The organism is Mesorhizobium comanense (assembly GCF_005503535.1).
Taxonomy (GTDB): Bacteria; Pseudomonadota; Alphaproteobacteria; order Rhizobiales; family Rhizobiaceae; genus Mesorhizobium; species Mesorhizobium comanense.
Window position 1 is genome coordinate 1 of record NZ_SCNN01000001.1, and the last position, 112,843, is coordinate 112,843.

A 112,843-nucleotide genomic window follows, 5' to 3' on the forward strand; every position below is an offset into this window, starting at 1 on the left:
CATAATGCGCACGGGTGATTTCAGTCCAGGCCATCGTGATCTCCATCGAATCTCGCAAATCCGACGGAATCACAACCTGCTGAAATCACTCAACTCTTTTTGGAACGGACACTAAGGCCGGTCTTGGCCTGGAAGGCCTTTGCCACGGGGCCGGCGAAATCCAGCGCGTCGTAAAGCACAAGGTCGGATGCAGAAGCAGGCGTCGCAAGTGCGACAAAGCTTATTGACAATAATAATGCCGTACTGATTTTCATGACGTTCTCCGATATTTTTCAACGGGTATAATAAGACCCATTATATCATACCAATATGACTTGAATGTTTTATGTCATTTACGCCTATTTCCGGAAGTATTCTTCCTGACGCCGCGCTTTACCCATGCCTTGTCGATGGAGCCGCGGAGCGTGCTCAATCGCTCCAGGCTGTCAAAGGCGGTGCCGCTGGATCGCTTCGCCAGCCCGATGATCATCGCCTCGATAAGGACGATCGTGCCGCCATGCATGGCCAGGTGATCGGCCTTGCCGCGCGGGACAGGCAAGGTCTCGGCCACCCTGCCTGAAACCAGAGGTCCCAGATTGTCGCTGATCAGCACGACGGGGACGTCGAGCTGCTCTGCCTGTTCCAGCACGATCTCAACCTCGCGGTAGAGGGGCGCATAGGCCATCATCAGCACCGCATCGCCCTTGCCGAGCCACAGCAGGCGGTCGGCGAGCGCAATGCCGGATACCGACAAGGCGCTGGTCGGCAGGCCGATCCGGTTGAACTGCAGGCTGGCATAATCGGCTATCGCGCCCGACGGGCCGATGCCGAAGACATGACGGCGACTGGCGCTGGCCAGGATGTCGACGCTGCGCTCGAACGCTGCCGCCATCTCCGGCCGCTTGAGCACGTCGAGCACGCTCTCATGCAGGTCGATCACATGCCGCAAGGCGCCGGCGCTGCCCTCGCCGGTCTCTTCCAGGGTGCGCGCCAGCCGCCTGCCGGGAGACGGTGTACCGGTCAGGTCCGACAGCAGCATCTGGCGCAGCGCCGAAAGACTGTCGAAGCCGAGCGAACGTGCCGTGCGCACGACTGTCGCGTCGCTGGTGCCAGCCAATTGGGCGATCTCGGCGGCGGAACCCAGGAGCACGGATTGCTTCTGGTCGACGAAGAAACGCGCCATGCGTTGCTCGGCCGGCGGCAGGTTCTCGATCGCCGCCTGAACGCGGGCATCGACCGTCATCGTCCTGTCCTGCGAGGTATCGTCCGCCATGGAGACTGGCCCGTTCGCTCTTGTAGTAATTACAACCGAGACCAACATCCGAAATGTCTGTTACAAGGATGTGACAATGGCGACCAAGGGAGGACGGCGTGGTTTTCACAAACAGTTGATGCGCGCGCGCTGCGGGCAACAGCCCTTGTAGGGGAATTGGGGCTGGGCTAAGCAATTGGCACCACATGCTTCAAGAACAGAAAATGGGAGGGAATACCGTGAAATCATCACGTTGGATGGCGCTCGCCGCGCTGGCGCTCACCTGTTCGACCCCGGCGATGGCCAAGGACTGGAAGACCGTCACCGTGGCGATGGAGGGCTCCTATGCCCCCTGGAACCAGACGGATGCCAGCGGCAAGATCGTCGGCTTCGAAGTCGACATATTGAATGACGTTTGCGGCCGCGCGAAGCTGGAATGCAACATCGTCGCGCAGGACTGGGACGGCGTTATCCCCGGCCTGACCGCGGGCAAGTTCGACATTGTCATGGACGGCATGTCGATCACCGAGGAGCGCCTGAAGACCATCGATTTCTCGATCCCCTATGCCTCGTCGCCGGTGGCCTTCCTTGCCGACAAGAACGGGCCGCTGGCGCAGCTCTCCAACAGCGGCAAGATGATCGATCTTTCCAAGGATGATGCCGAATCCAAGGCGGCGCTCGACACGTTGCGCAAGGAACTCACCGGCAAGAATGTCGGCCTGCAGGTTTCGACGACGGAAGCGACTTTCGCCGACAAGTATCTCAAGGATGTCGCCAACGTTCATGAATACAAGACCACGGACGAGCATGACCTCGACCTGATGGCCGGCCGCCTCGACGTGGCTTTCGCCGACACCACCTACTTCCTCGGCACGCTGGCCAAGCCCGATGCCAAGGACCTCGAATTCGTCGGACCGCAATTCAAGGGCGGCCCGATCCTGGGGCCTGGTATCGGCGCTGCCTTCCGCAAGACCGACAAGGATCTGCAGGACATCTACAACAAGGCCCTCAAGGCCGCACTCGATGACGGCTCGGTATCGAAATACAGTATGCAGTGGTTCAAGATCGACATTACCAAGTAATGTCGCAAAGGGAGCAGCCAAGGCTGCTCCCTTTCTGCATTGAGGTGAAGCAGAAGCATATCTCGCGCCCGGAGGGAGACGTGCGTGGAGTTTTTCAGTAGTCTGCTGGAACAGATGTCGACGGCCTATGACCTGTTGGTCGCCGGCTGGGGCGTGCAATTGCTCTGGGGCATCGGGTGGACCCTGGCGGTGACCACGGTCTCGATGGTGATCGGCGCGGTGCTCGGATCGCTGGTGGCGGCGGCCAAGCTTTCGCATCTCGGCAGGTTGAGATTTCTCGGCGAAAGCTACACCACCGTCTTCCGCGGCGAGCCGGAACTTCTCATCATCTACCTTTTCTACTATGGCGGCACGCAGGTGCTGACCGGCGTGGCGCGTTCGACCGGATCGATCGGGCCGACGGACATTGTGAACATGCCGAGTTTCCTGGGCGGCGTGCTCGCGGTCGGCATCATTTCGGGCGCGTATCAGGCAGAGGTTTTTCGCGGATCGTTCCTGGCGATCCATCGCGGCGAGCTGGAGGCGGCCCGCGCCTATGGCATGTCGGCATGGCTGCGTTTTCGCCTCGTGATCATGCCGCAGGTGCTGCGCCTGGCGGTGCCAGGGCTGGGCAATGTCTGGCAGCTGACGATCAAGGATTCGGCCTTGATCTCGGTCACCGGCGTCGCCGAGCTGATGCTGACGGCGAACAAGGCGGCGCGTTCAACACACCATTCGCTGCTTTTCTACACGGTCGCCGGCATCCTCTATCTGGTCATGACGTCGATCTCGACGCCGATCTTCGACAGGGCCGAACGCTACACCTCACGCAGCTTCCTGCGTCCGAAGTAAGAGGTGGCGGTGGATTACGACTTCTACCTTTCGACAATGTGGAGCGTGCTGAAGGCACTGCCGCTGACGCTCGAGATATGGTTCTTCGGCATTGCCTTCGGCCTGGTCATTGCCACCGGCCTGACCTGGCTGCGCGCCTCCGGCTACAAATCGGGCGAATACTTCACCCGCGCCTATGTCTTCGTCTTCCGCGGATCGCCGCTGCTGGTGCAGCTCTATCTGATCTATTTCGGGCTCTCGCAATTCGATTTCGTGCGGCACAGCCCGATCCTGTGGCCGATCCTGCGCGATCCCATGTATTGCACAATCGTCGCCATGGCCTTGAACACCGCCGCCTATGAAAGCGAGATTTTCCGGGGCGCGCTCAAGGCCGTGCCGGTTGGCCAGATCGAGGCGGCAAAGGCTTTCGGCATGTCGGCGTTTACCCGCTTCCGCATTGTCACGCTGCCGATCGCCTTGCGGCTGGCGCTGCCGGCCTATTCGACCGAGATCATCCTGATGACGAAGGCAACGGCGCTCGCCTCGGTGGTCACGATCATGGAGATGATGGGAACGGCGCAGAAGATCCAGCACGACACGTTCCGGCCTATCGAGGTGCTGACCTGCGCCGGCGTGATCTACCTGCTGCTCAACCTGTCGATCGCAAGGCTGTTTGCCTGGGTCGAATATCTGCTCTCGCCGCACCTGCGGCCCGCCCCAGACCAGTCCCAGCGCATCAAGCCCGTCCCGGAGGTGTTGTGATGTCGGCAAGTCTTGCCGCTGCCGCGAATGTGGAGCCGTCTCCCGAAGCGACCCCGGCCATCTCCGTCAAGGAGATGCGCAAGTGTTTCGGCGACCACGAGGTGCTCAAGGGCATCTCGCTCGAGGCTCACAAGGGCGATGTCATCTCGATCCTGGGCTCCTCGGGGTCCGGAAAGAGCACATTGCTGCGCTGTATCAATCTCCTGGAGACGCCCGACTCCGGTGAGGTGCGGGTGGGCGGCGAACTCATTCGCATGAAGCCGGGCCAGGGCGGTCATCAAACGCCGGCGGACATCCGCCAGGTCGAACGGATACGCGCCGATCTCGCCATGGTGTTCCAGAGCTTCAATCTCTGGTCGCACATGACGGTGCTGGAGAATCTCGTCGCCGCGCCGGTGCACGTGCTGAAGCGCCCCCGCGCCGAGTGCCTGGAACAGGCGGAAGCCTTGCTGAAGCGCGTCGGCATCTGGGAACGCCGCAACTATTATCCGCCTCACATGTCTGGCGGCCAGCAGCAGCGCGCCGCCATAGCGCGTGCGCTGGCGATGAACCCCAAGGTGATGCTGTTCGACGAGCCGACATCCGCGCTTGATCCTGAACTGGTCGGCGAGGTGCTGCGGGTCATGCGCTCGCTCGCCGAGGAAGGGCGAACAATGCTGGTGGTGACCCATGAAATGGGGTTTGCCCGCGACGTGTCGAGCAAGGTGATGTTCCTTCACAAGGGCGAGGTGGATTCGCTGGGCGAACCAAAGGAAATGTTCGCCAGGCCGCCCACGCAGCAGTTCAAGCAGTTCATCACCAACTTCAACAAGTGATGCGGCGGCGTCCGTGAATCCGGCGCGGTAGGCGCTACTAGATCAGCCCCGACATGTCGGAGAAGGCCATGGCCTTGCGCAACAGTTCGGCGAAACGCTCGCCGGCGGCCTCGCGCGGTCCGCTGTTGTCGATCGAGGTGACGCCGGGACCGGACAAGGTGACGTTGGCGCTGCGCGCCAGCCGCGCCAGCACTTCGCCGCGCGATTCGCGGCCGCGCGTCGCCAGCCTTTCGGCCAGCACCTCGGGCGAAGCGGTGATCTCGACGATCGCCAGATTGGCATAGCGCTCGCGCAAGGTCGGGATGATCGCGCGCGAGACGTTGGCCACCGCGACATGGCCATTGGAGACGGACCAGTCGACATCGGCGGGCAGGCCATAGCGCAGGCCATGCGCTTCCCAGGAAACCGCGAAGGCGCCGTCGGCCTCGGCCTCGGTGAAGGCGGCATCGGCCAGCGTATCGTGATCCTCGCTCGCCGCGTCGCTCGGCCGCGTGATGACGCGGCGCACGAACTCCAGCCGGCTCTCCTCGGCGAAAAGCGCCTTGGCGTAGCCGATCACCGTATCCTTGCCCGCGCCGCTTGGACCGACGACGGCGACAAAGACGCCGTGGCGGATCGGAAACGTCTCGGCCGACAGTTCGCGCTCGATCAAGGCCGACACCATCATGCGACCCGCGATCCCTGCCGCCAGACGGTGCGCACCACCGGCACATGGTCGTCGACGCGCACGCGCACCAGATCCGCGCGGCGGCCCTGCTCGATGACGCCACGGTCGTTGAGGCCGACGGCCTGGGCCGGGTTCTTCGAAACCATGGCAACCGCCTGAGGCAGCGAAATGCCCTCGACCATGTCGCCGAGGAAGAAGGCCGACTGGATCAGGCTGAAGGGAATGTAGTCGGACGACAAGATGTCGAGCAGGCCGTCGCTGGCCAGCCGGCGTGCCGAGACATTGCCCGAATGCGAGGCGCCGCGCATGACATTCGGGGCGCCCATCAGCACGCCGAGCCCGGCGGCCCTGGAGGCGCGCGCCGCTTCCTCCGTGGTCGGGAATTCGGCGACCCGAACGCCTTGCTCGATCGCCTCCTCGACATGGGCCGAAGTGGCGTCGTCATGGCTGGCGAGAACGATGCCGCGCTCCTGGCAGGCGGCGGCGATGAAGACGCGGTTCGGTCCGGAATTGCGGGCCGATTCCCCCATCCGCTTCTCGCAGAATTTCCTGAAATCCTGATCCGACAGCTTCAGCTTGCGCTGGTAGTAGTAGGCATAGGTTTCCAGATTGACGAACTGGCGCTGGCCGGGCGCGTGGTCCATCAGCGATGCCAGCCTCACCCTGTCGTCGGTCTCGAAATTGGCGAAGGCCTTCAGGCAATCCGGCGCCGAGACCTCGCAGCGCAGGTGGATGAAATGGTCCGCCCGCAGCCGCTCCTGCTCGACGCTGTCCTCGATCGCGTCGGCAAGCTTGCGGATATCGTCCGAAGTGAGGTCGGCGTCCTCGTCCATGCCGACGCGCAGCGCATCGAGCACGGTGGTGATGCCGGCGGTCGCCACCTGCGCGTCATGCGCGAGCACGGCGGCGATCGGGTTCCAGCGCACTTTCGGCCGCGGCGCATAGTGGCCTTCGAGGTGGTCGGTGTGCAGTTCGACCAGGCCGGGAATGATGTAGTCGCCACCCATGTCCTCGCCGCTTCGGACGCCGCCGGCGTCGATCCCCGCGATAAGGCCATCACGCAGCACCAGCGACCCTTCGACGATCTCGTCGGCAAGCACGATGCGGGCGTTGGAAAGAACGGTTTCGGCAGTCATCTCGGCAGTCCTTGGTCGTTGCAGGCAGCCTTGCCGCCTCGGGCAGGCTTTTTCAGGCGATCTTGCGGGCGGGGCGGCGTCCCAGCGCATGCTGGGAAAGCACCATGAAAGGCGCGCCGGGTTCGGGCTCGACAAACAGCGTCAGCGCATCCACCAGAACCGGCTGCTGGAGCACTTCGGCAAACAGGCTGTCGATCGCTGCACGCAGGCGCGGCGCTTCCTGCGGCCCCGCCCGGCCCGACAGCGTCATGTGGAAGCGGAAGGTCTCGAAGACGTAGGGATAGCCCCATTGGCACAGGTTCCGGAACGCGGCCGGCTTCAGCGAGTCCGGGCTGCGCCGTTCGATCTCGGCCTCGGTCAGCGGCGCGCGAAAGCCGTCGAAATCGCGCACGACGTCATCGGCGAAGCGGTTGAGCGGCGGCAGCGGCCCTTCCGGCACCAGTGCGAAGAAGCCGTCGATCTGGCTGACGACCAGCCGCGGGATCGTCACCACCGGGGTCGCCTCGGCAAAATGGTCGAGCGCGCCGCGCAGCGACGCCTCGGTCTCGTTGGCAGCCAGACGGAACGGCGCCTTCAGTGTCGCGTGGAAGCCATAGCGGCGCGCCGAGGCCGTGTGGAACGCCACTTCCGCCGCCGACAGATCCCCAACCGCCTCGACCGGCCTGGTCGCGGCGCCGAAGGGATCACGGCCCAGCCAGTTGGCGGCGATCCGCGCCAGCGGTTCGTCCTGCCGGGGGGTGAAATAGATGGCATAACGCATGGGAAGTCCTCGTCAGTCCCGCTGCCATAGGTGATTTCCATGACGGATTGACGAAGCTTTGAAGGGTTTTCGAAGGCAAATCGACCCAGCAACTCCTTAGCCGACGATTTTTTCCAACTGGACCAACAAGTTCGCGCGCAAGCGCCGAAGGGTCAGGCCTTCATCAACCATTCGTGCTCGGCCGCGTTGTGGAATTTCCAGGTCCGCTTCGGACCGGCCATCACGTTCAGATAGTAAAGATCATAGCCGTGGCACGCGGCGCAGGGGTGGTAGCCTTTCGGCACCAGCACGACATCGCCGTCCTCGATCGCCATTGCCTCGTCGAGTTCGCGCACACCGCTCCTGTCGGCGTCCGTGTAGACGCGCTGGAAGGCGAAGCCCTGCGGCGGATTGAGGCGGTGATAATAGGTCTCCTCGAGATAGGATTCGGCGGGCAGATTGTCCTGGTCGTGCTTGTGCGGCGGATAACTCGACGTGTGGCCGCCGGGCGTGATGACCTCGACCACCAACAGCGAATCCGCCGGCTTGCCTTCCGGCAGGATGTTGGTGACGTAGCGCGTGTTGGTGCCCTTGCCGCGCACTTCCTGGCCGAGATCGTCCGGCCCGATCACCCGGACTGGCAGACCGCCGCTTGAGCCCGGCGCCGAGCAGACCGCGAGTTCGAGGTCCGTGGTTGCCGTCACCGCCCATTCGGACCCCTGGGGTACATAGACCGACCAGGGCTTACCCTCGAAGGGCGACATGCGCTCGCCGAGCAGGCCGAGATCCGTGCCGCCGGCGTTGGCCGTACCCTTGCCGGTGACGAACACCAGGCAAACCTCGCGATCCCCCGTCTTGCCCGAAGCGCTTTCGCCGGGCCTGAGCCGGTGCAGGTCGAAACCGACATAGGTCCAGCCGGCACTTTGCGGCGTCACATGGGCAACGCGGCCATGGCTCTTGTCGGCCTTCACCAGTAGCTTCGACATATCTGTCTCCCTACACTTCGATTTTCAGGCCTGCTTTGCAGCCAAGGCCCGCTCACCTTCGTCATCCTAGGGCGAAGCTCCGTCGCGGAGACCCTAGCATCCATTCCGTTCCCTCGACCGAATAGCGCAGCGGAGGAGAATTCTGCACTGTCACACCGCCTTCAACGTCGCGGCATGGATCCTAGGGTCTGCGCTGCGTTGCTGCGCTCCTTGCTCCGCCCCAGGATGACGAAGCGAGGGGCGTTTCGGACCGCGTCATTCCTTCGGCTCGTCCGTAGGCTTCGCCTCCTCGGCCGGCTTGTACAGATAAAAAAACTGCCAGACGCCGTAGCCGGCGAAGCCGAGCGCGATGACGCCCCAGAAGGGGGTGCCGGTTGCGAACTCGATGGCAGACCAGATGACGCAGACCGCGACGACGGCGACACGCCGCCAAAGCGGCTTGAAGAAGGGGTGCTCGGAATCTTTCATAGCGCCAATCTACAGCAACCTGCCTCGCCGTGAACCCACGGCGTCAGGCATTAGGAAAGCCCTGCGTCTCGACCGTGTAGCCGGCTGCCGTCATCACCCGCATCAACTCCTTGTGGCCGACCTGCGCCATCTTCAGCGGCGGGTTCTTCTTCGGGTCCTGCTCGGCCTCGACCACGAACCAGCCCTCATAGCCATGGTCGGCGAAGCGCTGCACGATGGCGCCGAAATCGAGCGAGCCGTCCCCCGGCACGGTGAAGGCGCCGAGCGCGACGGCGTCGAGGAAGGATTGCTTCGTGCGGTCGAGCTTGTCGATGACACCCATGCGCACATCCTTCACATGCACGTGGCTGATGCGCTTGTGGTGGTTGTCGATGGCGCGCAGCACGTCGCCGCCGGCAAAGGCGAGATGCCCGGCATCGAGCAGCAGCGGAATCCCCGCCCCGGAATGGCGCATGAAGGCGTCGAGCTCCGGCTCGGTCTCGACCACCGCCGCCATGTGGTGATGGTAGGAAAGCGGCATGCCCTGCTCGGCGCACCATTCGCCGAATTCGGTCAGGCGCCGGCCATAGGCCTTCATTTCGTCACTCGACAGTTTCGGCTTGGTGGCGAGCGGCTTCGAACGGTCGCCCTGGATGGAGCGGCCAACCTCGCCATAGACGATGCACGGCGCGTTGACCGCCTTGAACAGGTCGATCATCGGCTGGATGCGGTCCTTGTTTTTCGACATATCCTCGTCGACCAGCGTGCCGGAAAACCAGCCGCCGCACAGCGTCACGTCCGCCGCCTTCAGGATAGGCAGCATCACTGCGGGATCGCTGGGGAACCGCCGGCCCATCTCCATGCCGGTGAAGCCGGCCGAGCGCGACTGGCGCAGGCACTCTTCCAGCGAGACGTCGTCGCTCAGTTCGGCGAGATCGTCGTTCCACCACGCGATGGGGGACATGCCCAGTTTGGCTTTCAAGTCGGTGCTCCGGTTTTTAGTTCGTTCTTACCCTCCCCCTTGTGGGGAGGGTCGCTGCGAAGCAGCGGGGTGGGGCGCCGACCCCCACCCGGACCTTCGGTCCGACCTCCCCGCAAGGGGGAGGTAGGGGGCGGCGCTGGGTTGGCATCAATCGCCGACACTCTGCATCTGCCGCTTCTCGTCATAGGCCTTGCGCGCCGCGTTGACTTGGCTGCGCGCCGAGACTTCCGGCACCGCGACATCCCACCAGTGGCCGCCGGCCTCGGTGGAAACCAGCGGGTCGGTGTCGATGACCAGCACCGTTGTACGGTCGTTCTTCTTCGATTTCTGAAGCGCGTTTTCCAGCTCGCCGATCGAAGGCACTTTCTCCGCGATCGCGCCCAGGCTCGCCGCATGGGCGGCGAAGTCGACATCGGGCAGGATCTCGTGGCGCGAATCCTTCAAGAGATTGTTGAAGTTGGCGCCGCCGGTCGCCATCTGCAGCCGGTTGATGCAGCCATAGCCACGGTTGTCGAGCAGCACGATGGTCAGCTTCAGGCCGAGCATGACAGATGTGGCGATCTCCGAATTCAGCATCAGATAGGAGCCGTCGCCGATCATGACGACGACCTCCTGGTCGGGCTTGGCCATCTTGGTGCCGAGCCCGCCGGCGATCTCGTAGCCCATGGTCGAGAAGCCGTATTCGGCGTGGTAGGAGCCCGGCGCGCCGGCCTGCCAAAGCTTGTGCAGCTCGCCGGGCAGGCCGCCTGCCGCATGCAGCAAGGTGACGCCCGACCCCATGGCGCGCTGCACGGCGCCGATGACCTGTGCGTCTGAAGGGAAGGCGGCATTGGTCGAGGCCGTCACCTTGGCGGCGTCCGCCTGCCATGCCGTCTTGCCCTTGGCCGCATTGTCCGTCCATGCGGATGGCGCCTTCCAGCCCTTCAGCGCGGTCCCCAATTCGACCAACCCTTCGGCCGCGTCGGCGACCAGCGGTAGCGCGCGATGCTTGCCGGCATCGAAAGGCTGCACGTTGAGCCCGATGATGGTCTTGCCGGAGTTCTTGAACAGCGCCCAGGATCCGGTGGTGAAATCCTGCAGGCGGGTGCCGACGGCAAGCACGACATCGGCCTCTTCGGCCAGCCGGTTGGCCGCCGACGTGCCGGTGACGCCGACCGCCGCCATGTTGAGCGGATGGTCGTCCGGCAGGGACGACTTGCCACCCTGCGTCTCGCAGATAGGAATGCCGGCGCCTTCGGCGAATTTCGCCAGCTCATCCGAGGCCTGCGAATAGAGAACGCCGCCGCCGGCAATGATCAGCGGCTTCTTTGCTCCCTTGAGGGCCGCGACAGAAGCGGCAAGCTCGTGGCGGTCCGGGCGCGGCCTGCGCTGGTGCCAGACCCGCTCGGCAAAGAAGCTTTCGGGATAATCATAGGCTTCGGCCTGCACGTCCTGGCAAAGCGATAGCGTTACCGGGCCGCAATCGGCCGGATCGGTCAGCACCTGCATGGCGCGATTGAGCGCCGGGATGATCTGCTCCGGCCGGGTGATGCGGTCGAAATAGCGCGACACCGGACGGAAGCAGTCGTTGACGGTCGCCGTGCCGTCGGAAAAATCCTCGGCCTGCTGCAGCACCGGATCGGGAATGCGGTTGGCGAACACATCGCCAGGCAGCAACAGGACCGGCAGCCGGTTGACATGGGCAAGGGCGGCTGCCGTCACCATGTTGACGGCACCCGGGCCGATCGAAGAGGTCGCGGCCATGAAGCGGCGGCGGAAATTGGCCTTGGCATAGGCGATCGCCGCATGCGCCATCGCCTGTTCGTTATGGGCGCGGAAGGTCGGCAATTCGTCGCGCACCTGATAGAGCGCCTCGCCGATGCCGGCGACATTGCCGTGGCCGAAGATCGCCCAGACACCACCGAAGACAGGCACTGTCTTGCCGTCGATCTCGGTCATCTGGCGGCTGAGGAAGCGGGTCAGCGCCTGCGCCATCGTCAGGCGGATTGTCTTGCTCATCATGTTTCCTCCGCAGTCCTTCTGCCGCCCTTATGCTGCCTTGCGGCCGCGCGCGGCAAGCCACGCTTCGGTCAGTTGTTCAAAGCGCGACGCCATGTCGGCAACAGCCTCGTCATCGGACATCCTGCCGGCGAGCCATTGTTCGGCGGCGTGGACGAAGATGGTGCGGCCGACGGCAAAGCCCTTGACGATCCGCGCCTTGGCGGTGGCCGCAAAGGCCGCCTCCAACTCGTCCTGTGGCGCCTCCAGCCCAAGCAGCACCACGCCCCTGCACCAGGGATCGTGCTTCAGGATCACGGCTTCGATTTTCGCCCATGCGCCGGCCGAGGCCTGCGGTTCGAGTTTCCACCAATCGGGCTTGATGCCGAGCGCGTAGAGTTCTTCCAGGGCGCGCGGGATCGTCGTGTCGTCGAGCTTGCCGTTCTTGCCGGCAATGATCTCGACGAGCAGTTCCCGGCCGACCTTGCGCGCGGCCTCGAACAGCGAGCGCAGCTTTTGCTGTTGCTCTTCCTTCAAGGCGGCCGGATCATCGGGATGGTAGAAACACAGGCACTTGATGCAGTGATCGACCGGCCATTCGGCGAGTTGCGAGCCGATGTCCTGCGAGAACTCGAAGCGCAGCGGCCGCGAACCCGGCAGTTCCACGGGCCGTCCAAGCCAGGCGAAGGGATGCCTGGCGAATTCGAACATCGCCTCGCGGCCGTGCTTCTCGTCGATCAGCATGCCGTAGCCGTCGCGGCCGGCGGCGACCTTCGCCGCTGCCTTCACCGCCAGCACCTTGAAGTCGCGGATGCGCGCCGGATCGGCGCCGGTTTTCGCCGCGACATCCTCGAGCTGCACGCGATGGTCGCAGGCGAGCGCCATCAGCGAGGGGATGTCGCGCCGGCGGGTCGTCGCCCAATGGATGTGGTTGATCGCTTCGTCCTTGCGCAAGGCGCGGTGTTTGCTGCCATTCTTGAGAAAGAACTGCAGCTCCTCGAAGGTCGGATATTCCGGCGCGCAGAGCAGCCGCGAGACGGCGAAGGCGCCGCAGGCATTGGCCCAGGTCGCCGCGGTCTCGAAGCTCTCGCCGCCGAGCCAGCCGCGCAGGAGGCCGGACATGAAGGCGTCACCGGCACCCAGCACATTGTAGATCTCGATCGGGAACCCCTTGCCGACGACACCGTCTTCCAGGTCGTCGCTGATCGGTCCGTCATAGACGATGCAGCCCATGGCGCCGCGCTTCAAGACGATGGTGGCCGAGGACAGTGCGCGGATCGTCTTCAGCGCGCTCAGGCAATCGTCCGCGCCCGACGCGATCATGATCTCTTCCTCGGTGCCGACGATGAGGTCGCAATCGGGCAGCACGGTCTTGAGCTGGGCCGAGACCCGGTCCGACTTCACATAGCGCTCGAATCCTTCGGCGTGCCCGGCAAGACCCCAGAGATTGGGCCGGTAGTCGATGTCGAAGACCACCTTGCCGCCCTTGGCCTTCATGATGCGGATGGCCTTGCGCTGGGCCGCATCGCTGTTGGGTCGCGAAAAATGCGTGCCGGTGACGACGATCGACCGGGCCGAGGCGATGAAAGCCTCGTCGATATCCTCTTCCGAAAGCGCCATGTCGGCGCAGTCGGTGCGGTAAAAGATCATCGGCGAAACCCCTTCGCTTTCGACCGAAAGCAGCACCAGCGCGGTCAGCCGTTCCTTGTCGGTCTTCAACCCGTCGGTGTTGACGCCTTCGCGCTTCAGCTGCTCGCGGATGAAGCGGCCCATCTGCTCGTCACCGACACGCGTCAGCAGCGCGGAGCGCAGGCCGAGCCTGGCCGTGCCGACCGAGATGTTGGCCGGGCAGCCGCCGACCGACTTGGCGAAGGAGGTGATGTCTTCCAGGCGCGAGCCGATCTGCTGGCCGTAGAGATCGACGGAAGCGCGGCCGATCGTGATGACGTCGAGCGGCGCCTGTCTGGCATCCACGGCTTCGCTCATTGGAACCTCCCGTCGGGTCTTGTCGTCATGAACAACATTGTTTGGGTAACACGCGCGATCGGCAGCGTGGTGCCGCCAATATGAAATAATAATTCCAATCCATAGTCAATATGGAATGAGCATTCCCGGGTTGAAAAGTGCCTTGGGAAGGATGAATCAGGCCTTGCGCCTGCGGCCCGCATCGCGCCGTTTCTCGCCGACGCCGACGGTCAGCGCCATGGCCAGCGCCATTGTCGCCGACAAGGAGCGGAAGCCAGCGAAGTCGGCTTCCGCAACCTCGAACCAGACCCTGGCGAACTGGGCGAGTGGCGAAAACGAGCTGTCGGTGATGGCCACGATCGGCACGCCCTGTTCCGAAATGGCGCGCGCTTCCTCGATGGTCGCGGGTGCATAAGGCGAAAAGCTGATGGCGATCACGGCGTCCGCCGGCGTGGCGAAGCTCACCATTTCGGCGTTCAGTCCGGCGGCGGATTCGATCAGCTGGTTGCGGATCTTCAATTTGCCCAGCGCGTAGGCGATGTAGGTCGCCACCGGATAGGAGCGCCGCTTGGCCAGGACGTAGATGGTCTGCGCCTTCGCCAGCAGGGCGATCGCCTCCTCCAGATTCGCATCGTCCAGCGTGCGCGAAATGTCGTTGAGCGAGGTGCTGGCGGCGGCGACGAAGCCGTCGAAGATCGCGCGATGGCCGGCGCCGCCTTCCGCCTTGGCGCGCAACGCCTGCAGCCGCTCGTCATAGGACGAGTTGCGCTCGCGCAGTCGCTCGCGAAACACCTGCTGCAGGCTGGTGAAGCCGTCGAAGCCGAGCTGCTGGGCAAAGCGGATCAGGGTCGAGGGCTGCACGCCCGCCGAAGCGGCGATGCTGGCGGCGGTGCCGAAGGCGATATCGTCGGGATTGTCGAGCGCATAGGCGGCGATCTGCGCGATACGCTTCGGCAGGCTTTCGCGCCGGTCGAGGATCGTGGCGCGCAGCGTCTCGAAGTCGCGGGGTACCTGTTCGTCCATCGTCGCTCTGCTCAAGGCCTGCAAGGAGGCGCTCTCTGTGCCCCATCATAGCGCGCTTGCGCAAGAACGCCATTAAAAATGAGGCAGACATTCCATTCTCTGTGAAAATGGATTAATTCATCCACGCAACGCTTCAGCAGTGGAGAAATGGAAAATGGTCGGCGTCGGTCTTATCGGCACGGGGTTCATGGGCAAGTGTCACGCCATCGCATGGAGTGCCGTCGGCGCCGTCTTTCCGGATGTCGCCAAGCCACGGCTGGTCCATCTGGGCGAGGTCAATGAGGACCTGGCCATGCGCAAGGCCGGCGAGTTCGGCTTCGCCAAGGCGTCCGGCGACTGGCGCGCCGTCGTCAACGACCCGGACGTCGATGTCGTGTCGCTCACCACGCCCAACCAGTTCCATCCCGAAATGGCCATCGCCGTCCTCGAAGCCGGCAAGCATCTTTGGTGCGAAAAGCCGATGGCGCCGAGTTTTACCGAGGCCGAGGCGATGGCGGCGGCTGCCAGCAAGTCAGGCAAGGTCGCCGCGCTCGGATACAACTACATACAGAGCCCCGCCATCCGCCACATCGGCGCGCTGCTCGACGAGAAGATCATCGGCGAGGTCAACCATCTGCGCATCGAGATGGACGAGGACTTCATGGCCGATCCCGAGGCGCTGTTTTTCTGGAAGCACGAGGCTTCGTCCGGCTATGGCGCGCTCGACGATTTCGCCGTCCATCCGCTGTCCCTGGTCTCGGCCCTGTTCGGCCGCGTCGCCAGCGTCATCTGCGACATGGCCAAACCCTATGCCGACCGCAAGCTGGCAGCCGGGGGGCGCCGCGCGGTCGAAACCTATGATATAGCGAGCGTCCTGATGCACCTGGAAAACGGCATTGCCGGAACGCTCCAGGTCAACCGCTCCGCCTGGGGCCGCAAGGGCCGCATCGCCATCCAGATTTTTGGCTCCAGGGGATCGATCCTGTTCGACCAGGAGCGGATGAACGAATTCCAGCTCTATCTCACGGCGGATCGCCCGACCGAGCAGGGCTACCGCACCATCCTGGTGGCGCCGCATCACAAGCCCTACGATGCCTTCCTGCCGGCGCCGGGCCACAATCTCGGCTTCAACGACCTCAAGATCATCGAGTGCCGCGAATTGCTGACCCGCCTTGCGGGAAAGCCGGCACGGCTCATCGAGTTCGCCGAAGGGCTGGAGATCGAGCGCACCGTGCACGCCATGGCCAGGTCGTTCGACGAGAAGCGTTGGGTTGATGTCAGGTAGGCCGGTCGCGCGACAACGCAGGCAAACGTGGGAGCTATAGCCGCCTGTGCTCCTGAAGGACCGCCTGGGCCAGTCGCCTGACACCAAGCGCCGCGTCCTGGCGATGCAGGGCGGAGAAGCCCAGAAGAAGGCCGTGGCCGGCGAGCGGGGCAAGATGCATCGGAGAGACCGGCAGCACGGTTACGCCGGATCGGCGCGCGGCCTGCGCGACCGCGACATCGTCAGAGCCAGGGGGCAGGCGGGCGAAGAGATGGACGCCTTGCATGGGCACTTCAATCCCGATCTCCGGCAGATCCGCGAATTGTTCCCGCAGCAGCGCCACCAGCATGTCGCGCGAGCCGCGATAGGCTTCCCGCAGCCTCCTGAGATGGCTGGAGAAATGCCCCTCACTCAGGAAATCGGCGACGACAAGCTGGTGAAACGGAGCCGGGAAACGGTCGAGCAGCACACGCATCGCCCGCACCGCCGGCACCAGTTCCGCCGGCACCACGAGATAGCCCAGCCGGAAACCGGGTAGCAGCGCTTTGCTGAACGTGCCGAAATAGATGACCCTGTCGTGCTCGTCGACGCCTTGCAGCGCGGCCAGCGGGCGATCATCGTAGCGGAACTCGCTGTCATAGTCGTCTTCGAGGATCCACGCCCCCCTGGCCGCGGCCCAGTCGACGAGCGCCAGACGGCGCGCCATGGAGAGGATCGCGCCTGTCGGATATTGGTGTGACGGCGTGACATAGACGGCCCGCACGTTTTCCGGCCGATCGGCCAGCAGGCCCACATCGATCCCCTGTGCGTCGACCGCAATGGGAATGAGCCTGGCGCCTCCGGCCGTGAAGGCCAGCCGTGCCGGCGGATAGCTAGGATCTTCGATCGCGACTGTGTCCCCTGGGTTGATCAGGGTGCGCATGGCAAGATCGATCGCCTGCTGCGAGCCGGAAGTGATGAAGACGCGGTCCGGATCGCAGCGTACGCCCCGGGCTGCCGCGAGATACCTGACCACTTCGCCGCGCAGCCTCTCCTCGCCTTGCGGATCCCTGTAGTGGTCATGAAGCGTCTCCAGATGGCGATGGCCGATGCGTTTGAGAACGGCTCGTGTCCTGTCGTCCGGCTCGGCCCGGCCGGTGGCGAAAGGGACCTGGGGCTGCGGCTCCAGGGATGGATTTCCGATGATGGAGCGCGCGGCGCGCGAGATGTCGCTTGGTGCCGTTGAATCTGCAGGAGCGGTCCGGCGCGCGCGCTCCGAACGCCCCGGCACGTCGGCCGAAACAAAGGTGCCGGACCCATGGTGGCCGACGACATAGTTCTCGCTCAGCAGCGTATCGTAAGCTTCGACGACGACACCGCGCGATACGCCCCAGAGCCGGGCCGCCGCCCGCGTCGAGGGCAGGCGTGCGCCGGCGGGCATACGGCCGGAGACAATCGCGGTGCGCAGCGCGAAATAGAGCTGCCGGCCAATCGATGCCTGCGAGTCTCGATCGATGGCGATGTCGACCAGATGCGTGGCGTCTTCATGCCTGCGCGATGTCTTTTCAGTCATGACGCCCCTCCAAGTGGTCCTCGAAACCAGTTCCAAGAGGACCTTTGAAACGATCGAAATTCGAGAGATCAATGTACCACATTGTTTCTTGGAAATGCAGGCCGTTTCGGTCGGAAAGTTGCAGCCATGCGCACGTCGCACGCCTATTTGCTCTTTGTCGCCACCTTGCTCACATCGATGGGTTATGGCGCCACGTTCCTTCTCACCGAGCATTTTCGCGCGCTTGGCGGGAGCGAGATCCAGACCGGCACGACGCTTGGCGGCGCCATGCTGGGCACGCTGGTCGGCGTCCCCCTGGTCGGCTGGTTTGCCTGGCGCGTCGGCGCGGGCCGCATGGCCGGGCTTGGCGCGGTGCTGGTCGCCGGTGGCTATCTCGGCCTGGCAAGTCTGTCGGCCCTGACGCCGCTGATCGGCGTCGCCGGCTTCTTCATCGGCCTCGGCTGGGGCATTTTCTTCCTGGCCGCGCCGATGGCGCTTTCGATGCGCGTGACCGATCAGGATCGCGGCTTCTGGTTCACGCGCTATGGTGCGTTCCAGATGGGCGGGATCGGCCTGAGCCCGATCGTGGCGACGGCGCTGATCGGCAATCTCGGGCTCACGACCGGGCAGGCCTTTGGCGCCGTGGCCCTGGTCTGCCTGCTCGCCGCGTCGCTCCTCGCCGGATTCGAGGCCATCGCGGTGCGCCCGCTCGCGGCCGCGGTCAAGGCCGCCGGCAACGACTGGGTGCGGGCCCTGCCGGCACTGCTGCGCACGCGTGCGATGTATCCCATCCTGATGGTCGGGTTAGGGGCCTGTGTGTTCAGCGGGCTGCTGACATTCCAGACGTCGCTCGTGCGCGGTACCGGGCTTCAGGCCAGTACGTTCTTCGCCACCTATGCAATCACCGTTGTCGCATCCCGGTTCCTGCTCGCGCCGTTGATCGGCTGCGCCAAGGGCGACCATGTCGCGGTGATCCTGCTGTCGGTGATGATCGCCGGCGTCATCGTTGCTTTCGGCCTCGCCTACGGCGTTCTGGTTCAGATCGTCAGCGCCATCCTGCTGGGCCTGGGCTACGGCCTGGTCTATTCCGTCATCCAGACACAGGCGGTGAACGATGCTCCTTCAGAGCACCGCAATGCCGCGCTGACATGGTTCGTCGTTGCCTATTTCCTGGGGATATTTGGTTTCCCCGTGCTCGGCGGATGGCTGATCGTCAATGTCGGTACACACGGGTTCCTTGTCGCTGTGCTGCTGTTCGCGATCGCCGAGATCGGATTGGCTCTGCTGCGTGGACAGCGTCTGGCCGGCGAGCGCGTGCAGGCCACATGACCATGTCCTGTTGGCGGGATAGTCTCAACCGCCGGCGGCCGGCGTCTCCCAACCCTCCACCCAGAGCTGCCGCAGGCGGTCGCCTTCGCCCTTGAACTGCAAGCCGGTCGGCTGGCAATCCTCGATGCGGTCGCTGCGGAAATTGCGGATCGCCTGGCGCAGCTCGCACCAGGCGACGATGTTGGCGCTTTCGGCATAATAGATCAGGGCGATCGGGCGGATGAGCCGTTCGGAGGCGCGGCCCATCTCGTCGCGATAGGAAAGGTCGAGCTTTTCCTCGTCGCGGATGGCGCGGCGCACCAGCGCCAGGTCGATCGCGCCGGCCGAGGGTGCCGCGAACCCCCAGGCATGCAGCGCATTGGCGTCGAGCGTCTGGCGCAAAGGCGTGGGCACCGCGCCGGCTATCTTAGCGCTGACGCGCTTGGCGGCCTGCTTGAGTTCGTCGTCGCCCGTGCGCTCCAGCAGCGCCAATGACAGGACGATCGCTTCCATCTCCTCGATCGAGAACATCAGCGGCGGTAGGTCGAAGCCGGGGCGCAGTATGTAGCCGATGCCGCGTCCGCCCTCGATCGGCACGCGCATCGCCTGCAGCGCGGCGATGTCGCGATAGATCGAGCGCACCGTCACCTCAAGTTGCCCCGCGATCATGGCCGCCGTCACCGGCTGCCGCGCCAGCCGCAGGATCTGGATGATCTCGAACAGGCGCGACGCCTTGCGCATCTTTCTCACCCGGTGCCGGTTGCAACTGACACACCATCGTCAGTTGGCTCGATCTATAGGAGCGCCTATCGGATTGAAAATCAACGGCTTGCCCTCTGGATGGGCCGTAGAAGGCGACAGGCAACTGACATGGACTATGCGCAAAACCTCTGGCTTTTCTTCGTCTTGCTGCTGGGCATCATCATCGTGCCCGGCATGGACATGCTGTTCGTGCTCGCCAACGCGCTGACCGGCGGCAGCAACAGGGGGCTCGCCGCCACCGGCGGCATCATGCTGGGCGGCGTGGTGCACACGCTGAACGGCGCTGTCGGCGTCGGACTGCTGATGCATTTCGTGCCGGTCCTGTTCACTCCGCTGCTGATCGCCGGCGCCGCCTACATGGCCTTCATCGGCATCACGCTGATGCGCAGCTCCATCACGGTCGGCCAGGACGGGCCGACGGGGAGCCGCTCCGCATGGAAGGCGTTTCGCCAGGGGCTCATGACCTGCCTGATCAATCCCAAGGCCTATCTCTTTATCCTGGCCGTCTATCCGCAATTCCTCAAGCCGGACTATGGCCCGGTCTGGATCCAGGCGTCGATCATGGGGCTGATGACGGTCGCCACGCAATTCGCCATCTATGGCGGGCTCGCGATAACGGCTGGCCGCAGCCGGCAATTGCTGGTCGCCAATCCGGGTGCAACCGCGCTTGCCGGCCGTGCCGCCGGCCTGTTGCTGTTCGCCGTCTCGTTGTTCACGGCCTGGGAGGGCCTGAAGGCGGCGTGACCCGGAGCCTGGACACGCCGCCTTTAAGGCTGGTTGAGCCGACTGCCGTCAGGCGGCGCCCTGCCGGCTTTCCAGCATGGCGCGGCGCGCCGAGCGCCGCCACTCGACCGCCCCGGCAAGCCCGTGCAGCACAGTCTCGGTGGTCGCCCAGTCGATGCAGCCATCGGTGATGCTCTGGCCGTAGACGAGCGGTTTGCCGGGGACCACGTCCTGCCTTCCGGCGACGAGATTGCTCTCGATCATGACGCCGATGATGCGCTCGTCGCCCGCCGCCACCTGGCCGGCCACGTCGGTCGCGACCTTGGGCTGGTTTTCGGGCTTCTTGCCGGAATTGGCGTGGCTGACGTCGATCATCAGCCGGGGCGCCACGCCGATGCGTCCGAGCTCGGCGGCGGCCGCCTCGACACTGGCCGCGTCATAATTGGGCGCGACGCCGCCGCGCAGGATGACGTGGCAGTCGTCATTGCCCGATGTCGCGGCGATGGCGCTGCGTCCGCCCTTGGTCACCGCCATGAAATGGTGCGGCTGGGCGGCCGACTTCACCGCCTCGCCGGCAATCCGGAGATTGCCGTCGGTGCCGTTCTTGAAACCGACCGGGCAGGAAAGGCCTGACGCCAGTTCGCGATGGATCTGGCTTTCGGTGGTGCGCGCGCCGATTGCGCCCCAGGCGACGAGGTCGGCAATGTATTGCGGAATCGTCATGTCGAGGAATTCGGTTGCCGCCGGCAGGCCGAGATTGTTGACGGCCGAAAGCACGTTGCGCGCCATCCTCAGCCCCTTCTCGATGTTGAACGAGCCGTCGAGGTCGGGATCGTTGATCAGGCCCTTCCAGCCTACCGTGGTGCGCGGTTTCTCGAAATAGACCCGCATCACGATCTCCAACCGGTCCGACAGGGCTTCGCGCAGCGCCGCCAGACGGCTGGCATAGTCAACGGCCGCGACCGGGTCGTGGATGGAACAGGGGCCGACGATGACAACAAGTCGATCGTCGGCCCCGGTCAGGATGGAATGGATGGCGTTGCGTGAAGCGGCAACGGTGCGCGTCGCCGTCAGCGTGCGCGGGATTTCCCGCATCACCTGGTCCGGCGTGCTCAGTTCTCGGATTTCCTTGACCCGAAGGTCGTCAGTGGTGGTCAACACGGCTTTCTGCTCCTGGTTGGGAGACCTGCCGGCTGAAACAAAAAAGCCGCCAGGTCTGGCGGCTTGTCGGACTGTTTGCTGCAATCTTCAGATCGAGCGCAATCCTCCCGCCGCCAGCGAGCTGCTAAAGTACCAATAGGTGGCGGACAGGTGGATCATGCGGCTCATATAGTCGATGCCGAGGCGTTTGTCACGGGGTTGATGAAGTCGCGCATTGTTTCAGTCTGCGATGTGCTCCTGGCCCTGCGGAAACCAGATGCCCCGCCGGAGCCAGTTGGCTCCAACCAGATTGGGCACAACGTGATTTTGGTCGAGATCGTTTATATCCTTGATGATCTCGACGCTGATGATTTTCTCGGCGGATCCGAAGGCCAGTTCAAAGAGTTGCAGGGCATCGGCTTCAGACCGCGCGGTGATGCCTACGCCTGGACGGCCGCTTATGGTGATCCAGTATGGGTGCATCGTCTGTTCTCTGCAGCCATGGTTGCGCCCCGGCAGCTTATGCCGTCCAGGGATCGAAGAGTTCAAGTCCGAAACCTTCGAAATCCCTGGTATTACGCGTTGCCAAAGTAAGCTCGTACGCAAACGCCGTTGCTGCGATTAGACCGTCCATCGACGACAGACTGCGGCCGCGCCGCTTCGCAAGCCCCATCAAGTCACCCCAGGCCAAGGCGACCGCTTCGTCCACGGGCAACACCCTCTGCTCGAAGCGTTGCGGCAGATCTTGAGCGAGCCATTCGGCCAGCGCCTCGCGTTTGCGGCCTTCATCCATAACGGCAATTCCGCGCCGAATCTCGGCGATCGACACGACGCTGATGAAAGACCGATCCTCATCAAGCCGATCCAGCCACTCCAGAACACGTGCGTCTGGCGCTGGCCTTGTCACCTCGGACAGGACATTCGTATCGAGCAGAAGCCTCACAGCGGCAGATCACGCGGTTCGTCGCCCTGGCGCTCCAGGTCGAGATCGGCGCCGCGCAGCGGCGAGCGCAGCAGGAACTCCGCAAGCGTCCCCTTGCGCGCGGTCTTGCGCTGCCACTCCTCGGCCGAGACGACAACCACGCTCGGTTTGCCGTTTCTGGTGATCGTCTGCGGTGCAGACTGCGCGCGCTCTATAACCTCCGATAGGCGGGCCTTTGCCCCTGCGACCGTCCAATTGGTATCCTTGGGTGCATGCAGCATTTCAGTCTCCATGACTAGTCTGACTATCTTGACTATATGGGAACGAGGATGCTGCAACAACAGGGCCAGGTGGTCGGTTGCTGACTACTCGCCGACCACACCCGCGATGTTCTGGTCATAGTCGACCAGCGACCCTGTCATCACGCCGGCCTGTGGGCTGACCATGTAGGTGATCAGACGGGCAAGCTGTGCCGGCTTCACCAGTTGGCCCATCGGTTGCGAAGACTCGGCCTTTGCCAGCCAGTCATCGGGCGCGTCGTGCCACTTCTTCTGGACGAGGTCCTCGCCTTCGGTGTCCATCCATCCGGGGAGCACGGCGTTGCAGCGAATGCGGTTCTTCCGGTACGAGCTCGCGACATTCTTGGTGAGCGTCATCAGCGCGCCCTTGCTGGTCGAATAGGGCGTCAGGAAAGACTGGCCGGCATGCGCGGACATCGACAGCACGTTGACGATCGAGCCCGGCGCCTTCTTTTCCAGGAGATGCGCGACCAGGCCCTGCATCAGGAAGAACGGGCCGCGCACATTGGTATCGAAGATCTGGTCGAAGACGTCTTCGGTCGTTTCGATCAGCGATCCGCGCGCCGAGGTGGCGGCGGCGTTGACCAGCGCGTTGAGCGTGCCGAAATGCGAGATCGCCGTGGCGACGGCGCGTTTGCAGTCCGCGACCTTGGCGACGTCGGCGCTGATGAAAATGGCATCGACGCCTGCCTTTCTGAAATGGGCGACGGCCTTGTCGCCTTTCTCCTGCGAGCGGCCGATGAGCGCCAGCGCCCGGCAGCCTTCGTCGGCCAATGCCTCGGCGACGGCAAAGCCGATGCCTTGCGCGCCGCCGGTCACGATGGCGCGCGTCTCATGATTGCGACCGGTCAAACCGTTCATCGCTCTGCTCCCTTGGATCCTGATCCAGCTGTTACTTGTCGAGACGGACGGTCTTGCCCGTCGTCGCCGACTTCAGCGCCGCGTCTGCCAGCTTCAGCGCCACGAGGCCGTCCGCGCCGCTGGGGGCCGCTTTCTTGCCCGAGGTCGCCGCGGCGATGAAGGCGGCGATCTCATTGGCATAGGCGTCGAGATAGCGGGTCATGAAGAAGTCGTGCAGCGGCGGGCGCGTATAGCCCTTCTCGTTGGCGACTTCGATCGACACCGGCCGCTGGTTCTCGGCCGCCACCATGCCCTTCGAGCCATGCACCTCGATGCGTTGGTCGTAGCCATAGGTGGCGCGGCGCGAGTTGGAGATGACGGCCTGCTTGCCGGAAGCCGTTTCCAGGATGACGCTGACACTGTCGAAGTCGCCGGCCTCGCCGATCTTCTTGTCGACCAGCACCGAGGCGTGCGCGCTGACCGCCACCGGCTCCTCGCCGAGCAGGAAGCGCGCCATGTCGAAGTCGTGAATGGTCATGTCGCGGAAAATGCCGCCCGAGCGCTTGATATAGTCGACTGGCGGCGCGCCCGGATCGCGCGAGGTGATGGTGACCATTTCGACGGTGCCGATGGCGCCGTCGTCGATCGCCTTGCGCACGGCGGCGAAGTGCGGATCGAAGCGCCTGTTGAAGCCGACCATCAGAGTGGCCTTGGCCTTCTCGACGACGGCCAGGCACTTCTCCACCCGCTTGACGTTTAGATCGATCGGCTTTTCGCAGAAGATCGCCTTGCCGGCCTTGGCGAAGCGCTCGATCAGGTCGGCATGGGTGTCGGTCGGCGTGCAGATGACGACCGCGTCGATGTCCTTGGCCTTCTCGATGGCGTCGATCGTGCGCACCTCGGCGCCATAGGCATCCGCCAGCTCCTTGGCTGCCTTTTCGAAGGCATCGGCAACGGCCACCAGTTTGGCCTGCGGATTGGAGCCCACGGCGCGGGCATGGACCTTGCCGATGCGGCCGGCACCGAGGAGGGCGAAACGGACAGTCATGGATATTTCCTTTGAGGGATGTTCGAAGCTAAGGGGCGCCATTCATGAGCGCGGGATGATTTTCCGGTCAAGATAAGATCGGCGGGAAGCGATTGACCTTCGCCTTCCCGTCTGGCTCTAGGCCGCGAGTTCTGCTTCCCCGGTCTTGGCGCCGGTGATGTAGGAGACGATGTCCTGGCCGTCCGTGTCCTGCTTGCGCAGATTGGCGACGATGCGGCCGCGCCGGAACACCACGATGCGGTCGCACAGGTCGAACACCTGGCGCATATTGTGGCTGATCAGGATCAGCGGCTCGCCATTTTCCTTCAGCGTGCGGATGATGTTTTCGACCTGCGCCGTTTCCTGCACGCCGAGTGCTGCCGTCGGCTCATCCATGATGATCAGTTTGGAAGCGAAGGTGGCCGTCCTTGCGATCGCCACGCACTGACGCTGGCCGCCTGACATGTGGCGGATTGTGTTGGAGAGGTTCGGGATCTTCACCGCTGTCCGCACCAGCGCCGCCTCGGTCGCCTTGCGCATCGCTCTGCGGTCGAGGATGGAGAACGGGCCGAGATTGAACAGCACCTTTTCGCGCCCGAGAAACAGGTTCGACGGCACGTCGAGGTCGTCGGCCAGCGCCAGGTTCTGGAACACCGTTTCGATGCCCGCCTCGCGGGCCGCGATCGGGCCAGTGAAATTCACTTCCTTGCCGTCGAACCAGATCTTGCCGCTGGTGCGCTGCTCGACGGCGGTGATCTGGCGCACGAAAGTCGATTTGCCGGCGCCGTTGTCGCCCATGATGGCGACATGCTCGCCCTTGCGCAGTTCGAAATTCGCCCCTTCCAGCGCATGCACGCCGCCATAGCGCTTGGTCAGGTTTTCGGTCTTCAGGACGATGTCTGACATGGTCAAGCCCTCAATGCCCGCATGCGCTGGCGCCACTGGTCGAGAACGACCGCGCCGACGATGATCACGCCCTTCACCATCTCCTGATAGTAGGCGTCGAGGCGCAGGAAGGTGAAACCGGAGATGATGACGCCGAAGATCAGCGCGCCGATCACCGTTCCGATGATGGAACCGCGCCCGCCCGATAGCGACACGCCGCCGATGACCGCCATGGCGATGGCGTCGAGTTCGTACATCACGCCCATGCCCGCCTGGGCGGTAAGGTTTTTCGACGAGAGCACCACGGCGGCGAGCGAAGCGAGAATGCCGGCGATGACATAGACTAGGATCTTGTGGTTGGCGATCTTGATGCCGGACATGCGCGCGGCATCCTCGTTGGAGCCGATCGCGTAGCAATGCTTGCCGTACCTCGTATAGGTCATGATCAGCTGGAACAGCACGGCGAGCGACAGGAAGATGATGACGGGCATCAGCCCTTTGCCGATCGCGGCGAAACTGTCGGTCGGAAACGAGATCGGCTGTCCCTTGGACCACCATTTGGCGATGCCGCGCGCGGTCACCATCATGCCGAGCGTGGCGATGAAGGGCGGGATGCGCGTGTAGGCGATCAGCGCGCCGTTGACGAGGCCGGCGAGCAGGCCGCAGCCGACCGCCACCAGCAGCGGCACGATGACGGGGAGGTCGGTCCAGCCTTGCGCCAGGAACATCGCCTTGGGGTTGGGGTTGCCGTTGACGGTCGCCACCTGGGCGAAACTCATGGCGATCATCGCGGTAGCGCCGACGATCGAGCCCGACGAGAGATCGATGCCGCCGGTGATGATCACTTGCGTCACGCCGATGGCGATGATGCCGACGATCGACACCTGCAGGATGATGATCTGCAAGCGCGCCTCGTTGAAAATCCCGGCGACATCGCTGCGGGTGTTGAACAGGAAACTGTCGCCGAGAAAGATGCGGCCGATCAGTTCGAAGATGACGACGAGGATGACCAACGCCAGGAAAACGTTGAACTCGGCCGGCCAGGCGCGCTTCTTCGCGTCATAGCTGAGGCCGCCGACGCCATGGGATGTCTGTGCCAATTCTTCTATCCTCCGTCAGCCGCGATCGTCCGTCGGCACCTTTGCGGGTGCCGGTGAAGCGAGCGGCGCTGTCTGCTGCCAGAGAGCGCCGCCCACAGGGGCAGGCCCGCCGCTCAGTTCTTCTTCAGGAACTTGTCGATGTTGGCCGGGGTCACCAGCTGGAACGGAACGTAGACCTTGCGTTCGACCTTCTCGCCCTTGGACAGCTTCAGCGCCGCATCGAGCGCGCCCGCGCCCTGGCCCGCCGCATCCTGGAACACCGTCACGGCGAGGTCACCCGCCTGCATCGCCACGAGCGCATCCTGGGTAGCGTCCACGCCGCCGACGACAACGGTTTTCATGTCGATGTTGGCGGCCTTCATGGCCTGGATCGCACCGATGGCGCTCTCGTCGTTGTTGGCGATGACGCCATCGAACTTCTTGCCGGTCGACAGCCAGTTGGTCATCAGGTTCTGCGCTTCGTCGCGGTTCCAGTTCGAGGTCTGCTTGTCGATGATCTTGATGAAGCTGCAGTCCGGCGTGGCGATGACATCGTCGATGTCCTTGGTGCGTTGCACGGCGGCCTGGTTGGAAAGCTCGCCCATGATCACATAGACATTGGCTTCCTTCTTGCCGGCTTCCTTGAACAGGCGGCAGACTTCCTTGGTCTCGAGCGTGCCGGAATCGGCCTCGTTCGAAGCCACGAATGCCTGGTTGTCGGGCAGCGTGTTCACATTGACCGGCTCGCGGTTGACGTAGACCAGCGGGATCTTGGCCGCGGCCGCGGCATCCGACATCGCCTGCGTGGCCGAGGTGTCGACCGGGTTGACGATGATGGCGTCGACGCCCGAAGCGGCGAAGTTCTTGATCTGGTCGAGCTGCTTGGCGACGTCGTTCTGCGCGTCCTCCACCTGCAGCTCCACGCCGCTCATGCCCTTGGCCTGCGCGATCATGCCGTTGCGCAGCACGGTGAGGAAGTTGTCGTCGAACTTGGCCATCGATACGCCGATCTTGGCGGCAAAAGCCGATGAACTCATCAGCGCCGCGAAGGCGACGCCCAAAATAAGTTTCTTCATTGTATCTCTCCTCCGCTTTGGTGTCCGGTTGCACCGATCTATCCGGAATCCCCGATCTCCCCGGGGAATTTCTCCTCATTCCGTCCCGTCTGTGATTTCGCCCTGGCTGGAACGCCAAACCGCCTGTTTGAAACAGATGTTCCGGAACGAAAGAACCAAAATGCACTGCTCGTGAAATATTTATTCCATTTCGCATCGAGGCGTCAAGGGCGATTCCAAACCGACCTGCGCGTTTTTGGCACCGAGGCGGGCAAGTTCAGAGCAGGCAGAGAAACCGCGCGCCGGTCGCTTGGCCGATCCGGAGGCGGATCTGCGGGCAATGCGGCCTACATCAGCCATGATGGATTCTCGCATGCCGCCGACAGGTGTGGCAGGCAGGCTACGCCGATAGCTAGATATTCTCGGGCAGATAGATGTCGAACGGCAGGAACGTCTGCCCCGGCGCATTCGCCGCCCCCGTCTCGATGGCATGTGCCATGAGATCGAGCAGCTCGCGGCAAAGTGCCGCCAGCGGCGTCGAGATCACCATCGTCAGAACGCCGTCTGCTAGGGCGCCGCGCGAGACCGCCGAGATCTCGTTGCAGACGACCGCCGGCATGTCCTCCGGCTTTGCCTGCCGCAGCGCCGCGACGGCGCCTTCCATGCCGCCGCCGGCGACATAGCAGCCGACGAGATCGGGATGGCGGGCCAGAAGCTCAAGCAGCGTATCCTGCGTGATCTGGTTGGCCTCCAGGTTGACCAGTGTCTCGAGCAAGGTGAAGTCCGGCGCCTGCTCGCGGAAGAAGGAGCGGAAGCCGATCTCGCGCAGTTCGTGGCCGTGGAAGCGGTGGCTGCCGACGAACAGCGCGACCTTGCCTGGGCGCTTCGCCGCCTTGGAGATCATCCAGGCCGCGGTACGGCCGACCTTGCGGTTGTCGAGGCCGACATAACCCTCGCGGATGCCGGCCGCGAAGTCGGACAGCAGCGAAAACACCGGCAATCCCTTGGCTTTCATCTCCTCGACCGTGACGGTGAGCGTCGGGTGGTCCGGCCCGACCAGCGCGACCGCCCGGCATCTGGTGGCCAGCTTGCGTGTGCGCTCGACGATCTCGTCTGGCGTCAGCGAACTGGCAAAGTCGATGACCGCGACGCCACGGAAGCGCTGCGACTGCGATACCGCCAGTTCCAGTTGCCGCGCGAACTCGCTGTAGAAGACGTCATTGCCGCGCAAGAGCAGGAAGCCGAGCCGGTATTCAGGCAGTTCATGGCGCATCCGCTGCTTGATCAGGCCGGCCGCGTGATAGCCGATCTCGGTCGCGGTTTCGTAGACCCGGCGCGCCGTTTCCTCGCGCACCGGCAGGCGATTGTTGAGCACCCGGTCCACCGTGGCGACGCTGACGCCGGAGACGCGCGCCAGATCTGTTATGGTCGGCCGTTTCGCCATCGTCGTCCTCATTCGATTTCGCGGTCATGATACATTGTTCTGATAGGAAATGATAGAAACTATCTTTGTGATGTTGAGTCCATCACTGCCCGGCGGTATTTTCAGCCTCGAAGCCATTGGGTGCCAAGCAGCAGGTGACCGGCATCCGCCTCGCGAAGACCTTGCCGTGGGAGGCAATCATGACCGCAGCGCCATCCCGGCGTGACTACAGCCTGATCGGCCGCGACGCCAAGCTCGCCGTGGAAACCGGCCTCTCGGCCGCCGAATGGTATCACACCGACATTCCCCGCAAGCAGATGAAGGAGCTGATGCAGCGCTCCGACGGGCCGGCGATCCGCGATACCGCGATCTGGCTCACGGCGCTGGTCGTCAGCGGGGCCGGCGGCGCCTGGTTCTGGGGCAGCTGGTGGTGCGTTCCGTTCTTCTTCGTCTATGGCGTGCTCTACGGCTCTTCCACCGATTCCCGCTGGCATGAATGCGGACACGGCACGGCGTTCCGCACGCAATGGATGAATGACGCGGTCTATCAGATCGCTTGCTTCATGATCATGCGCAATCCGGTGACCTGGCGCTGGAGCCACACGCGCCACCACACCGACACCATTATCGTCGGCCGCGATCCGGAAATATCGGTGATGCGCCCGCCCGACCTGGTACGCGCGCTCCTAGGCTTTGTCGGCGTCCTCGATGCCTGGCATGCGATGAGCGATATGCTGCGCAACGCCGCCGGCAACATCAGCGCGGCCGAAAAGACCTTCATTCCCGAGCAGGAACAGGGCAAGGCCATCCGCATCGCCCGAATCTGGACCGCGATCTATGCCGCGACCATTGCGCTGGCGCTCTACACCGGATCGTTCCTGCCCCTGATGCTGGTCGGCCTGCCCAGGCTCTATGGCGCCTGGCACCACGTCATGGTCGGGCTGCTGCAGCATGGCGGCCTCGCCGATAACGTCACCGACCACAGGCTCAACAGCCGCACCGTCTACATGAACCCGGTCAGCCGCTTCATTTACTGGAACATGAACTATCACGTCGAGCATCACATGTTCCCGATGGTGCCCTATCATGCGCTGCCCAGGCTGCATGAGCTGATCAAGCACGATCTGCCGGCGCCAACGCCGTCGATCCTGGCCGGCTACCGCGAGATGATCCCGGTGTTCCTGCGCCAGCTGCGCAACGAGGACTATTTCCTCAAGCGCGAGCTGCCGCCGACCGCCAGGCCCTACCGCGAGGAATTCCACAACGACACCGTCGCCGCGGCGGCGGAATGACACCGAACGACCGCATGGGAGGATGAAATGAGCGACTGGGTCGAGGCCTGTGCCGCCGACGATATCGACGAAGAAGACGTGATGCGCTTCGACCATGGCGGACGCACCTTCGCCATCTATCGCAGCCCCGACGACGAGTTCTTCGCCACCGATGGCCTGTGCACGCATGAGAAGGTGCATCTGGCCGACGGGCTGGTGATGGACGACATCATCGAGTGCCCCAAGCACAATGGTCGCTTCAACTATAAGACCGGTGCGGCCAGGGGCGCCCCCGTCTGCGTCAACCTCAGGACCTATCCGGTCAAGGTCGACGCCGGCAAAGTCCTCATTCAGATCGGGTGACCGAGATGACGCGGGGAATGGTCATCATCGGCGCCGGCGAATGCGGCGGGCGGGCCGCGTTCGCGCTCCGCGACCTCGGTTATGACGGGCTTGTCACGCTGGTCGGCGACGAGCCGCATTTGCCCTACGAAAGGCCACCTCTGTCGAAAGAGGCAATGGCGAGCGATGCACCCGAGATCAAGGCGATCGTCAGCGACGACCTGCTGGCCGAAAAATCGATCCGGCATCTCCATTCCGTGCGCGCAGTGGCGATCGACCGCGCGGCGCACGAGGTGCGCCTGTCGGACGGGTCTTCGCTCTCCTACGACAAGCTCCTGCTGGCCACCGGCTCGACTCCGCGCAAGCTGCCGATGCCCGGCCTTGGCCCGCGCTGTGTGTATTTGAGGACCTTTGCCGACGCGCTGGCCATCCGGGCTTACCTTCGGCCCGGCAACCGTGTCGCCGTCATCGGCGGCGGCTTCATCGGTCTCGAACTCGCCGCGTCCGCCCGCAAACTGGGCGCTTCGGTCACTGTCATCGAGGCGCAACCGCGTATCCTGATGCGCGGCGTGCCGGCCGAGATCGCGGCAGTCGTTCATGATGCGCATGTCAGCGAGGGCGTTGACATCCTCTGCGGGGACGGCATTGCCGCCATCGCCGACGACGGCAAGGAGGTGCGCGTAGCGCTTGCCGGCGGCCGGGAAATCACAGCCGACCTCGCCATCATCGGCATCGGCGCCGTGCCGGTCACCGGTCTCGCCGCCGAAGCCGGCCTGGCGATCGACAATGGCATATCAGTCGACGCGCAGCTCCTTACCAGCGATCCCGATATCTTCGCTGCCGGCGACTGCTGTTCGTTCCCGCTTGCCGTCTATGGCGGCCGCCGCGTGCGGCTGGAAGCCTGGCGCAACGCGCAGGAACAGGGCGCGCTGGCGGCCAGGAACATGCTCGGCGCCGGCGAGGCGCATGCGGCGGTGCCGTGGTTCTGGTCGGATCAGTATGCGCTGAGCCTACAGATCGCGGGACTTTCCGACGAAGGCAAGATCACGGTTCGCCGCGATCTCGGCGAGGGCGCCTTCATCCTCTTTCATCTGGCTGAGGACGGCAGGCTGGTGGCGGCCAGCGGCATTGGCCCCGGCAATGCGGTCGCCCGCGATATCAGGCTGGCCGAAATGCTGATCGCCAGGCGAGCGACGCCGGCGCCGGAGGCGTTGGGTTCGCAGGCGGTCAAGTTGAAGTCGTTGCTGGCGGTTTGAGTTTTACCCTCCCCCTTGTGGGGAGGGTCGCTGCGAAGCAGCGGGGTGGGGGTGCGGCACCGGACTCCCACCGGACCTTCGGTCCGACCTCCCCGCAAGAGGGAGGTAAAGAGCGCCTAGAACAGCGCCTTCAGCTCCGGCAGCTTGTCGTTCACCAGCCAGCCATAATAATTTTCTTCGGGCAGCTTCGCCTGTTCGCCGGCGGCGCGGCGTTTGTCGTTTTCGGCTTTCAGCGCATAGGCGCGCTGCTCGGGATTGCCGACATTGTAGAGCGTGGCAGTGAGCCCCGGATTGCCCGAAATGTCGAAACCGGCAATGCTCTTGTAGGCGTCGATCGATTTCCTGATCGTCGCCGCCACGTAAGGCAGCGTCAGATCGGGATCCATGATGGTCTTGTAGACCGAATTGGGGTCGGCGACGTCGAGCTTCGGCAGGCCGGAGACCTTGTGCACGAGATCGCTCATCTGCAGGGCGGTCAGCGGGTTGAGCTGGCCGAGGCCGAAGGTCTGGCCGGCATAATAGGGCTGGAAGAAGGTGGCGCCAAAACGGTTGTCCGGAAAGTCCTCGCCGCCGACGGTCTTGCCGCGAAACGCGTGGTTCCAGACCTGCTCGCGGCATTCCCAGAGGTCGTAGCTGTCGGACATGCCGGCGCATTTCTTGAATTCCGGCCGCTGCACGAAATCGCTGACATCCTCGCCGTTATAGGCGAAGGACAGCTTGCTGGAGAGATACGAGATCGCCTTCACGTAATAGGTCTGCAGCCGGTCATAGGCGTCGACATTGTATGTGTGCTCACCGACGATGGCGCCGACGATGTGCATCGGATCGATGCCATAGGCCGCCGCCGCCTTCCTGATCTTGGCGCGCAGGTCGGGGTCGCCCTGCAGCAGGGCATAGACCTTGCGGTACTTGGCCTGGAAGGTGGTGTTGGTCGCCTGCGTGCGCCGGCTCGAGGCGCCTGGAATGTCCGGCTGCTCGGCATTGCGGTTTCCCGGCGGCACCAGTGCCGCCGCCTCGGCGGCATAAAGCGTCGCCGCCAGCGTCAGACAGAGAATGACCAGGACCAGTTTTTTCATGCGACCGCCGCCTGCAGATATTGCGGGCAAACTAGGTAAAGCTCTGGGTTGAGTCGAGAGCGCCCCTTCGCCCGGCAAGACGAAAGGTGGCCAGATGGTACCATCTGGCCACACATGTTTCGGCGCGGATACTTTGTCCGGAACTGGCGCCGAACGCGGTCGATCCTGGTCCTTAGAGGATAAAGCGCGACAGATCGGTGTTCCTGGAGATGTCGCCGACATGCTTCTGCACATAGGCGGCGTCGATGGTGACCGCCGTGCCATTGCGGTCGGGCGCGTCGTAGGAAATCTCGTCCAGCACCCGCTCCATCACCGTCTGCAGCCTTCTTGCACCGATGTTCTCGACGCTGGCGTTGAGGTCGACGGCGATGCCGGCAAGCGAATCGATGGCATCGTCGGTGAAGGTCAGGTCGACGCCCTCGGTCTTCATCAGCGCGATATACTGCTTGATCAGGCTGGCCTCGGTCTCGGTCAGGATGCGGATGAAGTCTTCCTTCTCCAGCGCCCGCAGTTCGACCCGGATCGGCAGGCGGCCTTGCAGTTCGGGCAACAGGTCCGACGGCTTGGAGACGTGGAAGGCGCCCGAGGCGATGAACAGGATGTGGTCCGTCTTCACCGGCCCGTATTTGGTCGCCACCGTGGTGCCTTCGACCAGCGGCAGCAGGTCGCGCTGCACGCCTTCGCGTGAAGGCCCGCCCGAAATGTCAGACCGCGCGGCGATCTTGTCGATCTCGTCGAGGAAGACGATGCCGTCATTCTCCGTGGCGTCGAGCGCCCGGCGCACGACCTCGTCCTGGTCGAGCAGCTTGTCGGACTCGTCGTTGACCAAAAGGTCGTAGGATTCCTTCACCGTCGTCTTGCGCATCTTGGTCTTCTTGCCGCCCATCGCCTTCGACAGCATGTCGTTGATGTTGAGCACGCCGATATTAGCGCCCGGCATGCCGGGAATCTCGAAGCCGGGCATGCCGCCATTGCCGGTGTCGGCCACCTCGACCTCGATCTCCTTGTCGTCGAGTTCGCCGTCGCGCAGCTTCTTGCGGAAGCTGTCGCGCGTTGCCGGGCTCGCGGTCTTGCCGACCAGCGCTTCCAGCACGCGTTCCTCGGCGTTGACATGGGCGCGCGCCTTGACGTCCTCGCGCATCTTTTCGCGCACCAGGCCGATGGCGATCTCGACAAGGTCGCGCACGATCTGCTCGACATCGCGGCCGACATAGCCGACCTCGGTGAACTTGGTGGCCTCGACCTTGACGAACGGCGCGCCGGCCAGCCGCGCCAGACGGCGCGAGATCTCGGTCTTGCCGACACCTGTCGGCCCGATCATCAGGATGTTCTTCGGCATCACCTCTTCGCGCATCTGGCCTTCCAGCTGCTGGCGGCGCCAGCGGTTGCGCAAGGCGATGGCCACGGCGCGCTTGGCGTCCTTCTGGCCGATGATGAAGCGGTCGAGTTCCGAAACGATTTCACGCGGTGAGAATGTGCTCATATCACTAAATTCCACTTTGCCACTGCTTGATGGCCTCGAACGGATGCAGCAGCATGATCACGTTGAGTGTCAGATTGTCCCGGATGAGGTAGCCGGTACCCAGTTCAAAGAGGATGGCGAGGCTGACGATCACCCATATAGGTAGCTTCCGCGCCATCACAAATCCCAGCACCATGGCCAATGTGTCGGACGCCGAATTGATGATGCTGTCGCCGTAATAGTCGAGCGAGATGGTGCCGGCGCGGTAGCGGTCGATGATGAACGGGCTGTTCTCCAGCAACTCCCAGCCGCCCTCGATCAGCACGGCGAATGCCAGCCTCAGCCCGATCGGCGAACGCGGGAACAGGACCCTTGCCAGCGCGTAGAACAGGAAGCCGTGGATGATGTGCGAGAAGGTGTACCAGTCCGAAATGTGCTGGGAATTCTCCGAACTGTTCACCACACCGTGCCAGAGCTTGACGTAGCCGCAGGTGCAGATCGGCGGATGGCCCATCAGATAGAGCGTCACCGCCTGGACGACGATCAGCCCGGCGACGATCAGCAGCCCCATCCGCCAGCTGTTCTCGTAGGCCGAAAGGTCCTTGTCCTGCGTGGATGCGTTCATGCCCTATTACCCCTCTTCCCCGTCGCTTTCTTCGGCGTCGCCCTCTTCAGCATCGATAGCCATCAGCACGACGTCGCCATATTCCGATCGCCTGCGATCGATGGCCTGAAATCCTGCCTTTTCATAGGCGCGGATGGCCCTGATATTGGCGGGATCGGGGTCGATGACGACGCGTGGCACGCCTTCATCGAACAGCTCTTCCACGAACTGGCGCGCGATGGCGGAGCCATGGCCGATGCCGACCAGCTCCGGCAGGCCGATCGTCAGATCGATGCCGAGGGTGCCGAATGGCTGGTCCGCATACGGGTGGTCGTCTTCCAGGTGAGGGTCGTAGCTCTGCAGATAGGCGATCGGTTTGCCGTCGAGTTCGACGATCAGCGGCTCGACCGAAACGCTTTCTATATGGTCGCTTATGCGGGCGATCTCCGTCTTGGGATCGTCCCACCATTCGGCCACATGCGGCTCGGCGAGCCAGCCCGCGATCATCGGCAGGTCCTTTTTGGTCACCGGCCGAAAATCATAGAGCGCGACTGTTTCAGGCGGCATCGAGCGTTTCGACAACAAAGTTGTTGTTGGTGTAGACGCAGATGTCGGACGCGATCTGCATCGCCTTGCGGGCGATCTCCTCAGCATCCTTATCGGTGTCCATCAGGGCGCGTGCCGCGGCCAGCGCATAATTGCCGCCCGAACCGATGGCCATGACGCCGTGTTCGGGTTCGAGCACGTCGCCATTGCCGGTCAGCGCCAGCGACACCGATTTGTCGGCCACCAGCATCATCGCTTCCAGCCGGCGCAGATAGCGGTCGGTGCGCCAGTCCTTGGCGAGTTCGACGCAGGCGCGCGTCAGCTGGTCGGGATATTGTTCGAGCTTGGCTTCCAGCCGCTCCAGCAGCGTGAAGGCGTCGGCGGTGGCGCCGGCGAAGCCGGCGATCACATTGCCACCCTTGCCGATGCGGCGTACCTTGCGGGCGTTGCCCTTCATGATGGTCTGGCCAAGGCTGACCTGGCCGTCGCCGGCGATCACCACCTTGTTGCCCTTGCGCACCGTCACGATGGTCGTGGCGTGCATGGTCAGATTATCAGACATTTCCTGGCTCCGATTCGCGCGATCCCTGGGAGGCGATTGGCGCGGTACGAGTGACTTGATCGGCCATATGTATGCATGGAGCCTTTGATTGCAAATCGCCTTCCAACCAAGGCCGGTACCTCTGCCAGAGGTAACTGGCAATCGCCGGATCATGCTGATAGAAGGCTTTCGTTTTCAAGCCCGTGAATGGCTCGAAGCCGGTTCGCGGTTTCGGGCCTCTGAAACAAGGACCAGGTCATGGCGTCCCGTTCCGCCGAAGTCACCCGCAAGACCAGGGAGACCGAGATCGCCGTATCGGTGCACGTCGACGGCACGGGCAAGTCGGACATGGCGACGGGCGTCGGCTTCTTCGACCACATGCTGGACCAGCTGTCGCGCCATTCCCTGATCGACATGACGGTCAGGGCCAAGGGCGACCTGCACATAGACGACCACCACACGGTCGAGGACACCGGCATCGCGCTTGGCCAGGCCCTGGCCAAGGCGCTGGGCGAGCGGCGCGGCATCATGCGCTACGCCTCGATCGACCTTGCGATGGACGAGACGCTGACGCGCGCTGCGATCGATGTCTCGGGCCGTCCCTTCCTGGTCTGGAACGTCGCGTTCTCGTCGCCCAAGATCGGCACCTTCGACACCGAACTGGTGCGCGAATTCTTCCAGGCGCTGGCCCAGAATGCCGGCATCACGCTGCATGTCACCAATCATTATGGCGCCAACAACCACCATATCGCCGAAACCTGCTTCAAGGCGGTGGCGCGTGCGCTGCGCGCCGCGCTGGAACGCGACCCGCGCCAGCCGGACGCGGTTCCTTCCACCAAAGGTTCGTTGAAGGGATAGCGTCATGGCTGCCTATGTCGTCATGGAACCACCCGGCCGCAGCGAGAAGGTCGACACGACCGCCTTTGTCCGCGATGGCTTCACCTGGCTTGGATTCCTGGTGCCGCCGCTGTGGCTTGCCTGGAACCGGCTGTGGGTCGAGGCAGGGATTGCCTTTCTCGTCATGGGCGCGCTTTCGATGCTTGGCCAGAAGCTCAGCCTTGGCGTCGCTGGTTCGCTCCTGTCCCTGCTCGTATCCCTCTATGTAGGCCTCGAAGGCCAGGGCCTGCGCATCGCCGCGTTGCGCCGGCGCGGCTGGCATGAATGGGGCGTCGTCCAGGCAGGCCGGCTGGATGATGCCGACACGCGCTATGCTCTCGAAGCCGAGGATCAGGCCGAAGAAGCCGCGGAGGCACCCCGCATGGTCCCGGATGCCGGGCTGGCGCGTCCGGCGCAGCCCGGCATGGCGCTCGGGCTGAACCACGTTCCCGGACGGCGCTGACATGCGGGTAGCAATCATCGACTACGGGTCGGGCAATCTGCGCTCGGCCACCAAGGCCTTCGAGCGCGCCGCGCGCGAAGCCGGCATCGCGGCCGAGATCGACCTGACCGCCGATGCCGACCGGGTGCGCAGCGCCGACCGCATCGTCCTGCCCGGCGTCGGCGCCTATGCCGACTGCGCGGCCGGCTTGCGTGCCGTCGACGGCATGTGGGAAGCGGTCGAGGAGGTCGCTGTTCGTAAGGGCCGGCCTTTCCTCGGCATCTGCGTCGGCATGCAGCTGATGTCTGAGCGCGGCCTGGAAAAGACCATCACCCATGGCTTTGGCTGGATTTCCGGCGACGTCAAGGAGATCACCCCCACCGATCCGGCGCTGAAGATCCCGCAGATCGGCTGGAACACGATCGAACTCAGGCGTGAGCATCCTCTGTTTGCCGGCATTCCGACCGGAACCAAGGGGCTGCACGCCTATTTCGTCCACTCCTACCATCTCGATGCGAAGAAGCCGGCCGAGGTTCTGGCGGTCGCCGACTATGGCGGCCCGGTGACCGCCGCCATCGCCCGCGACAACCTCGCCGGAACGCAGTTCCATCCCGAAAAGAGCCAGGCGCTCGGCCTGGCGCTGATCACCAATTTCCTGAGGTGGAAGCCGTGAGCGACGGCACGTTGCCAGTGGATTTTTCGTGGGCGCCACTGGCGGCCGAGCTGATTGTCACCGATATCGAGCGCAGCTTGTGGTTTTGGCGCGATGTTATCGGCTTTGCAGTCGCATACGAGCGGCCCGAGGAACAGTTTGCCTATCTCGATCTGGCTGGCGCACAGGTCATGCTCTCGCAACGGGATAACATGGGCAGGTGGATCAACGCCGAACTGCAACCTCCTTTCGGGCGAGGGATCAACCTTCAGGTAGGAGTTGTCGATCTAGAGCCTCCGGTCGAAAGGCTGCAAGCCGCGAATTGGCCTCTCTACATCGCCGTCGAAGAGAAATGGTATCGAGCCGGTGACATTGACGTCGGCGTGTCGCAGTTCGTCGTTTCGGACCCGGACGGTTATCTGCTTCGATTGAGCAAGCCGCTCGGCAGACGCGTGGCAAAGCCAGAGAGTGTTCGATGATCCTTTTTCCAGCTATCGACCTCAAGGACGGCAAATGCGTGCGCCTCAAGCATGGCGACATGGCGACGGCGACCATCTACAATGATGATCCGGCCGCGCAGGCCAGGGCGTTCGAGGACCAGGGCTTCGAATGGCTGCATGTCGTCGACCTCAACGGCGCTTTCAAGGGCCAGAGCGTCAACAGCGCGGCGGTCGGCGCCATCCTCAAGGCGACGAAGAACCCGGTACAGCTCGGCGGCGGCATCCGCACGATTGCGCAGATCGAGGACTGGCTCGACCGTGGTCTTGCCCGCGTGATCCTGGGCACGGTGGCGGTGCGCGATCCCGACCTGGTCAGGCAGGCCTGCAAGGCCTTCCCGGGCAAGGTTGCCGTCGGCATCGACGCCAAGGGCGGCAAGGTGGCGGTCGAGGGCTGGGCCGAGGCGTCGAGCCTTGGCGTCATCGAACTGGCGAAAAAGTTCGAGGGCGCCGGTGTGGCCGCCATCATCTACACCGATATCGACCGCGACGGCGTGCTGACCGGCATCAACTGGGATGCCACCATCGATCTCGCTGAAGCCGTGTCGATCCCGGTCATCGCCTCGGGCGGCCTTGCCTCGATCGCCGACATCGTGCGCATGACCATGCCGGATGCGCAAAAGCTCGAAGGCGCCATATCGGGGCGGGCGCTCTATGACGGCCGCATCGATCCTGCCGAGGCGCTGGCGGTTCTGCGGGGCAGGCCGGTGGCGGAGGCGCAATCGTGAACATCACCATTATCCTGGCCTCCTATGACAGCGGCCACTACCACGGCGGCATGGGCCAAGGCCCGGATGCGCTGATCGCCGGCGGCCTGGTCGATGCCTTGACCATGGCCGGCCACGACGTGACGGTCGAGGACATCGGCAAGGTCGGCGACGCCCAGGAGCGCGAGATCGCCACCGGCTTCGCCGTCTGCAACGCCGTCTCCGGCGAGGTCCGCATTGCCCGCGACAGGGGCCGGTTCCCCATCGTGCTTGCCGGAAACTGCCTGACATCGGCCGGCGCCGTCGCTGGTGAAGGGGCCGATGCCATCATCTGGGCCGACCAGCATGGCGATCTCAACACGCCCGAGACCTCTATCCATGGCTTCCTCGACGGCATGGCGCTGTCGACGGTGCTTGGCCTGTGCTGGCGCCCGATGGCCGGGGCCATTCCGGGTTTCCAGCCGATCGATCCATCACGCTGCGTCCTCGTCAACGCCCGTGATCTCGATCCCGCCGAGGAAAAACTCCTGAAGACCTTGCCGGTCATCCGCACCGAATGTCCCGGCGTCGGGCAGGCGACGGAGAAATTGCAGGCCGCCGGCGCCAGCCGCGTGCACATGCATCTCGATCTCGACGTGCATGATCCCCGGGAATTGCAGGCCAACCGCTATGTCACCCCGGGCGGGCCGAACCCCGAGCAACTGCGTGACGCGGCCTGTGCCATGGCGCTCGCGGTGCCGATCGTCGGCATCACCGTGTCCGCCTACGATCCGGCCTTCGACGCCCAGGCCGACGTGCCGCCGCTGGTTGGCCAGCTGCTCAACGATCTGATCGCCACGATAGAGGGCCGCTGATGCTGAAAGCCCGCGTCATCCCCTGTCTCGACGTCAAGGACGGACGTGTCGTCAAGGGCGTCAACTTCGTCGACCTCATCGATGCCGGCGACCCGGTCGAGGCGGCCAAGGCTTATGACGCGGCCGGCGCCGACGAACTGTGTTTCCTCGACATCACCGCGTCGTCGGACAATCGCGAAACCATCTTCGATGTCATCGCCCGTACCGCCGAGCAGTGTTTCATGCCGCTGACCGTCGGCGGCGGCGTGCGCCAGGTCGCCGACATCAGGAAGCTGCTTCTGGCCGGCGCCGACAAGGTGTCGATCAACACGGCGGCGGTGAAAAATCCGGATTTCGTCGCAGAGGCCGCCGACAAGTTCGGCAACCAGTGCATCGTCGTGGCCATCGACGCCAAGAAGGTGTCCGGGCCCAGTGAGGCCGACCGCTGGGAGATCTTCACCCATGGCGGACGCGAGAAGACCGGCATCGACGCGGTGGAATTCGCCCGGAAAATGGTCGATCGCGGCGCCGGCGAGATCCTGTTGACGTCGATGGACCGCGACGGCACCAAGGCCGGCTACGACATCGCGCTGACACGCGCCATATCGGATGCCGTGCGCGCGCCTGTCATCGCCTCGGGCGGCGTCGGCACGCTGGATCACCTGGTCGAAGGCATCCGCGATGGCCATGCGGGCGCGGTGCTGGCGGCCTCGATCTTCCATTTCGGCACCTACACCATCGCTCAGGCCAAGGCCCATATGGCAGCGGCCGGGCTGCCGATGCGGCTGGACTCCTCGGGCGTTCGGCCCTAGAGGCTGTCCGGCTAAGAAAAGGGCCTGAGGCGGCATGGCTGAATTTTCGCTCTCCGATCTGGAGACACTCATCAGGGAACGCGCCCAGTCCGGCGATCCGGACTCGTGGACGGCGAAGCTGTTTGCGCGCGGCATCGACAAGGCGGCGCAGAAGCTGGGCGAAGAGGCTGTCGAGACGGTGATTGCCGCCGTCAAGGGCGACAGGCATGCCCTCGTTTCGGAAAGTGCCGATCTTATATATCATTGGCTTGTCGTTCTGGGCATCTCGGGGGTGCCGCTGAGCGAGGTGGTCAAGGAGCTCGAAAGCCGCACCGGGCGTTCGGGCGTCGCCGAGAAGGCGTCGCGGCCGAAGGGCTGAGCGCGAGGGAGGCAGGTATCTCGATGGATCAGCTCGCGCCGACCGAGAAATATTCTCCCTTTCGTTTTTTCTCTGCCGAGCAATGGTCGCAGTTCCGCGCCGACACGCCGCTGACGCTGAGCGACGATGAATTCCGTCGCCTGCGCTCGCTGAACGATCCGGTCGATCTTGCGGAAGTCGAGCGGATCTATCTGTCGCTGTCGCGGCTTTTGTCCGCGCATGTCGAGGCGAGCCAGTTGCTGTTCCGGCAGCGCCAGGCGTTCTTCAACGCTGTCGACGTGGTCAAGACACCGTTCATCATCGGCATCGCCGGCTCGGTCGCGGTCGGCAAATCGACGACCGCGCGCGTGCTGAAGGAGCTGCTGGCGCGCTGGCCGTCGAGCCCCAAGGTCGATCTGATCACCACCGACGGCTTCCTGCTGCCCAACGAGGTGCTGCGCCGCGATAACCTGATGGAGCGCAAGGGCTTTCCCGACAGCTACGATGTCGGCGCGCTGCTGCGCTTCCTTTCCGGCATCAAGTCGGCGCAGCGCGATGTCCGCGCGCCCGTCTATTCCCACCTCACCTACGACGTCATCCCCGGCGAGTTCGTCACCATCGACCGGCCCGACATCCTGATCTTCGAGGGCATCAATGTGCTGCAGCCCGGCAAGCTGCCGCAGGACGGCAAGATCGTGCCTTTCCTGTCCGACTTCTTCGATTTCGCCATCTATATCGATGCCGACGAGAGATTGATCCACCAGTGGTATATCTCCCGCTTCATGCGGCTGCGCGAGACGGCGTTCCGCAATCCGGACTCCTTCTTCCACCGCTATTCGCAGCTGTCGGAGGATGCGGCCAAGGCGATCGCCGAGGGCCTGTGGACCAACATCAACCTGAAGAACCTGCGCGAGAACATCCTGCCGACGCGTGCCCGCGCCGATCTGATCCTGCGCAAGGGCGCCGACCATCTGATCGAGGAAGTGGCGCTGCGCAAACTTTGAAGTCGACGAGAGGCTTCGGGGCAGGATTAGAACGGCCTTAACTACGGCTTTGCTAAAGGTGGCGCGCGACTGTTGCTTTGGTGGTGAGGACCGCTGGCATGGATGCGCCATTTGTTGCTTCCGACCAACAGGTCGGTCTGCAATCCGTCGGGGTTACGACCGCCAGCCGTTTCGTCTGGCCGGCCTGCGCCACGCTGTTGATTGCCGCCTGGGCGGTCTTCGCCTCGTTCGTTTTGCTGCCTGGCAATGTCGACGTGTCCTGGCTGCTCACGATCGGCGAACGGGTGCTCGACGGCGAACGCCTTTCCGTCGATATCATCGAGGTCAACCCGGCCTTTTCGATCTGGCTCTATCTGCCTTTCGTGCTGCTTGAGCGGCTTACCGGCCTGCCGGCCGAGTTTTGGGTGAGCGCCGGTGTTGCCGCGCTTGCGATCGCCTCGGTCTGGTTCTCGGCGCGCATTGCCGCGCGGACGGACGGGACGCTGAGGCGGCATCTCTGGATGCTTCCGGCAGCGGTTTTCTTCGTGCTGTTCCTGTTTCCGATCGATTTCGGCCAGCGCGAGCAGATAGCCGTGATCGTGCTGCTGCCCTGGCTGGCCCTGTTTTCCGCGCGCGCCCGGAGCGTGGATTTCAGCGCCGGCAGTCTGGCCGAGCGGATCGTTGCCGGGGTGGGCGCGGGCATCTTCGTCATGATCAAGCCGCCCTACAGCGTGCTGGCCCTGGCCGTGCCGGCGCTCGTTGTTGCGTTGCAGCGGCGTTCGCCGCGCCCGCTTCTGACGACCGAGAATGTGATCGGGGCCGTGCTTACCCTGGCCTATCTCGTTGCCCTGGCCATCCTCATGCGGCCCTTTTTTACCGACGTGATGCCCCTGCTGCGTCAGGTCTATCTGCCCATGCGCATGCCCGTGGTGGACGTGCTGATGCTGTGGCAGGTGACGATGTTCGTCGCCATGGCTGTCGCCACGCTGGCGATGGCCTATCCCGGCAGGCCCGCACGCGACGCCGGGACCATGCTGCTCGCCGGGACGGCCTATGTTCCGGCCTTCGTCATCATGGGCAAGGGCTGGACCTACCAGGCGGTGCCGTTCCTGACATTCGGCGTCCTGGCGCTCATGCTGCAATATGGCCGGCTCAAGCCGTTCCGTGGCCTGCCGCTGCCGGTCAAGGCGGGCGCTGTTCTCGGCTTCTTCTCGATCATGCTTCTGACGGTGCTGCAGCAGGGGCTCGCCTATACCCAGTCCCGCCGCGACCTCGATGCGGCGACGGCGGCGATCGTGCGCGCGGTCGATCATCCGACGATGATCTCTATCGCCTCGCAGCTGCAGTTCAGCAACCCGCTAACCCGCATGGCGGGCGGTCGTTTCGTGGGACGCCAGCAGTCCGGCTGGATGATCAACGACGCCGCTATATTGGTGGCGAACGAACCCGATCCCGGCGTGCGCCAGAACCTGGCGGAGCTCAGGCAACAATACACGGCGTCGATCGCGGGCGAACTCCAGGCCAAACGGCCCGATATCATCATCGACGACGGAACGGCCGGACCGCGTCCGCCCGTGCTGCTGAAACCGGAGAACCTGCCTGCGGTGCCGTCATTGCATGACGCTCCGGCGATTGCGCAAGCGTTGCGCAACTATCGCCTTTTGTATCAAGGCGCGTCGGTGACGGTGTTCATCCGCGGCGATATCGCCGCCCACGGCTGAAAGGCGCCGGGCGGGTTTGAGATCGGATGCGGCCGGCCCGCCGCCTTGGTGACAGGCCGGCCGCATCCACACGGCTGCAACGCCTTGTCTCAGCCGTTGGCGAACGGCACGGCGACGTAGATCTGGCTGCCGTCGCGTTCGACCAGCAACAGCACCGACTTGCGGCCGGACTTGCTGGCCTGTGCGATTGCCTGTGTCACCTGCTTGGCGCTCTTCACCGGGGCCTGGTTGACGGCGACGATGATATCGCCGGGCTGGATGCCTGCCGCGGCCGCCGCCTTGTCCGGGTTGACCCGGGCGACCACTGCGCCATGCTCGTTGTCGGCGAGGTTCATCTGCTGGCGGATGTCGGGCGTGATGTCGAGCAGACCGAGGCCGATGGCCGGCGCGCGCGAGCCCTGATCGGCGCTCGGCGTGTCTGAATCACCGGTCGAAGCCGTCTTCACATCGTCGCTGTTGCGCCCGACATCGACGGAGATCTGCATGGCTTTGCCCTTGCGCCACACATCGAGCGATTCCTTGGCGCCGGGAGCGACATCGGCGACAGCCCGCGACAGATCCTTCGGGTCCTTCACGTCCTGTCCGGCAAAAGCCGTGATGACGTCGCCGGTTTCGACGCCGGCGCTGGCGGCGGGCGAGCCGTCATTGACCTGCGACACCAGCGCGCCTCCGGCATGGTCGAGCCCGATGGCGCTCGCCACGTCAGGCGTGACCGGCTGGATCTCGACGCCGAGATAGCCATACTGGATCGAGCCGTCCTTCATCAGCTTGGCGACCACCTTCTGCGCCTGGTCCGACGGGATGGCGAAACCGACGCCGACGCTGCCGCCATTGGGCGAGTAGATCGCCGTATTGATGCCGACGACATTGCCGTTGACATCGACCAGCGGGCCGCCGGAATTGCCGTGGTTGATCGGGGCGTCGATCTGGATGAAATCGTCGAATGGCCCGCTGTGCAGATCGCGGCCGCGGGCTGAAACGATGCCTGATGTGACCGTGGTGCCGATGCCGAACGGATTGCCGATCGCCAGAACCTGGTCGCCGGTCATGAGCTTGTCGGAATCGCCCCACTTGACCGTCGGCAAGGGCTTGTCGGACTTGATCTTCAGCACCGCGAGGTCGTTCTTGGCGTCGCGGCCGACAAGCTTGGCGGGAAGTTCCGTCCCGTCATCGAGCGTCACCTTGATGGACGAGGCGCCGTCGACGACATGGTTGTTGGTGACGATCGTGCCGTCGGCATCGACGATGAAGCCGGAGCCGAGCGCTTCGGCGCGTTGCGCCTGCTGCGGCGGTGTCTGCGGAGCGGGCATGCCCTGGTCGCCGAAGAACTGGCGGAAATACTGGTCGAACGGCGAGTTGCCGAGAGGCATCCCGCTATCGGCGCTTGCCGGCTGCGCCTTCATGATGGTGGTGACGGTCACCACCGCCGGCTTGTCGGCCGCCACGATCGGCGCGAACGAGCCGTTGGGCGCGGTTACACCGGCGACGGGGGTCATGGTCCCGGCCACGGCATGATTGGTCCTGGCGACGGAAAAGGCGACAGGGCTGATGATGAGGGCGGCGCCCAGCAATGCGGCGACGCGATGTCTGCGAAGAATGTTGAGGGATGACATGGTCGTTGTCCGTGCGAGACATTGGGTTTGGCGCCGTGGCCAGTCTGGGTGCGAAACGGCCCATTCGGCGTATCGGCCGTCGCGGCTGCCTGTCTCGCTTCATGCGGCGGCTGCTCGGGTCGATGAAACCGGAATCTAGGACGCGGATGCGGGCGAATTAGGTTTTTTCGATTATATTACAAAGATTTAATTCTTCGCGCCGGGTTGGTAATGTGGCGGACATCAGGACGGTCCCGCCACGGCGATGCTGGCAAAGCTCAGATATCGCCGGCCTGTTCGATGTAAGCCCTTGCAATCTCTCGCATACGGTTGCCGTCGAAGCTCGGCCCATGGCCGCCATGGCCGATCCGTACCGGCAGGTCGAGCAGGCGCTGCATGGTGTTGACATAGGCGCAGCGATCGGAATCCGGCAGGCTGTCGATCAGCGTGTCGTCATAAATGGCGTCGCCGCTGAAGAACAGGCCGTCGCTCTCGTCGAACAGCGCGATCGAATCCGGCGAATGCCCGGGCAGATGCAGCACGCGAAACTGGCGGTCGCCAAGATCGATCACGTCGCCCTCGCCAAGCGTCCTCGTCAGCGGCGCCGGCGGGATCCTGTAGTCGGCCGATTTCCAGCCCGGCGCCGGCAGTTTCGAGACCGCGCCTTCCAGATCGTGGAACATGTAGGCGTAGGTAGCGGCGTCATCCATGCTTTCGAACTGCGCGGCGCTCATGCTTGGGCCCGCTCGCCAAGGGAATTCGTGCAGCGAGCCGACATGATCGAGATGGATATGAGTGGCGACGACCAGCAACGGCTTGCCTTCTGGCGTCGCTATCTCAGGCGCCAGCGGGCAGATGCCCATGCCGGTGTCGACCAGGAGGTCGGCGTCCCGGCCCGTGAGGTGCCAGATGTTGGCGCGAACATAAGAATTCACGAACGGCTCGGTCAGCATCGTCGTCCTGTCGTCGACGATGCACGTGCTGAACCAGTCCTGCATTGCGGTCGCCATCAGACGAATGGCTTCCCGACCTTGTATTTCTCCGGCACCAGCCGCTTGAGATAGGCCATGCCGGCATCGGACAGCTGGTTGACATCGGGCTTCATGAAATTGTCCGGCATGTGGCGCGTCTTGCCGGCGACGTTCTTCAGTGGCACTTTCCTCAGCACCGTCTTGCTGCCGTCATATTGCAGCGCCACCGAGCCGCCGCCCTGTTCGGCGACGGTGACGGCGAAGGCGCCGGCATTGAAGGCTTCCTGCGCATCGACGGCGCTGATGGCGCCGACATAGCCGCGCGGCATATAGCCGAGCGCGTCGACACGCGCCCGCTTGCCCGGCAGCCCCTCGGCCAGAGCGCGCTCAAGCGCCGCCGGCAGGTCGCTGCCCGACAATTTGACGTTGCCGTGCTGGTCGCGTTCCAGCTTTTCCGGCGGCACCAGGCTCTCGACCAGTGCCTTGCCGTCGGCGGTGCTGACGCCTTCCGACACGGCGACGATGCAGCGCTTGTGACGGTCGAGCGTGGCGCGCACATCGTCGATGAAGCCGGCCGCCGAAAACGGCCGCTCCGGCACGTAGACAAGGTGGGGGCCGCTGTCGGGATCGAGCTGCCAGGCGGCGGCCGCCGCCGTCAGAAAGCCGGCGTGCCGCCCCATGACGATGCCGACATAGATGCCGGGCAGGGCGCGGAAATCGAGGTCGACGGAGAGAAAGGCGCCGGCGACGAATTCCGCCGCCGAGATGAAGCCCGGCGTGTGGTCGTTCTCCTCGAGATCGTTGTCGATGGTTTTGGGCGCATGTACGAAGGCGATCTTGCCGCCGGCGGCATCGGTCAGGATCTGCTGCGTGCCCGACGTATCGTTGCCGCCGATATAGATGAAGGCATCGGCGCCCGCCTTCTGCAGTCCCTTGAGGATGACCTCGCAATAGGCGGCGTCCGGCTTGTCGCGCGTCGAGCCCAGCGCCGCGCTCGGCGTTCCCGCGATCAGCCGCAGCCGGTCCTCCGGGATGGCTGAAAGATCGACATAATTACCGTCGCGGATGCCACGCACGCCGTGGATCGAGCCCAGCACCTTGGCACCGGGATGCCGTTTGCGGATTTCGAGCGCGGCGCCGACGACCGTCTGGTTGATGACGGCGGTCGGGCCGCCGCCCTGCGCGATGACGAAAGTTCCGGCCATTCTTCAGGGTCTCCCGGCAGTGGATCTGGCAGGCACATTCGCCTGTCTTGCGGGATCACGCAACGGGAGTTTGGAGCGGCGCCAACACGTCGTGGTCGATCAGACCACGACGACCGGATTTTTCTTCGACACGCGGCTGTAGAGGTCGATGATGTCCTGGTTGATGAGGCGCACGCAGCCCGACGACATCGCCTGGCCGATGCTCCACCATTCGGGCGAGCCGTGGATGCGGTAGCCGGTGTCCCTGCCGTCCTGGTATATATAGAGCGCACGCGCGCCGAGCGGATTGGTGAGGCCGCCCGGCTGGCCACCCTGCCACTTCACCAGTTCCGGCTTGCGCTGGATCATTTCCGGCGGCGGCGTCCAGGTCGGCCATTCCCTGCCGTACTGGATGTTGGCGCGGCCCGACCAGCGGAAACCGTCCTTGCCGATGCCGACGCCGTAGCGGATGGCATCGCCGCCGGGCTGCACGAGATAGAGCATGCGCTCCTTGAGATGCACGACGATGGTGCCGGGCGCCTCGCCCGTGGTGTCGACGACGATCTGGCGGCGGAATTCCGGCTTGACCTTGAGATAAGGCACCTCAGGCACGTTGAAGCCGTTGTCGGTCAATGCCGCGTACATCACGTCGGGGCTGGTGATGTTCTTGTCGACGCTGATTGAGGGGCGGATCGGCCGCACCGAGCCGGTGACCGTATCGTCGAGCTGGAGCGCCGGCAGGTCGCCGCCGCCACCCGAAGTCGAGCAGCCCGCGACGCCGAGCAGGGCCAGCGCGCCGGCCCCGGACAGAACGGCGCGGCGCGAAAGAAGAAGATCGGTTTCGATTGCGTCGCCGTTTCGTGGCGGCGTCGGACCTCGCGGCAACTCACGCATATACCCAAACCCTACGCTGCCGGCGGAAGCACGGTCCGGCCGGATAGCAGGCATTTTCATCATTCATGGTTGATAAAGCGTGAATGCCTTGCCGTGCCTGTGTTTGCGCCTTGCACGGCCATCACGAACGACCGCCGGCCGCCGGGTTCTGCACAAAAACACCTCGGTCAGGTCATAATCCCGGCGCGGCCGTTTCCTAGCTCTCGGGCGATCAGCGAGGGGCCTCCATGTGCAAGACGTTAAAAGCCGACATCACGCTATTTGCTGCCGCCATTGTCGCGGCGGCGACGGTCCTTGGCGCCGATGTCAGCCTGGCCGACATCTTGAGCGCGCTGAGCGCCGCGAACTGACGCCGACCTGCCGCTGGCGTAACTGACGGCGCGGCAATTCCGGGAAAAACCCGCCGCGATCTCCCGACAGGATTTGTTCAAAAGAAAGATTCAGTCTCTTTACATTCTCCCGGACCCAAGGATTTATCCTCTTCTTTGAGCTCAAGGGAGACGAACATGTCCTTCGAAAACTGGGCCGCCTTCACCGCCGCCTCGACCATCCTCCTCATCATCCCGGGTCCGACCATCCTGCTGGTCGTGTCCTATGCGCTGGGTCAGGGCTGGCGCACGGCCCTGCCCATGGCCTTCGGCGTGGCGCTCGGCGACTTCACCGCCATGACGCTGTCGATGCTGGGCATCGGTGCGCTGCTGGCGGCCTCGGCTGGTGTCTTCACCATTCTGAAGCTGATCGGCGCGGGCTATCTGATCTATCTCGGCGTGAAGCTGTTCCGCGCCGGCGGCGCGTTGAGGGCCGAGCCGCGCACCGACGCGGTGTCTTCCGCCAAGATGATGGCGCATGCCTGGCTGGTCACCGCGCTCAATCCGAAAAGCATCACCTTCTTCGTCGCCTTCCTGCCGCAGTTCCTCGACCGGCATGCCGACTTCTGGACGCAGATGCTGATCTTCGAGACGACTTTCCTGGCGCTCGCCTTCGCCAATGCCTTCGGCTACGCGCTGATCGCGGCGCGCGCCCGCAACGTCGTGCGCAACCCCAGGGCGATCCGTATCTTCAACCGCACCGGCGGCACGCTGCTGGTTGGCGCCGGCATTGCCACGGTGGCAATGCGCTCCAGCAGTTGATGTCCTTGCGGCGATATCGGTGGGGTCCGACGGACCTTCACCATTTGACGCTGAAGCCGAGATTGCCTTCGAGAATGCGGCGCCTGTCGCCGCCGAGATTGGTGGTGTAGTCGCCGGTGGCGAAGATGCTGACCTTGTCGGTCACCTTGGCCACCACGCCGCCGCCGAACTCAAACGATGTCGATCTGCTGTCGGTTGAGATATCGGTGCCTTCGAAGTTGACATGGTCGGTGCCGCCGAAATCATGCCAGAGATTGGCCTTGAGATAGGGCTGCAGCGCCACGCCGTTCAGCGCGGTTTCTCCCTGCAGCCTCAGGCCGAGCCTGCCGTTGACGCTGTCGTCGAGGTCGAAGGAGACCGACGAGAACCGGTCCCGGGCATCGTCCAGCGACACGCGCTGCCAGACGAGTTGCGCCTGCGGCTCCAGCGTCCAACCCCGTCCGAGCACGAAGGGATAGCCGCCTTCGAGCGAAGCGGTGACGCCGGTGCCTCTGACGTCGATGCCGATGTCGCGCGATGAGTCTGCCGAGCCGCTGAAGAAAGTCGCCATCAGCACGCCGTCCAGATACCAGCCCTCATGGCCGATCCTGGTCCAGTAGCCGCCGACGCTGGTGCCGCCGAGGTCGATCTTGCCCACCGCGAGATCGTCCTGTCCCAGTGCCTGGCCGCGGACGTTGCCGTTCATGCTGCCATAGGCGACGAACAGGCCGGCCCGATCGATCCCGCCTGACGCTGTTTCCCGGCCAAGGGCGTCGAACCCCGCTTGGAATCCCAACAGCGTGCCGTCGAAGGAGGGGGAAACGGTTCCCGACCAGCCCATCTCGGCATCCTGGCCGAAGATACGGCCCCAGACCGGCTGCAGTTCGGTATCGGATAACAGGCTCTGCTCGCCGCGCCGCTCGTGGAAGGTGCCGAGCGTCGCCATGGCCAGATGATCGGCCACAGGCGGCAAGGCCGAATAGACGGGCACCTCGATGCGGTAGAGCAAGATCGTCTGGCCAGGCGCCGGCGTCGGCAGATACGGCACGGCGGTCGGCACTGCGGGCGGCGGTGGCGGCGGATCAGCCGGCGGCGCGGCCGGCGGCGGCGGTGGCGCTTCGGGAGGGGGATCGCCGGCCTGCACTGGCGGTGTCGGATCGACCGGCGGGTTGTTGATATCCCCATCGGTCGGCGCCAGGACCGGCGGCAAATCGGACGGCGGCGGCGGTGCCTCCGTCTGTGGCGCCACCGGCTCCGGTTGCGGCGTCGGTTCGAGTGCCGGAGGCGCCGCCGCCGGTGTCGCTGGTGTCGTCAGCGTCGAACGCAGATACCAGTTCTCCCCGCTGCCAGCGCTCGCACCGCCTTTGAAGAGATAATATTCGAACGCGCCGGCAGCGACCGGCGCATCCAGGGCGAAGGCGCCGGCGCTTGATGTGGCGCCGTCGATCGCTTGCACCACCATGATGCCGTCGGCCGTGGTCTGCGCACCGGCGCCGCCGGCATTGATCACCGCTATGCCGGTGCTGCCCGAGGCTGTGCCGCCCGACAGCACCAGCCGGTCGGAAGCGGAGTTGTCGTCGCCAAGCTCGGTCTGCAGCAGCAGCAATCCGCCCGTACCGAGATAATTGCCTGATATCGTCAGGCGATCGCTAGCGCCTGTGCTGCCGTTGGTCAGGTCGATGCGGCCGGCATTGACGACTTCGGCCAGTTGCCCTGACGTGAATGCCTGGATGGAACTGTTGAAGCCGCCGCCATAGAGCGTGCTTGCCTTGTCGACAGTCAGCTTTCCGGTACCCGTGCCGCTGTCGCCGAGTACGAGATTGCCGTCCAGGGTCAGCTGGGTGTCGTTGGTGGCATCGATCGTTTCCCAGTTCTGCACCCGGGAGATACCGTCCAGCTTGACGTTGTCGAAGGTCAGCGCGTCGGTGCCAAGCCCGCCATTAAACGCACGGGTGCCGCCGAGATTGGCTTTGGTGAGATTGCTGAGCCTCGCGGTGTCGTTGTCGGCGCCGAGATCGACCGCGCCATAGACGATGCCGCCGCCATTCCAGACGAAAGTGTCGGAGCCGAAACTCATCAGCACATCGCCCCCGACCGTGCCGCCGGATATCGTGACGCTGTCATTGCCGCCGCTGACGCTGATGTTGCCGCCGATCGTGCCGCCCGACAGGATGATGGTGTCCTGGTCGAAACCGGTGACGAGATTGCGGTCGATGGTGCCGCCCGACATGTCGAAATAGTTCTTGTCGAGCTTCATGTTGACCCGGCCGATGCGGCCGCCGGTCATCACGGCATGATCGCCGTCGTCGAAAAAGTCGACGATGCGCCCACCTGTCATCGTGAACGTGTCCAGCCCGTCTCCCTGGTTGAGCGACCCGATCTGGCCGCCGCTCATGTTGAAATCGTCGATCCCGGCGCCCTGCTGGACATTGCCGGTGACGGTTCCGCCGCCGATGGTGAAGAAATCCGGGCCGTCGCCCTGATCGACCGCGCCGGTGATGGCGCCCGACTGCATGTTGATGCGGTCCGAGCCGGCGCCGAAGGTGACGTTGCCGCTCACCTGCCCGGTGCCACCGGCAGGAAAGGTCAGCGTGTTGTCGCCGCTGGTATCGGTGAGGCTTCCGCCCGAATCGCCGCTGTCGCAGGTAAAGGTCGTATTTCCCACCGATGGAACCAGCACGCAGGCCGCCAGGGCCGTGGAATTCGGCAGCAACGCAAACGCTGTAGTTGCAAGCAGGCTAATAAACCACGAATGGGTCTGCGGCAGCCTTCGCCTCAGCAAAGAAATCGAGTCACCAACGTATTCCGAACGTACGTTCGGGTGCTGTAATTCAGGATGCCGCATCGCGTCCCCTCTCAGATCGCGATTACAAGCCCTTCGCCGCGCCGCAATGAAGCCACAATCCGTTCGATTTTACAAAGGCTAATCTGCAATTCATGGTTGATGAACTACAAAATCTACTGGAATGGACCTTATTGGCGCGCGGTTGGCGCGGCTGGGGCCCATGCTTTAAGATCGGTTGAATCGAGGCGCACCGTGCCCATGACGGGCCGATCGAAGGATTTGCATGGCTCTCAAGGATGCATTCGGCCTGACCCTGTCGGGCGTGACGGAAGCGGGGCTTGCGCCCTATGTCCAGGCTGTACGGGAACTGCAGTGCTTCATCGGCGATCCCGTCGGCTCCGTGGATCGCGCCATCGCGCATGCCCCCGGTTTCGTCATGGCGCATGTCTTCAAGGGTTATCTTTTCGGCCTCGCCACCGAACCGGACGCGAGCGCTGTCGCCAGGACCTGTCACGAGGCGGCCTTGCCGCTGGCCGCGACCGCCCGGGAGCAGGCGCATGTCGCGGCTCTTGGCCACCTCGCAAACGGCCATTGGCATGAGGCCTCGGCCATTCTCGAAGCCATAGCGAAGGACCATCCCCTCGACGCCGTCGCGTTGCAGGTCGGCCACCAGATCGATTTCTTCACCGGCAATGCCCGCATGCTGCGCGACCGCATCGGCCGCGCTCTGCCATCCTGGGGCAGCGACATGCCGGGCTACCATGCCATTCTCGGCATGCAGGCCTTCGGCCTGGAGGAGATGGGCGAATACATCAGGGCCGAGAAGCTTGGCCGCACCGCTGTCGAGATAGAACCGCGCGACGGCTGGGCCCAGCATGCCGTCGCGCATGTCATGGAAATGCAAAGCCGGCAAAAGGACGGCATTGCCTGGATGCGCGCCGATCCGGAAGCGTGGACGAGGGAGAGCTTCCTCAAGGTGCATAACTGGTGGCATCTGGCGCTGTTTCACTACGATCTCGGCGAGACCGGTGAGGTATTGGCCCTCTATGACGGACCGATCTACGGCGCCCGGTCGACGTTGGCGCTCAACATGGTCGACGCCTCGGCGATCCTGTGGCGTCTCCATCTTGGCGGCGTCGATGTCGGCGACCGCTGGGCCGCGCTCGCGCAGAACTGGGCGCCCAAGGCCGGGGCCGGCAATTACGCCTTCAACGATGCCCATGCCATGATGGCCTTCGTCGGCGCCGGGCTGGACGCGCCGGCCCGGACATTGCTCGAGACGCAGCGCGAGGCCATGCGCGGCAGCGACGACAACGCCGCCTTCACCCGGGACGTTGGCCATCCCTTGACGCTGGCCATCAAGGCATTCGGCGAAGGCAATTACGTCGAGACCACAAGCTTGATCCGGCCGATCCGGGCGATCGCCAGCCGTTTTGGCGGCAGCCACGCGCAGCGAGACGTCATCGACCTGACGCTGATCGAAGCGGCACTCCGGGCCGGTGACGGCGCGCTGGCGAGGACGCTTGCGGCCGAGCGTTCGGCCGCGCGGCACGACAGTCCGCTTTCGGCACTGTTTTCGCGACGCGCCGCCGATTTGTCAGAGAATTGACCGCAAGCCGATCTTGCCTTAAAAACTGGCTCGGCCAGATTTTTTCGAGATCCGAAAAAAATAAGGACATGGGAGGAAGACATGTATCTCGGCCTCGACCTGGGCACTTCGGGCGTCAAGGCGCTGCTGATCGATGCCGGACAGACCGTCATCGGCTCCGGCCATGGTTCGCTTGACGTTTCGCGGCCGCATCCCGGCTGGTCAGAGCAGGATCCGGGCCATTGGATCCGCGCCTGCGAGGACGCGATCGCCGAATTGAAAGCCTCCCACCCGACGCAGCTTGCCGCCGTGAAGGGCATAGGTCTCTCCGGCCAGATGCATGGCGCGACGCTGCTGGATTCCTCCGACAAGGTGCTGCGCCCCTGCATTCTCTGGAACGACACGCGCAGCCACGTCGAGGCGGCCGCGCTCGATGCCGATCCCCGCTTCCGGAAGCTGACCGGGAACATTGTATTTCCCGGCTTCACCGCACCCAAGCTGGCGTGGGTGAAGAACAACGAGCCTGATGTCTTCGCCAAGGTGGCGAAGGTACTGCTGCCAAAGGACTTCCTGCGGCTTTGGCTCGCCGGCGAATATATTTCGGAAATGTCCGACTCGGCCGGGACATCCTGGCTCGATGTCGGCCAGCGTCGCTGGTCGTCCGATCTGCTGGCCGCCACGTCGCTCGACGAGAAGCAGATGCCGTCGCTGGTCGAAGGCACGGCCAGCGCTGGCGGTCTGCGCGCCGAACTCGCGTCCAAATGGGGCGTCGCGGCCGGCATTCCCGTGGCCGGCGGCGCCGGCGACAATGCGGCTTCCGCTTGCGGCATGGGCACGGTTGGCGCCGGCCATGCTTTCGTCTCGCTGGGCACGTCGGGCGTGCTGTTTGCCGCCAACGCTTCCTATCTGCCCAACCCGGCAAGCGCGGTCCACACTTTCTGCCATGCTTTGCCCGACACCTGGCATCAGATGGGCGTCATCCTGTCGGCCACGGATTCGCTGAACTGGCTGTCTGAGATCACGGGCAAAGGCGCGGGCGAGCTGACCTCGGAGCTCGGCGACACGCTGAAAGCGCCGACCGGCGTGTCCTTCCTTCCCTATCTCTCGGGCGAGCGCACGCCGCACAATGACTCCGCCATTCGCGGCTCCTTTACCGGCCTGGCGCATGAGTCGGGCCGTGCCGTGCTGACGCAAGCCGTGCTCGAAGGTGTCGCCTTCGCCTTCCGCGACAGTCTGGAGGCGTTGAAGACAGCCGGCACGGACCTGACGCGCGTGACCGCGATCGGCGGCGGCTCGCGCTCGCGCTACTGGCTGAAGGCGATCGCCACCGCGTTGCAGGTGCCGGTGGATATTCCCGCCGACGGTGATTTCGGCGCTGCCTTCGGTGCGGCGCGGCTGGGGTTGATCGCGGCGACGGGGGCGGATCCGCTGGCCGTGTGCTCGGCGCCTCGGACGGATGCGACGGTGGAGCCGGATGCCAAGCTTGGTGGGGCGTATGCGGACGCCTATCAGCGCTATCGGGCGCTCTATCCGGCCATAAAGGGCGTGACCGCGTGAGTCTGCGCGAGGCACCCCCCTCTGCCCTGCCGGGCATCTCCCCCGCAAGGGGGGAGATCGGCAGCTTGGGCGCCCCGCTCATTGCTGTAACATGTGGGATTGGCGAAAGCCTGTGCGACAGCCAATCTCCCCCCTTGCGGGGGAGATGGCCGGCAGGCCAGAGGGGGGTGCCTCGCACCGCCCTTACCCAGCTAGCCTCACTGCGCCGGCACCTTGTCCAGAAACCCGGTGATGCTCTTCAGGCGGCCGTTCTCGATGATGCCGATATCCGTGCCTTCGATAACGGACGGGACACCCTCAGGCCCGAGATTCCACGAGAAGCGGATCTTGTCGGCGAAGCCGTCCGGCGTGCCCTTCAGCGAGAACCGGAAGCCGGCAAAGCGTTGCTGCACGCCGTCGATCAGTGCCGCGACACCCTCGTGGCCGTCGCCCTGCATGAGCGGATCGCGATAGCTGACGTCTTCGGTGAAGGTAGCCTTGAGCAATTCGGCGCGGCGGCCGGCATCGCTTTCGTTCCAGGCGGTGATGTAGCCCTGTGCGATCTTGTTGAGGTCGGTCATGGTCTGTCTCCTGTTCTGAGTGGCTTTGACACGACCCTTTTCACCCCGAGCAAGAGCGAAACCAATTACGCCTGAGGTAATCAGGCGCGACTATTTGGAGAGGAAAAAGCGATGAGCAGCGGATTTTTCGGCGATATCCAGAAGATCAAGTATGAGGGGCCGGATTCGACCAATCCGCTGGCCTACCGGTTCTACAATCCCGACGAGGTGGTGGCCGGCAAGCGGCTGGAGGACCATCTGCGCTTCGCCGTCGCCTACTGGCACTCCTTCGCCTGGCCGGGCGGCGATCCGTTCGGTGGCCAGACCTTCGACCGTCCCTGGTTTCCCAAGGCCGGCGGCGTCGACACGATGGAATTGGCGAAGCTGAAGGCCGACGTCGCCTTCGAGATGTTCTCGCTGCTCGGCGCGCCCTATTTCTGTTTCCACGACGCCGATGTGCGGCCGGAGGGCAAGGATTTTTCCGAGAGTGCCGCCCGGCTCGACGAAATCGCCGACTATTTTGCCGGCAAGATGAAGCAGACCGGCGTCAAGCTGCTTTGGGGCACGGCCAACCTGTTCTCGCACCGCCGCTTCATGTCGGGCGCCGCCACCAATCCCGATCCGGACGTCTTTGCCTATGCGGCGGCGACGGTGAAGAGCTGCATCGACGTCACCAAGCGGCTGAAGGGTGAGAACTATGTGCTGTGGGGTGGGCGAGAGGGCTACGAGACGCTGCTCAACACCGACCTTGCCCGAGAGCAGGAACAGGCCGGCCGCTTCCTCAACCTCGTCGTCGACTACAAGCACAAGATCGGCTTCAAGGGCACGATCCTGATCGAGCCGAAGCCGCAAGAGCCGACCAAACATCAGTATGATTACGATGTCGCCACGGTGTATGGTTTCCTCAAGCGTTTCGGCCTGGAGAAGGAAGTGAAACTCAACATCGAGCAGGGGCACGCCATCCTGGCCGGCCATTCGTTCGAGCATGAACTGGCTTTGGCCAACGCGCTTGGCATCTTCGGCTCGATCGACATGAACCGCAACGACTACCAGTCGGGCTGGGACACCGACCAGTTCCCCAACAATGTGCCGGAGATGGCGCTGGCCTACTACCAGGTCCTGCAGGCAGGCGGCTTCAAGACCGGCGGCACCAATTTCGACGCCAAGCTGCGCCGCCAGTCGCTCGACCCGCAGGATCTTCTGATCGGCCATATCGGCGGCATGGATTCCTGCGCGCGCGGTCTCAAGGCAGCGGCAAGGATGGTCGAGGACAAGGCGCTGTCGGCACCGCTCGCCGAGCGCTATGCCGGCTGGAACAGCACCGAGGCGAAGGCCATGCTGTCGGGCAAGCGCACGCTGGAGGACATCGCCGAGCGCGTGGTGAAAAAGAAGATCGAGCCGCAGCCGCGCTCCGGCCGCCAGGAGCTGCTCGAAAACATCGTCAACAGATACGTCTGACGGCGGACGCGGTATCTGGCCCTATATCTGCTTGGGGTGGCCGAAAGCCACCCTGGCTCCGCTCTGCTAAGCAAAAAGTGTTCTTTGCCTGGCCAAAGGACACTTCTATGCTGGAGTGGAGACAGAAATGCCAAAAGCGCAGATTATCGTGCGCCCCGCGCAGGCCGGTGATATCCCGGCGCTAAAGCAGGTGTTGCAGGAAACCTTCGAGGGCACCTGGCTGCCGCACGTCACCGACGCGTCGGCAAAGCGCTATGTCGAGAACGATATTGGCGGGCGCTATGTCGAGGAAAGCTGGCCGCAGTTCACGGTCGCCGAAATCGATGGTGATGTCGCCGGCATGATCCACTGGCGCGGCGACTTCATCGAGGCGGTGCATGTCAGGGCAGGCCATCAGGGCCAGGGTATCGGCCACAGGCTGCTCTCGCATGCCGAACAGGCCATCGCCACTGCCGGTTTCGCCCAGGCACGGCTCGAGACCGATACGTTCAACGAGCGCGCCCGGAATGTTTACAAGGCGGTCGGCTATGTCGAGAAGGACCGTTATCCTGACGATGAATGGGACAGCGGCTTCACCACGGTTCTCTTGGTCAAGCAACTCGGCTGATCGAGGCTGATTCGGCGGCTCGCGCCGGGAATGGCTTTGCGTCGAAGGGTGTGAGGGACGACAAGGTTTTGCCCCTTGCCGCCCCTCAATGACCTCGCTCTTGCCTTCAAACTGCCGTCACGTATCTCGTATAAAGACGATGCGTGGCGGGAGAGGAAGAAGGAGGCGAACCGATGCAGAACGAACGTGAAATCGACGCCCTGCTCTCACCTGAAGCGGCCGGGTCGATCATCGACCGGCTGATGGCGATGCCGCATCCGAAGGACGGCGCCCGCCGGCTGAACGAATGGGATCGTGCCGTTGCCAGCCGTTTCGAGACTCATCTCGCCAGGCAGATGCGCTCGCAGATCGACGCCGGCTCGGACCGTCAGAACGCTGCCTGATATCCCATATCTGCGCATGCCGCGACAGCGATGCGCGATCAGCCTCGGCGCAGCCTGACCGGCGCTTCGCCGAAAGCCCTTGAGAAAGCCCTTGAAAACGCCGCGGCGGACGAAAATCCGGTCCGCCCGGCAATATCGGCCATCGCCACCCTGGTATCGACCACCAGGCGCCGCGCCGCGCCGAGGCGAAGCCTGAGATAGTAGGCGCCCGGCGTCTCGCCGATCGACTTGCGAAAGATGCTCTCCAGCGTGCGGGCGGTGACGCCGGCGCGTTTTGCCACGGCAGCTATGGTCAGCGGCTGGTCGACATGCGATTCCATCAGCCGGATGGCCTGTGCCAGGCGCGGATCATAGCCGTCGAGCCGGCCGAGCGAGACCAGCGGCTGGGCGTCGGTCGCCGCACGCGCCTGATCGTAGATGAACACGCTGGCGACATCGAGCGCGGTCGCCATGCCGAGCCGCGTGCGCACGAGATGCAGCATCAGGTCGAAGGTCGGCGAAGCGCCGCCGCAGGTGAAGACCGGCCCGTCGATGACATAGCGGTCCGGTCGCACGTCGACGCCCGGGAAGGCGGCGGAAAAATCCTCCATGTCCTCCCAATGGGTGGTGGCGCTGCGGCCTTCCAGCAGTCCCGCACGCGCAACCAGCCATGTGCCGGCCTCGACGCCGCCGCAGGCGCGGGCCGCTCGCGCCGCTCTTCGCAACCCTGAAAGCAGGGCCGACGTGGCGTAGTTCTGGGTGCCGAATCCGGCGACGACGACCAGGATGTCGGTTGGCTCGGTCGCGTCGAAACGACCGCTGACCGCGACGGGCAGGCCGCAAGTGGTGATCGGTGCTTCGCCGGTCACGGAGACCAGCTTGAAATCGAAGAGTGTCTCGCCGGAGATACGATTTGCGGCGCGCAGGGGATCGACAGCCGATGCGACGCACATGATGGACGAGCCGGAAAACACCAGGAACGTCACCTTGAGTGTCTCGCGTTCGGCACGAAACACCGATCTTTCGCTTTTAATCATATCACCTTCGTAAAACGTAAAGCAGCCTCGATCAAGTCGAGCGATGCTGGGTGCCTGTTTCGATCGGGAGGAGAATTCCATGCCGCTTGCGATGAACCGCGAGGTCTTCATTACCTGTGCCGTCACCGGATCCGGCGGCACCCAGGACCGCAGCCCGCATGTGCCGCGCTCGCCCAAGCAGATCGCCGATTCGGCCATCGACGCAGCCAAGGCCGGTGCCGCGATCGTCCACTGCCATGTGCGCGACCCCGAGACCGGCAAGCCACGCCGCGACGTCCATCTCTACCGCGAGGTGACCGAGCGCATCCGCGCGGCGGAAGTCGACGTGATCCTGAACCTCACCGCCGGCATGGGCGGCGACATGGTGTTCGGCTCGCCCGAGGCGCCGCTGCCGCTCAACGAGAAAGGCACCGACATGGGCGGCGCCAGCAACCGCATGGAGCATGTGCGCCAGTGCCTGCCGGAAATCTGCACGCTCGATTGCGGTACGATGAACTTCGCCGAGGCCGACTATGTCATGACCAACACGCCCGGCATGCTGCGAGCCATGGGCGGCATGATGACGGCGCTGGGCGTCAAGCCCGAGATCGAGGCCTTCGACACCGGCCATCTCTGGTTCGCCAAGCAGCTTGTCGAGGAAAAGGTCCTGAACGCCGACGCGCTGGTGCAGCTTTGCATGGGCGTGCCGTGGGGCGCGCCGGACGACCTCAACACTTTCATGGCGATGGTCAACAACGTGCCGTCGACCTGGAACTGGTCGGCCTTCTCGATCGGCCGCAACCAGATGGCCTACGCCGCGGCGGCGGTGCTGGCCGGCGGCAATGTCCGCGTCGGACTGGAAGACAATCTGTGGCTCGACAAGGGCGTTCTGGCCACCAACGCGCAGCTCGTCGAACGCGCCGCCAGCATCGTCACCAATCTCGGCGCCAGGGTCATCGGGCCGGAGGAAGTGCGCAAGAAGCTGAACCTGACCAAGCGGGCGCCGATCGCAGCGTGATCTTGGGGAGTCTGAGATGACCACCGTCAAATTCACCGCGATGAAGGATGGCGACAAGGAAGACTACGAATTCCTGACCGCCCATGAGATCGACTATGCCGCCAGGACCGGCGATCGTCTGCTGGATGCGCTTGTCCAGCTCGACGAGGGCCTGTCGGGTTACAAGATCACCCGGCTCGGACATTCCCTGCAGGCGGCGACGCGCGCCTGGCGCGACGGTGCCGATACGGACTGGATCGCCTGCGCCCTGCTGCACGACATTGGCGACATCTACGCGCCTTACAATCATGACGAATACGCCGCCTCGATCCTGAAGCCCTTCGTGCGCGAGCAGTGCACCTGGGTGGTGGAGAAGCACGGCGATTTCCAGCGCCTCTATTACGCGCATCACCTTGGCGGCAATCGCCATGCCCGCGAACGCTTTGCCGGCCATGCCTATTTCGACGACTGCGACCAGTTCTGCGAGCGCTGGGACCAGTCGAGCTTCGATCCAGGCTACGAGACGCTGCCGATCGAGTTCTTTCGGCCGTTCGTCCTCGAAGTCTTCGCTCGCAAGGCCTACGACCCGGCCGTGATCCGCGCCGGCGAGCGCGTGCCCCTCATCGATCCCCAGACAGCCAGCAAGAGAACCGGAGCTTCCGCATGAGCATCATCAACAAGGCAGCCGCCATCGGCGGCGGTGTCATCGGCGCCGGCTGGGTTGCACGCCTGCTGCTCAACGGCATCGATGTGTCGATCTTCGATCCGGATCCCGAGGCCTCGCGCAAGGTTTCGGAAGTGATGAAGGGCGCGCGCCGCGCCTACAAGCAGATGGTGCCGGGCGGCCTGCCCAAGGAAGGCAAGCTGACCTTCGCCAAGACCATCGCCGAGGCGGTGGCCGATGCCGACTTCATCCAGGAAAGCGTGCCGGAAAGGCTTGACCTCAAGCACAAGGTGCTGGCCGAGATCGACACCCATGCCCCGGCCAACGCCATCGTCGGCTCCTCCACCTCCGGCATCAAGCCGACCGACATGCAGGTGGCGATGAAGAAGCATCCGGAGCGGCTGGTCGTCGGCCATCCGTTCAATCCGGTCTATCTGCTGCCGCTGGTCGAGATCGTCGCCGGCGACCAGACTTTCCCCGAAGCGGTGGAAGTCGCCAAGGAGATCTATGCTTCGATCGGCATGAAGCCTGTCGTCATCCGCAAGGAGATCGAGGCCTTCGTCGGCGACCGCCTGCTGGAAGCGGCGTGGCGCGAGGCGCTGTGGCTGATCAAGGACGGCATCTGCACGGTCGAGGAGCTCGACGACATCATGCGCTATGGCTTCGGCCTGCGCTGGGCGCAGATGGGCATGTTCCAGGTCTACCGTGTCGCCGGCGGCGAGGCGGGAATGCGCCACTTCATGGCCCAGTTCGGCCCTTGCCTGAAATGGCCGTGGACCAAGCTGATGGACGTGCCGGAATTCAACGACGAACTGGTCGACCTGATCGCCACCCAGTCGGACGACCAGGCGCACGGCCTGTCGATCCGCGAGCTGGAAAAGATCCGCGACGACAATCTGGTCGCGATCATGGACGCGCTGTCGAAGCAGAACAAGGGCAAGGGCTGGGGCGCCGGCGCGCTGCACAAGGACTACACCAAGCAGCTCGCCAAGCTGGCGGCGAAGAAGCCCGTGGCTTCCAAGGCGGCCGAGAAGGCCAAGGCATCGAAGCCGGTGAAGAAGGCCGACAAGGCTGAAAAGCCGAAGAAAAAGAAGAAAGGCTGAGACCATGGATTTCGGTCTTTCTGAGGAACAAAAACTCATCGTCGAGACGACGCGCGCCTTCGTCGAGAACGAGCTCTATCCGCATGAACGCGAGGTCGAGCGCACCGGCGTGCTGCGCCGCGACCTGATCGAGGAGCTCAAGGCCAAGGCGATCGAGGCAGGGCTTTATGCCGCCAACATGCCGGCGGATGTCGGCGGCGCCGGCCTCGATACGGTGACCTGGCTGCTCTACGAAAAGGAACTCGGCCGCGCCAACTACGCACTGCACTGGACCTGCGTGGCGCGCCCCTCCAACATTCTTTTGGCCGGCACGCCGGAGCAGCGCGAGAAATATCTGTTCCCTTGCATCCGCGGCGAGAAGTGGGATTGCCTGGCCATGACAGAGCCGGGCGCCGGCTCCGACCTGCGCGGCATGAAGGCATCGGCGGTGCAGGACGGCGACGACTGGGTTCTGAACGGCACCAAGCATTTCATCAGCCATGCCGATCTCGCCGATTTCGCCATCGTCTTCATGGCCTCGGGCGAGGAAGAGACGCCGCGTGGAAAGCGCAAGAAGATCACCGCCTTCTTCATCGACAAGGGCACCAAGGGTTTTTCGGTGCGCGAGGGTTATCGCAACGTCTCGCATCGGGGCTACACCAACGCCATCCTGGAATTCGACGACTGCCGGCTGCCGGCGAGCCAGGTGCTTGGCGAGGTGCACAAGGGTTTCGACGTCGCCAATTCCTGGCTCGGCGCCACGCGCCTGCAGGTCGGCGCAACCTGTCTCGGCCGTGCCGAGCGGGCGCTCGGCCATGCCATCGAATATGCCGCGCAGCGCCAGCAGTTCGGCCAGCAGATCGGCAAGTTCCAGGGCGTGTCGTTCAAGCTCGCCGACATGGCGACGGAACTCAAGGCCGCCGACCTGATGGTCTTCGAAGCCGGCTGGAAGTACGATCAGGGGACCGTCACCGACCAGGACATGGCGATGGCAAAGCTCAAGGCCACCGAAATGCTGGCTTATGTTGCCGACGAGGCCATCCAGATTCATGGCGGCATGGGGTTGATGGACGACCTGCCGCTGGAGCGCATCTGGCGCGACGCCCGTGTCGAGCGCATCTGGGAAGGCACGTCGGAGATTCAACGACATATTATTTCGCGGGCGCTGCTGCGTCCGTTCGGCGCATAGAGCATGATCCGGGAACAGCTCATGCCTCAACGAGAAAATGATCATGCATAAACTGGAACGTCTCCTGCGTCCGAAATCGATCGCCGTGTTCGGCGGCGTGCAGGCCGCGGCCGTCGTCGCGCAATCGATCAAGATGGGGTTTGCCGGCGAGATCTGGCCGGTGCACCCGACCAAGGACGAGGTCGCCGGCCGCAAGGCATACCGGTCCGTGGCCGACCTGCCCGGCGCGCCGGATGCCGCCTTTGTCGGCGTCAACCGGCACCTGACCATCGAGGTGATCAAGGCGCTGGCCGAGCGTGGCGCCGGAGGCGCCGTCTGTTTCGCAGCCGGCTTCCTCGAAACCGAAGCTTATGATGAGGACGGCGAACGGCTGCAGGCGGAGCTGGTCGCCGCCGCCGGCCAGATGCCGATCATCGGGCCGAACTGCTACGGCCTGATCAACTATGCCGATGGCGCGTTGTTGTGGCCCGACCAGCATGGCGGCATCCGGCTGGAAGAGGGCGGCAAGGGCGTCGCCATCATCACCCAGTCGTCCAACATCGCCATCAACATGACGATGCAGAAGCGCGGCCTGCCGATCGCCTTCCTGATGACCGCCGGCAACCAGGCCCAGACCGGCCTGTCCGAAATGGCGCTCGGCCTGATCGAGGACGATCGGGTGACGTCGCTCGGCCTGCACATCGAGGCTTTCGATTCCGTAGCCGGCTTCGAAAAGCTGGCGGCGAGGGCGCGCGAGCTGAAGAAGCCGATCATCGCCATGAAGGTCGGACGCTCCGAGCAGGCGCGGCAGGCGACCGTCTCGCACACCGCTTCGCTCGCCGGCTCCGATGCCGCATCGGGCGCTTTCCTGAAGCGGCTCGGCATAGCGCGCGTCGATTCCATCCCCGCCTTCATCGAGGCGCTGAAGCTGCTGCACATTACCGGTCCGCTGCCGGGTTACACTTTGTCGTCCATGAGCTGCTCGGGCGGTGAGGCCTCCGTCATGGCCGACAGCGCCGAGGGGCGCTGGGTGCGGTTCCCCGCACTGACATCGGAACATCGCGCGCATGTGAAATCGACGCTCGGCCCGCTGGTCGCGGTCGCCAACCCGCTCGACTACCACACCTTCATCTGGAACAACGAGCCGGCGATGACGGCCACCTTCACCGCCATGGTGTCGGGCGGCTTCGACCTGAACATGCTGGTGCTCGACTTCCCGCGACCCGACCGCTGCTCGGTCACCGACTGGTGGGCGACGCTGCGCGCCTTCGAATCGGCGCTGAAGACCAACAACGCGCATGGCGCCATCGTCTCCTCGCTGCCGGAGAACCTGCCGGAGGAATACACCGCCGAACTGATGGCGCGCGGCATGGTTCCGTTGTTCGGTATTTCCGAAGCGATGGACGCCGCCCAGGCCGCCGCCTTCATTGGCTGGGCCTGGCGCGAGCCTCAGGCGCAGCCGGTCGACACCCGGGCGGCCGGAGCCTCCGACGCACCGCGCGTCACGCCCGACGAGGCCGAGGCCAAGGCGCGCCTGATCAAGGCCGGGCTTCCGGTGCCCAAGGGTGAGCGCGCCGGCAATGCAGTCGAGGCGGTGATCTCGTCCATGGCGCTCGGCTTCCCGGTGGCGCTGAAGGCCCTTGGCGTCACCCACAAATCCGAGGTCGGCGCCGTCAGGCTCAACCTCAAGGACGCCGAATCGGTCAGCACCGCCGCGCATGACCTGTTGCCGCTGGGCAGCGGCCTCTATGCCGAGCGCATGGTGCGCGACGGCGTCGCCGAACTGATCGTCGGCTTCACCAGGGATCCGATGTTCGGCGCGGTGATGACGCTCGGGACCGGCGGCGTGCTGGTCGAGTTGCTGCGCGACAGCGTCACCCTGATGCTGCCGGCGACCCGCGACGACATCGAGGCGGCGCTTCGCGGCCTGAAGCTGTTCCCGCTGCTCGAAGGCTACCGTGGCCGCCCGAAGGCCGATGTCAAGGCCGCCATCGACGCTATCGCGGGCATTGCCGACTTCGTGCAGAAGAATGCCGGCGAGATCGAGGAACTCGACATCAATCCGCTGATCGTCTGCGTCGAAGGCAAGGGTGCCTGGATCGCCGACGCATTGCTGGTCCTGGGAGAAAACAAGAATGTCTGATGTCATTTCGACCCGCCGCGAGGGCTCGATCCTCGAGGTCACGCTCGATCGGCCCAAGGCCAACGCCATCGACCTGAAAACCTCGCGGCTGATGGGCGAGACCTTCAAGGCGTTCCGCGACGATCCGCAACTGCGCGTCGCCATCGTCAAGACCGCTGGCGACAAGTTCTTCTGCGCCGGCTGGGACCTCAAGGCCGCCGCCGGTGGCGACGCAGTCGACGGCGACTACGGCGTCGGCGGCTTTGCCGGCCTGCAGGAGCTGCGCGACCTCAACAAGCCGGTAATCGCCTGCGTCAACGGCATGGCGGTGGGCGGCGGCTTCGAACTGGCGCTGTCCTGCGACCTCATCTACGCCTCCGATCATTCCTCCTTCGCGCTGCCCGAGATCCGCGCCGGCACGCTGGCCGATGCCGCGACGATCAAGCTGCCCAAGCGCATTCCCTATCACGTCGCCATGGACCTTCTGCTCACAGGCCGCTGGATGGATGTCGCCGAGGCGCATCGCTGGGGCCTGGTCAACGAGGTGCTGCCCAAGGAGAAACTCGAGGACCGCGTCTGGGAAATCGCCCGGCTGCTGGCCAGCGGTCCGCCACTGGTCTTCGCCGCCATCAAGGAGACCGCGCGGGCTGCCGAGGCGCTCACCTTCCAGGATGCGATGAACAGAGTGACCCGCCGTCAGCTGCCGACGGTCGACGCGCTCTACGGCTCCGAGGACAACATGGAAGGGTTCAGGGCGTTTGCGGAAAAGCGCGAGCCGGTTTGGAAGGGGAGATGACTCTACGGAAATGACAGTGCGAAGCACCCCTCTCTGCCCTGCCGGGCATCTCCCCCGCAAGGGGGGAGATCAGACGTCATCTTTGCTTTCGCCAATCATGAACGTCGCAAGAAAAGCGCCGCGGCCAAAGTTGCCAATCTCCCCCCATGCGGGGGAGATGGCCGGCAGGCCAGAGAGGGGTGGCTGGGCTCAATCTTTACAGTCTGTGCAGGCGCCATGACCGACTACAAGACTCTCATCGACGCCGAGACCTGGGCCTTTATCGAGCGGACCAATTCCTACTATCCGCCGGATACGATCGATTACACGGTCGCCCAGCAGCGCGAAATCTATGACCGCATGTGCAGGGAATTCTTTGCCGGCTATCCCGAGGCTGTCGCGGTCGAGACGTCGGCCATTGCAGCGCCCTCCCATGACATACCGGTCCGCATCTACCGCAATGCCGTGCCCGACAAGTCGGCGATGGTGCTCTACGTCCATGGCGGCGGCTTCATTCTCGGCGGCCTGGACAGCCATGACGATGTCTGCGCCGAGCTTTGCGCCCGCACGGGCTATGAAGTCGTCTCGGTCGATTACCGGCTGGCACCGGAGCATCTGCACCCCGCCGCCTTCGATGACGCGCTGAACGCGTTCGAATGGGCCGCGCGGACCTACGATCGCTCCGTCGTGCTTTGCGGCGACAGCGCCGGCGGCAATCTCTGTGCCGCTGTTGCCCATGCGACACGTGGTCATGCGAAGCGGCCCATCGGTCAGGTCCTGATCTATCCCGGCCTTGGCGGCGACAGATCGAAGGGGTCCTACCTCGTCCATGCCGAGGCGCCGATGCTGACCATGCGCGATCTCGAATTCTACAAGAACATACGCACTGGTGGCGTGGATCGCGGCACGGACATCACGCAATCGCCCCTGGCCGACGCTGACTTCACCAACCTGCCGCCGACAGTGCTGATCACGGCGCAATGCGATCCGCTGTCATCGGATGGCGAAGCCTATCGCGACCGGATCATCGCGGCGGGCGGGCACGCCATCTGGACCGAGGAAAAAGGGCTGGTGCATGGCTATCTCAGGGCCAGGCACACGGTCGGCCGCGCCCGCGCGTCCTTCACCCGCATCGTCGACGCGGTGGCCGCGCTCGGACAGGGCAACTGGCGCTGGTGAGCCCGGCCTAGAAGGCGGCCGTCGCCGGGCGCCGCCGTGCCGGGATAACATTGCCCGCCTTGTTCGCGGCCGCATCCGTCTGAAGGGCGATGCTGAAGCACGCACCGCCGCCCGGCGCATCGCTCACCGAGACATGGCCGCCGTGCCGGCAGACGATTTCCCGCACCAGATTGAGGCCAAGTCCCGCACCCCGGTCGCGCGGCTGCAGCCGGTGGAAGGGCTCGAAGATGCGTTCGCGCTCCTCGAAGGGGATGCCGCTGCCTTCGTCCGAGACTTCGATCTGCCCGCCCCCCGATACTCGGACCAGGATCAGCCCCTTCTGGCCGCCATGTTCGATGGCGTTCTGGACGAGATTGACGACGGCGCGTTCGAGCGCGTTCGCATCGCCCTTGACGACGACGCGCCCCTCGCTTGCCTCGAACGACAGCTCATAGCCGTCAGCGATGGCGAGCGGCGCGAGATCCGCGGCAACCTGCCGGCACAGCGAAACCAGGTCGACATCGACAAACGCCGCCCTGCCGTGATCCAGCCGCTGCAGGTCCAGCATCTGTTCGGCAAGGGCCGCGATGCGTCCGGCATCCACCAGAAGACGGTTGCGGAAGGCGCTTTCCGGCATCGTTTCCAGCCGTGTCTGCAGGATGGCGATCGGCGTGCGCAATTCATGCGCCGCGTCGAGCATGAACCGCTGCTGGCGCTCATAGCCTTCGTCCAGCCGTTGCAAGGCGCCGTTCACGGCCTGCACCAATGGCTGCACTTCGGTGGGCACGCCCGCTTCCGGCAACCTGTCGCCGCGCCGGTCGACATCGATCTTTCCGGCGCGCTGGACGATCATCGACAGGCTGGAAAGCGATCGCCCGACGATCCAGGGAATGGAAACGACGGTGATCAGCACCAGCAGGATGACAAAAGGGATCATCAGCAGATTGGACAGCACCAGCACGATATAGGCGATGCTGAACATCCGGCCGCCGGCCAATATGTTGAACTCTCCCGCCGGACCGGAAGCCCGCCTCACCACGGCGGCGAGGCTGTAGGGCGGCACGGCATCGCGAATGTCGGCAAAGGCCACCTTGTCGAGGTGCATTCCGAACATTCGGTAGGGTTCGGGCACGGGACCGTGACTGATCATGTTGCCCTGCTCGTCGCGCGCCACGAACCAGATGTCGGGAACCGACTGGCGCAGCTCGTGCAATTCGTCGGTTTCCACCAGTTTGAGCCGGCCGTCGCCATCGCGCGTGATTGCCCGCGCCGCGATCTCGGCGACCTCCGGATCGACCACCACGCCGCCCAGCCCCGCCTTGACCAGAAAGGCGATCAGCAGCACGGCGGCAAGCATCAGCACGCCGATCTGGCAGAGCAACAACTGGATGATCAGGGTTCGCCGCAGCGAGTTCTTCCGCAACCACTTCACCGCGCCGGCCTCATCAGATAGCCGACGCCGCGCATGCTATGGATTTCCACACCGGCCTTGGCATCCGACAATTTCCTGCGAAGCCTGGAAACATGGGAATCAAGCGCATTCGACTGGATCTCGTCGTCGAAAGTGTAGACAGCCTCCTCGAGCGCGGAGCGCAGCACTGTGCGGCCCTGGCGCCGGATGAGCGCCTCCAGCACGAGCAGCTCGCGACGCGGCAGCTCGAGCGGTTCCCCATTGACCTGCACCTCGCGGCTGTCGAGGCTGAATTCCAGTGCGCCGATGCGGGCCACGATCGAATCCATCGCCGGAGGGCGGCGTAGCAGGGCGCGCACGCGCGCAAGCAGTTCCTCGACGGCGAACGGCTTGGCCAGATAGTCGTCGGCGCCCATGTCGAGCCCATGCACGCGATCCGCCACCGTACCTCGCGCGGTCAGCACGATGACCGGGATGTTGGCGCGGATCGAACGCAGATGCGGGATCAGCGCGATGCCGTCGCCATCGGGAAGCTGCCGGTCCAGCACGATGACGTCGTGGACGTTCTCTGCCACGGCGTCTTCGGCGATAGCGAGCGTCGGCGCGTGATCGACGATGATGTCGTAGCGTGACAGCGCTGATGTCAGCGCATCGGCCATCTGCGGTTCGTCTTCGACAAGGAGGAGGCGCATCGCGATTCCCATGCTGCTTCTGCCGGACATGTCCCTCCCCATGATTGCCGCAACATTACGATGCCGGCGCCGCCACGCCGGGCCGCTCCCGTCCACAAATTCCGCGTTCCATTCGCAGGGGGCGTAATGCAGGCGCAATGCCGGGCGCGCAGACCGGTCCCGCGGGTGGTGACACGAACAAGGATAAAGCTGCGATCATGACCAGGCTCGGAAGCGCTTTGGCGCTCATTCTCTGCGCCACAACGCTCAGCGCATGCGTCGACACGGACGATTACCGTGACCGACCTTGGCGCGACCATCATTGGCGCGACCGCGACCACAGACCCGACAGGCCATGGCAACCGGACAGACCATGGCGCCCCGATAGGCCGTGGCGCCCCGACAGGCCCGATCGTCCGGACAGACCGGATCGGCCCGACAGACCCGATTGGCCGGACAGGCCTGATCGTCCGGACAGGCCTGATCGGCCCGATAGACCCGATCGCCCTGACAGGCCGGACCGTCCCGGACGACCTGATTGCGGCGGGCCCGCAATCGATTGCGCGCCGGTGCCCGACATACAACCCGGCGGCCCGGACTGCGCTGGCGGCCCGGCGACGACGCCGTCGCCCGACTGTATCGAGCCGCGCCGGCCGCGTCGCAATCCCTGACCGAGGGCGGGCAAGTATATGCGGCCTTTATATCTAAGGCCAAAACCTGCTCTCGAATTCCTATGCTGCCAGCGACTATGTAGTGCCGGGCCGCCATCTGACTGGCGGCTCGACCAACAAACTGGCTTCAAACGAGCATGAAATCACATCCAACCTGGCTGACCTCCGGGGTCGGCCACCGGGTGCCGACGGAGTATTTCGTTCTGGCAAACCTCAGGGAACAGGGCACGATCATCGGCCAGCTCGCCGGTCATCCGATAGCCGATACCGTCGTCGACGCGAGCGGCCTGCAATATCATTTCGTCGGCGTTGCACCGCGCGACCGCACGGGACGCTTCGATGTCGAAGCGCTCCGGGCCGGCGAATGGATCGTCCAGCCCGGATTGGTCTATGAAGTTGATCGCAAGGCGTCTCCGTCAAAGCCGCCACGGCGTGGGCGTGGCTTGCACCGGTCTTGATTGCGCGGCGTCGGGGATGCTCCCGGACAGAGCCAGCATGGCCTCCCTTATGGCGGTTTCGGTTTCAGGGCGGACCGGTGTCAGCGGCAGACGGACATCCGGGCTCGTTCCCATCGCCAGGCTGAGCGCATATTTGATCGGCACGGGGTTGCTCTCCAGTTCAAGCGCGGCGATCAGTGGCCGCAAACGGTGATGGATAGACCGCGCGGTATGGTGGTCGCCCTGCCGGCACGCGTCATGCATCTCGACGCATAGCCGCGGCGCGATGTTGGAGACGACCGAGATGGTTCCGCGCCCTCCCATCGTGTTGAAGCCGAAGGCCGTAGCGTCATGGCCAGAAAGACAGATGAAGCGGCGCCTGAGCACGGCCGGGAGCGTCGATAGCCGGCTCACATCGCCAGTCGCGTCCTTGATACCGACAATCGTCGGGATCTGCGCCAGGCGCTCGATCGTCTCCTCCGACAGGTCGACGCCGGTTCGGCCCGGCACGTTATAGACGATGATCGGTATCCTGACTTTGGCCGCGACCGCTTCGAAATGGCGAAAGATGCCTTCCTGGCTCGGCCTGTTGTAATAGGGCGTCACGACAAGGGCGGCGTCGGCGCCAAAGGCCTCGGCTGCTGTCGAAAAGGCGATCGTCGTCTCGGTGCTGTTGGTTCCGGTTCCGGCGATGATCGGCACCCGGCCCGCACTGACCTTCACACAGAGCGCGACGATGTCGAGGCGTTCCTCCCACGAAAGGGTCGGGGCCTCACCCGTCGTGCCGCAGGGGACCAGGCCGTTGATCCCTTGCTCGATCTGCCAGCGCACGAGCGTGGCCAACTGCTTCAGATCGACCTCGCCGTCGGTGAATGGCGTTACCAGCGCGGTCATCGCCCCGGTCAGGCGCGTTCGGGCTTGTTCCGGTGTCATGGCAATCAGAGTCTCCTGGATGAATTCTTGGATGCACAATCATTTTGAGGTGCGAGGAAAGCAGAGCCGACAGCAGCGCGGCAGGCAGATCGATGTGGTCTGCTTCCACTATGCGGGCCTTGATCGGCGGCCCTGCGGATGTGGTTTGAATCGAACAATGCCAGCGCGCGCCGGCCCTGCCGATCATCGACACCGAACGCTCCGGTTTCGACGAAGCGGCGAGCAAGAGGACGGCGTCGAGCGTGGCGCCGGCCTCGACAAGACTGGCAAATCGCCGGCCTTGCCGGGACGGCCTGTCGAGCGACAGGGCGTGTGCCGCCTCCCAAAGCTGATGCTCAAGCAACCTGCCGACATGCGGCAGGCGATCAAGCAATCCAGCCAGAGCTTCGCTGTCGGGCCCGGCAGAAATGTTGGAATTGTCCATAGCCAGATCATTCCGGTCGGTCCGGAGCCGGACGCGGATCAGTTGAACAGGGAGAGCCGCACGCTCGCTGGGGCGAAGCGTATCGCGCCGGCCCGGTGGCCGCTTTCCATCGCGGCGAAACGCACGGCGGAAATCCTGTCGGTGAAGACGCCGCCTGTCAGGCCTTTTTCGTCGCGCGCGATCCAGTGGCCTTCGCCATCGCGCCCAACGACGAAGCGGTGAACGGCATTTCCATCGGGAGGGATAGGAGAGCCTTGCATTGTCGTCTCCCGCCTTTCAGGAAAGCTGGGCCGCGATCGCCGCAGCGGCCACCAAGGCGCCGACGACCAGCAGCCACCATGTCGATGTGAACGGCGCGACCAGGCTGGCCGGCCGGCGATTGCTGTTGGCCGCACGTCTGATCTGTTCGACCTGCGACGCCGGCAACGGACGATGGGTGGGCAGATAGAGCCCGTCTGAGAGGAACATCGAAGGCTTCCTTCTTTCTGGTACCGCCGCCACCAAGTGGCGGACGCCTGCAGCGGCTCAGGACCGGCTGCACTCAGAAAGATAAAAGCATCGGCATTTGTATTCGAGGCGGACAAAAACTGAAAAATATAAAAAAGTCATATGTTTATTACCCCGGGGTATAGGCCCAGGGAACGATGATGGCGGCGCTTCACGCCACCGAGCGCGCCGCTGCCCGGCCGGCGCCGCGGCCGGAAAAGATGCAGCCGCCGAGGAACGTGCCTTCCAGCGCGGCATAGCCATGCACGCCACCGCCGCCGAATCCGGCTGCTTCGCCCACGGCATAAAGCCCCGGCACCGGCTGGCCATCGGCACCCAGCACGCGGCTGTCGAGATCGGTCTGCAGGCCGCCCAGTGTCTTGCGGGTGAGGATGTTGAGGCGCACGGCGATCAGCGGGCCGTTTGCCGGGTCGAGCATCTTGTGCGGCTTGGCCGTGCGAATGAGCTTGTCGCCGAGATAGGCGCGTGCACCGCGCAGCGCGGTGATCTGCATGTCCTTGGAGAACGGGTTGTCGAGCTGCCTGTCGCGGGCACGGATCTCGCGCTCGACCTGCGCGGCGTCGAGCAGCGGCTCGCCGCCGGCCAGTGCGTTCATGCGCGCCACCAGCTTTGAAAGGTCGGTCTCGACGATGAAATCCTCGCCTTTTTCCATGAAGGCTTTTACCGGTCCGGGAATGCCCGAGGTGGCGCGGCCAAGCACCTGGCGCCAGCTCTTCCCGGTCAGATCCGGGTTCTGCTCCGAACCCGACAGCGCGAATTCCTTCTGGATGATCTTTTTGGTCAGGATGAACCAGGAATAGTCGAAGCCTGTTCCCATGATGTGGCTGAGCGTGCCCAGCGTGTCGAAGCCGGGATAAAGCGGCACCGGCAGGCGTTGTCCCCTCGCATCGAGCCATACCGAGGACGGACCGGGCAGGATGCGGATCGCATGGTCGGTCCAGATCGGCGCCCAGTTCCTGATGCCCTCGACATAGTGCCACATGCGGTCGCGGTTGATGATCGAGCCGCCGGCTGCCTCGGTGATCGCCAGCATGCGGCCATCGACGTGGTCCGGCACGCCGGTGATCATGCGTCTGGGAGCGGATCCCAGGCGCTTCGGCCAGTTGTCGCGGACCAGCTGATGGTTGGCGCCGATGCCGCCGGAGGCGACGATCACCGCTTGCGCATGAAGTTCGAAATCCCCTGCTATGTCGCGCGAACTCTTGTGACCACGCTCGACTGTGCTCGGTTGCAGGATATCGCCGCGCACGCCGGTCACGGCGGCGCCCATGCGCGTCAGTTCGTTGACCCGGTGGCGGAATCTGAAGCTGACCAGCCCACGCTTCTGCGCTTCCCGAACGCGCAGCACGAAAGGTTCGAGCACGCCGGGGCCGGTGCCCCAGGTGATGTGGAAGCGCGGCACGGAGTTGCCGTGTCCGATGGCATTGCCGCCACCGCGCTCGGCCCAGCCCACCACCGGAAAGAACTTCAGCCCGCGCTCGATCAGCCAGGAACGCTTTTCGCCGGCGGCGAAGCCGACATAGGCCTCCGCCCATTTGCGTGGCCAATGATCCTCCGGCCGGTCGAAAGCGGCGGTGCCCATCCAGTCATCGAGCGCCAGATCATGCGAATCGCGGATGCGCATGCGCCGCTGTTCGGGGGAGTCGACGAAAAACAGCCCGCCGAATGACCAGAAGGCCTGCCCGCCCAGCGACTGTTCCGGCTCCTGGTCGACGATGACGATCTTCTTGCCGGCATCGGCAAGTTCGGCCGCGGCAACCAGCCCGGCAAGGCCGGCCCCGACAATGATAACGTCAGCATCGTCAGCCATTTTTCCTCCCAGGATTAGCCGGCGAATTTCTATTCGAGCTTCAGACCGTCTCCCAGCCTTCCTTGCCGCCGGCGCGGAAGATCGCGTCGATGACCTTCTGGTTGGCGACGGATTCCTCCAGCGTGAAGACCCGCTCCTTGCCGCCGAGCGCCGCCCGCGCGAAGGTCTCGACCTCCAACCGGTACTGCTGCGTCCCGGGGAAACGGAACACCTGCGCCTCGGTATGGTTCTGGTTGTGCAGTTCGATGCGGTGATGGTCGTAGAGCCCGGCATTGAACGGCGAGAACACTTCGATAAAGCCTTTCTCGCCATGGAACACCATGACCTGGCGCGCCGCCATTTGGGTCGAGAGGTAGAAGGACAGTTCGAAATCGCCGAAATCGGCCCGGATCGAGGAGTAGATATCGGTGCCGAACTTCTTGTCGCGCTCGATCGTCGCCTGGACACGGCTAGGCTCCTTGCCGGTCGAGAAGCGCGTCGACACGGTCGGATAGACGCCGATATCGGGCAGCGCGCCGCCGCCGAGATCGAGCTTGTTGCGCATGTTGTTGGGGTCGACATTGTAATAGGAGAAGGCGCCCTGCACATGGCGCAGCCGGCCGATGGCGCCGCCGGCGATGAGGTCGCGCACCTTGATCCACTGCGGGTGGTAGATGACCATGAAGGCCTCGCAGACGAGCACCTTCTTCTGGTCGCGCAGCTTGATCAGCGGCGCTATATCCTTGGCGTCGAGCGCCAGCGGCTTTTCGACCAGCACATGCTTGCCGGCTTCGATGGCTTTGGCCGTCCACTCGACATGCTGCGAGGTGGGCAGCGGTATGTAGACGCCGTCGACCTCGTCGGAAGCGAGCAACTCCTCATAGGAGCCGAAGGCATGGCGGGCACCAAAACGCTCGCCCAGCGCCTTGGCCTTGGCCAGGTCGCGGCTGGCGATGGCCGACAGGACACCGTTCTCGGCTTCGACGATTGCCGGCAACAACTGCTCGCGACCGATCTTGGCCGTCGACAACACACCCCATCGGAACATCACGCTTCTCCATGTCGATCACGTCGATGGAGATGTGCCCGAAATCGTGGGAAAAGCCAATCGCAGACGCGGTCCACAAAGCGCCTTCGTCTTCCTCGGGTTTGACCCGAGGGTCCATTCCGCGACCGCGGCGAGGCTTCAGAGTTCCGGCCTGGATCCTGGGGTCTGCGCCGCGTCGCTGCGCTCCTTGCTTCGCCCCAGGATGACGTAACCGAGAGGCTAGCCCTTTCTCCCCGTCAGCGTCATGTCGAAATCGACGACGTTGGAATAGAGTGGGGTGCCGACATCCATGCCGTAGCGCGAGCGCAGCACTTTGCCGGTTACGTGGAACTTGATCGTGCCAGCCTTCAACCCATCCAGCTCGGCGGTGAATTTCTCCGTGGAGGTCCTGCCGCGCGCCGTCAGCTGGCCGGTAACCAGGGCCGTGCTGTCGCCGGTGCGGGTCACGCTGGTGGAGCGGAACTGGATCTCGGGGCTGTTGGCCGCGTCGAACACCGCGTCGGAGCGCAGGAAGGCATCGATGCGGCCCTGGCCCGTGCCGACGCTTTCCGGATAGATGGTAAGGTCGACCTTCGAGCGGCCGACATCGCCATTGTCGATGCGGATCGTGCCCTTGAAGTGGCTGAAGGCCCCGTTGAAGCCGCCGCCGCCGGCCTTGCCGATGGTGAAGCGGATGCTGGAACTCGCCGGGCTGATCGTGTAGCTGCCCGCGGCATCGGCAAGCACCACCGCAGCATAGACGGGCATGGCAAGGCACGCGGCGGCTGCCGCCAATCCGAGGATTCGCGCATGCATTGGATTGTTCCTTGTTCGGAGGCAACGCTCTCTGCGCCCTCGTCTCGATAAACGAGGCCAACGTCCATTCTATTCCCCGGCTGACGAAGGCGTGATCATGCGCATCAGCACACCGTCGCGCAGCATGAAATGGTGGCGCAGCGCCGCCGCGACATGCAGGGTCACCAGGGCGATACCGGCATAGGCGAGATACCAATGCGCCGACGCCCAGAAGCTTTCGCCGGCATCGGATTCGGCGAGCGGCAGGTTGGGCATCACGAACAGATCGAACGGCATCGTCGGGATTTCCAGCGTCGAGACCGAGACCAGCGCCCAGCCGGACAGGGGCAGGGCGACCTGGAAGGCATAGAGCGCCAGATGCGCAAGGGGTGCCGTGCACCGCTCGAGCGCTCCGACCGAAGGCGGCAGACGCGGCGCCGCATTGCCGAGCCGCCAGGCGACGCGCAGGATGATGAGGCCCAGCAGCAGAAAGCCCAGCGATTTGTGCAACTGGATGAGTTCGAAAGCGGCGCGCTGGCTGGTCAGCCTCACCGTGAGGAAGCCGAGGGCGAACTGGCCGATGAAGAGGATGCCGATCAGCCAGTGAAGGAGGATCGTCGCCCAGCCGTAGCGGGTGGGGGTGTTGGTGATGGACTGCATGGAAGGCGAACGTTGCTGAGCCGCGCTTTCTTCCACACTCGCCAGCTTGGCGCATGCATTGCCCTATGCCGCGCCGGGTCGACCCCCACTCCGTCTCGGCTTCGCCGAGCCACCTCTCCCCCGATCGACGGGGTAGAGGAAAGGCGCCATGCTTTTTGCGCTAAACGCCTGTCCAGCAAGGCTCCCTTCCTTTCCCTCCGGAGGGGGGGAAAGGTGGCGCTGCGTAGCAGCGACGGATTGGGGGAACCACGTGGCAATCAAGCCTCGCGCCGATCAGTCACGCCCGTCGCACAAGGTTGTGTGCATGCCGTAGACAAGGGTGGAGGACGCTTCATGCGCTCACCTTGAAGAAATCCACGAGCGCCCTGAGTGCCGGCCGCATCTGGCGGCGGCTGGGATAATAGACGAAGAACCCTTCAAAGGGCGGGCACCAGTCTTCCAGCACGCGGATCAGCCTGCCATCGGCCAGCGGCGCGCGGACATAGGGCTCGAAGACGAAGGCGAGCCCGGCGCCGTCGACCGCCGCCTGCGCGATCAGATGGTCCTCGTCGAGGATCAGCGGCCCCTGCGGGGCAATCTCCATCTCTTCGCCGCCGCTGGCGAATTCCCAGCGGTAAAGAATGCCGCTGGAGAAGCGGAAGCGGATACAGCGATGATCGGCAAGATCGCGCGGGTGTCGCGGCCTGGGGTTCACGGCGAAATAAGAAGGCGCGCCGACCACCGCGCCGCGAAGGTCCGGCCCGATGCGCACCGCGATCATGTCGCGCTGCAGGCTTTCGCCGAGCCGTACGCCGGCGTCGAAGCCGCCTTCCACCACATCGGTGAAGCGGTCCTCGATGACGATCTCCAGCACGATGTCGGGATAGGCGGCCGCGAAGGCGCCGAGCCGTGGCGTCAGCACCAGATGCGCCGCCGTGCGCGGCACGCTGAGCCTGAGATTTCCGGCCGGCCGGTCGCGCGCTTCGACCGCTGTCTCCAGCGCCAGGTCGATTTCCAAGAGCGCCGGACGCAACCGCTCGAGCAACTGCGCGCCTTCCTCGGTCGGCGCGACGCTGCGGGTGCTGCGCGCCAAGAGGCGCACGCCAAGCCGCGCCTCCAGGCTGGACACGGCGTGGCTGACCGCGGACGGCGCGATGGCCAATTCCCTGGCCGCGCCGCGAAAACTGCCGCATTGCGCGACGGTCGCCAGCACGGCCAGTTGCGAAAGATGCGCTCGGTTCATTGATCTATTTCTTGGAACGGCCCGTGCAAATGAGAGGCGATTATCGAACACAAAGCAAGGCACTATCTCTGTCGCATCGCAACAAGGAGATGCACGATGCAAACCCGCAAACTAGGAACTGAACTGAGCGTCTATCCCGTAGGCCTCGGCTGTATGGGGATGAGCTTTGCCTATGGCGGCCAGCCGGAGGCAGAGGCGATCGCCGCGCTGCACCGCGCCGTCGAGATCGGCGTCAACTTCTTCGACACGGCCGAAGTCTACGGCCCCTACAAAAACGAAATCCTGCTCGGCAAGGCGCTGAAGTCAGTGCGGCACAAAGTGACGATTGCGACGAAATTCGGCTTCAAGATCTTGGAGGAAGGCACAGGCCTCGACCGCATGGCCGGCGTCGACAGCCGCCCCGAGCACGTCAAGGCGGTGGCCGAGGCCTCGCTCAAGCGGCTGGGCACCGATGTCATCGATCTCTACTACCAGCACCGCGTCGACCCCAACGTGCCGATCGAGGATACGGTCGGCGCGATGGCCGAACTGGTGCGCGAGGGCAAGGTCCGCGCGCTTGGCCTGTCGGAGGCAAGTGCGGCGACCATTCGCCGGGCGCACGCCGTGCATCCGATCGCGGCCGTGCAGAGCGAATATTCGTTGTGGAGCCGCGACCCCGAGGAAGAGGTCTTCGCGGTCTGCCGTGATCTCGGCATCGGCTTTGTCCCCTATAGCCCGCTTGGCCGTGGCCTTTTGACCGGGACCATCGCCAGGCCGGAAACGCTTGACGATGGCGACTGGCGCCGCACCTTGCCGCGCTTCCAGGCCGAGGCCATGGAAGCCAATGCCAAGGTTATCGCCACGCTGGAAGGGCTGGCCGCTGAAAAGGGCGTCACATCGGCCCAGCTGGCGCTGGCCTGGGTGCTGCACCAAGGCGATTTCATCGTGCCGATCCCCGGCGCGCGCAAGATACGGCACCTGGAGCAGAATACGGCGGCGGCGGCGATTGAACTGAGCGCTGCGGAGGTGGCGGCGATCGGTGATGCGCTGTCACCGGACAAGGTTGTCGGCAAGCGCTACACGGAAGAATTGCTGGCGCTGGTGAATGGGTGAGCCTTCACCCTCCCCCTTGTGGGGAGGGTCGGCTCGCTGCTGCAGCGAAGCGGAGGCAGCGAGACGGGGTGGGGGAGCGCCCTACGAGTACCCCCCGATCCGCTGCGCGGATCGACCCTCCCCCTAAGGGGGAGGGTAAGGTCACCAAGGCACCACACCAATCTCGGGCCAGCACTCCCTCGCTCGCTGCCCCTTCGCCTCATGCGTCTTCTGATTATCCATTACCCGGTTGGGCGTGATGCGAAACGAGAAGACATCATCGAGACCGAACGGCGCCACCAGTTCCAGCTGCCCGTCTCCATCGAACCGCACCCCGACCGCATGCGTCTTGGAGGCGAAATGGCTGACCGACTCGCTCGCGCTCGCATAGCGCGGGCAGGGCTGACCGAATTTCTGCGGATACCACAGGTGCACACGCGCCTGGTTGCGCACTTCGACCGGCAGCGTCAGCCCCTCGAAATGCTTCGCCGCCCGGCGAATAACCGCGTCCTCCGCTTCGTAAGACAAATCGCCGTCATCGAAATAGAAGAGATCGACATCCTTGATGCCGTATCCCGGCGGCTTGCCGGTCAGATGGTTCCAGACACTGTTGTAAAGCGCGCCGGAAACCACCAGCCAATCCGGCAGCGCCAAAGCGCGTGTGCGCGACAGCGTCTCGGCGATCAGCGGATCGCCCGAGACGATGTCGAGAAACGCGGTGCGTTGCGCTTCGAAGGAAAGCCCGGCGTAGCGGAGATGGTCCATCGCCCTTTGGAGGGCGATTCGCCATCTGCTCGCAAGCTTTACCCTCGCAGCACCCCACCCGTCTGCTTGCCGACATTCTCGACAATGCGCTTGGCCAGCGCCTCGAAATCCTCGTCGGTCAGCGTCTTCTCGACCGGCTGGATCGAGACTTCGATGGCGATCGATTTCTTGTCGGCGCCGAGCGATGCACCTTCGAAAATGTCGAAGACCGAGACGCCCGTGATCAGCTTCTTGTCGGCGGCCAGTGCAGCCCGCACCAGCGTGCCGGCTTCGACCGTCTTTTCGACCACGAAGGCGAAGTCGCGCTTCACGGCCTGGAAGGCGGAGAGCTCCAGCTTCGGCTTGGTCTTCGTCGGCTTGGCCTTCGGCTCGGGCACGGCATCGACGAACACTTCGAAGCCGCACAGCGGACCCGAGGCATCGAGGCCTTCGAGCGTCCGGGGATGGAACTCGCCGAAGGTGCCGAGCACGGTCTTGGGCCCGAGCTTGATCGTGCCGGAGCGGCCGGGGTGATACCAGGCCGGACCGCCGGCCTCGATCTGCAGCCGGTCGACTGGCGCGCCGCAGGCTTCGAGCGCCGCGATCGCGTCGGCCTTGGCGTCGAAGACACCGACCGGGCCGGCATTGCCGGCCCAGCTGCGGCCGGAGCCGTCGAGCTTGGCGGTGCCACGGCGCACGCCGGCCGCAACGCGGCGCTGCTGGTCGGCGCCGTCGCCTTCATAGGTGCCCGACACTTCGAACAACGCCACGTCGCCGATGCCCTTGTCGGCGTTGCGCTGCGCGGCGGCGATCAGCCCCGGCAGCAGCGACGGCCGCATGTCGGACATGTCGGCGGCAATCGGGTTGGCGAGCTTGAGCGACGTCTGGCCGCCGCCGAACAGTTCGGCATGCCTGGCCGGAATGAACGACCAGGTGACGGCCTCCATCATGCCGCGCACGGCAAGTGCGCGCTTGGCGGTGCGGGTGCGCACCTGCAGCGTGGTCAGGATTTTCGAGTTGACCGCGTCATGCGCGCCGAGCGGCTGCGGCGCGATGTTGTCGACGCCGTGGATGCGCATGACTTCCTCGACCAGATCGGCCTTGCCGTCGACATCCGGGCGCCAGGAAGGCACTGCCACATCGACGACATCGCCGGAGCCCTTTGGCTTGAAGCCGAGCCGCGACAGGATGTCGAGGCTCGTCGCGCCCGGCACCTCGATGCCGGTCAGCCGCTTCACTTCCGACAGCGGGAAGGACACGATCTTGGGCTGATGGCCGGCATAGCCGACAACCTCGGTCCCGGCCGGCTCGCCGCCGCAGAGATCGAGCACCAGCCTGGTCGCCAGTTCCACGCCGGGAACCATGAATTCAGGGTCGACGCCACGCTCGAAGCGGTAGCGCGCATCGGTGATGATGCCGAGCGTGCGGCCGGTGCGGGCTGTCGTAATCGGGTCCCAAAGGGCCGATTCGATCAGGACGTCCGTGGTGTTCTCGTCGCAGCCCGAATGCTCGCCGCCCATGACGCCGGCGATCGATTCGACGCCATTGTCATCTGATATGGCGCACATGTCAGGGGTCAGCGTGTACTCGCGCCCGTCGAGCGCCAGCACCTTCTCGCCATCGCGCGCGCGGCGCACCACGAGATTGCCCGCAACCTTCCTGGCATCGAACACATGCAGCGGCCGGCCGCGATCGAAAGTGACGTAGTTGGTGATGTCGACCAGCGCGCTGATCGGCCGAAGCCCAATGGCGATAAGCCTCTGCTGCAGCCATTTCGGCGACGGACCGTTCTTCACGCCGCGCACCAGACGCAGCGCGAAGCCGGGGCAAAGCTCCGGCGCCTCGATCTTCACCTTGACCGGGGTTTCTCCCTTGCCGGGGATCGCCTCGACCGTGGTGTTCTTCAGCGTGCCGAGCCCGCTTGCCGCCAGATCCCTGGCGATGCCGTGAATGCTGGTGGCGTCAGGCCGGTTCGGCGTCAGATTGATCTCGATCACCGGATCGTCGAGATGCGCATAGGACGCGAAGCTGGTGCCGACTGGCGCGTCGGCGGGCAGGTCGATGATGCCGTTGTGTTCATCGGACAGTTCCAGCTCGCGCTCGGAACACATCATGCCATGGCTCTCGACGCCACGGATCTTGCCGACGGCAAGCGTCACGTCGATGCCGGGCACATAGGTGCCGGGCGCCGCGAAGGCGCCGATCAGGCCGGCCCGCGCATTGGGGGCGCCGCACACGACCTGCACGGGCGGCTTGCCGTCGCCGGTGTCGACGGTCAGCACGCGCAGCCGGTCGGCATCGGGATGCTGCACCGTCGTCAGCACCTTGGCGATGACGAAGGGTTTCAGGCCCGACTTGTCGTCGACATGCTCGACCTCGAGGCCGATCGACGTCAGCCGCTCGACGATCTCGTCGAGCGTGGCAACTGTTTCGAGATGATCCTTGAGCCAGGAGAGGGTGAATTTCATCGTCTCACACTTTCGCGTCGTCTTGAGCCAACACTTCGACCAGCCGGAAGCGTTCGCAAACCAGTTTCATGTCAGGCGAATAACCGCCATTGCGCTCGAAATAGGCGCGGTGGGCATCGCGCCAGTATTCGTAGCTCAGATCGCCTTCGCCCTCGTCGCGGGCAAAGTCCGCGTCGACTTCGTCGAAGCGCCGCACGATTGCCTCGGTCGTCTCGATGACGGCGGCGCGGCGGCCGCTGCCGTCGAGCACCACGTCGCGCCGCCCCACCACTGGAACGGGCTCGGAACCGCCATAGTCGCGCAACGCGCCGCAGGTCGCCGTCTTGCGGCCCGACAGCACCAGCGCCAGCAATTCGTCGGCCAGCTCAGGACTGTCGCCGAAGCGGAACGTCACCGCGTCCGCATAGGGATCGGCAGCTTGGCTCACGCGCTCAGGCCTCCGAACAGCGTCGGCATGTCGAGCGGGCGGAAGCCGTAATGCGACAGCCAGCGCACGTCGGCGTCGAAGAAGGCGCGCAGATCCGGCATGCCGTATTTCAGCATGGCGATGCGGTCGATGCCCATGCCCCAGGCAAAGCCCTGGTATTCGTTGGGATCGAGCCCGCCGGCGCGCAGCACGTTGGGGTGCACCATGCCGCAGCCGAGGATTTCCATCCAGTCGGAGCCCTCGCCGAAGCGCACTTCGCCGGGCCGCGAACGGTCGCACTGGATATCGACTTCGAGGCTCGGTTCGGTGAACGGGAAGAAGGACGGCCGGAAGCGCATCTTGACCGACGGCACCTCGAAGAACGCCTTGCAGAACTCCTCCAGCACCCACTTCATGTTGGCGACGTTGGCCGACTTGTCGATCACCAGCCCCTCGACCTGATGGAACATCGGCGAGTGGGTGGCATCGGAATCCTGCCGGTAGGTCTTGCCGGGGATGACGATGCGGATCGGCGGCTTCTGCTTCTCCATGGTGCGGATCTGGACGGGCGAGGTGTGCGTGCGCAAAAGCTTGCGCTCACCCTTCTCGTCCGGCTGGAAGAAGAAGGTGTCGTGCATTTCGCGCGCGGGATGGCCTTCCGGGAAGTTGAGCGCGGTGAAATTGTAATAGTCGGTCTCGATGTCGGGACCTTCGGCGATGGCGAAGCCGAGATCGCCGAAGATCGCCGCGATCTCGTCGATGACCTGGCTGATCGGATGGATGCGGCCGCGCTCGGCCGGCGATTGGCGCACCGGCAAGGTGACGTCGACCTTCTCGGCGACAAGCCGGGCAGTGATTGCAACATCCCTGAGCTCGGCCTTGCGGGCGGCGAGGGCCTCGGTGACACGGTTCTTCAGCCCATTGATGGCCGGGCCTTTGACCTGGCGTTCCTCGGCGCTCATGGCGCCGAGCGTCTTCAGGATCTCGGAGATCGACCCCTTCTTGCCGAGGGCCGCGACGCGCACGGCCTCGATCGCAGGTTCGTCGGTGGCCGAAGCGATCTCGGCAAGAAGTGAGTTTTCAAGGGTTTCAAGGCCGGTGGTTGCGTCGTTCACGGTCAAACTCGCTACGTTGGAAATCCGCACTAACGTGAAAGTCACGTTAAACGTGATGTTCAGGCATAAGAAAACCCGCGCCAGCCGTGCCAGCGCGGGTTCCCCAAATCAAGTGTCGAAAGTGCTTGGGAAGCGCTGGTCTTAGGCGACAGCGCTTTCAAAAGCGTTCGGCGTGGTGTTCTTCAGATATTCAAGCGCGACCTTGGCCTTGGCCACCAGCGCGGCGAAAGCCTGCGGCTCGTGGATGGCCATGTCGGACAGGATCTTGCGATCGATCTCGATGCCGGCCTTGTTGAGGCCGTCGATGAAGCGGCCATAGGTCAGGCCATGCTCGTGGGTCGCGGCGTTGATGCGCTGGATCCACAGCGCGCGGAACGAGCGCTTGCGGTTCTTGCGGTCGCGGTAGGCGTACTGCAGCGACTTTTCCACCGCCTGCTTGGCGATGCGGATGGTGTTCTTGCGGCGGCCGTAGAAGCCTTTCGCGGCTTTCAGGACCTTCTTGTGCTTGGCGTGAGCGGTGACGCCTCTTTTTACGCGTGCCATGTCATGATCTCCTTAAAAACGCTGTTCCGACCGAATGCTCAGAGGCCGTTCGGCAGAAAATTCTTGATGACCTTCTTGCCGTCCGGTTCAGCCAGAACCATCGTGCCGCGGGCATTTCGAATGAACTTGTTGGAACGCTTGATCATGCCGTGACGCTTGCCGGCCGCAGCCGACAGAACTTTACCCGTACCTGTGATCTTGAACCGCTTCTTGGCGGCCGATTTGGTCTTCATCTTGGGCATTTTGCTACTCCGTATTGTGGCGCACCATCGCGCTTCTTGTTCGCTTCGGGCCGACCAAAGCCCGAAAAGCAAATGAAACCGCCACGGCATGCCCTGCCGGGCGGTTTTCTTGGAACGGCGGTCCTATACGTCAAAGACGGCAGCTGTGCAACACCTGTAGAGCTGCGGCGCGCTGTCCCCCTTCAGGGCAGAGTGAACCACACCGGCAGCATGCCCGACAGCTGGGCGCCGTCGATCAGCTCGAAGGCCGGCAGCGCGATCAGGAATACCAGGCCGTCGAGCAGCGTGTTCAAGAGCAGGCGCGGCTTGAAGCTGCCGGTGTCGCCTTCATTGTAGAGCGACAGGTTGGGGAAGAAGCGCGGCACCTTCTCCAGATAGGCAAGGTAGGGTGCGCCAAGCGCTTCCTTGAGGAACTTTTCCTCGCGCAGGATGACGATGTGGAAGGCGCCCGCGCACAGCGCCGCAAACAGGACGATACCGGTAAATGAGCCGATCTGGGCGCCGACGCCGGCCGCGGCCACCGTCGAGAACACGTAAAGCGGATTGCGGGTGATCGAGTAGGGGCCGCCGGTCACCACCTCGGCGGATTTGCGCCCGCCAATATAGAGCGTCGCCCAAAGGCGCCCGACGATACCGAGGAAGATCAGCAGCACGCCGAACATCTCGATCGTTTCGTGCACCGGCGTGTCGGGCGGAAAGGTCGACTGGCCGAACAGCAGTGCCGCGAACAGCACCACCACCAGCACGGCGAGCACCAGCCGGCGTATCTGCTGGTAGTTGCCCAGCCCGTGCTTCAGTTCATTGTCCAAGGATTTATCCGATCGTCGAAGAGCCTGATGTGGCTGTCCAAAATGGCTCGGGTTCTGGACGCACGAAAGACACGACCGCCGATCGTCGCGGCTGCCAGAAAACGGGCGTCTCGACGGTTGTCGGGACGCCCTGTATCACAATTCAGGCGGATTTGGAGTGCGGTGGCCCGCCTAACCTTTTCGTGACCGTGCCGTGATTGCGGCCACCTCGGGCGAAACCAGGCTCAGCGCGGCGCCAGCACCATCATCATCTGCCGGCCTTCGAGCTTCGGCTCGGCCTCGACCTTGGCGATGGTGGCAACTTCCTCGCGCACCTTGTTCAGAAGCTGCATGCCGAGCTCCATATGCGCCATCTCGCGGCCACGGAAGCGCAGCGTCAGCTTCACCTTGTCGCCTTCCTCGAAGAAGCGGCGGACCGCCTTCATCTTGGTGTCGTAGTCATGGCTGTCGATGTTCGGGCGCATCTTGATCTCCTTGATCTCGATGACCTTCTGATTCTTGCGCGCCTCGGCCGCCTTCTTCTGGTTGGCGTATTTCAACTTGCCGAGATCGAGGATTTTTACGACGGGCGGCACCGCATTGGGCGATATCTCGACGAGATCGAGCCCGGCCTCTTCGGCCAGCAGCAATGCGTCGTTGATGGAAACATCGCCGCGGTTCTGGCCTTCGGCGTCGATAAGCTGGACCCGGGGAACCCGGATGTCACGGTTGGAGCGCGGGCCGTCCTTGGTAGGCGCCGCTGCTTTGAAAGGTCTGCGAATGGTCGTGGTCTCCTTGGCCGTTTCGTTCAGGGTCTGTCAGTCAAATGCATGGACGCGCCAATGTGGGAAGCGCGCGGGCGGAGTCAATAGCATAGCATTGACAGAAAATCACCCCGATCGCTGGCCTGTGCCAAACAAAGAAACAACACGAGCACTTTCCGCCTCGCCCGTGGCTGTGCCACAAGACCGGCGTAAGGAGAAGCCATGCCCGCCACCCCGCCAGCCATTCCCGACGTCCCAATCTTTCTGGATGTTGAGGGATCGCGCATCGCGGTACGTCATTCGGCGGGCTCGACTCCGGGCATCGTCTGGCTCGGCGGCTACAAGTCCGACATGCTGGGCACGAAAGCCGAGGCGCTGGCTGGCTGGGCGGCAAGCGAAGGCCGCGCCTTTCTGCGCCATGACTATTCCGGCCACGGCGAATCCGGCGGCGCCTTCGCCGACGGCACCATTTCGACATGGCTGTCGCAAAGCCTTGCCGTGTTCCGGCATTTCACCAAGGGCGATCAGATCCTGGTCGGCTCCTCGATGGGCGCCTGGATCGCGCTGCGCATGGTGCAGGAATTACGCAGGGCGGGCGACACAAGCGTCGTCGGCCTTGTGCTGCTGGCGCCGGCGCCGGACTTTACCGCCGAATTGGTCGAACCGGCGCTGACCGAGGCGCAGAAGCGCGATCTGGCCGAGAACGGTTTCTTCGCCGAGCCGTCGGATTATTCCAGCGAGCCTTACATCTACACGCGCGACCTGATCGAGGACGGGCGCCGCAATCTCGTCATGACCGGTCCGATCGACACCCATTGCCCGGTGCATATCCTGCAGGGCCTCGCCGATCCGGACGTGCCCTCCAGCCACGCGCTGAAGCTTGTCGGACTGTTGCCGGCCGACGATGTGACGCTGTCGTTGATCCCGGACGGTGATCACCGCCTGTCGCGGCCGCAGGACCTCGACATGCTGCTGCGGGCGGTGGGCGACATGGCCGCGCGGAGCAGTTGAGCATGCGCCTGTCCATTTCGATATCCGCCTTTGTCGCGGCGATTGTCGGGTTCGGCGGCACGCTGGCCATCGTCATCGCCGCCGCGCATGCTGTCGGCGCGACGCAGGTTCAGACGGCGAGCTGGGTGACGACCATCTGCCTTGCCATGGCGATCGAAAGCCTGTGGCTGTCGTGGCGCACGAAAATGCCTGTGATCACCGCATGGTCGACGCCGGGGCTGGCGCTGATGGCGGCCTCGAGCGGTTTTTCGATCGGCGAGGCGGTTGCCGCCTTCATCGTCACCGCCATCCTGCTGATCGCCACCGGCCTGTTCCGGCCGCTGACACAGCTGATCTCGAAAATACCGCCCTCGGTCGCTTCCGGCATGCTGGCGGGCATCGTCGTCACCTTCGCCCTCAACGCGGTCAAGACCATTCCTGTCGACCCCTGGCTGATCCTGCCGCTGATCGCGACTTTCTTCGTTATCCGCCTGTTCAACCCGGCGCTGTCGGTGCTGGCGGTGCTTGTCGGTGGTGGTCTTGCCGCGTTTCTCACCGGCCGCGTCGGTGGCCTGCCGGCGCCGGAACTGTCGACGTTGACGCTGATCGCGCCTGTCTTCACCGCCAAGGCGGTGATCGGCCTGGCGCTGCCGCTCTATCTCGTCACCATGGCTTCGCAGAACCTGTCGGGCCTCGCGGTGCTGCGTGCCGCCGGCTATCATCCGGAGCCTGGCCCGCTTATCGGCGTCACCGGCCTGTTTTCGCTGCTGTCGGCGCCGTTCGGCGGTTCGACCACGAATCTGGCGGCGATTTCGGCGGCGATCTGCACCGGGCCGGATGTCCATCCCGACCCCGCCGAGCGCTGGAAGACCGGTCCGTTCTACGCGGTCGCCTATCTCATCTTCGCGATTTTCGGCGCATCGCTGGTGGCGATCTTTGCCGTCCTGCCGCAGAGCCTGATCGTGCTGGTGGCCGGCCTTGCGCTGATGGCCTCGCTTGCCAACGCAATGGCGATCGCGCTGAAGGAGGAGGGTGAACGCATGGCCGCCACCGTCACCTTTGTCGTCACCGCCTCGGGCCTGACCTTGTTCGGCGTCGGCGCCGCATTCTGGGGCCTGATCGCCGGTTTGGCCGTGCTTTTCCTCGACAAGATCAAAAAGCGATAATCATTTCAGAAGCTTGTCCGGTTTCGCCTGAAATTGTCTTGAATCGCCGATTTCGCCTTCCCATTTCGATTCCACGCAGCCGGTTCTGGCTGTCTCCAACCGAAGGAATGGGAGAAAATGAACACATCTGCATTGATCCGCCCGGCCTGGACGCCGGCAACCATCGCGTTGATGGTGATCGGCTTCATGGTGTTCTGGCCGCTCGGCTTCGCCATGCTCGCCTACATCATCTGGGGCGACCGGCTCGACGGCTTCAAGCGTGACGTCAACCGCGCGACCGACGGCATCTTCGCCGGCTGCCGTCGTGGTTCCGACAAGGCAGCGCGCTGGGGCAATGGCTCCGCCCGCACCGGCAACGTCGCTTTCGACGACTGGCGCGAAAAGGAACTCGAACGCCTCGCCGAGGAACGCCGCAAGCTCGACGACATGCTGACCGAGTTCGACGATTACGCCCGTGAATTGCGCCGTGCCAAGGACCAGGACGAGTTCGATCGCTTCATGGCGAACCGCAACAGATCGACCGCACCGGCCAAGACCGATCCGAGCACTGGCAGCACGCCCACCAAGCGTGGCAAGGGCTCGAACCTGCTTGACGACTAAGGCCGAGCGACAGGCCAAGGTATGAGGACGGCGTCGCGCGAGCGGCGCCGTTTCTTTTTTGTTCTGGTCGTTTTTCTCGAATCGCGTATCGTCCCGCCATGACCATCGGATTCTTCCGTAATCTGACCAAGCCCAAACCCGCGCCCGTCGTGGAGCGCGAATATTGCGTCGCCGGCCGCACGCTGCCGCTCAAGATTGTCGAGAGCGCGAGGGCCCGGCGCCTGACGCTGCGCATCGATTCTGGCGGCCAGGGGTTGCGCATCACCGTGCCGCCGGGCCTGCGCCGCGGCGAGGTGGAGCGCTTCCTCGACCGCCACCAGGACTGGCTGGAGCAAAGGCTGGCCAAGGTGCCGACGCGGCCGCAGGTGCGGCCCGGCATCAAGATCCCGGTGCGCGGCGTGCCGCATCGCATCGTCCATGAACCATCCAAGCGCGGCACCGTCACGGTGTCGCGCGACGAGCGCGGCCCGCTGCTGGTCGTGCATGGCGAGCGCATACACCTGCCGCGCCGCATCGCCGATTTCTTGAAGCGCGAGGCCAAGAAGGACATCGAGAAACTGGTGGTCAGGCACACCGAGGCGCTCGGCAAGCGCGCCAAGGCGATCCGCTACAAGGACACCTCCAGCCGCTGGGGCTCCTGCACCTCGGAAGGCAATCTATCCTTTTCCTGGCGCATCATGATGGCGCCGCCGCCTGTCATAAACTACCTCGTCGCGCATGAGGTGGCGCATCTCAAGGAGATGAACCACGGCCCGAAATTCTGGAAACTGTGCGAGAAGCTCTGCCCAGATACCGACCGCTGCAAGGACTGGCTGAAGCGCAATGGCGGCGCGCTGCAGGCGATCGTTTTTGAGTAGGCGCCTGCTGTTGCGTGCATGCACGCAACCCTGGAGACGACGGAGCTCCTTCGCGCCCCCCTCTGTCCCGCCGTCGTCCGCTGTGTTTAGGCTGCAACCGCCTCAATCATCATTCGCCGCGTTCAACTCGTCCGGCCGCAGTCCTCCGTCACCATGATGCGGCCATGGCAAAAAATTCCGGTCGAAAGCATCGCCACTGAAATAATCCAGCGCCCGATGCGCCTCGGCGCCGTTGAAGGCGGCCTTGTCCATCAGATGCGCGATCACCTCGCGGGCCTGCGCGATCTTCTGCTTCAGTTCGGCAACCGTTCTGTCGGTCATGGTCTGCTCCCGCCTGTGTCCATCAATGTGTCGTGTCCATCCATAGGTAGCGCCTTTGGCCGTGCCGGCAAACAGCATGCTTTTTCTCGACTCTTGGCCCGTTTCGTGCCAATTCCCGCGCCATGGCGCTCGATATCAAAATCTGCGGCTTGAAGACCGACCAGGCGATGGCGGCGGCGCTCGCCGGCGGCGCCAGTCATGTCGGCTTCATTTTCTTCGCGAAAAGCCCGCGCTATGTCGCGCCGGCGGAAGCCGGGCGTCTGCGCGAAGCAGCGCGCGGCAAGGCCTTGGCGGTTGCTGTCACGGTCGACGCCAGCGATGCCTTCCTGGACGAGATCGTCACGGCCATGCGCCCCGACATGCTGCAGCTGCACGGCGCCGAAACACCCGAGCGTGTGGCCGAGCTCAAAGCCCGCTACGGCTTGCCTGCCATGAAGGCGCTGCCGCTCAGCGAGGCCGCCGATCTCGACCGGATCAAGCCGTTCATCGGCGTTGCCGACCGGTTCCTGTTCGACGCCAAGCCGCCAAAGGGCTCGGTGTTGCCGGGCGGCAATGGCGTGGCCTTCGACTGGCGCATCCTTGCCGGCCTTGACGCCGGCGTCGATTACATGCTTTCCGGTGGGCTCAACGCCGCCAACATCGGCGATGCCCTTCGGCTTGCCAACCCGCCCGCGATTGACATTTCCTCGGGCGTGGAAAGCGCTCCGGGCGTCAAGGATCCGGCGCTGATCGAACAGTTTTTCCGGGCCGTCCGGGCAGCACGCGACAATCGCGCCGCCTAAGCAATTTTTCGAACCAGAGCATGTCCAGGAAAAGTGGACACCGGTTTTCCGACCAGGACATGCTCAAACCAAAGACCTAGGAGATCGGCGATGAACAAGCCGGCGACACCCAATTCCTTCCGCACCGGACCCGACGAACAGGGCATGTTCGGCATTTTCGGCGGTCGTTTCGTCGCCGAAACGCTGATGCCGTTGATCCTCGACCTGGAGCGGCACTGGAACGAGGTCAAGAACGATCCGGATTTCAGGGCTGAACTCACCAACCTTTCGACCCACTATGCCGGGCGGCCGTCAAAGCTCTACTTCGCCGAGGGTCTCACGAAGCATCTCGGTGGCGCAAAAGTTTATTTCAAGCGCGAGGACCTGAACCACACCGGCTCGCACAAGATCAACAACTGCCTCGGCCAGATCCTGCTGGCCAAGCGCATGGGCAAGAAGCGCATCATCGCCGAGACCGGTGCCGGCCAGCATGGCGTGGCGTCGGCCACCGTCGCCGCCCGCTTCGGCTATCCCTGCGTGGTCTACATGGGTGCCACCGACGTCGCCCGCCAAAGCCCCAACGTCTTCCGCATGAAGCTGCTCGGCGCCGAAGTGCGGCCGGTCACGGCGGGCCACGGCACGCTGAAGGACGCCATGAACGAAGCCCTTCGCGACTGGGTCACCAATGTCGAGGACACCTATTACCTGATCGGCACCGCCGCCGGCCCGCACCCCTATCCGGAGCTGGTGCGCGACTTCCAGTCGGTCATTGGTTCGGAAGCGCGCGCGCAGATTCTCGAGCAGGAAGGCCGGCTGCCCGACACCATCATCGCCGCCGTCGGCGGCGGCTCCAACGCCATCGGCCTGTTCCATCCCTTCCTCGACGACAAGGATGTGCGCATCATCGGCATCGAGGCAGGCGGGCGCGGTCTCGACGGCATCGAGCATTGCGCCTCGATGAATGCCGGTTCGCCCGGCGTGCTGCATGGCAACCGCACCTATCTCCTGCAGAATGCCGACGGCCAGATAATGGACGGCCATTCGATCTCGGCCGGCCTCGACTATCCCGGCGTTGGGCCGGAGCATTCGTGGCTGCGCGATTCGGGCCGCGTCGAATATGTGCCGATCCTTGACGATGAGGCGCTGGAAGCCTTCAAGCTGACGACGCGCGTCGAGGGCATCATCCCGGCGCTCGAATCCGCCCACGCCATCGCGCATGCTGTCAAGATCGTGCCCGCCATGGACAAGGACCAGATCGTCATCGTCAACCTGTCCGGCCGTGGCGACAAGGACGTACACACCGTGGCCAACATGCTGGGCATGGAGATCTAGTGTGCGAGTTTTGCAGACGCTAGGAACAACTGACGGGGTCGGTCCGCGGGCCTTTAGATATCGGAGAAACAGTGCGGGCTTGGAGGTCACCACTCTTGGTGAGGACGGTTGGAATCAAACGGTCTTTCTGGAGCAAGCCGGCTGGACGAGATTGTTGGTGAATCTGGAAGCAGCGAACGATACCGTTTTCGGCATTACTAGAGGTAACAATTCTTACTTTCAGGGATCGATTGTTCCTGATTTGTTGGAGGGCGTTCCCGGCAATTTCTTCGGGATCGACGCTGGTTATATAGCGGCAATTTTAGTCCATGAGGGAAGCATGCGCTTGCATCACGGGCAGCTCCCCAGGGCTAGTTTTGATGCGCATCATGGGCATCCTTTTGAAGCCCGCGTTTATCTAAGGAAGTCGGACTGATGACCACCCGCATCGACCGCCGCATGGCGAAGCTGAAGTCCGAGGGCCGCCCGGCCCTGGTGACCTATTTCATGGGCGGCGACCCCGACTATGATACCTCGCTGTCGATCATGAAGGCGTTGCCGGCGGCGGGCTCCGACATCATCGAGCTCGGCATGCCGTTTTCCGACCCGATGGCCGATGGCCCGGCGATCCAGGCTGCGGGCCTGCGCGCCTTGAAGGGCGGCCAGACGCTGGTCAAGACGCTGAAAATGGCCTCGGAATTCCGCGCCGCCGACGACGAAACGCCGATCGTGCTGATGGGCTATTACAATCCGATCTATATCTATGGCGTCGACCGCTTCCTCACCGACGCCAAGGCGAGCGGCATTGACGGGCTGATCATCGTCGACCTGCCGCCCGAGATGGACGAGGAGCTCTGCATTCCGGCGCTCAAGGCCGGCATCAACTTCATCCGGCTGGCGACGCCGACAACCGACGACAAGCGCCTGCCCAAGGTGCTCGAGAACACGTCCGGCTTCGTCTACTACGTGTCGATGACCGGCATCACCGGCTCGGCGCTCGCCGATACCGGCAAGGTCGCGACCGCTGTCCAGCGCATCAAGGGCCACACCGACCTGCCGGTCTGCGTCGGCTTCGGCGTCAAGACGGCTGAGCAGGCGCGCGTCATCGGCGCCAATGCCGACGGCGTCGTCGTCGGCACGGCGATCGTCAACGCGGTCGCCAATGTGCTGGGACCGAAAGGCGAAAAGACCGCCGACCCGGCCGAAGCCGTCGCCACGCTGGTCAGCGGCCTTGCGCAAGGCGTGCGCTCGGCCCGCCTTGCTGCTGCCGAATAGTCTTCCTACTTCTTTACCCAACTCTTCGTCAGGACAGGAGCCGAAGCGATGAACTGGATCACCAATTACGTTCGCCCGAAGATCAATTCGATGCTCGGCCGGCGTACCGACATGCCCGAGAACCTCTGGATCAAGGATCCGGAGACCGGCGAGATGGTGTTCCATAAGGACCTGGAATCCAACCAGTTCGTCATCCCGTCTTCCGGCCATCACATGAAGATCTCGGCCAGGGAGCGGCTGAAATACTTCCTCGACGAGGGCAAGTACGAGACGCTGGAAAACCCCAAGGTCGTCCAGGATCCGCTGAAGTTCCGCGACGAGAAGCGCTACACGGACAGGCTCAAGGATGCCAAGGCCAAGACCGGCCTTGAGGATGCGATCGTCAACGCGCTGGGCACCATCGAAGGCTTGCCGGTGGTGGTGACCGTGCAGGATTTCGCCTTCATGGGCGGTTCGCTCGGCATGGCGGCGGGCGATGCCATCGTGCACGCTTTCGAGGTCGCGCTGCAGCGCAAGCGGCCGCTGATCCTGTTCGCCGCTTCCGGCGGCGCCCGCATGCAGGAGGGCATCCTGTCCCTCATGCAATTGCCGCGCACCACGGTCGGCGTCGACCGGCTGAAGGAAGCCGGCCTGCCCTATGTCGTCGTCCTGACCAATCCGACCACGGGCGGCGTCACCGCCTCCTATGCCATGCTGGGCGACGTCCACATTGCCGAGCCTGGCGCCCTGATCGGCTTTGCCGGTCCCCGCGTCATCGAGCAGACCATCCGTGAAAAACTGCCGGACGGCTTCCAGCGCTCCGAATATCTGATGGAGCACGGCATGGTCGACATGGTCGTGTCGCGGCTCGAAATGCGCCAGACGATCGCGCGCCTGCTCAAGATGCTGCTCAAAGTTCCCGAGGAGCAGAAACCATTGGAGCCGGAAATCCTGCCGCCGGCCGTCATTGCCGCCGAAGCGCGCCCACAGGCCTGAAGCGACGCGGCTCGACGCGACATTGGCCGCCGCGAACAGCGATTGCGCAGCATCCGTCGCGCGCTGTAGCCTTTCGAGAACCGTGGTCATTGCGGGAGCGATTCTGGCTCTCGGACCACGCGCCGGGATTCTGTGATGACAACGCTCGCCGCCGACCGCGAAATCGAAGCCCTGATGGCGCTTCATCCGAAAGGCTTCGACCTTTCGCTCGACCGTATCACGCGGCTTCTGGAGCGGCTGGGCAATCCGCAGGATTTGCTGCCACCCGTCATCCACATCGCCGGCACCAACGGCAAGGGGTCCTGCGCCGCCTTCTCGCGGGCGCTGCTCGAGGCTTCGGGCCGGCTTGTGCATGTCCACACCTCGCCGCACCTGGTCAGCTGGCACGAACGCTACCGGCTCGCGGCAGAAGGCGGCGGCAGGCTGGTAGACGATGACGTCTTCGCCGAGGCCATCGCCCGCGTCGCCAAGGCCAATGCAGGCCAGAAGATCACGGTCTTCGAGATCCTGACCGCCGTCACCTTCATCCTGTTTTCCGAACATCCTGCCGAAGCCGCCATCATCGAGGTCGGCCTCGGCGGCCGCTTCGATGCCACCAATGTCGTCGCGAGGCCCGCCGTGTCGGTGATCATGCCCGTGTCGATGGACCATGAAGCCTATCTCGGCGACCGCGTCGAACTGATCGCCGCCGAGAAGGCCGGCATCATGAAGCGCGGCTGCCCGGTGGTCATCGGCGCGCAGGAGAGCGACACCGCCCTGCAGGTGCTGATCGAGACCGCCGAGCGGCTGGAATGCCCGACTTTCGTCTACGGCCAGGATTTCCTCGCCTTCGAGGAAAACGGCCGCATGGTCTACCAGGACGAGGACGGCCTGATGGACCTGCCGCCGCCGCGCCTGCCCGGGCGCCATCAGTTCGCCAATGCGGCGGCCGCGATCGCCGCCGTCAAGGCGGCCGGCTTCGAGATCAGCCACCGCGCCGCCGAGAAGGCGATGACCAACGTCGCCTGGCCGGGCCGCATGCAGAAACTGGTGCAGGGCCGGCTGGCGGATCTGGCGCCGAAAGGCTCCGACATCTGGCTCGACGGCGGCCACAATCCGGGCGCCGGCGTGGTCGTGGCCGAAGCGCTTGCCGAACAGGAAGAGAAGAGCCCGCGGCCGCTGTTCCTGATCGCAGGCATGATCAACACCAAGGACCAGAGCGGCTATTTCCGCGCCTTCAAGGGCCTGGTCCGGCATGTCTACACGGTGCCGGTCGGCATGAGCGATGCCGGCGTGCCGAACGACGAACTGGCGATCCGCGCCACCGAGGCCGGACTGACGGCCGAGCCGGTGAGTTCCGTCGCCAGCGCGCTGATGCTGCTGCGCGACACCTGGGATGGCCCGCCGCCGCGCATCCTGATCGGAGGATCGCTCTATCTGGCTGGCGCGGTGTTGGCCGAGAACGGCACGCCGCCTATGTGAGGCATCGACCAGTTGCCCCTGGCGTGGCTTGCCGGGCCTGTAGCGGAAATGGGTCCTGCCGTGGATTCGCTTCGCTTCAGAAGTCCCACGGCGATATCAGGTCAAGGTTGGTGCTGCCGAAGTCGGTGAGATTGCGCGTTGCCAGCCGCCCCCCATTCACCCGCGCTATCGCCGCAATCATCCCGTCGGGAGCCGACATGCCGCGGCCCTGGCGTGCTGCCGCTCCCATGATCTCGCCGTAAGCCAAGGCAGCCTCTTCGGTCAGTCCAAAAATCCGATCGGCAAATCGATGGCGCCATCGGGAAAGCCCCTGTTCCAGCCGGTCGGCTCGCTCGTCAGGTCGGACTTTTTGTATCCCGAACGCGATTTCAGCAATGGTCACTGTTGGAAGGGCCAGTTCAGCGTCATTGCGAACAAGCCAGGCCAGCACGGCCGCGTCCGGTGCCTTCCTCAGAGACTCCGAAATCACGTTGGTATCGACGAAAATCAAAGCTCGACTCCCGGATGAACCTCGCGGCCCTGGCGAATAACGTCCTCAAGATCGATGTCGACGCCACTGCTTGCGGTCAGGCTTGCATAGAAGGCGGAGGCGGGTTCACGGCCAGCCTCACGAATCTCGTAGGATTCAAGCGCACGTTCGACCACATCCGCTATCGAGCGGTTCTCGCGACGCGCAAGTCGATGAGCCAGGTCGCGCGCCTTTGCGCTACGGACGGAGAGCTGTGGTTCGGCCATTTCAAACTCCCTTTTTAGAGGGAATACATAGCTTAACCTGTATCTGCCATCAAGATGGCAGGTGATGGCAGGCCACCACCATATGCACGGATGGTGCCAGCGCCCTTTACCTCAGCTCGATCTCGATGAAAGCATATTCGCCCTCATTGGCGCTGATGACATCGTGTTCGACGCCCTCCTTGCGGAAATAGGGCGCGCCTTTCTTCATCTCGGCGACGGTTTCGCCATCCTTGGTCTTGAGCTTCAGCTTGCCGTCCATCAGCGGCACCACGACATAGTCGTGGCCGTGGCGATGCCAGCCGGTATTGTCGCCAGGCTGGAAGCGGTATTCGGTGACGATGACGCGCTCATTGTCGATGAGGACGGTGGCCTTGGCGGATCCGGTCATTTCACTCTCCCTGTTTCTGCTGCCAACAGAAGACATGGGGTGCGCCAAGGCGAGGGCCAGGGCGGGTCACCGATGGCGCCAACAAAAAGCCCGGCACGACGGCCGGGCTCGTTGCATTACAAGTTTCAGGCGCTCAAAGGCTGCCGTTGATCCAGTGCGACAGCGCGGTCTTCGGCGCCGCGCCGACTTTCATGTCGGCCATCTGGCCGCCCTTGAAGATCATCAGCGTGGGGATCGAGCGCACGCCGAACTGTGCGGCAAGTTCGGGATTCTCGTCGATGTTGAGCTTGGCGATCTTGACCTTTGCGCCCAGCTCGTTGGAAATCTCTTCCAGTGACGGGCCGATCATCTTGCACGGGCCGCACCATTCGGCCCAGAAATCCACCACGACCGGCACGTTGGCGTCGAGCACGTCGGCCTTGAAGTTGTTGTTGTCGACCTTGACGGTGGCCATGCGGAAATCCTTTCGAAATTTTTCGTCCCACCAAATGTGGTGGTTGCCGCGCCCTTCTTCAAGCAGTTCTTGTGTCACGCTCCTGTGAGTCGGGCAAGGGCGTCGTCCATCGCCCGCGCCGGCAGTTCGATCAGCCTTGGCGCTTCCGTAAACAGCAGCGCCGCCTTGATTTCCCGTCCGGGATAGAGCGGCTTGAGCAGGGCGCGGTAGAGCGCGAGCTGGAGCAGATAGGCCGGCGGAACCTCGGCGAGCGAGGCAGGGGCTGGCTTGTTGGTCTTGTAGTCGACGATCGAGATCGCATCCGCCGTCACCGCCAGCCGGTCGATCTTGCCGGAAATGGAGCGCCTTTTTCCCCGGACCTCCAGGCTGCCCATGATCGCCACCTCGGCGCGGGAAGATGGCGCGAACAACTGGCCAAGGCGCGGATCGGCAAGGATGGCGATGACCGACGCCAGGGCCTTTTCCCGCTCTGCAGCAGGCCAAGCGGCACCCGTTCGACCGAGATAGCGCTCAGCCGTACGTTGGCGTTCGCCCTCGGCGATGGCGGGCAGCATCTGCAGCAGCTTGTGCAGCGCCAGCCCGCGCTGCACGGCAAAACCGGGCTCCGCGTCGGCGTCGAGCACCGGGGACGCCTTGTCGACCACCGCTTCCTTGCCCTCGTCGATCAGCGCCGAAGCGCCGGAGGGTGACAGTGGACGCGGCAGGTCTTCGAAAGGCGGCAAGGCCCGGAACAGGGTTGGCGGCAACGCGGCGAAAGCCTCGGTCTGCCGCGCCTTTTCACCGAGGGCCGGCGCGACCGGCGGCAGTTTGGTGACATGGAAGCGATGGACCGGCTCGCCGGTGGCGGGATGCGGACGCTGCTCGCTTTCAGGCGCGCTAGCCAGCGCCCGGCTGACGATCGAATGCCAGGTACCGGCACTCGGCGCCCGCTTGCCGTGATAACCACAGACAACAAGCCGGTCCTCGGCGCGGGTCATGCCGACATAGAGCAGCCGGCGGTACTCGTCGTCCGCGAGTTCCCTCGCACGTGCGGCTGCCGCTTTCGAGAAGCCGTTGGCGACGTCGCTGGCCGAACGCCAGAGATAGCCCTTGCCGGTCCAATGCCGGCCCGACCCCTGGAAAGGCATCAGACGCGGCAGATGCTGGTCGCTGAACGGGGCCGAGCCGCCATCGACCAGAAACACCACCGGCGCCTCCAGACCCTTGGCCGCGTGTACGGTCATGACGCGGACCTCGTCCCGGGTCTGGTCCATCTCGCGCTTGATCTCCGGGCCGGCATTCTCGAGCGTCGACAGGAAGGCTTCGAGCCCCGGCAGGCCGGTGCGTTCCTCGGCAAGGCAGAAGCTCAGGAACTCGTCGAGAATGTCGCCGGCTTCGGGACCGAGGCGCCCGATCATCCTGGCTCGCACTCCGTCGCGCGCCAGAAGGGTGGCATAGAACTCGAACACCGGCCTGAAGCCGGCTTCGCCGGTCCAGCTGTCGAGTTGCGCGACGATCGCCGCCAGTTGCTCGGTTTCCCCGGCTTGGTGGCGCAACGACGCGGCCAGCGACAGGCCCGGCGGCCTTTGCGCCGCGAGCGCGAAAAGCGCGTCTTCCGGCAGGTCGAAGATCGGGCTGCGCAGCACGGCGGCGAGCGACAGGTCGTCCTGCGGCTGGATCAGCAGCCGGCCGAGCGCGATCAGGTCCTTGATCGCGATGTGCCCCGGCAGGCTCAGCCGGTCGGCGCCGGCGACCGGGATGTCGCGGCGCTTCAGTGCCCGCGTCAGGGCGTGCACGAAACTGTCGCGCTTGCGCACCAGAACCAGCACATCGCCTGGCCGCAGCTGCTTGCCGCGTCCCTCGATCATCTCGCCACTGCCGATCCAGCCGGCAATCGTTGCCGCGACATTCTCGGCGACGCGCACAGCGGGCGCATGAGCATGGTCGATGGCGCGCGTCCAGTCGTCGGGTTCCTCGACGGCTTCCGCGCCGATCGAGGGCCAGACTTCGACATAGCCCGGTGCATCGTTGCGGATCGCCTTGTGGCTCAGCGGGTCGGGGTCGTGGCTGATGCCGCGCCGCACGAGCGGATCGGCAAAGACCCGGTCGACAGCGGCCAGAACGTCATCGGTCGAGCGGAAGGACCAGGTCAGCTTGAGATCGGCGAAAGGTGCCTCGGCGTCGCGCACCCGTCCGGCGAAGAGCAATCGGCTGTCGGCGAAGGAATCCGGCGCCGCCCCCTGGAAGGAGTAGATAGACTGCTTCTCGTCGCCGACGGCGAAGACCGTGCGATGGACCCTGTCGCGCGCGCCGAAGCCGGCAAAGAACTCTTCCGCCAGCCGTTTCACCACCTCCCACTGGTCCGGGCTGGTGTCCTGCGCCTCGTCGAGCAGGATGTGGTCGATGCCCTGGTCGAGCTTGTACTGCACCCACGGACCGGCGTCCGGCCGGGCCAGGAGATTAACCGTGCGGGTGATCAAATCGTTGAAGTCGAGGAAGCCGCGGCCGCGCTTCAGCACCTCATAGCGCGCGATCAGCCAGTCGGCGATGGTCAGCGCCGCAGCCGTGCCTTCCAGCATGCGCAACAGCGCCAGCCGGTCAACGGTTTCGATGATGGCCCTGGTGGCCGAGGCATAACGCCCCGCGAGATCCGGCAGCCGGTCGGTCAATGCCTTCTTGAATGCCTTCGCGGGGTCGTAAGCCTCACCATCGGTCTTGAGGAAGCCTCTGGCAAGCAGTTGCAGCCGGCGGATGGGGTCGCTCTCGACAAAGGCCTGACGCGCATAGGGCAGGATGTTGTTCAGCACCGATCTGGCATCGGTGGCCTCGGCCGCCTGGGCAAAGCCGGCAAAATAGTCCGGCAGGAAGCCGGGCAACGGCCAGACGGAAGCCGCCAGACCCTCGGCGGTCTGGCCGCGAGGAAAGTGGAATTCATCGAACAAGGGCTGGAAGCCGTCACGTCCCACCGCGTCGAGGAAATCGCGAAGCCCGTCGCGCTTGCGCACGATCTCGCCGAGCAGGGCATCCAGCCCGGCTTCGCCGCCCCGTTCCAGCACCGCGGCGAAGGCATTGGCCAGATCGGCATTGCCGGCCGTCGTGCCCGAGATCATGTCACGGCGCGCGGCGGCGAAAAGCGCTGCCTCCATCTGGCCGTCAAGCATCTCGAAATGGGCGGGGATGTTGGCTTCCAGCGGAAACTGGTGGAGCACGGATTCGCAGAAGGCATGGATGGTCTGGATCTTGAGCCCGCCGGGCGTCTCCAGCGCTTCGGCGAACAGGCGCCGCGCCCGGCGCACGGTCTCGCGATCGGGCCGGCGCCCTTCCAGCGTTTCTATCCGTGACGCAAGTTGAGCGTCATCCAGCACCGTCCAGTCCGACAGGGTGGAAAAGACCCGGTTCGACATGTTGGCTGCGGCGGCGCGCGTGTAGGTCAGGCACAGGATCTTCGATGGATCAGTGCCATTGAGCAGCAGCCTTATGACGCGCTGGGCCAGCACATGGGTTTTGCCGGAACCGGCATTGGCCGACACCCAGGCGGAATTCTGGGGATCGGCGGCCCGGGCCTGGCTCGAGGCGGTATCGCTTGGGATCGGATAGGCTTTTTTCACGCCTCCCCTCCCTCGTCGCCGGCATCGCCGCCGGCCGACCATTCGAGCACGCGGGCGAGATGGTCGTAGTCGCCATCGGTCTCGCCTTCGCGGAACGGCAGCGCGCGCGACAGATAGCCCGATGTCGGGTCGGCATAATGGATCAGCAGCTTTTCCAGCCGCGCCCAGGCCTCTTCGGCCAGATCGGCGGCGGTTCGCGGCTGACGGTTGTGCTCGAGGATGGATTCTTCGAACACCTCGCCATTCGGCTTCAGCCGCACGAACGCCAGCTGCGATGGCTCGCGCGCGCCCAGATCCTTGAAGGCGCCGCGCCTCAGCAGCGTCCCTTCCAGCGCCAGTTGCGGCGCCAGCAGCGTGTGCGCCTGCGCCTTGGACGGCGAGGAACCGGTCTTGTAGTCGAGAATGTCGGCCATGCCGCCTGCCAGCAGATCGACGCGGTCGGCATAACCCGAGAGCGTGACGCCGGACTGACCGACAGGGGTTTTGCCGGCGCGCGCCTCGGCATGGCGCCGTACCACAGCGTCGGCGCGCGTGCGCTCCCATTCGATGATGTTGGCCGCCAGCTTTTCGAAGCGCGGCCACCATACCGCCTCGACATCGGGCGGCAGGGCGGCTTCGGCGAAGCAGGCACGGCCGGCCGCGATAAGCCCCGCGAGCGCGTCCGGCGCGCGCGGGTCGGCCACCTCGGACGAGAACAGATGCAGGATCGCATGGAACAGCGTGCCGCGTTCGGCAGCGCCGGGATCACGGATGAGCGGATCGAGCGGCATCAGGCCGAGAATCCGCCGCGCGTAGACCGCGTAGGGATCGCGGCGCAGCGTTTCGATCTCGGTGACCGAGAAATGTGTCGGCCGCACCGGAACCGGCGGCTTCGGCTGCGGTCGCGGCGCGAAATCCCGCTTCGGCCCGGTGTCGAGCGCGCGCGCCCAGGCGAGCAGCTGATCGCCGCGCCGGCGCAACGCCGCCGCCTCGTCGCCGCCGACGAAGGTGAGCAGGCGCTGCAGCCAGCGTGACGGGACGGCCGGCGCGTCGCCGGCGCGCGCCGAGCGCGTCAGAACCACTTTTCGCGCGCCCATCGCCATCTGGAAATCATGCGCGGCAAGGCCGATGCGCCGCTCCGGCGGTTCGAGATCGATGCCGGTCTTCATCAGCCGCGACATGAAGCGGTCGCTCTCCGGCTTGCGCGGCCAGACGCCCTCGTTCAGCCCGCCGATGATCAGCGTGTCGACGTCTTGAAGCCGCGCTTCCAGCGCCCCCCATATGGCGATGTTCCGATCGGTGCCCTGCGCCGGTTTGACGGTTTCGGGCGCGATCAGCGCGTCCATGACATCGGGCCACTCGGCCGGGGCGAATGACAGCGGTGCGGAAGCGGCGACCAGCCCGCGCAGCAATTCGGCGAGTTTCTCGCCGGCATCCCCGGCATAGAGCTCTACAAGACCACCATCGGCGGCGCGGCCGAGAGTCTCCAGCACCATGACGCTGGCCTTGACCAGCGCGGCAAGGTCGGCATCGGCCTGGCCGCGAAAGGCCGCAAGCGGCGCCAGCGCCGTGGTCAGCCTCGCGAGCAGGGTTCGGGCGTCTTCGATGGAGCTTACGGTAAGCCGGGAAAACCAGAAGGGCGGCCGGCTGTCCCCGCCGAGACCGGTGAGCCGGGCTTCGAACAGATCCGACAGCGAGGCGATATCGGGGCGGCCGGTGCCGCCGCGCAGCGCCACCAGTTCGACCAGCTCCGCCGCATGGCGAATGCTTGCCCGTTCCAGCCCCAGGCCAAGCAGCGGATGCTTGAGCAGCGACAGCAGGCCAACCGGATCGCCCGGGCGAAACACGGCCTCGAGCGTCAGCCTGAGCAGGCTGGCGGCTGGCGTGTTGGCGAGCGGCGTGCCGCCGGAATCGTCGGCAGCGACGCCGAACCGTCTGAGCTCGACGCAAACGCGTCGCGCCAGCGCACGGTCGCCGGTAACGAGAGCCGCCCTCTCGCCGGGCTCCTCCACCGCCTGCTTGAGGGCGACGGCAATCGCGATGGCTTCGTCGCGTTCGCTGGCCGCTTCCAGCAAAGTCACATCGGCGAGGGCGTGGGCGGTGTCCTGTGCTGAAAAGCCCGCACGGGTCTCGGCCCAGAGTTCGGTGGTCTCGGCCGGCCGCAGCGCCTCGCCGACAAGGGCGGCGCGAAGTTCAAGGGCTGGCCCGGGCACGCCGATCTCCTCGACGTCGCCGCGCAGCACCCCGATCTTGCCGATCAGCCTTGCCAGGCCATATTGCGGATGGCCAAGCACGGCCGGACGCGCGCCGGGTGCGACCAGCGCCTGGAAAGAAGCCTCGTCCAGCGTCTGGTCGAGACCGGGCAGCACGATGGCGCCGCCGGGCAGGCGGGCGATCGCGGTGAGCAGTTCGGCGGTGGCTGGTATCGAGCCGGTCGAGCCCGCGGCGATGACCGGCCCGGCGGGCGGATTGCGCAGCAGCCGCGCCGCCTCGGCCCGGATCAGCGCGCTGCGATGCGCGGCCGGGTTGGAACGATCGCTCTCGCTCAGGAATTTCGGCCAGGCCTCGGTGACGATGCCGAGGAATTCCAGCGTCACCTGCCACCAGCCGGCGAGGTTGCCGGTGACCAGGCCTGCGAGCTTGGCCCAGTCGGTGCCTTCCGTCTCGATCTCGTCCATCAACGCCGCCAGATCGCGCGCCAGCCAGATCGCGTCGGCGGTCGAGGCGGGGATGACGATCTCTTCGGCGAAGAGAGCCGCGACATGCGAAGGCAGCCGGCGTTTCCAGGCCCGTACCAGGGGCGTCAGCAGGAGCAGGCGCTCGGTGGCCGCGATCGGGGGCGCGAGGTCGATCGCGGCCGATGGCTCGGCCTCGAACAGCGCTTCGTCCTCGTCGAACTCGCCGAGCGGACGGATCACCGGCAAGATCGCCGAACCGCCGCCTCCGCGTGCTCGCAAACTGTCTACGAAGACACCGCGTAAGGCGCGTGCAGCGCGTCGCGTCGGCACGTAGATGGTGACGTCGGCCAGGGCGAGGGGATCGCCGTCGAAACGGAATCCCGGCACCAGGCGGCCGGCAAGCAGCGCCTCGGCCAGCGTCGGCAGAAACGGCGCTCCGGGGGGAATAGAGAAAACGCGGCTCGGGCCGCTCATTGCATATTAGATCGCCGTGCGCCCGTTTGGGCGCACAAAGGACGATCTAACTCTTTGAATTTACGCATCGTGCTTTCCGAAAATCGATTCCGATTTTCGGGCCGATGCGGTTGCTAGCGCGCCGGCGACGGCTTCTTCCGCCTGCGGAATGGCATCGGGCGTGCCGACGGTGATCCAGTGGCCGTGCATCGGCATGCCGAACAGGCGGCCCGCGGCTATTGCCGTGTCGAAATAGGCGTTGAGCGAATGGGGTTCGGCCGATGCGCCTTCAAACAGCCGCGGGTGGATGATCGCCGCGCCGGCATAGATCAGGCCCGCCGGATCGCCTTTTGAGCGCCGCAAGGCGCCGTCCGGCGCTACGAGGAAGTCGGTGGAGCCGCAATGTCCTGTTGCCTGTTGGAGATCCGCCAGCATCAGCAGAATATCCATTTTCGCGGCGTCCCACGCAAGGGCGAGCCGCCCGAGATTGAGCGGGCCTTGGTCGATCCAGAAGGTGTCTGCGTTGAGGATGTAGAACGGCTTCGGACCCAATTCCGGTAGCGCCTTGACGATGCCTCCGGCGGAATCGAGCAGCCGGTCGCTCTCGTCGGAAATGATGATGCGGGGCTCGTGGCGCGCTGCGACATGGTCGACGATCTGTTGGGGAAGATAGTGCACGTTGACCACCGCCTTGGCGACGCCGGCTGCGGCGAGGCTGTCCAGCCCCCAATCCAGCAAAGTCTTGCCGGCGATCCTGACCAGCGGTTTGGGAATCGTGTTTGTAATCGGCCGCATGCGCTTGCCAAGTCCGGCGGCGAGCACGATGGCAGTGTCCGGTCTTGCTGTCACAGCGTTCGTTCCTCAAGCAAGCCGTGCGTATTGTAGAAATCCCGCAGGCTGGCAAGCGCCGGATGGGACAGCGCCCGACGCAGATAGTCACGGATGCGCGGCAGGTGCTTCAAATAATAAGGTTTGCCGTCGCGCTTTTCGAGGCGCACGAAAATGCCGAGGATCTTGGAATTACGCTGTGCGGCCATGATTGCGTAGGCTTCCCGGAAGCTTGCTTCATCGAAAGCCCCCGCTTTTTGACGCGCCGCGATATAGGCATCGAGCGTCTGCTTTTCGATCTCAGGCGCCATGGTGACGCGGGCATCCATGGCCAGCGAGGCGACGTCATAGGCCGAAGGCCCGATCAGCGCGTCCTGGAAATCCACGATGCCCAGCCGGTCATGGCCGGCGCGGTCGCCGCGCCAGATGATGTTGGGCGAATGGAAGTCGCGCAACATCAGCGTGTATTCGCTGCCTTTCAGCCGGTCGAAAAGCGCGTTCCACTCCCTGGCATAGCCGGTGCGCAAGGCATCGCTTGGCGGTTGACCTGATATTGCCGGCACATACCAGTCGACCAGCAGATCGGCTTCGATCATCATCGCATCGCGGTCGAAGGGCGGCACCTCGTGGCTGCCCGGTCCGGCTTGCAGGCGCTGCGGCCAGGTTTTGCCATGCATCATGGCCAGCAGCTCGGCCGCCGCCGCGTAGCGCTCGGCTAGCGGCTCGCCATCCTTGCCGAGAAACCCCTCCGAGCCCAGATGTTCGAGCAGCAAAAACCCCTGGTCCTGGTCCTCGGCATCAATTTCGGGAACGCTGACGCCTCCGGCCTTCAACGCGCGGTCGATGGCGACGAAGGCGGACACCGACTGCGCCGTATGGGCAATCACCGCATAGGGCTTGCCGTCGCGCACGGCCGGGCCGAGCACCAGCCGCGGCGAGTTCATCAGCACTCTTGCCGCGTGGCCGGGAAGCGAGACGATCTCGTAGGAGCGCGCGGAGGCATCACCGATAAAATGGCGGCGGCTGGCCTCGCCCCAACCCGCGCTTTCGAGAAAATCGCGCATGGCGAGCGAGCGCGCCATACGGTCGAAGGAGGCACCTTGCCCCGAAAGCCGCGCCAGACGGCCTTCTCCGTGCTGGACAAGCTCGATCAGCACCGACGTTTTCGGCAGTTCGCCTTCGGCCCGCTCCGGCCATTCCACCAGGGCGGCGCCCTGCGCCAGCGCTTCCTCGAAACCGAGCTCGTCGAGTTCGCGCGCCGAGGACAGGCGGTAGAGGTCGAAATGATGGACGGGAATGCGCGTTTCGTAGCTCTGCACCAGGGTGAAGGTCGGGCTCGGCACGTCGAGGCCTGCGTCTTCGGCCAGCGTCCGGATCAGAGCGCGTGCGAGCGTCGATTTGCCGGCGCCCAGATCGCCCTTGAGCGCCAGCACGTCGCCGGCGCGCAGCGCCAGCGCCAGATCCTCGCCCAGCCGTGCTGTCTGTGTCTCGTCGGCGAGCACACGCTCGAGCAGCAATCCCGTCATCGAGCGCGCTACTCGGCCGCCGCGCGGATGCCGGGCATGTCGGGGAAGGTGCAGATGACGGTCGTGCCCTTGTCCTTGCCGGTTTCGATGCGAACGCCGCCGCCATGCAGCTCCACGAAGCTCTTGACGATAGACAGGCCGAGGCCGGCGCCGCGCCGGCGGCCGCCATTGGCGCGAGGCTCAAAGCGGCGGAACACGGAATCGAGCACGTCCGGCGGCATGCCGGGGCCGTCGTCATGGACCGAGAATTCGACCCCGTCCGCCAGTTGCCGGCAGGCAAGCCGGATGATGCTGGCCTCCGGCGCGTAGTTGGCGGCATTGCTGAGCAGGTTGTAGAGGATCTGGCGGATGCGGGTCTCGTCGCCGTGGAACGTCTTCGGCGCCGCGGCGGCGTCGACTTCGAGCCGGATCGAGTGCTCCTCCAGCCGGTCGGCGACCAGTTCGGCGGCGGCCGCGATGGTGCGGTCGACATGCACTTCGGAAATGTCGAGCTGCATGATGCCGGCGTCGACGGTCGCCAGGTCGAGTATGTCGTTGACGATGGTCAGCAGCACCGAGGAGGACGAGCCGACATGCTCGACATACTCGCGCTGCTTCTGGTTGAGCGGCCCGGTGGTGGGCAGTGCGAGCAGTTCGGTGAAGCCGATGATGTTGGTCAGCGGCGAGCGCAGTTCGTAGGACACATGCTGCACGAAGTCGTTCTTGAGCTGGTCCGACTTTTCCAGCGCCTCGTTCTTGTCCTTCAGCGCCCGTTCGACACGCACGCTGTCGGTGACGTCGACGAAGGTCATCATCACCTGCCCGTTGGGCAGCGGAATCACGGCATAGCGCAGCACCGTGCCATTGTTGAGCTCGCTCTGGCCGTGGCGGTCGCGGCGCTCGTCGTCAAAGCCGGTTATCGCGGCGACGAAGCCGGGCCACGGGCTGTCGGCGGCTTGCCGGTCGCTGAGATCGCGTATGGCCGAGACGTGCACGTTGGGCTTGGTGGCGTCCGCGCTCAGCCCCCACAGCGTGGCAAAGGCCGGGTTCGACAGGCGCAGCCTGCCATCGGGGCCGAACACCGCCACGCCTTCGGCAAGATTGTCGAGCGTCTCACCCTGGACCCGCACCGCGGTGCGGTAACGGCTTTCGAGGTCCATCTTCTCGGTCAGGTTCTCGAACACCCAGGTGACGCCGCCCTTGGGCTGCGGGTTGGCAACGACACGGATGGTCTTGCCGTCGGGCAGATGCCACCAGTGTTCCTGCGATTCCACCGCCCGGTAGGCGCCGAGCAGACCTTCCTTCCAGCGGCGCCATTCGGGCTGCTCGGCGATCTTGCCCTCGCTGCGCAGCCTGTCGAGCAGAAGCGCGTTGTCGGGCGCGCTGTGCAGGAAGCCGCTGTCCAGCCCCCACAGTTTCTGGAAGGCCTGGTTGAAGAAGCGCAGCTTCTCGTCGGTGTCGAAGATGGCGACGGCGGTGTTGAGCTGATCCAGCGTGTCGGCGTGGCTGCGCACGGTCCGCTCGTATTCGCCGCGGATGGTCTCGATCGCGCTGGTGTCGCTGGCAAGGCCTGCCGAGCCGTCGGCGCCGGCGACGTCGGTCACCGCGAAGACGCGGCGGTCGCCTTCGATCACCGTGGACAGCGATTGTTCGAAGACCGGGTGCGACTTGTGCTGGGAGGCGATCGCCTCGCGCGCCTGGCCGCCCAGGAATTCCTTGGCATCACGCACCGCGGCTTCGGCGCTTTCGGCCTCGACCGCGTCGGCATAGGCCCGGTTTACCCATTTCAGGCGCCCGTGCTCGTCGCGCAGCCATGCCGGCATCTTCAGCGCTTCCAGCAAGCCGATGATGGTGTCGTGGTCGGCATTGAGCCGCTGGTTCTCCATCTTCAGCCGCGCCTGGCTGCGTTGCGTCTCGGAGAGCGATACGAACCGGACCAGCACATGCGCGGCGCTCTTGCGGCCATGAACCTCGAGCGGTGCTCCGGCCTGGGATTCGATGACGAGGTCGAAGGCCCTGGCCTTTTCGCGCAAGGCCGCGACAGCGTGCTCGAGTGCCGCTGCCGAGCGCGGCATCAGCCAGCGGCCGAAGGCCAGGAAGGCCGCCCGGTCGTCCGGTGCACCGCTTTCGGCCGGCAATGTGCCGATGAGTTCGGGCTTCTTGTTTTCCGAGGCCCAGACGACGACCCGCTGGTCGCGCAGATTGAGCAAGGCTTCCGAACGGCGCAACGCAGCGTTGACGTCGGCGACGCGGCTTCTCAGTTCGACATTTTCCGCCGAGGTGCGGGCCCGTTCGCGGATGAGAACGATGGCCGACAGGAATGCCGCGCCGGTGACGCCGACAAACACCGCGAGCTGCATGACCTCGACCGTGTTGATCGAAAGGCTGGCTGCCGACACGGCGTCTTCGGCGCGTGCCACCGCGCCGAGCAGCGGGCTGGCAAGCGTGGAGCCGGCGAGCAGCAGTCCGGCGCGGCGGCGCCATGAAATCCGCCCGCGCAGAGCTGCGCGGCCAGTAATCCCTGAATCCTCTTGGCCGCCGGAAACGGCCTGTCCCGCCTGAAGCGGGTTTTCCCCCGGCATGTCTTGGTCCTCTTCGCCGCCTGAATGCAAGACCGCCCTGACGCGTGCGCCGGTCCTCGTCCCCGAACCCGCGAATCACAACAATAGCGCCTGCTGGAATCGGCGTGAAGAATCATTCCGCAAAAATAAAGCCGGGCGAAAAGTCAATCGCCCGGCTTCAATATCTAGTGGTAAATTTGGGTTTGGTTAATAGCGGTAGTGTTCCGGCTTGAACGGGCCCTGCGGCGTGACGCCGATATAGGCGGCCTGCTCGCCCGACAGTTCGGTCAGGCGGGCGCCGAGCTTGTCGAGGTGCAGGCGCGCGACCTTCTCATCGAGATGCTTGGGCAGCACATAGACCTGATTCTGGTACTGCTCGCCCTTGGTGTAGAGCTCGATCTGGGCCAGCACCTGATTGGTGAAGGAGGCCGACATGACGAAGCTCGGATGGCCGGTGGCGTTGCCGAGATTGAGCAGGCGGCCTTCCGACAGCAGGATCATGCGCTTGCCGTCCGGGAAGGTGATCATGTCGACCTGAGGCTTGACGTTGGTCCATTTCAGATTGCGCAGCGACGCCACCTGGATCTCGTTGTCGAAGTGCCCGATATTGCCGACGATCACCATGTCCTTCATCGAGCGCATGTGGTCGAGGGTGACGACATCCTTGTTGCCGGTGGTGGTGATGACGATGTCGGCGGTGGGGGCGGCGTCTTCCAGCGTCACGACCTCGAAGCCGTCCATCGCCGCCTGCAGGGCGCAGATCGGGTCGACCTCGGTGACCTTGACGCGGGCGCCCGCGCCCTTGAGCGAAGCCGAGGATCCCTTGCCGACGTCGCCGTAGCCGCAGACGACCGCGACCTTGCCGGCCATCATCGTGTCGGTGCCGCGACGGATGCCGTCGACCAGCGATTCCTTGCAGCCGTACTTGTTGTCGAACTTCGACTTGGTGACCGAGTCGTTGACGTTGATGGCCGGGAAGGGCAGCAGACCCTTCTTCTGCAACTGGTAGAGCCGGTTGACGCCGGTGGTGGTCTCTTCGGTGACGCCCCGGATCGCTTCCCGCTGCTTGGTGAAGAAGCCGGGCGAAGCCTTCAGGCGCTTCTTGACCTGGGCGTAGAAATATTCCTCTTCCTCGCTCTGCGGATTGGACAGCACGTCCTCGCCGGCCTCGGCGCGCGCGCCGATCAGGATGTACATGGTGGCGTCGCCGCCGTCATCGAGGATCATGTTGGAGAGGCCGCCATCGGTCCACTGGAAGATCCGGTCGGTGTAATCCCAGTATTGCTCCAGGCTCTCGCCCTTGACGGCGAACACCGGAATGCCGGCCTCGGCGATGGCCGCGGCCGCATGGTCCTGCGTCGAGAAGATGTTGCAGGAGGCCCAGCGGATGTCGGCGCCGAGCGCCTTCAGTGTCTCGATCAGCACCGCCGTCTGGATGGTCATGTGCAGCGATCCGGTGATGCGCGCGCCCTTGAGCGGCTGCTTGGCGCCGAATTCCTCGCGGCAGGCCATCAGGCCCGGCATTTCGGTTTCGGCGATATCGAGTTCCTTGCGGCCCCAGCCGGCAAGCGAGATGTCGGCGACCACATAATCCTTGCTACCCGTCATGGCAGTGCTCCGTGCGAATTGTTGTGCTTGCGAGTTGGTTGCGGACACGCCCGCGCCGGCACGCATGCCGAAGGGCGCGAATTGGCCGCCTGCCTAGCAGATCGGCGCCAAGTCGACAATGGGATATAAAGAAATCTTTATTCGTGCATGTCTCGGCAGGCGGGTGTCGGGATCAGCATTCCTCGCCGAACCGGGAGGCGACAAGCTGTTCGAGCGCGTCCATGACCTCGAGTGCCTCCGGCCCGCTGGCGGTCACGCGGATCGAGTAGCCCGGGCTTGCCGCAAGCATCATCAGGCCCATGATCGAGGTGCCGCCGACCTTGACGCCATCCTTCTCCACATGCACCGAGGCGTTGAAGCCGCTGGCCAGCTGAACGAACTTCGCCGAGGCGCGCGCATGCAGGCCGCGCTGGTTGACGATCGGAAACTCCCTAGTGATCGAACCTTTGGCGATCTGGTCCTTTTCCGACGACATCGTGCTCATTTGCTGCTCAAAAGCTGGCTGGCCACGTTGATGTATTTGCGGCCCGCGGCCTGGGCCTCGTCGAGCGCGGCCGCCATGTTGTCGCCCTTGCGGATCGACGACAGCTTGATCAGCATCGGCAGGTTCATGCCGGCGATCACTTCGGTGCGGCCGGAATCCATCACCGAGATGGCGAGGTTCGACGGCGTGCCGCCGAACATGTCGGTCAGCACGATGACGCCCGCCCCGGTATCGACGCGGGCAACGGCATCGACGATGTCGCGGCGACGCTGTTCCATATCGTCGTCGGCACCGATCGCCACGGTTTCGAAATTGTCTTGTGGCCCGACGACATGTTCGACGGCATGTCGGAACTCGGTGGCCAGTTGACCGTGCGTTACAAGCACGAGTCCGATCATTCTTTGGTGGCTCCCGTCATCGCCGCTTCACAGGCGCATTTTATGCTCGCCAGCCATTCCAGGCGGCGGGAGCGCTATCTTGTCGACGCGCGGCCCGTTGACAAGCCCAAAATTGCGGCGGGCCATGCCATTTTGACGCATTGCAGCAAAAAACATCGCGCGGATCATAGAAAAGGCATGATCGACAACCGCGCCTTTACGGCAAGCAACGCCGCCGCGACATTGCGCTCGGCGGCGTCGATCCTCGGCACCGCGCAGCCCGCGATCTCGTCGCGGGCCTCCTCCTGGTAGCGGGCAACTTCGCCGGCCGGCAACAGGCGCACATGCAGGTCGGCGACGCAGGCCCGTTCGAACGGCAGCGGCCTCGGACCGTGGCCCGGCACCTCGGCCAGTCCCTCGATGGTGGCGGGGGCGCGGCACACCAGCCGTCCGGACCGCGCTTCGGCAAAGAGCTGATCGTCGCCGACGAGCCGCGAGAACAATCCGCGCTGCCGGCAATGGTCGATCAGTGTCAGTGCCAGCGTTGTCTTGCCGGAGCCGGATGCTCCGGTGATGAGAATGCCGCGCTCACCGACCAGCAGCGCCGTCGCATGGATGTTCTCAGGCCTCACGCCGCGTTCCCGCACGGATCGGGCGTCATCCCTCGGCCGGCAGCGTCACGACGAAGCGTGCGCCCTTGATCTCGCCGGGCTTGGTGCCGGGAATGTTCTCGGCGGTCAGCGTGCCGCCATGAGCCTCGACGATCTGCCTGGAGATCGAAAGGCCAAGGCCGGAATTCTGGCCGAACGCCTCGCCGGCCGGGCGGTCGGTGTAAAACCGTTCGAAGATTCGGTCGATGTTGTCGGCCCGGATGCCCGGGCCGTTATCGTCGACGGTGAGTATGTTGAACTTGCCCGCGCGCGCCAGGGACAGGCTGATATGGCCGTGCTCATCCGGCACGAAGGAGCGTGCATTCTCGATCAGATTGGTCACGACCTGACCGATGCGCAGATCGTGGCCGACGACGAAATAGCCTTTGACGCCCTGCGGCAGCTTGGCGACCTTGAGCTCGATCTCGACCGCTTTCTTGTTCCGCGTCGTCTCGCGCGACACGGCGACAAGATCGGTGATGAACTTCTTCAGATCCACGGTTCCGGCGTCTTCGCGCGCCAACTCGGCGTCCAGGCGCGAGGCGTCGGAAATATCGGTGATGAGGCGATCCAGCCGTTTGACGTCGTGCTGGATGATCTCCATCAGCCGGGCGCGCGAATTGTCGTTCTTGGCCAGCGGCAGCGTCTCCACGGCGCTGCGCAGCGAGGTCAGCGGGTTCTTCAATTCATGGGAGACATCGGCGGC

At 64.4% G+C, this 112,843-nt stretch carries 114 protein-coding genes (1 of these 114 cut by a window edge); 46 read left to right on the forward strand and 68 right to left on the reverse strand.

Annotated features, from left to right (window positions below):
- Positions 1-89: 89 nt before the first annotated feature.
- On the reverse strand, positions 90-254 hold the full coding sequence (locus FFS37_RS35665; protein WP_171026125.1) for a hypothetical protein: 165 nt from the start codon (positions 252-254) through the stop codon (positions 90-92).
- A gap of 74 nt (positions 255-328) precedes the next feature.
- Complete coding sequence (locus tag FFS37_RS00005) at positions 329-1,252, reverse strand: MurR/RpiR family transcriptional regulator (RefSeq protein ID WP_137928885.1); 924 nt, start codon at positions 1,250-1,252, stop codon at positions 329-331.
- Between the two features lie 218 nt (positions 1,253-1,470).
- On the opposite strand from FFS37_RS00005, the gene FFS37_RS00010 reads away from it, so the two are divergent.
- The 4 genes from FFS37_RS00010 to FFS37_RS00025 all read left to right on the forward strand — a co-directional run bounded on the left by FFS37_RS00010 (position 1,471) and on the right by FFS37_RS00025 (position 4,700).
- Positions 1,471-2,313, forward strand: coding sequence for a transporter substrate-binding domain-containing protein (locus FFS37_RS00010; protein WP_232375543.1), 843 nt, complete (start codon positions 1,471-1,473; stop codon positions 2,311-2,313).
- A 114-nt stretch (positions 2,314-2,427) separates the two neighbouring features.
- Positions 2,428-3,144, forward strand: coding sequence for an ABC transporter permease (locus FFS37_RS00015; protein ID WP_137929685.1), 717 nt, complete (start codon positions 2,428-2,430; stop codon positions 3,142-3,144).
- 9 nt (positions 3,145-3,153) lie between these two features.
- A complete protein-coding gene (locus FFS37_RS00020; protein ID WP_137928887.1) occupies positions 3,154-3,885 on the forward strand; it encodes an ABC transporter permease in 732 nt (243 codons plus the stop codon).
- A complete protein-coding gene (locus tag FFS37_RS00025) occupies positions 3,885-4,700 on the forward strand; it encodes an ABC transporter ATP-binding protein (protein WP_137928888.1) in 816 nt (271 codons plus the stop codon). Before FFS37_RS00020 ends, FFS37_RS00025 begins: the two co-directional genes overlap by 1 nt.
- 37 nt (positions 4,701-4,737) lie before the next feature.
- Here the strand turns inward: FFS37_RS00025 and phnN are convergent, their stop codons facing one another.
- The 9 genes from phnN to FFS37_RS00070 form a co-directional block, all read right to left on the reverse strand.
- Positions 4,738-5,367 (reverse strand): phosphonate metabolism protein/1,5-bisphosphokinase (PRPP-forming) PhnN, encoded by a 630-nt coding sequence (gene phnN, locus FFS37_RS00030; RefSeq protein ID WP_171026126.1) that lies wholly within the window; start codon positions 5,365-5,367, stop codon positions 4,738-4,740.
- Positions 5,364-6,503, reverse strand: a complete 1,140-nt coding sequence (locus FFS37_RS00035; RefSeq protein ID WP_137928889.1) for an alpha-D-ribose 1-methylphosphonate 5-triphosphate diphosphatase — start codon at positions 6,501-6,503, stop codon at positions 5,364-5,366. Before FFS37_RS00035 ends, phnN begins: the two co-directional genes overlap by 4 nt.
- Positions 6,504-6,555: 52 nt before the next feature.
- Positions 6,556-7,263, reverse strand: a complete 708-nt coding sequence (locus tag FFS37_RS00040; protein WP_137928890.1) for a DUF1045 domain-containing protein — start codon at positions 7,261-7,263, stop codon at positions 6,556-6,558.
- Between the two features lie 152 nt (positions 7,264-7,415).
- Positions 7,416-8,228, reverse strand: a complete 813-nt coding sequence (iolB, locus tag FFS37_RS00045) for a 5-deoxy-glucuronate isomerase (protein ID WP_137928891.1) — start codon at positions 8,226-8,228, stop codon at positions 7,416-7,418.
- 255 nt (positions 8,229-8,483) lie between these two features.
- Positions 8,484-8,696, reverse strand: a complete 213-nt coding sequence (locus FFS37_RS00050; protein ID WP_137928892.1) for a DUF3329 domain-containing protein — start codon at positions 8,694-8,696, stop codon at positions 8,484-8,486.
- Positions 8,697-8,739: 43 nt separating this feature from the next.
- Complete coding sequence (iolE, locus tag FFS37_RS00055; RefSeq protein ID WP_137928893.1) at positions 8,740-9,657, reverse strand: myo-inosose-2 dehydratase; 918 nt, start codon at positions 9,655-9,657, stop codon at positions 8,740-8,742.
- Positions 9,658-9,804: 147 nt separating this feature from the next.
- On the reverse strand, positions 9,805-11,655 hold the full coding sequence (iolD, locus tag FFS37_RS00060; RefSeq protein WP_137928894.1) for a 3D-(3,5/4)-trihydroxycyclohexane-1,2-dione acylhydrolase (decyclizing): 1,851 nt from the start codon (positions 11,653-11,655) through the stop codon (positions 9,805-9,807).
- Positions 11,656-11,685: 30 nt separating this feature from the next.
- Positions 11,686-13,620 carry a bifunctional 5-dehydro-2-deoxygluconokinase/5-dehydro-2-deoxyphosphogluconate aldolase gene (locus FFS37_RS00065; RefSeq protein ID WP_137928895.1) on the reverse strand — a complete coding sequence of 645 codons (1,935 nt, stop codon included), beginning with the start codon at positions 13,618-13,620 and terminating at the stop codon, positions 11,686-11,688.
- A gap of 156 nt (positions 13,621-13,776) precedes the next feature.
- Positions 13,777-14,622, reverse strand: coding sequence for a MurR/RpiR family transcriptional regulator (locus FFS37_RS00070; RefSeq protein WP_137928896.1), 846 nt, complete (start codon positions 14,620-14,622; stop codon positions 13,777-13,779).
- A 154-nt stretch (positions 14,623-14,776) separates the two neighbouring features.
- Here FFS37_RS00070 and FFS37_RS00075 point away from each other — a divergent pair, with 154 nt between their 5' ends.
- Complete coding sequence (locus FFS37_RS00075) at positions 14,777-15,886, forward strand: Gfo/Idh/MocA family protein (protein WP_137928897.1); 1,110 nt, start codon at positions 14,777-14,779, stop codon at positions 15,884-15,886.
- A 34-nt stretch (positions 15,887-15,920) separates the two neighbouring features.
- On the opposite strand, the gene pdxR is transcribed toward FFS37_RS00075, so the two are convergent.
- Entirely contained in the window at positions 15,921-17,417 is a 1,497-nt protein-coding gene (gene pdxR, locus FFS37_RS00080) for a MocR-like pyridoxine biosynthesis transcription factor PdxR (RefSeq protein ID WP_171026127.1), read from the reverse strand.
- A 126-nt stretch (positions 17,418-17,543) separates the two neighbouring features.
- Here pdxR and FFS37_RS00085 point away from each other — a divergent pair, with 126 nt between their 5' ends.
- Positions 17,544-18,725: an MFS transporter gene (locus FFS37_RS00085; protein ID WP_137928899.1), complete on the forward strand. Its 1,182-nt coding sequence runs from the start codon at positions 17,544-17,546 to the stop codon at positions 18,723-18,725.
- A gap of 24 nt (positions 18,726-18,749) precedes the next feature.
- Here the strand turns inward: FFS37_RS00085 and FFS37_RS00090 are convergent, their stop codons facing one another.
- Positions 18,750-19,445, reverse strand: a complete 696-nt coding sequence (locus FFS37_RS00090; RefSeq protein WP_137928900.1) for a helix-turn-helix transcriptional regulator — start codon at positions 19,443-19,445, stop codon at positions 18,750-18,752.
- Positions 19,446-19,574: 129 nt separating this feature from the next.
- On the opposite strand from FFS37_RS00090, the gene FFS37_RS00095 reads away from it, so the two are divergent.
- Positions 19,575-20,210, forward strand: coding sequence for a LysE family translocator (locus FFS37_RS00095; protein WP_137928901.1), 636 nt, complete (start codon positions 19,575-19,577; stop codon positions 20,208-20,210).
- 48 nt (positions 20,211-20,258) lie between these two features.
- On the opposite strand, the gene FFS37_RS00100 is transcribed toward FFS37_RS00095, so the two are convergent.
- From FFS37_RS00100 to FFS37_RS00145, 10 genes are all read right to left on the reverse strand, one after another.
- Entirely contained in the window at positions 20,259-21,350 is a 1,092-nt protein-coding gene (locus FFS37_RS00100; RefSeq protein WP_137928902.1) for a 3-deoxy-7-phosphoheptulonate synthase, read from the reverse strand.
- 219 nt (positions 21,351-21,569) lie between these two features.
- Positions 21,570-21,878 (reverse strand): hypothetical protein, encoded by a 309-nt coding sequence (locus FFS37_RS00105; protein ID WP_137928903.1) that lies wholly within the window; start codon positions 21,876-21,878, stop codon positions 21,570-21,572.
- On the reverse strand, positions 21,850-22,272 hold the full coding sequence (locus FFS37_RS00110; RefSeq protein ID WP_137928904.1) for a type II toxin-antitoxin system VapC family toxin: 423 nt from the start codon (positions 22,270-22,272) through the stop codon (positions 21,850-21,852). Before FFS37_RS00110 ends, FFS37_RS00105 begins: the two co-directional genes overlap by 29 nt.
- Positions 22,269-22,532 carry a type II toxin-antitoxin system Phd/YefM family antitoxin gene (locus FFS37_RS00115; RefSeq protein WP_137928905.1) on the reverse strand — a complete coding sequence of 88 codons (264 nt, stop codon included), beginning with the start codon at positions 22,530-22,532 and terminating at the stop codon, positions 22,269-22,271. Before FFS37_RS00115 ends, FFS37_RS00110 begins: the two co-directional genes overlap by 4 nt.
- Before the next feature lie 84 nt (positions 22,533-22,616).
- Complete coding sequence (locus FFS37_RS00120) at positions 22,617-23,411, reverse strand: SDR family oxidoreductase (protein ID WP_137928906.1); 795 nt, start codon at positions 23,409-23,411, stop codon at positions 22,617-22,619.
- Between the two features lie 31 nt (positions 23,412-23,442).
- Complete coding sequence (iolG, locus tag FFS37_RS00125; protein WP_137928907.1) at positions 23,443-24,438, reverse strand: inositol 2-dehydrogenase; 996 nt, start codon at positions 24,436-24,438, stop codon at positions 23,443-23,445.
- 117 nt (positions 24,439-24,555) lie between these two features.
- On the reverse strand, positions 24,556-25,323 hold the full coding sequence (locus tag FFS37_RS00130) for an ATP-binding cassette domain-containing protein (RefSeq protein WP_137928908.1): 768 nt from the start codon (positions 25,321-25,323) through the stop codon (positions 24,556-24,558).
- 2 nt (positions 25,324-25,325) lie between these two features.
- The gene (locus tag FFS37_RS00135; protein ID WP_137928909.1) at positions 25,326-26,402 is read right to left on the reverse strand and encodes an ABC transporter permease; all 1,077 of its coding nucleotides are present in this window, start codon (positions 26,400-26,402) and stop codon (positions 25,326-25,328) included.
- Positions 26,403-26,515: 113 nt separating this feature from the next.
- Positions 26,516-27,457, reverse strand: a complete 942-nt coding sequence (locus FFS37_RS00140) for a sugar ABC transporter substrate-binding protein (protein ID WP_137928910.1) — start codon at positions 27,455-27,457, stop codon at positions 26,516-26,518.
- 391 nt (positions 27,458-27,848) lie between these two features.
- Entirely contained in the window at positions 27,849-28,880 is a 1,032-nt protein-coding gene (locus FFS37_RS00145; protein WP_137928911.1) for a LacI family DNA-binding transcriptional regulator, read from the reverse strand.
- A gap of 179 nt (positions 28,881-29,059) precedes the next feature.
- On the opposite strand from FFS37_RS00145, the gene FFS37_RS00150 reads away from it, so the two are divergent.
- Genes FFS37_RS00150 through FFS37_RS00160 form a run of 3 tightly spaced genes read left to right on the forward strand, consistent with a single transcriptional unit; the run spans position 29,060 to position 31,728 of the window.
- Entirely contained in the window at positions 29,060-30,151 is a 1,092-nt protein-coding gene (locus tag FFS37_RS00150; protein ID WP_137928912.1) for a fatty acid desaturase family protein, read from the forward strand.
- A gap of 27 nt (positions 30,152-30,178) precedes the next feature.
- Complete coding sequence (locus tag FFS37_RS00155; protein WP_137928913.1) at positions 30,179-30,493, forward strand: MocE family 2Fe-2S type ferredoxin; 315 nt, start codon at positions 30,179-30,181, stop codon at positions 30,491-30,493.
- 5 nt (positions 30,494-30,498) lie between these two features.
- Positions 30,499-31,728 carry an NAD(P)/FAD-dependent oxidoreductase gene (locus tag FFS37_RS00160; protein WP_137928914.1) on the forward strand — a complete coding sequence of 410 codons (1,230 nt, stop codon included), beginning with the start codon at positions 30,499-30,501 and terminating at the stop codon, positions 31,726-31,728.
- A gap of 116 nt (positions 31,729-31,844) precedes the next feature.
- On the opposite strand, the gene FFS37_RS00165 is transcribed toward FFS37_RS00160, so the two are convergent.
- The 5 genes from FFS37_RS00165 to hslV form a co-directional block, all read right to left on the reverse strand.
- Entirely contained in the window at positions 31,845-32,804 is a 960-nt protein-coding gene (locus FFS37_RS00165; protein WP_137928915.1) for a DUF1402 family protein, read from the reverse strand.
- A gap of 172 nt (positions 32,805-32,976) precedes the next feature.
- Complete coding sequence (hslU, locus tag FFS37_RS00170) at positions 32,977-34,287, reverse strand: ATP-dependent protease ATPase subunit HslU (RefSeq protein WP_137928916.1); 1,311 nt, start codon at positions 34,285-34,287, stop codon at positions 32,977-32,979.
- Between the two features lie 4 nt (positions 34,288-34,291).
- A complete protein-coding gene (locus FFS37_RS00175) occupies positions 34,292-34,891 on the reverse strand; it encodes a DUF2585 domain-containing protein (RefSeq protein ID WP_137928917.1) in 600 nt (199 codons plus the stop codon).
- 6 nt (positions 34,892-34,897) lie between these two features.
- Positions 34,898-35,437 carry a GNAT family N-acetyltransferase gene (locus FFS37_RS00180; protein ID WP_137928918.1) on the reverse strand — a complete coding sequence of 180 codons (540 nt, stop codon included), beginning with the start codon at positions 35,435-35,437 and terminating at the stop codon, positions 34,898-34,900.
- Positions 35,427-35,978: an ATP-dependent protease subunit HslV gene (gene hslV / locus FFS37_RS00185; RefSeq protein ID WP_137928919.1), complete on the reverse strand. Its 552-nt coding sequence runs from the start codon at positions 35,976-35,978 to the stop codon at positions 35,427-35,429. Before hslV ends, FFS37_RS00180 begins: the two co-directional genes overlap by 11 nt.
- Positions 35,979-36,215: 237 nt before the next feature.
- On the opposite strand from hslV, the gene hisB reads away from it, so the two are divergent.
- From hisB to FFS37_RS00235, 10 genes are all read left to right on the forward strand, one after another.
- Positions 36,216-36,815, forward strand: coding sequence for an imidazoleglycerol-phosphate dehydratase HisB (hisB, locus tag FFS37_RS00190; protein ID WP_137928920.1), 600 nt, complete (start codon positions 36,216-36,218; stop codon positions 36,813-36,815).
- Positions 36,816-36,819: 4 nt separating this feature from the next.
- Positions 36,820-37,296, forward strand: a complete 477-nt coding sequence (locus FFS37_RS00195; protein ID WP_137928921.1) for a DUF2628 domain-containing protein — start codon at positions 36,820-36,822, stop codon at positions 37,294-37,296.
- A 1-nt stretch (position 37,297) separates the two neighbouring features.
- Entirely contained in the window at positions 37,298-37,948 is a 651-nt protein-coding gene (hisH, locus tag FFS37_RS00200; RefSeq protein WP_137928922.1) for an imidazole glycerol phosphate synthase subunit HisH, read from the forward strand.
- Positions 37,945-38,406 (forward strand): bleomycin resistance protein, encoded by a 462-nt coding sequence (locus FFS37_RS00205; protein ID WP_232375544.1) that lies wholly within the window; start codon positions 37,945-37,947, stop codon positions 38,404-38,406. Before hisH ends, FFS37_RS00205 begins: the two co-directional genes overlap by 4 nt.
- Entirely contained in the window at positions 38,403-39,152 is a 750-nt protein-coding gene (hisA, locus tag FFS37_RS00210; RefSeq protein WP_137928923.1) for a 1-(5-phosphoribosyl)-5-[(5-phosphoribosylamino)methylideneamino]imidazole-4-carboxamide isomerase, read from the forward strand. The genes FFS37_RS00205 and hisA overlap by 4 nt, the downstream gene beginning before the upstream one ends.
- A complete protein-coding gene (locus FFS37_RS00215; RefSeq protein ID WP_137928924.1) occupies positions 39,149-39,985 on the forward strand; it encodes an arginase family protein in 837 nt (278 codons plus the stop codon). Before hisA ends, FFS37_RS00215 begins: the two co-directional genes overlap by 4 nt.
- Complete coding sequence (gene hisF / locus FFS37_RS00220) at positions 39,982-40,776, forward strand: imidazole glycerol phosphate synthase subunit HisF (RefSeq protein WP_171026160.1); 795 nt, start codon at positions 39,982-39,984, stop codon at positions 40,774-40,776. The genes FFS37_RS00215 and hisF overlap by 4 nt, the downstream gene beginning before the upstream one ends.
- 34 nt (positions 40,777-40,810) lie before the next feature.
- The gene (locus FFS37_RS00225; RefSeq protein WP_137928926.1) at positions 40,811-41,134 is read left to right on the forward strand and encodes a phosphoribosyl-ATP diphosphatase; all 324 of its coding nucleotides are present in this window, start codon (positions 40,811-40,813) and stop codon (positions 41,132-41,134) included.
- A gap of 23 nt (positions 41,135-41,157) precedes the next feature.
- Positions 41,158-42,117, forward strand: a complete 960-nt coding sequence (gene coaA, locus FFS37_RS00230; RefSeq protein WP_137928927.1) for a type I pantothenate kinase — start codon at positions 41,158-41,160, stop codon at positions 42,115-42,117.
- A 98-nt stretch (positions 42,118-42,215) separates the two neighbouring features.
- The gene (locus FFS37_RS00235; RefSeq protein ID WP_137928928.1) at positions 42,216-43,817 is read left to right on the forward strand and encodes a hypothetical protein; all 1,602 of its coding nucleotides are present in this window, start codon (positions 42,216-42,218) and stop codon (positions 43,815-43,817) included.
- Positions 43,818-43,906: 89 nt separating this feature from the next.
- On the opposite strand, the gene FFS37_RS00240 is transcribed toward FFS37_RS00235, so the two are convergent.
- From FFS37_RS00240 to FFS37_RS00255, 4 genes are all read right to left on the reverse strand, one after another.
- A complete protein-coding gene (locus FFS37_RS00240; RefSeq protein WP_137928929.1) occupies positions 43,907-45,430 on the reverse strand; it encodes a DegQ family serine endoprotease in 1,524 nt (507 codons plus the stop codon).
- Positions 45,431-45,687: 257 nt separating this feature from the next.
- Complete coding sequence (locus tag FFS37_RS00245) at positions 45,688-46,407, reverse strand: MBL fold metallo-hydrolase (protein ID WP_137929688.1); 720 nt, start codon at positions 46,405-46,407, stop codon at positions 45,688-45,690.
- Between the two features lie 11 nt (positions 46,408-46,418).
- Positions 46,419-47,585, reverse strand: a complete 1,167-nt coding sequence (locus FFS37_RS00250; protein WP_137928930.1) for a diphosphate--fructose-6-phosphate 1-phosphotransferase — start codon at positions 47,583-47,585, stop codon at positions 46,419-46,421.
- A gap of 99 nt (positions 47,586-47,684) precedes the next feature.
- Positions 47,685-48,458, reverse strand: coding sequence for a L,D-transpeptidase (locus FFS37_RS00255; RefSeq protein WP_137928931.1), 774 nt, complete (start codon positions 48,456-48,458; stop codon positions 47,685-47,687).
- Between the two features lie 227 nt (positions 48,459-48,685).
- Between FFS37_RS00255 and FFS37_RS36425 the strand changes: the two genes are divergently transcribed.
- On the forward strand, positions 48,686-48,808 hold the full coding sequence (locus FFS37_RS36425; protein WP_137928932.1) for a hypothetical protein: 123 nt from the start codon (positions 48,686-48,688) through the stop codon (positions 48,806-48,808).
- A gap of 156 nt (positions 48,809-48,964) precedes the next feature.
- A complete protein-coding gene (locus tag FFS37_RS00265) occupies positions 48,965-49,588 on the forward strand; it encodes a LysE family translocator (RefSeq protein WP_137928933.1) in 624 nt (207 codons plus the stop codon).
- Positions 49,589-49,625: 37 nt separating this feature from the next.
- Here FFS37_RS00265 and FFS37_RS00270 read toward each other — a convergent pair whose 3' ends face one another.
- The gene (locus FFS37_RS00270; RefSeq protein WP_137928934.1) at positions 49,626-52,412 is read right to left on the reverse strand and encodes an autotransporter family protein; all 2,787 of its coding nucleotides are present in this window, start codon (positions 52,410-52,412) and stop codon (positions 49,626-49,628) included.
- 223 nt (positions 52,413-52,635) lie between these two features.
- On the opposite strand from FFS37_RS00270, the gene FFS37_RS00275 reads away from it, so the two are divergent.
- Positions 52,636-53,961, forward strand: coding sequence for a tetratricopeptide repeat protein (locus FFS37_RS00275; protein WP_137928935.1), 1,326 nt, complete (start codon positions 52,636-52,638; stop codon positions 53,959-53,961).
- A gap of 81 nt (positions 53,962-54,042) precedes the next feature.
- Entirely contained in the window at positions 54,043-55,497 is a 1,455-nt protein-coding gene (gene xylB, locus FFS37_RS00280; RefSeq protein WP_137928936.1) for a xylulokinase, read from the forward strand.
- Positions 55,498-55,694: 197 nt separating this feature from the next.
- Here the strand turns inward: xylB and FFS37_RS00290 are convergent, their stop codons facing one another.
- Positions 55,695-56,057 carry a nuclear transport factor 2 family protein gene (locus FFS37_RS00290; RefSeq protein ID WP_137928937.1) on the reverse strand — a complete coding sequence of 121 codons (363 nt, stop codon included), beginning with the start codon at positions 56,055-56,057 and terminating at the stop codon, positions 55,695-55,697.
- Positions 56,058-56,168: 111 nt separating this feature from the next.
- Between FFS37_RS00290 and xylA the strand changes: the two genes are divergently transcribed.
- The 3 genes from xylA (at position 56,169) to FFS37_RS00305 (ending at position 58,484) form a co-directional block, all read left to right on the forward strand.
- Positions 56,169-57,494, forward strand: coding sequence for a xylose isomerase (gene xylA / locus FFS37_RS00295; RefSeq protein ID WP_137928938.1), 1,326 nt, complete (start codon positions 56,169-56,171; stop codon positions 57,492-57,494).
- Between the two features lie 127 nt (positions 57,495-57,621).
- A complete protein-coding gene (locus FFS37_RS00300) occupies positions 57,622-58,101 on the forward strand; it encodes a GNAT family N-acetyltransferase (protein WP_137928939.1) in 480 nt (159 codons plus the stop codon).
- Positions 58,102-58,274: 173 nt separating this feature from the next.
- Entirely contained in the window at positions 58,275-58,484 is a 210-nt protein-coding gene (locus tag FFS37_RS00305) for a hypothetical protein (RefSeq protein WP_137928940.1), read from the forward strand.
- A 38-nt stretch (positions 58,485-58,522) separates the two neighbouring features.
- Here the strand turns inward: FFS37_RS00305 and FFS37_RS00310 are convergent, their stop codons facing one another.
- A complete protein-coding gene (locus FFS37_RS00310) occupies positions 58,523-59,500 on the reverse strand; it encodes a GlxA family transcriptional regulator (RefSeq protein ID WP_137928941.1) in 978 nt (325 codons plus the stop codon).
- 79 nt (positions 59,501-59,579) lie between these two features.
- Here FFS37_RS00310 and FFS37_RS00315 point away from each other — a divergent pair, with 79 nt between their 5' ends.
- The 7 genes from FFS37_RS00315 (at position 59,580) to FFS37_RS00350 (ending at position 67,466) form a co-directional block, all read left to right on the forward strand.
- Entirely contained in the window at positions 59,580-60,497 is a 918-nt protein-coding gene (locus FFS37_RS00315; RefSeq protein WP_137928942.1) for a BKACE family enzyme, read from the forward strand.
- Positions 60,498-60,513: 16 nt separating this feature from the next.
- Positions 60,514-61,143, forward strand: a complete 630-nt coding sequence (locus FFS37_RS00320; RefSeq protein WP_137928943.1) for an HD domain-containing protein — start codon at positions 60,514-60,516, stop codon at positions 61,141-61,143.
- Positions 61,140-62,243, forward strand: a complete 1,104-nt coding sequence (locus FFS37_RS00325) for a carnitine 3-dehydrogenase (protein ID WP_137928944.1) — start codon at positions 61,140-61,142, stop codon at positions 62,241-62,243. The genes FFS37_RS00320 and FFS37_RS00325 overlap by 4 nt, the downstream gene beginning before the upstream one ends.
- Before the next feature lie 4 nt (positions 62,244-62,247).
- Positions 62,248-63,411 (forward strand): acyl-CoA dehydrogenase family protein, encoded by a 1,164-nt coding sequence (locus FFS37_RS00330; protein ID WP_137928945.1) that lies wholly within the window; start codon positions 62,248-62,250, stop codon positions 63,409-63,411.
- A gap of 43 nt (positions 63,412-63,454) precedes the next feature.
- On the forward strand, positions 63,455-65,533 hold the full coding sequence (locus FFS37_RS00335) for an acetate--CoA ligase family protein (RefSeq protein WP_137928946.1): 2,079 nt from the start codon (positions 63,455-63,457) through the stop codon (positions 65,531-65,533).
- Complete coding sequence (locus tag FFS37_RS00340; RefSeq protein WP_137928947.1) at positions 65,526-66,308, forward strand: carnitinyl-CoA dehydratase; 783 nt, start codon at positions 65,526-65,528, stop codon at positions 66,306-66,308. Before FFS37_RS00335 ends, FFS37_RS00340 begins: the two co-directional genes overlap by 8 nt.
- Before the next feature lie 216 nt (positions 66,309-66,524).
- On the forward strand, positions 66,525-67,466 hold the full coding sequence (locus FFS37_RS00350; RefSeq protein WP_137928949.1) for an alpha/beta hydrolase: 942 nt from the start codon (positions 66,525-66,527) through the stop codon (positions 67,464-67,466).
- 7 nt (positions 67,467-67,473) lie between these two features.
- Here the strand turns inward: FFS37_RS00350 and FFS37_RS00355 are convergent, their stop codons facing one another.
- Positions 67,474-68,877 carry a sensor histidine kinase gene (locus FFS37_RS00355; protein WP_171026128.1) on the reverse strand — a complete coding sequence of 468 codons (1,404 nt, stop codon included), beginning with the start codon at positions 68,875-68,877 and terminating at the stop codon, positions 67,474-67,476.
- The gene (locus FFS37_RS00360) at positions 68,874-69,548 is read right to left on the reverse strand and encodes a response regulator transcription factor (protein WP_137928950.1); all 675 of its coding nucleotides are present in this window, start codon (positions 69,546-69,548) and stop codon (positions 68,874-68,876) included. Before FFS37_RS00360 ends, FFS37_RS00355 begins: the two co-directional genes overlap by 4 nt.
- A gap of 787 nt (positions 69,549-70,335) precedes the next feature.
- Here FFS37_RS00360 and FFS37_RS00370 point away from each other — a divergent pair.
- Positions 70,336-70,656 carry a hypothetical protein gene (locus tag FFS37_RS00370; protein ID WP_210240423.1) on the forward strand — a complete coding sequence of 107 codons (321 nt, stop codon included), beginning with the start codon at positions 70,336-70,338 and terminating at the stop codon, positions 70,654-70,656.
- On the opposite strand, the gene dapA is transcribed toward FFS37_RS00370, so the two are convergent.
- The 8 genes from dapA to FFS37_RS00410 all read right to left on the reverse strand — a co-directional run bounded on the left by dapA (position 70,615) and on the right by FFS37_RS00410 (position 77,992).
- Positions 70,615-71,568, reverse strand: coding sequence for a 4-hydroxy-tetrahydrodipicolinate synthase (dapA, locus tag FFS37_RS00375; protein WP_137928952.1), 954 nt, complete (start codon positions 71,566-71,568; stop codon positions 70,615-70,617). The two genes, FFS37_RS00370 and dapA, sit on opposite strands and share 42 nt — an antisense overlap.
- Positions 71,569-72,030: 462 nt before the next feature.
- Entirely contained in the window at positions 72,031-72,252 is a 222-nt protein-coding gene (locus tag FFS37_RS00380) for a hypothetical protein (RefSeq protein ID WP_137928953.1), read from the reverse strand.
- A gap of 16 nt (positions 72,253-72,268) precedes the next feature.
- A complete protein-coding gene (locus FFS37_RS00385; RefSeq protein ID WP_137928954.1) occupies positions 72,269-72,460 on the reverse strand; it encodes a hypothetical protein in 192 nt (63 codons plus the stop codon).
- Positions 72,461-72,650: 190 nt separating this feature from the next.
- The gene (locus FFS37_RS00390) at positions 72,651-74,309 is read right to left on the reverse strand and encodes an FAD-binding dehydrogenase (RefSeq protein ID WP_137928955.1); all 1,659 of its coding nucleotides are present in this window, start codon (positions 74,307-74,309) and stop codon (positions 72,651-72,653) included.
- Between the two features lie 40 nt (positions 74,310-74,349).
- On the reverse strand, positions 74,350-75,336 hold the full coding sequence (locus tag FFS37_RS00395; RefSeq protein ID WP_137928956.1) for a Gfo/Idh/MocA family protein: 987 nt from the start codon (positions 75,334-75,336) through the stop codon (positions 74,350-74,352).
- 219 nt (positions 75,337-75,555) lie between these two features.
- Entirely contained in the window at positions 75,556-76,131 is a 576-nt protein-coding gene (locus FFS37_RS00400) for a YceI family protein (RefSeq protein WP_137928957.1), read from the reverse strand.
- Positions 76,132-76,200: 69 nt separating this feature from the next.
- Positions 76,201-76,770 (reverse strand): cytochrome b, encoded by a 570-nt coding sequence (locus tag FFS37_RS00405; protein WP_137928958.1) that lies wholly within the window; start codon positions 76,768-76,770, stop codon positions 76,201-76,203.
- A 331-nt stretch (positions 76,771-77,101) separates the two neighbouring features.
- Entirely contained in the window at positions 77,102-77,992 is an 891-nt protein-coding gene (locus tag FFS37_RS00410) for a LysR family transcriptional regulator (RefSeq protein ID WP_137928959.1), read from the reverse strand.
- A 96-nt stretch (positions 77,993-78,088) separates the two neighbouring features.
- Here FFS37_RS00410 and FFS37_RS00415 point away from each other — a divergent pair, with 96 nt between their 5' ends.
- Positions 78,089-79,084, forward strand: a complete 996-nt coding sequence (locus tag FFS37_RS00415; RefSeq protein ID WP_137928960.1) for an aldo/keto reductase — start codon at positions 78,089-78,091, stop codon at positions 79,082-79,084.
- Positions 79,085-79,225: 141 nt separating this feature from the next.
- Here the strand turns inward: FFS37_RS00415 and FFS37_RS00420 are convergent, their stop codons facing one another.
- The 8 genes from FFS37_RS00420 to infC all read right to left on the reverse strand — a co-directional run bounded on the left by FFS37_RS00420 (position 79,226) and on the right by infC (position 86,151).
- Positions 79,226-79,828: a nucleotidyltransferase family protein gene (locus tag FFS37_RS00420; protein ID WP_137928961.1), complete on the reverse strand. Its 603-nt coding sequence runs from the start codon at positions 79,826-79,828 to the stop codon at positions 79,226-79,228.
- A gap of 38 nt (positions 79,829-79,866) precedes the next feature.
- Positions 79,867-82,275: a phenylalanine--tRNA ligase subunit beta gene (pheT, locus tag FFS37_RS00425; protein ID WP_137928962.1), complete on the reverse strand. Its 2,409-nt coding sequence runs from the start codon at positions 82,273-82,275 to the stop codon at positions 79,867-79,869.
- Between the two features lie 4 nt (positions 82,276-82,279).
- Positions 82,280-82,702 carry an ASCH domain-containing protein gene (locus tag FFS37_RS00430; RefSeq protein ID WP_137928963.1) on the reverse strand — a complete coding sequence of 141 codons (423 nt, stop codon included), beginning with the start codon at positions 82,700-82,702 and terminating at the stop codon, positions 82,280-82,282.
- On the reverse strand, positions 82,699-83,796 hold the full coding sequence (gene pheS / locus FFS37_RS00435) for a phenylalanine--tRNA ligase subunit alpha (protein WP_137928964.1): 1,098 nt from the start codon (positions 83,794-83,796) through the stop codon (positions 82,699-82,701). Before pheS ends, FFS37_RS00430 begins: the two co-directional genes overlap by 4 nt.
- 141 nt (positions 83,797-83,937) lie before the next feature.
- The gene (rplT, locus tag FFS37_RS00440; protein WP_027053776.1) at positions 83,938-84,339 is read right to left on the reverse strand and encodes a 50S ribosomal protein L20; all 402 of its coding nucleotides are present in this window, start codon (positions 84,337-84,339) and stop codon (positions 83,938-83,940) included.
- 38 nt (positions 84,340-84,377) lie between these two features.
- A complete protein-coding gene (gene rpmI / locus FFS37_RS00445) occupies positions 84,378-84,581 on the reverse strand; it encodes a 50S ribosomal protein L35 (RefSeq protein WP_006201248.1) in 204 nt (67 codons plus the stop codon).
- Between the two features lie 182 nt (positions 84,582-84,763).
- Positions 84,764-85,390 (reverse strand): methyltransferase family protein, encoded by a 627-nt coding sequence (locus FFS37_RS00450; RefSeq protein WP_137928965.1) that lies wholly within the window; start codon positions 85,388-85,390, stop codon positions 84,764-84,766.
- A 224-nt stretch (positions 85,391-85,614) separates the two neighbouring features.
- Positions 85,615-86,151, reverse strand: a complete 537-nt coding sequence (gene infC, locus FFS37_RS00455; protein ID WP_095819095.1) for a translation initiation factor IF-3 — start codon at positions 86,149-86,151, stop codon at positions 85,615-85,617.
- Between the two features lie 204 nt (positions 86,152-86,355).
- Here infC and FFS37_RS00460 point away from each other — a divergent pair, with 204 nt between their 5' ends.
- From FFS37_RS00460 to FFS37_RS00475, 4 genes are all read left to right on the forward strand, one after another.
- On the forward strand, positions 86,356-87,144 hold the full coding sequence (locus FFS37_RS00460; protein WP_137928966.1) for an alpha/beta hydrolase: 789 nt from the start codon (positions 86,356-86,358) through the stop codon (positions 87,142-87,144).
- A gap of 2 nt (positions 87,145-87,146) precedes the next feature.
- Positions 87,147-88,289 (forward strand): benzoate/H(+) symporter BenE family transporter, encoded by a 1,143-nt coding sequence (locus tag FFS37_RS00465; RefSeq protein ID WP_137928967.1) that lies wholly within the window; start codon positions 87,147-87,149, stop codon positions 88,287-88,289.
- A 117-nt stretch (positions 88,290-88,406) separates the two neighbouring features.
- Positions 88,407-88,889 carry a DUF2852 domain-containing protein gene (locus FFS37_RS00470; protein WP_137928968.1) on the forward strand — a complete coding sequence of 161 codons (483 nt, stop codon included), beginning with the start codon at positions 88,407-88,409 and terminating at the stop codon, positions 88,887-88,889.
- Positions 88,890-88,987: 98 nt separating this feature from the next.
- The gene (locus FFS37_RS00475) at positions 88,988-89,746 is read left to right on the forward strand and encodes a M48 family metallopeptidase (protein WP_137928969.1); all 759 of its coding nucleotides are present in this window, start codon (positions 88,988-88,990) and stop codon (positions 89,744-89,746) included.
- A gap of 102 nt (positions 89,747-89,848) precedes the next feature.
- Here the strand turns inward: FFS37_RS00475 and FFS37_RS00480 are convergent, their stop codons facing one another.
- Positions 89,849-90,145: a hypothetical protein gene (locus FFS37_RS00480; RefSeq protein WP_232375545.1), complete on the reverse strand. Its 297-nt coding sequence runs from the start codon at positions 90,143-90,145 to the stop codon at positions 89,849-89,851.
- Between the two features lie 44 nt (positions 90,146-90,189).
- On the opposite strand from FFS37_RS00480, the gene FFS37_RS00485 reads away from it, so the two are divergent.
- The 6 genes from FFS37_RS00485 to FFS37_RS00510 all read left to right on the forward strand — a co-directional run bounded on the left by FFS37_RS00485 (position 90,190) and on the right by FFS37_RS00510 (position 95,850).
- Positions 90,190-90,849, forward strand: coding sequence for a phosphoribosylanthranilate isomerase (locus FFS37_RS00485; RefSeq protein WP_137928970.1), 660 nt, complete (start codon positions 90,190-90,192; stop codon positions 90,847-90,849).
- A gap of 90 nt (positions 90,850-90,939) precedes the next feature.
- Entirely contained in the window at positions 90,940-92,160 is a 1,221-nt protein-coding gene (gene trpB / locus FFS37_RS00490) for a tryptophan synthase subunit beta (protein ID WP_137928971.1), read from the forward strand.
- A gap of 79 nt (positions 92,161-92,239) precedes the next feature.
- Positions 92,240-92,575 (forward strand): hypothetical protein, encoded by a 336-nt coding sequence (locus tag FFS37_RS00495; protein ID WP_137928972.1) that lies wholly within the window; start codon positions 92,240-92,242, stop codon positions 92,573-92,575.
- On the forward strand, positions 92,575-93,414 hold the full coding sequence (gene trpA / locus FFS37_RS00500) for a tryptophan synthase subunit alpha (RefSeq protein WP_137928973.1): 840 nt from the start codon (positions 92,575-92,577) through the stop codon (positions 93,412-93,414). The genes FFS37_RS00495 and trpA overlap by 1 nt, the downstream gene beginning before the upstream one ends.
- A 48-nt stretch (positions 93,415-93,462) precedes the next feature.
- The gene (gene accD / locus FFS37_RS00505; RefSeq protein ID WP_137928974.1) at positions 93,463-94,389 is read left to right on the forward strand and encodes an acetyl-CoA carboxylase, carboxyltransferase subunit beta; all 927 of its coding nucleotides are present in this window, start codon (positions 93,463-93,465) and stop codon (positions 94,387-94,389) included.
- Positions 94,390-94,524: 135 nt separating this feature from the next.
- A complete protein-coding gene (locus FFS37_RS00510; protein WP_137928975.1) occupies positions 94,525-95,850 on the forward strand; it encodes a bifunctional folylpolyglutamate synthase/dihydrofolate synthase in 1,326 nt (441 codons plus the stop codon).
- A gap of 76 nt (positions 95,851-95,926) precedes the next feature.
- On the opposite strand, the gene FFS37_RS00515 is transcribed toward FFS37_RS00510, so the two are convergent.
- The 14 genes from FFS37_RS00515 to FFS37_RS00585 form a co-directional block, all read right to left on the reverse strand.
- Positions 95,927-96,340 carry a type II toxin-antitoxin system VapC family toxin gene (locus tag FFS37_RS00515; protein ID WP_137928976.1) on the reverse strand — a complete coding sequence of 138 codons (414 nt, stop codon included), beginning with the start codon at positions 96,338-96,340 and terminating at the stop codon, positions 95,927-95,929.
- Positions 96,337-96,585, reverse strand: coding sequence for a type II toxin-antitoxin system VapB family antitoxin (locus FFS37_RS00520; RefSeq protein ID WP_137928977.1), 249 nt, complete (start codon positions 96,583-96,585; stop codon positions 96,337-96,339). Before FFS37_RS00520 ends, FFS37_RS00515 begins: the two co-directional genes overlap by 4 nt.
- Before the next feature lie 106 nt (positions 96,586-96,691).
- Positions 96,692-96,973, reverse strand: coding sequence for a cupin domain-containing protein (locus FFS37_RS00525; RefSeq protein ID WP_137928978.1), 282 nt, complete (start codon positions 96,971-96,973; stop codon positions 96,692-96,694).
- Between the two features lie 133 nt (positions 96,974-97,106).
- Positions 97,107-97,427: a thioredoxin gene (gene trxA / locus FFS37_RS00530; protein WP_137928979.1), complete on the reverse strand. Its 321-nt coding sequence runs from the start codon at positions 97,425-97,427 to the stop codon at positions 97,107-97,109.
- Positions 97,428-97,501: 74 nt separating this feature from the next.
- Entirely contained in the window at positions 97,502-101,014 is a 3,513-nt protein-coding gene (gene addA, locus FFS37_RS00535) for a double-strand break repair helicase AddA (protein ID WP_137928980.1), read from the reverse strand.
- Positions 101,011-104,145 carry a double-strand break repair protein AddB gene (addB, locus tag FFS37_RS00540; RefSeq protein ID WP_137928981.1) on the reverse strand — a complete coding sequence of 1,045 codons (3,135 nt, stop codon included), beginning with the start codon at positions 104,143-104,145 and terminating at the stop codon, positions 101,011-101,013. Before addB ends, addA begins: the two co-directional genes overlap by 4 nt.
- Positions 104,146-104,205: 60 nt before the next feature.
- Positions 104,206-104,973 (reverse strand): nucleotidyltransferase family protein, encoded by a 768-nt coding sequence (locus FFS37_RS00545; protein WP_137928982.1) that lies wholly within the window; start codon positions 104,971-104,973, stop codon positions 104,206-104,208.
- Entirely contained in the window at positions 104,970-106,478 is a 1,509-nt protein-coding gene (tsaE, locus tag FFS37_RS00550) for a tRNA (adenosine(37)-N6)-threonylcarbamoyltransferase complex ATPase subunit type 1 TsaE (protein WP_137928983.1), read from the reverse strand. The genes FFS37_RS00545 and tsaE overlap by 4 nt, the downstream gene beginning before the upstream one ends.
- A gap of 8 nt (positions 106,479-106,486) precedes the next feature.
- Positions 106,487-109,039: a sensor histidine kinase gene (locus FFS37_RS00555; RefSeq protein WP_137928984.1), complete on the reverse strand. Its 2,553-nt coding sequence runs from the start codon at positions 109,037-109,039 to the stop codon at positions 106,487-106,489.
- A gap of 186 nt (positions 109,040-109,225) precedes the next feature.
- The gene (ahcY, locus tag FFS37_RS00560; protein ID WP_137928985.1) at positions 109,226-110,626 is read right to left on the reverse strand and encodes an adenosylhomocysteinase; all 1,401 of its coding nucleotides are present in this window, start codon (positions 110,624-110,626) and stop codon (positions 109,226-109,228) included.
- A 172-nt stretch (positions 110,627-110,798) separates the two neighbouring features.
- Entirely contained in the window at positions 110,799-111,110 is a 312-nt protein-coding gene (locus FFS37_RS00565) for an HPr family phosphocarrier protein (protein WP_137928986.1), read from the reverse strand.
- Complete coding sequence (locus FFS37_RS00570) at positions 111,107-111,508, reverse strand: PTS sugar transporter subunit IIA (protein ID WP_137928987.1); 402 nt, start codon at positions 111,506-111,508, stop codon at positions 111,107-111,109. Before FFS37_RS00570 ends, FFS37_RS00565 begins: the two co-directional genes overlap by 4 nt.
- Positions 111,509-111,672: 164 nt before the next feature.
- On the reverse strand, positions 111,673-112,119 hold the full coding sequence (locus tag FFS37_RS00580; RefSeq protein WP_137928989.1) for an HPr kinase/phosphorylase: 447 nt from the start codon (positions 112,117-112,119) through the stop codon (positions 111,673-111,675).
- A 25-nt stretch (positions 112,120-112,144) separates the two neighbouring features.
- On the reverse strand, positions 112,145-112,843 hold the final stretch of the coding sequence (locus FFS37_RS00585; RefSeq protein ID WP_137928990.1) for a sensor histidine kinase. It continues 1,086 nt past the right edge of the window; 699 of the gene's 1,785 nt are visible here — the last part of the coding sequence; its start codon lies beyond the right edge, outside the window; the stop codon is at positions 112,145-112,147.

Bases quoted from the DNA above. Each gene is read 5' to 3' on its own strand.
- FFS37_RS00410 (WP_137928959.1), bottom strand. From the start codon at position 77,992: ATGAACCGAGCGCATCTTTCGCAACTGGCCGTGCTGGCGACCGTCGCG.
- FFS37_RS00040 (WP_137928890.1), bottom strand. From the start codon at position 7,263: ATGCGTTATGCCATCTATTTCACCCCCCGGCAGGACGAACCGCTGGCG.
- FFS37_RS00380 (WP_137928953.1), bottom strand. From the start codon at position 72,252: ATGCAAGGCTCTCCTATCCCTCCCGATGGAAATGCCGTTCACCGCTTC.
- FFS37_RS00180 (WP_137928918.1), bottom strand. From the start codon at position 35,437: ATGCCGCCTGAAACAGTCGCGCTCTATGATTTTCGGCCGGTGACCAAA.
- FFS37_RS00075 (WP_137928897.1), top strand. From the start codon at position 14,777: ATGGTCGGCGTCGGTCTTATCGGCACGGGGTTCATGGGCAAGTGTCAC.
- FFS37_RS00160 (WP_137928914.1), top strand. From the start codon at position 30,499: ATGACGCGGGGAATGGTCATCATCGGCGCCGGCGAATGCGGCGGGCGG.
- FFS37_RS00335 (WP_137928946.1), top strand. From the start codon at position 63,455: ATGCATAAACTGGAACGTCTCCTGCGTCCGAAATCGATCGCCGTGTTC.
- FFS37_RS00385 (WP_137928954.1), bottom strand. From the start codon at position 72,460: ATGTTCCTCTCAGACGGGCTCTATCTGCCCACCCATCGTCCGTTGCCG.
- hisH (WP_137928922.1), top strand. From the start codon at position 37,298: ATGCGGGTAGCAATCATCGACTACGGGTCGGGCAATCTGCGCTCGGCC.
- FFS37_RS00035 (WP_137928889.1), bottom strand. From the start codon at position 6,503: ATGACTGCCGAAACCGTTCTTTCCAACGCCCGCATCGTGCTTGCCGAC.
- FFS37_RS00240 (WP_137928929.1), bottom strand. From the start codon at position 45,430: ATGTCATCCCTCAACATTCTTCGCAGACATCGCGTCGCCGCATTGCTG.
- FFS37_RS00255 (WP_137928931.1), bottom strand. From the start codon at position 48,458: ATGCGTGAGTTGCCGCGAGGTCCGACGCCGCCACGAAACGGCGACGCA.
- FFS37_RS00015 (WP_137929685.1), top strand. From the start codon at position 2,428: ATGTCGACGGCCTATGACCTGTTGGTCGCCGGCTGGGGCGTGCAATTG.
- FFS37_RS00165 (WP_137928915.1), bottom strand. From the start codon at position 32,804: ATGAAAAAACTGGTCCTGGTCATTCTCTGTCTGACGCTGGCGGCGACG.
- FFS37_RS00370 (WP_210240423.1), top strand. From the start codon at position 70,336: ATGAAATCACATCCAACCTGGCTGACCTCCGGGGTCGGCCACCGGGTG.
- FFS37_RS00390 (WP_137928955.1), bottom strand. From the start codon at position 74,309: ATGGCTGACGATGCTGACGTTATCATTGTCGGGGCCGGCCTTGCCGGG.
- FFS37_RS00150 (WP_137928912.1), top strand. From the start codon at position 29,060: ATGACCGCAGCGCCATCCCGGCGTGACTACAGCCTGATCGGCCGCGAC.
- FFS37_RS00005 (WP_137928885.1), bottom strand. From the start codon at position 1,252: ATGGCGGACGATACCTCGCAGGACAGGACGATGACGGTCGATGCCCGC.
- FFS37_RS00065 (WP_137928895.1), bottom strand. From the start codon at position 13,620: ATGAGCGAAGCCGTGGATGCCAGACAGGCGCCGCTCGACGTCATCACG.
- FFS37_RS00245 (WP_137929688.1), bottom strand. From the start codon at position 46,407: ATGCAGGACTGGTTCAGCACGTGCATCGTCGACGACAGGACGACGATG.
- FFS37_RS00360 (WP_137928950.1), bottom strand. From the start codon at position 69,548: ATGCGCCTCCTCCTTGTCGAAGACGAACCGCAGATGGCCGATGCGCTG.
- FFS37_RS00175 (WP_137928917.1), bottom strand. From the start codon at position 34,891: ATGAACGCATCCACGCAGGACAAGGACCTTTCGGCCTACGAGAACAGC.
- hslV (WP_137928919.1), bottom strand. From the start codon at position 35,978: ATGTCTGATAATCTGACCATGCACGCCACGACCATCGTGACGGTGCGC.
- FFS37_RS00325 (WP_137928944.1), top strand. From the start codon at position 61,140: ATGAGCATCATCAACAAGGCAGCCGCCATCGGCGGCGGTGTCATCGGC.
- FFS37_RS00510 (WP_137928975.1), top strand. From the start codon at position 94,525: ATGACAACGCTCGCCGCCGACCGCGAAATCGAAGCCCTGATGGCGCTT.
- hisB (WP_137928920.1), top strand. From the start codon at position 36,216: ATGGCGTCCCGTTCCGCCGAAGTCACCCGCAAGACCAGGGAGACCGAG.
- FFS37_RS00395 (WP_137928956.1), bottom strand. From the start codon at position 75,336: ATGTTCCGATGGGGTGTGTTGTCGACGGCCAAGATCGGTCGCGAGCAG.
- FFS37_RS00140 (WP_137928910.1), bottom strand. From the start codon at position 27,457: ATGAAGAAACTTATTTTGGGCGTCGCCTTCGCGGCGCTGATGAGTTCA.
- iolB (WP_137928891.1), bottom strand. From the start codon at position 8,228: ATGTCGAAGCTACTGGTGAAGGCCGACAAGAGCCATGGCCGCGTTGCC.
- FFS37_RS00155 (WP_137928913.1), top strand. From the start codon at position 30,179: ATGAGCGACTGGGTCGAGGCCTGTGCCGCCGACGATATCGACGAAGAA.
- FFS37_RS00050 (WP_137928892.1), bottom strand. From the start codon at position 8,696: ATGAAAGATTCCGAGCACCCCTTCTTCAAGCCGCTTTGGCGGCGTGTC.
- FFS37_RS00315 (WP_137928942.1), top strand. From the start codon at position 59,580: ATGCCGCTTGCGATGAACCGCGAGGTCTTCATTACCTGTGCCGTCACC.
- FFS37_RS00095 (WP_137928901.1), top strand. From the start codon at position 19,575: ATGGACTATGCGCAAAACCTCTGGCTTTTCTTCGTCTTGCTGCTGGGC.
- pdxR (WP_171026127.1), bottom strand. From the start codon at position 17,417: ATGACTGAAAAGACATCGCGCAGGCATGAAGACGCCACGCATCTGGTC.
- coaA (WP_137928927.1), top strand. From the start codon at position 41,158: ATGGATCAGCTCGCGCCGACCGAGAAATATTCTCCCTTTCGTTTTTTC.
- FFS37_RS00265 (WP_137928933.1), top strand. From the start codon at position 48,965: ATGTCCTTCGAAAACTGGGCCGCCTTCACCGCCGCCTCGACCATCCTC.
- FFS37_RS00225 (WP_137928926.1), top strand. From the start codon at position 40,811: ATGGCTGAATTTTCGCTCTCCGATCTGGAGACACTCATCAGGGAACGC.
- FFS37_RS00115 (WP_137928905.1), bottom strand. From the start codon at position 22,532: ATGCTGCATGCACCCAAGGATACCAATTGGACGGTCGCAGGGGCAAAG.
- ahcY (WP_137928985.1), bottom strand. From the start codon at position 110,626: ATGACGGGTAGCAAGGATTATGTGGTCGCCGACATCTCGCTTGCCGGC.
- FFS37_RS00090 (WP_137928900.1), bottom strand. From the start codon at position 19,445: ATGCGCAAGGCGTCGCGCCTGTTCGAGATCATCCAGATCCTGCGGCTG.
- FFS37_RS00250 (WP_137928930.1), bottom strand. From the start codon at position 47,585: ATGGCCGGAACTTTCGTCATCGCGCAGGGCGGCGGCCCGACCGCCGTC.
- FFS37_RS00025 (WP_137928888.1), top strand. From the start codon at position 3,885: ATGTCGGCAAGTCTTGCCGCTGCCGCGAATGTGGAGCCGTCTCCCGAA.
- FFS37_RS00465 (WP_137928967.1), top strand. From the start codon at position 87,147: ATGCGCCTGTCCATTTCGATATCCGCCTTTGTCGCGGCGATTGTCGGG.
- pheT (WP_137928962.1), bottom strand. From the start codon at position 82,275: ATGAAATTCACCCTCTCCTGGCTCAAGGATCATCTCGAAACAGTTGCC.
- FFS37_RS00420 (WP_137928961.1), bottom strand. From the start codon at position 79,828: ATGGACCATCTCCGCTACGCCGGGCTTTCCTTCGAAGCGCAACGCACC.
- trpA (WP_137928973.1), top strand. From the start codon at position 92,575: ATGACCACCCGCATCGACCGCCGCATGGCGAAGCTGAAGTCCGAGGGC.
- trxA (WP_137928979.1), bottom strand. From the start codon at position 97,427: ATGGCCACCGTCAAGGTCGACAACAACAACTTCAAGGCCGACGTGCTC.
- FFS37_RS00290 (WP_137928937.1), bottom strand. From the start codon at position 56,057: ATGACCGACCTCAACAAGATCGCACAGGGCTACATCACCGCCTGGAAC.
- FFS37_RS35665 (WP_171026125.1), bottom strand. From the start codon at position 254: ATGAAAATCAGTACGGCATTATTATTGTCAATAAGCTTTGTCGCACTT.
- FFS37_RS00475 (WP_137928969.1), top strand. From the start codon at position 88,988: ATGACCATCGGATTCTTCCGTAATCTGACCAAGCCCAAACCCGCGCCC.
- FFS37_RS00145 (WP_137928911.1), bottom strand. From the start codon at position 28,880: ATGGCGAAACGGCCGACCATAACAGATCTGGCGCGCGTCTCCGGCGTC.
- FFS37_RS00085 (WP_137928899.1), top strand. From the start codon at position 17,544: ATGCGCACGTCGCACGCCTATTTGCTCTTTGTCGCCACCTTGCTCACA.
- FFS37_RS36425 (WP_137928932.1), top strand. From the start codon at position 48,686: ATGTGCAAGACGTTAAAAGCCGACATCACGCTATTTGCTGCCGCCATT.
- iolG (WP_137928907.1), bottom strand. From the start codon at position 24,438: ATGACTGTCCGTTTCGCCCTCCTCGGTGCCGGCCGCATCGGCAAGGTC.
- phnN (WP_171026126.1), bottom strand. From the start codon at position 5,367: ATGATGGTGTCGGCCTTGATCGAGCGCGAACTGTCGGCCGAGACGTTT.
- hslU (WP_137928916.1), bottom strand. From the start codon at position 34,287: ATGAGCACATTCTCACCGCGTGAAATCGTTTCGGAACTCGACCGCTTC.
- FFS37_RS00130 (WP_137928908.1), bottom strand. From the start codon at position 25,323: ATGTCAGACATCGTCCTGAAGACCGAAAACCTGACCAAGCGCTATGGC.
- FFS37_RS00235 (WP_137928928.1), top strand. From the start codon at position 42,216: ATGGATGCGCCATTTGTTGCTTCCGACCAACAGGTCGGTCTGCAATCC.
- FFS37_RS00480 (WP_232375545.1), bottom strand. From the start codon at position 90,145: ATGCTGTTTGCCGGCACGGCCAAAGGCGCTACCTATGGATGGACACGA.
- FFS37_RS00275 (WP_137928935.1), top strand. From the start codon at position 52,636: ATGGCTCTCAAGGATGCATTCGGCCTGACCCTGTCGGGCGTGACGGAA.
- FFS37_RS00460 (WP_137928966.1), top strand. From the start codon at position 86,356: ATGCCCGCCACCCCGCCAGCCATTCCCGACGTCCCAATCTTTCTGGAT.
- rpmI (WP_006201248.1), bottom strand. From the start codon at position 84,581: ATGCCCAAGATGAAGACCAAATCGGCCGCCAAGAAGCGGTTCAAGATC.
- FFS37_RS00305 (WP_137928940.1), top strand. From the start codon at position 58,275: ATGCAGAACGAACGTGAAATCGACGCCCTGCTCTCACCTGAAGCGGCC.
- tsaE (WP_137928983.1), bottom strand. From the start codon at position 106,478: ATGACGGGATTGCTGCTCGAGCGTGTGCTCGCCGACGAGACACAGACA.
- FFS37_RS00330 (WP_137928945.1), top strand. From the start codon at position 62,248: ATGGATTTCGGTCTTTCTGAGGAACAAAAACTCATCGTCGAGACGACG.
- FFS37_RS00570 (WP_137928987.1), bottom strand. From the start codon at position 111,508: ATGATCGGACTCGTGCTTGTAACGCACGGTCAACTGGCCACCGAGTTC.
- addB (WP_137928981.1), bottom strand. From the start codon at position 104,145: ATGAGCGGCCCGAGCCGCGTTTTCTCTATTCCCCCCGGAGCGCCGTTT.
- FFS37_RS00070 (WP_137928896.1), bottom strand. From the start codon at position 14,622: ATGGACGAACAGGTACCCCGCGACTTCGAGACGCTGCGCGCCACGATC.
- FFS37_RS00400 (WP_137928957.1), bottom strand. From the start codon at position 76,131: ATGCATGCGCGAATCCTCGGATTGGCGGCAGCCGCCGCGTGCCTTGCC.
- FFS37_RS00415 (WP_137928960.1), top strand. From the start codon at position 78,089: ATGCAAACCCGCAAACTAGGAACTGAACTGAGCGTCTATCCCGTAGGC.
- FFS37_RS00350 (WP_137928949.1), top strand. From the start codon at position 66,525: ATGACCGACTACAAGACTCTCATCGACGCCGAGACCTGGGCCTTTATC.
- xylA (WP_137928938.1), top strand. From the start codon at position 56,169: ATGAGCAGCGGATTTTTCGGCGATATCCAGAAGATCAAGTATGAGGGG.
- FFS37_RS00485 (WP_137928970.1), top strand. From the start codon at position 90,190: ATGGCGCTCGATATCAAAATCTGCGGCTTGAAGACCGACCAGGCGATG.
- FFS37_RS00520 (WP_137928977.1), bottom strand. From the start codon at position 96,585: ATGGCCGAACCACAGCTCTCCGTCCGTAGCGCAAAGGCGCGCGACCTG.
- FFS37_RS00470 (WP_137928968.1), top strand. From the start codon at position 88,407: ATGAACACATCTGCATTGATCCGCCCGGCCTGGACGCCGGCAACCATC.
- hisA (WP_137928923.1), top strand. From the start codon at position 38,403: ATGATCCTTTTTCCAGCTATCGACCTCAAGGACGGCAAATGCGTGCGC.
- FFS37_RS00310 (WP_137928941.1), bottom strand. From the start codon at position 59,500: ATGATTAAAAGCGAAAGATCGGTGTTTCGTGCCGAACGCGAGACACTC.
- xylB (WP_137928936.1), top strand. From the start codon at position 54,043: ATGTATCTCGGCCTCGACCTGGGCACTTCGGGCGTCAAGGCGCTGCTG.
- trpB (WP_137928971.1), top strand. From the start codon at position 90,940: ATGAACAAGCCGGCGACACCCAATTCCTTCCGCACCGGACCCGACGAA.
- FFS37_RS00340 (WP_137928947.1), top strand. From the start codon at position 65,526: ATGTCTGATGTCATTTCGACCCGCCGCGAGGGCTCGATCCTCGAGGTC.
- dapA (WP_137928952.1), bottom strand. From the start codon at position 71,568: ATGACACCGGAACAAGCCCGAACGCGCCTGACCGGGGCGATGACCGCG.
- FFS37_RS00320 (WP_137928943.1), top strand. From the start codon at position 60,514: ATGACCACCGTCAAATTCACCGCGATGAAGGATGGCGACAAGGAAGAC.
- FFS37_RS00555 (WP_137928984.1), bottom strand. From the start codon at position 109,039: ATGCCGGGGGAAAACCCGCTTCAGGCGGGACAGGCCGTTTCCGGCGGC.
- FFS37_RS00525 (WP_137928978.1), bottom strand. From the start codon at position 96,973: ATGACCGGATCCGCCAAGGCCACCGTCCTCATCGACAATGAGCGCGTC.
- rplT (WP_027053776.1), bottom strand. From the start codon at position 84,339: ATGGCACGCGTAAAAAGAGGCGTCACCGCTCACGCCAAGCACAAGAAG.
- FFS37_RS00405 (WP_137928958.1), bottom strand. From the start codon at position 76,770: ATGCAGTCCATCACCAACACCCCCACCCGCTACGGCTGGGCGACGATC.
- accD (WP_137928974.1), top strand. From the start codon at position 93,463: ATGAACTGGATCACCAATTACGTTCGCCCGAAGATCAATTCGATGCTC.
- FFS37_RS00195 (WP_137928921.1), top strand. From the start codon at position 36,820: ATGGCTGCCTATGTCGTCATGGAACCACCCGGCCGCAGCGAGAAGGTC.
- FFS37_RS00120 (WP_137928906.1), bottom strand. From the start codon at position 23,411: ATGAACGGTTTGACCGGTCGCAATCATGAGACGCGCGCCATCGTGACC.
- FFS37_RS00300 (WP_137928939.1), top strand. From the start codon at position 57,622: ATGCCAAAAGCGCAGATTATCGTGCGCCCCGCGCAGGCCGGTGATATC.
- FFS37_RS00270 (WP_137928934.1), bottom strand. From the start codon at position 52,412: ATGCGGCATCCTGAATTACAGCACCCGAACGTACGTTCGGAATACGTT.
- iolD (WP_137928894.1), bottom strand. From the start codon at position 11,655: ATGAGCAAGACAATCCGCCTGACGATGGCGCAGGCGCTGACCCGCTTC.
- FFS37_RS00565 (WP_137928986.1), bottom strand. From the start codon at position 111,110: ATGAGCACGATGTCGTCGGAAAAGGACCAGATCGCCAAAGGTTCGATC.